Below are 112,394 nucleotides of genomic sequence, written 5' to 3' on the forward strand. Positions count from 1 at the left end.
AGGCCTTGCCATAGTGGTGCAGGTGGCAGTCGGCGATGGAAATCACTTTATCCACAGCCGGCACTTCGCCGATGAAGTTGAGCATGGCGCTCTCGCCCAGCTTGGCGGTCGAGCCCAGCGGCAGGCCGGCGACGGCGCGCAGGTGGTTCTCGAACTGGCTGCACTCGGCGCCTTCGATGGTCCAGTGGCCGGAGTTATGCACGCGCGGGGCGATTTCGTTGGCCTTCAGGCCGCCGTCCACTTCGAAGAACTCGAAGGCCAGCACACCAACGTAGTCGAGCTTGGTCAGCACGCGGCCGACGTAGTCCTCGGCCAGGGCCTGCAGCGGATGCTCGCTGCTGGCGATGGACAGGCGCAGGATGCCGTTCTCGTGGGTGTTGTGCACCAGCGGGTAGAAGCGGGTTTCGCCGTCACGGGCGCGTACCGCCACCAGGGACACTTCGCCGGTGAAGGGTACGAAGCCTTCGAGGATGCAGGGCACGCTACCCAGCTCGGCGAAGGCGCCCGTCACGTCCTCGGGCTTGCGCAGGACCTTCTGGCCCTTGCCGTCGTAACCCAGGGTGCGGGTCTTGAGCACGGCCGGCAGGCCAATGCTGGCGGCAGCGGCGTCGAGGTCGGACTGGGACTGGATATCCGCGAAATCCGGGGTCGGAATACCGAGGTCCTTGAACATCGACTTCTCGAACCAACGGTCGCGGGCGATGCGCAGCGCTTCAGCGCTGGGGTACACCGGCACGAACTGCGAGAGGAAAGCCACCGTTTCGGCCGGCACGCTCTCGAACTCGAAAGTCACCAGATCCACTTCATCGGCCAGTTGGCGCAGGTGATCCTGGTCGCCGTAGTCGGCGCGGATGTGTTCGCCGAGGGCCTGGGCGCAGGCATCCGGCGCCGGGTCGAGGAAGGCGAAGTTCATGCCCAGCGGAGTGCCCGCCAGGGCCATCATGCGACCCAGCTGGCCGCCACCGATAACGCCGATCTTCATGGGTCAGGCCTCACGCGGGTCCGGGTTGTCCAGGACCATATCGGTCTGCTCGCGACGGAAGTCCTTCAACGCAACGTGGTACTTCGGGTACTTGCCGCCGAGGATGCTGGCGGCCAGCAGGGCCGCGTTGATCGCGCCAGCCTTGCCGATGGCCAGGGTGGCAACCGGAATACCAGCGGGCATCTGCACGATGGACAGCAGGGAGTCGACGCCCGAGAGCATGGACGACTGCACCGGCACGCCGAGTACCGGCAGGTGAGTCTTGGCGGCGCACATGCCCGGCAGGTGGGCGGCACCGCCGGCACCGGCGATGATCACCTCGATGCCACGGCCTTCGGCCTCTTCGGCGTACTGGAACAGGAGGTCCGGCGTGCGGTGGGCGGAAACCACCTTCACTTCATAAGGGATGCCCAGCTTGTCCAGCATCTCGGTGGTGTGGCTAAGGGTGCTCCAATCGGACTTGGAGCCCATGATCACGCCTACCAGTGCGCTCATCGTCGTGCCTCGTCAATGGTCGAAAAACCAACAAGCCACGCGATGGCGTGGCTTGTTATGCGAAGGGGGCCGTGCTGCGGGGCGCGCTGCCGGCCGAAGGCCGCGCAGTATAACGCAAAGCCACGCCCGGCGTGCATTTGCCCTTACCGCTCGTCCAGAGCCCCGCACCCTTCCCGGCCGATGCGGCTAAACCTTGCTCCAGGGCAATGCTGGCGCCCACCCGCCACGCAGAATCGGAAGCCCTACCAAGGAGGTGCACCCCATGAACCAGACCATGAAAGCGGCGGTAGTCCATGCCTTTGGCGAGCCACTGCGTATAGAGGAAGTGAAGGTACCCCTGCCCGGCCCCGGGCAGATCCTGGTGAAGATCGAAGCCTCGGGCGTCTGCCATACCGACCTGCACGCCGCCGAAGGCGACTGGCCGGTAAAACCGAGCCTGCCATTCATTCCCGGCCATGAAGGCGTTGGTCATGTGGCTGCAGTGGGCGCGGGCGTCACCCGTATCAAGGAAGGCGACCGTGTCGGCGTGCCCTGGCTCTACACCGCCTGCGGCTGCTGCGAGCACTGCCTGACCGGCTGGGAAACCCTCTGCGAAAGCCAGCAAAACACCGGTTACTCGGTGAACGGCGGGTATGCCGAATACGTGCTGGCAGACCCTAACTTCGTGGGAATCCTGCCGAAGAACGTCGAATTTGCCGAGATCGCACCGATTCTTTGCGCGGGCGTCACCGTCTACAAGGGTCTGAAGGTGACCGGCGCGCGGCCCGGCCAGTGGGTGGCGATTTCCGGCATCGGCGGCCTCGGCCATGTCGCTGTGCAATACGCCCGCGCCATGGGCCTGCACGTCGCCGCTATCGATGTCGACGACGCCAAGCTGGAACTGGCGCGCAAGCTGGGCGCCAGCCTGACCATCAACGCCCGCAACGAAAACCCTGCCGAAGTCATCCAGCGCGATATAGGCGGCGCCCACGGCGTGCTGGTTACCGCCGTTTCCAACAGCGCCTTCGGCCAGGCCATCGGCATGGCCCGGCGCCATGGCACCGTAGCCCTGGTGGGCCTGCCGCCAGGCGACTTCCCCACGCCGATATTCGATGTGGTGCTCAAAGCCATCAGCATCACCGGCTCCATCGTCGGCACCCGTGCCGACCTGCAGGAAGCCCTGGATTTCGCCGGCGAAGGCCTGGTGAAAGCCACCATCCACCGCGACAAGCTGGACAACATCAACGCCATCTTCGACCAGATGCGTGCCGGCAAGATCGAAGGGCGCATCGTGGTCGAGGTCTAGGCAATCGAACCTGTAGGAGCCAGCTTGCTGGCGAATGCGCCGGCAGGGTTCGCGAGCAAGCTCGCTCCTACACCTCCCCACCCACGCCACCTTCCAGCTTGCGCCAGAGCAGGCGTACCGCAGCCTTGCGCACCAGGGCGCAGCGGTACAGGCGGATTTCCAGAGGCACATGCCACTGGCTGCCCCCACAAACCACCAGATCCCCACGGGCCAGTTCGGCCTGGGCGCTGAAGCGCGGCACCCAGGCCACGCCCAACCCTTGCAGCGCCATGCTCTTCAGGCTGTCGGCCATGGCCGTTTCGTACACGGTGGTGGAACGCAGCGCGCGCTGACGCAGGAGGATGTTCACCGAGCGGCCGAGGAAGGCGCCGGCGCTGTAGGCCAGCAGTGGCACGCTCTGTCCGCTGTCCAGCTCGTAGAGCGGCTTACCGTCGGCATCTACGGCGCAAACGGGCAGCATCTCGGTCCGACCCAGGTGCATGGAGGGGAAGATTTCCGGGTCCATCTGCAATGCCGCATCCGGGTCGTAGAAGGCCAGGATCAGGTCGCAGCCGCCCTCGCGCAGCGAATGCACCGCCTCGCCCACGTTGGTGGCGATCAGCCGGCTGGCGATGTTCAAGCCATCGGCCCGCAGCCGGGCGATCCACTGCGGGAAGAAGCCCAGTGCCAGGGAGTGGGCGGCGGCGAACTGCAGCACCTCGCCCTGCTGGCCTTCGAGGTGGTGCAGGTGGCGGACCACGTCGCCCAGTTGCTCCACCATGCTGCGCGCGGTGACCAGGAACAGTTGCCCGGACTCGGTCAGCTCGATGGGGGTGCGCGAGCGGTTGACCAGCGTCAGCCCCAGCGCCGCCTCCAGGCTGCGAATGCGTCGGCTGAACGCCGGCTGGGTGACGAAACGCCGCTCAGCGGCCTGGGAGAAGCTGCGGGTACTGGCCAGGGCGACGAAGTCTTCCAGCCATTTGGTTTCCAGGTTCATCGTGAATATCCAGGATGCTCGATTTTGGTGCACACGCTCGCAGGCGAACCCGCGTCACTCGTACATTATGCCGATTGTGCATGACCCAGCGAATAACAGCATTGGCCGAAAAACAGCTAGAAGCCTAGATTATTGGGCATCGCGGCACTGGCCGTGTTCCCCCAGAGATGAATCGCATCATGTCCTCCGCTGCATCCTTCCGCATCGAAAAAGACCTGCTCGGCACCCTCGAAGTTTCTTCCGACGCCTACTACGGCATCCAGACCCTGCGTGCGGTCCACAACTTCCGCCTGTCCGGTGTGCCGCTGTCGCACTACCCGAAGCTGGTCGTCGCCCTGGCCATGGTCAAGCAGGCCGCTGCCGATGCCAACAAGGAACTCGGTCACCTCAGCGCCGAAAAGCACGCGGCCATCAGCGAAGCCTGTGCTCGCCTGATCCGCGGTGACTTCCACGACCAGTTCGTGGTGGACATGATCCAGGGTGGTGCCGGTACCTCCACCAACATGAACGCCAACGAGGTGATCGCCAACATCGCCCTCGAAGCCATGGGCAAGCAGAAGGGTGAGTACAAGTACCTGCACCCGAACAACGACGTGAACATGGCGCAGTCGACCAACGACGCTTACCCCACCGCCATTCGCCTCGGTCTGCTGCTGGGCCACGACGCCCTGCTGGCGAGCCTCGACAGCCTGATCCAGGCCTTCGCCGCCAAGGGTGAGGAGTTCTCCCACGTACTGAAGATGGGCCGCACCCAGCTGCAAGACGCGGTGCCCATGACCCTGGGCCAGGAATTCCGCGCCTTCGCCACCACCCTGGGTGAAGACCTCGACCGCCTGCGCCGCCTGGCGCCGGAGCTGCTGACCGAGGTGAACCTGGGCGGCACCGCCATCGGCACCGGCATCAACGCCGACCCGCGCTACCAGGCCCTGGCCGTCCAGCGCCTCGCCGCCATCAGCGGCCAGCCGGTCGTACCGGCCGCCGACCTGATCGAAGCCACCTCCGACATGGGCGCCTTCGTACTGTTCTCCGGCATGCTCAAGCGCACCGCAGTCAAGCTGTCGAAGATCTGCAACGACCTGCGCCTGCTCTCCAGTGGCCCGCGTACCGGCATCAACGAAATCAACCTGCCGCCGCGCCAGCCGGGCAGCTCGATCATGCCAGGCAAGGTCAACCCGGTAATCCCGGAAGCGGTGAACCAGGTGGCCTTCGAAGTCATCGGCAACGACCTGGCCCTGACCCTGGCAGCCGAAGGCGGCCAACTGCAGCTGAACGTGATGGAACCGCTGATCGCCTACAAGATCTTCGACTCGATCCGCCTGCTGCAACGCGCCATGGACATGCTGCGTGAGCATTGCATCAATGGCATCACCGCCAACGAAGAGCATTGCCGCCGCCTGATGGAAAACTCCATCGGCCTGATCACCGCGCTGAACCCGTACATCGGCTACGAGAACGCCACCCGCATCGCCAAACAGGCCCTGGAAACCGGCCGCGGCGTGCTGGAACTGGTGCGTGAGGAGAAGCTGCTGGACGAATCCATGCTGGCCGACATCCTCCGCCCGGAAAACATGATCGCCCCGCGCCTTGTGCCGCTGAAGGCCTGATCAGGCAAACGAACTCACCAGGAGGGGCCTCGCCCCTTCATCCTTCGAGGATGGCGCCAGCCATCCTTTTTTTTGCCTGTGGAAAAGTGTCCCGAAGCCCCACCGTAGGATGGGTAGAGCGGAGCGAAACCCATCGTCCAGATCGATGGGTTTCGCTCCACCCATCCTACGCAGCAATATCCGGGCTACAGACACCACGCCCTGCGCAACATGCGGATGGCCTCGGCGATCTGCGCTTCCGGTACGGCGGCGAAGCCCAGCACCAGCCCCGCGCGGTTATCCACAGGCTCGGAACTGGTCTCCAACCAATATTCGCTAAGCCCGTTCATCTCCACTCCGACTGCACGGGCGGCGTCCACCAGCTGGCGTTCGCGTGCCAGGCTGTCCACCCGCACGCAGAGGTGCAGACCGGCATCCACCGATGGCATGGGCGCGCAGCCGGGAATCGCCTCCGGCCAGTCGCGCAACAGGGCATCACGGCGGGCGCGGGCGGCCAGGCGCATGCGCCGGACGTGGCGCTGGAAGTGGCCGGCGGCGATGAACTCCGCCATCACCGCCTGGGTGCCGATCTCTGAATGGCGCATGTCCAGCGCGCGGCGCTGGGCGAAAGATTCGGCCAGCGCCGGTGGCAGCACCATGTAGCCCAGGCGCAGCGCCGGAAAGGTGATCTTGCAGAAGGTGCCGACGTAGATCACCCGCCCCTGCCGGTCCAACGAAGCCAGGGGCGCCAGCGGGGTTCCGCTGTAGCGGTACTCGCCGTCGTAGTCGTCTTCGACTATCCAGCCATCACGGCGCTCGGCCCACTCCAGCAGTTCCAGCCGCCGCGCCAGCGACAGGGTCACGCCCGTGGGGTACTGGTGCGAGGGCGTGACATACACCAGCCGGCAGTCTTCCACCTGCGCCAGCGCGGTGCTGTCCAGGCCATCGTTATCCACAGGCACGCCGCACAACTCGGCCCCCGCCACGGCAAAAGCATGGCCGGCGGCACGATAACCGGGATTCTCGATGGCCACCCGGTCGCCGGGCTGCACCAGCAACTGGGCGCACAGGCTGATGGCCTGCTGGGCACCACAGGTGATCACCACTTGCGCCGGGTCGCAGGACAGCCCGCGACTGCTGCGCAGGTAGGCGGCCACCAGCTCGCGCAGCGCCCAGTCCCCCGCGGGATCGCCATAGCCCAGGCGCGCTGGCGAGGGCTTGCGCCAGAAGCGCGCCTGCAGCCGCGCCCAGGTTTCGAAAGGGAACAGGTCGAAGGCCGGCACGCCGATACGGAACGCCCGTGGTGCGCCCGTCACCGGCGGCGGCAGATGGTGGTTCTGCAACCGCTGCAACGCCGGCCCCGGCTCTGGACCGGCCGGCGGCTGGGGCACGGGCCGCGCTGTGGATAACTCCGCCACATAGGTGCCGTCGCCCACCCGCCCTTCCACGTAGCCCTCGGCGTAGAGCTGGTCGAAGGCACGGGTCACGGTATTGCGCGAGATGCCCAGCAGCGCCGCCAGATCGCGGGTGGCCGGCAAGCGTGTGCGGCTGCCCAGGCGACCATCGAGAATGCGCTCGCGCAGGGCCTGGTAGAGCTGCCGCGACAGCCCCTGGCCGGGGTCGAGGCGGATGCCGGAAAGGTCGACGGGAAGCGGTGGCGTGGCAGGCATGTTCGGCCCCTGATTGGCTCTATCAAACTGGCAGGAAATGGCTCTTACAACAGGCCAATATCCTGCCTAGCATGAAGCCATTCCGCCAGGAGAAGTCTTCATGTACGTCCCTTCATCCTTCCGCCAGAACGACCTCACCCAACTCCATGACCAGATGCGGGCCACTGGCCTCGCCGTGCTCACCAGCTCGGGCAGCCAGGGCCTGCAAGCCAGCCACCTGCCCCTGCTGCTGGAGCCCGGTGAAGGGGAGTTCGGCACCCTCTACGGTCACTTCGCCCGCGCCAACCCGCACTGGCGCGACCTTGCCGAAGACGCGGAAACGCTGGTGGTGTTCGCCGGCCCGGATGCTTACGTCACCCCTGGCTGGTACCCGGCCAAGGCCGAGCACGGCAAGGTGGTACCCACCTGGAACTACATCGCCGTGCATGCCTGGGGCCAGGCCGAGGTGTTCGACGACCCCGAGCGCCTGCTGCGTCTGGTGAGCCGTCTGAGTGACCGCCACGAAGCCGGCCGCCCGCAGCCCTGGGCGGTGGATGAAGCCCCGCGCGAGTACCTCGACAGCATGCTCCGCGCCATTGTCGGCTTCGCCCTGCCGATCCGTCGTCTGGAGGGCAAATGGAAGCTCGGCCAGAACCGCCCGGCCGCCGACCAGGCCGGGGTGCGCGAAGGCCTGGCCGCATCGAGCAACCCGCGCGACCGCGAACTGGCCGCGCGCATGACCGCTATCGACTGATCCACTAGAGGAAGGAACCCATGTCCGCATCGCTTGAAATCCGCCCGGTCAGCCCCGCCGACCACGCCGTCTGGCTGCCGCTCTGGCAGGGCTACCAGCGCTTCTACAAGACCGAGATCGCCGCCGAAACCACCGCCGTTACCTGGCAGCGCTTCCTTGACCCGGCCGAACCGATGCACGCGGCACTGGCCTGGCAGGACGGCAAGGTCGTGGGCCTGGTCCATTTCATCTACCACCGTAGTTGCTGGACCACCGGCGACTACTGCTACCTGCAGGACCTGTACGTAGCCGAAGGCCTGCGCGGCAGCGGCATTGGCCGCCAACTGATCGAACACGTTTATGCACAGGCCCGCGCCGCCGGCGCCTCGCGGGTGCATTGGCTGACCCACGAAACCAACACGGACGCCATGCAGCTCTACGACCGCATCGCCGACCGTTCCGGCTTCGTCCAGTACCGCAAGATCCTCTGACCGGAGAGCGCCATGACCACTCAAGACCTGAGCCACTGGCAGCCCCGCCCTGCCCCCGCCCACACCCCGCTGCCGGGCCGCTTCGTGCGCCTGGAGGCGCTGGACATCGCGCGCCACGGCGATGACCTCTGGGAAGCCTTGCAAGGGCCTGACCCAGCGCTCTGGGACTACCTGCCCTACGGCCCCTTTGCCAGCCGCGAGCCCTTCGATGCCTGGCTGGTGGGCAATGCCGAGAGCCGCGACCCGCTCTTCTACACGGTGATAGACCTCGCCAGCGGTCGCGCGCTCGGCATCCTCAGCTACCTGCGCATCGCCCCGAAGGACGGTGCCATCGAGATCGGCCACATCGCTTTCGGCAAGGCCATGCAGCGTACGCCGGGCTCGACAGAGGCCGTCTGGCTGCTGGCCCGGCATGCCTTTGACGACCTCGGCTACCGCCGCCTGGAATGGAAGTGCAACGCCAACAACGCCCGCTCCATGCGCGCCGCCGAGCGCCTGGGTTTCAGCTATGAAGGGCTGTTCCGCCAGCACATGATCGTCAAGGGCCAGAACCGTGACACCGCCTGGTTTTCCATCATCGACGGCGACTGGCCGACGTGCCGCGAGGCCTTCGAGCGCTGGCTGGCTGTGGATAACTTCGATAGCGAGGGGCGCCAGCGCCAATCGCTGGAAGGGCTCAGGAGCTAGGCCAGTCCCAAGGGTGGATGGCGCTTTTCCATCCACCGGCGCAGTCCAGCCGAACCCCGATGGTGGACCGGTGGAGCATGGCTCACCCTACAAAAGCGGCTCCAGTGCGCACGGCGCACCCTACCTCTCTCTTCACTCGATTTCGAACAACCCGTTCTTGAGCGGCGCCACATCCAGGCGCTGGCGCACGTCGTCGTCGATGCGCGGGTCGTCAGGGCGGTAGAGCTTCACCTGACGGTAGGCGGCAACGCGGTTGATTTCCGGGCCCAGGTATTCCCAGACCACGCGGGTGCAGGCCGGGTTACGACGGTCGCCACTGGAGACGCCGGTCTTCAGGCCATTGAGGCGGGTGATGCGGCTCTTGTAGCTGGGGATGAGGATGGTCTGGCTCATCTCGTTCAGGGTGAGCGACTCGTAATCCATCAGGAACAGCCGGTCTTGCAACTGGAAGGCCGCGCCCAGGTAACGGCAGCGCACCCAGTCTTCGGCCTGCACGTCGACACTGCCGACGCGCTCCTGGCGTTCCTGGCGCTCGAAGAGGAAGTTGCCGTCGTCTTCCCACAGGCGCACCAGGGAGAGCAGGACAGTGCCAGGCACCGACATGCAGTTGGAGTATTCGAAGTAGAAACCGCAGTAGCGCGACAGGTTGCCGGACTGCTCGCGCAGAGGGGCGAGCAGTTCCATCAGCGGGTCGGAACGCCCGTCACCCGCCTGGCCGACCGGGCGGGTGCCCAGCAATCGGGAGAACTGCTCCGGCGGCAGGCCCAGTTCGTAGTCCTCAACGCCGAAGAAATCGCAGATGCGCTTGAGGTTGTAGGCAGTCGGCCGGCTCTGGCCGTTGAGGTACTTGTTGAACTGCGCCCGATTGATGCCCAGCTTGCGGCAAACCTCCGCAATAGAGCGGTAGTGGCTGCACAGAAGTTTCAAATTGTTGCCGAGATACTCTGCCATGCTGCCGCCCAAGTGGATGCGAGTGGCGCGATTATAGCGTCAAGTCGCGCCAATTAGGTGCAACCTGCGAAATTGCCCCGTGCCTTTCCTTGCACAAACATGCGCAACCCTCCCAGCAAAGCGGCGCTCCCGTCCTGGCCGCTGTGCTGATTGCCAACAACAACAACTGGATCAGGTGAATCGCCATGCTCGATTTCCTCAATGACCTCCTCTGGAGCAAATTGCTGATCGTAGTCCTCGTCGGACTCGGTCTTTTCTTCTCCGTCAGCTCCCGTTTCGTCCAGTTCCGCTACTTCAGCGACATGTTCCGCATCTTCGGCCAGGCGCTGCAGCGCAAGGAAGGCCAGTTGAGCGGCTTCCAGGCTCTGATGCTGTCGGTTGCCGGCCGCGTGGGCGCAGGCAACATCGCCGGTGTCGCGGTCGCCATCATGCTCGGCGGCCCGGGCGCGGTGTTCTGGATGTGGGTCGTGGCGCTGCTGGGCATGGCGACCAGCTACTTCGAGTGCTCCCTGGCCCAGCTCTACAAGCGTCGCGAAGCCGATGGCACCTACCGTGGCGGCCCGGCCTTCTACATCCTGCATGGCCTCGGCCAGCGCTGGCTGGCGGTGATCTTCTCGATCCTGCTGCTGGTGACCTTCGGCTTCGGTTTCAACGCCGTGCAGTCCTTCACCGTGGCCACCTCGCTGCATGACACCTTCGGTCTGCCGACCTGGATCAGCGGAGTCGCCCTGGTGGGTGTTATCGGCCTGATCGTATTCGGCGGCATCAAGCGCATCGCCGCCATGGCTGACGTCCTCGTGCCGATCATGGCGGGTACCTACATCCTGATGGCGCTGGTGGTAATCGGCATGAACTTCACCGAAGTGCCGGCGACCCTGGCCCTGATCGTGAAGAGTGCCTTTGGCCTGGAGCCTGCCTTTGCCGGCGGCGTGGGCGCGGCCATCCTGATGGGTGTGAAGCGCGGTCTGTTCTCCAACGAAGCGGGCCTGGGCAGCGCGCCCAACGTAGCCGCCGTAGCCGAGGTCAAGCACCCGGCCGCCCAAGGCATCGTGCAGTCCCTCAGCGTGTTCATCGACACCCTGCTGGTGTGCACCAGCACTGCACTGATCATCCTGCTCTCCGGCGTGTATCAGCCGGGCAGCGAGATGGCCGGCGTCGTGCTGACGCAAACCGCCCTGGCGGCGGAAGTCGGCGAGTGGGGCCGCATCTTCGTGAGCGTGGCGCTGCTGCTCTTCGTGTTCACCACCCTGGTGTACAACTACTACCTGGGTGAGAACGCCCTGAGCTTCTTCAGCACCAAGCGCATCCTGCTCCAGGCCTACCGCGTGCTGGTCATGGCCCTGGTGCTGTGGGGTTCCATGCAGGACCTGTCCACCGTGTTCGGCTTCGCCGACGTGACCATGGGTCTGCTGGCCCTGGTGAACCTGGTGGCCATCGCCCTGCTGTTCAAGATCGGCATGCGCCTGATGCACGACTACGACGCCCAGATTAAGGCCGGCGTGGAAGAGCCAGTGTTCGACGCCAGCAAGTTCGCCGACCTGGACATCGACCATGACGCCTGGAACAAAAAGGCGGAGACCTCCAGTACCGAAGCGGCAGGCAAACTGGCTCAGAGCCACCGCTGATTCGCTGTACCGGCAAGACCTGGTGCCGCTCCTCCGCTGACGCGGGGAGCGGCACTGTCGTATCTGCACCCTGATATTCCGAGTTATCCAGACCCATGAATGCTGTGAAGAACCTCTTCGTGCTTTACACCGGCGGCACCATCGGCATGCTGCAGACTCCCGAAGGCCTGGCCCCGGCCAGCGGCTTCGAAGCGCGCATGCGCGAGCAGCTGGACGGCCAGGGAACGGCAATGGAATGGCACTTCAAGGAGATGCTGCCGCTGATCGACAGCGCCAACATGCGCCAGGCCAACTGGCTGGCCATGCGCGACGCGATTGTCGAGGCGGTGGAACTCGGCCATGACGGCGTGCTGCTGTTGCACGGCACCGACACCCTGGCCTACAGCGCGGCGGCCCTTGGCTTCCTGCTGCTCGGCCTGTCGGTACCGGTGGTACTGACTGGCGCCATGCTGCCGGCCGGCAGCGAAGGCAGCGATGCCTGGCCGAACCTGCTGGGCGCCATCAACGCGCTGCAGGCGGGAGTCGCCCCCGGCGTGCACCTCTTCTTCAATGGCGAACTGCTGCATGGCGCCCGCACCAGCAAGTTGCGCTCGGAGGCCTTCGACGCCTTCGCCGAGCTGCCGCGCCCGCGTGGCGGCAAGCACGCCGACTCCATTCCAGCCGGCGTCGATTACCGCACCCCGCGCCAGCCGGTGAACCTCGCGGTGCTACCGCTGTTCCCCGGCCTTGCGGCCAGCCATGTGGACGCGTTGCTCGGCAGCGGTGTGCAAGGCCTGGTGCTGGAATGCTACGGCAGCGGTACCGGTCCGTCGGACGACAAGGCCCTGCTGGACGTCCTGCGTGCTGCCCACCAGCGCGGAGTCGTGCTGGCCGCCACCAGCCAGTGCCCGGCCGGGCATGTGCAGGCGGGTGTCTACGCCGCCGGCAGCCAACTGCTGGCCACCGGCCTGGTACCTGCCGGCGGCATGACCCGCGAGGCGGCGCTGGGCAAGCTGTTCGCCCTGCTCGGTGCAGGCTTGCGGCAGGAAGAGGTGGAGCGGTGGTTTGCCGTGGACCTGTGCGGGGAAATGGCGGACTGAGCACAGGGCGGGAAGTGCTCAGTTGAACCTCGACGGTGGACCGATGAAGCGTGGTCCACCCTACGAAATCCTGCCCGAAACAGCGGATTCGCCGTCGGGTGGATGGCGCTCTTCCATCCACCAACTCCGTCTGATGGGTTTCGCTTCGCTCAACCACATCCTACGCAGGGGTCGAGTGCAGCGCTGGAACGAAGGGACATAGGGCGGGCTCAGGCCACTTCGCCGCGGATGTACTGCTCCAGGTGCAGGATCAGGTCGTCCTGTTCGGCCATGGCCTCTTTCACCAGGTCGCCGATAGACAGCAGGCCGACCAGCTCGCCGCCCTCCACCACCGGAAGGTGGCGCATGTGCTGGTCGGTCATCAGCGACATGCATTCGCGGATGCTCTGCTTCGGCGTCACCGTCAGTACCGGTTCGGTCATGAACTCGCGCACCACCGTCGCCACGGATGAGCGCCCTTGCAGCACGCCTTTGCGCGCATAGTCACGCTCACTGACGATACCCACCAGGCGCCGCCCTTCGATCACCGGCAGGGCGCCGATGTTCTGCCCGGCCATCAACCGCAGTGCCTCGAGCATCGGTGCGTCGGCATCGATGGTGTGAACGCTCTGTTGCGGCTTGGCGCGGAGCATCTGTGCGACGGTTTTCATGGTGGGGCCTCCTCTGCTGGCGTCGACTGGAAGGCCAGAATGCGCGCGACCATGCAGCCAGCGCCAAGAAGCGATTTGCATGGCGGTGATTGAAAAATTCATTGAGCCGGCGAACCGCTGAACTCGCCTGCATCCACCCCCCCATGAAAATAGGCACCTTGCGGCTTCCCCACGGGACTATCGCAGGAGCAATGGGCTGACTGCCCTTGCAGGGCAGCCCATGTGGACCTACCGTTGAATTTGCTGTCCTTCGGCATGCCTTTGTGGGTTGTGAGCGAAAGCTCTGAGCAAGAAGTACTCCTGGAAAATCCCCAGTGAGGGAGGAGTCCGGGGCCGTGTGTGGTTCATGACTGGGCAACGAAGTGATTTCGTACTCTTGAACAGGAGGAGAATCATGATTGCCAAGAACGTCTTGACGGCCCTGGCGACCCTCGCCGTCGCCGCTGGCGTGCAGTGGGTATCGACGCCGACTTATGCCACCGAGCAGGCCGATCAACGCCAAGAATCGCGAGATACGAAGCAGGAGGGGCGCGACGCTGCAAGGGAAACGAAGGAAGAGTGCAAGGAGGGAGATGAAGCGAGCCGTGCAGAGTGCCGCCAGGACAAGCGCGACACCAAGCAGGAGACACGCGACACCGCTCGGGACATCAAGCAGCAATAGCCCGAGCAGCCCCCCGGTCTCTGCCAAAGTCCCCAAACGACTCCACCTTTCCAGCGGCCGGGTGCTTGCCGGCCGCGCCACAGGAGCGCGGCCTGGATAAGGGTCAGGCTACTGCGCCCTCTGTGGCCAAAGTGCCACGCGCCTGACCCAACTTACCGCCCAACTTCAATCCTGCTCACTGGCAATCAACCGGTACAGCAACGAACCGATCAGCGCACCGGCAATCGGTGCCAGCCAGAACAGCCACAGTTGGCTGACCGCCCAATCTCCGACGTAGAGCGCTACCGCCGTACTGCGCGCCGGGTTGACGGAAGTATTGGTCACAGGGATCGAGATCAGGTGAATCAGCGCCAGGCTGAAGCCAATGGCCAAGGGCGCAAATCCGGCCGGAGCCCGCTTGGATGTAGAGCCGAGAATGATCAGCAGGAAGAACGCCGTCATCACGACTTCGCAGATGGCCGCCGCAGTCAGCGAATAGCCGCCGGGGGAGTGCTCGGCATAACCGTTGGAGGCGAAGCCGGCCGACAGATCGAAACCAGCCTTGCCGGAGGCGATCAGATAAAGCACGCCGCCAGCCGCCAGGCCACCCAGCACTTGGGACACGATGTAGGGCAGCAACTTGGCCAACGGCAGACGGCCGCCAGCCCAGAGCCCGACCGAAACCGCCGGATTGAAATGCCCTCCGGAGATGTGCCCCACCGCATAGGCCATGGTCACCACCGTCAGGCCAAAGGCCAGCGACACACCCAGCAAACCAATCCCCAGCTCTGGAAAGGCGGCCGCCAGCACCGCGCTGCCACAGCCGCCCAACACCAACCAGAAGGTACCCAGAAACTCGGCTCCACATGCTTTCATATGCTGATTTCCTTTCAGGATAACCAGACCGGCTGTCTGGCTCGACAGCATGCAGTGTAGGCGGCACATCAAGCTGCGCCCGGATCAGCGGCTCGCACCCGGCATCTTGCCTCAATAAAAAAGGGAGCCTTGCGGCTCCCTAGGGGACTCTCTTCAGAGCAATCAGGCGATTTCGATCAGGACTTCATCCGGGGTCACCCGGTCGCCCTTGGCAACGTGGACGGCCTTGACGGTGCCGTCGATGGGCGCCTGGACCTCGGTTTCCATCTTCATCGCCTCGGTGATCAGCACGGCCTGACCGGCTTTCACCTGATCGCCTTCCTTCACCAGCACGTCGACGATGTTGCCCGGCATAGTGGTGCTGACATCGCCCGGGGCGCTGGCGCTCTTGCGCTTGCTGCCGCTGCCTGCGACGAACTCGTTGAGCGGCTCGAATACCACTTCTTCCGGCATGCCATCGATGGACAGGTAGAAGTGACGTTTGCCGTCGCTCTTCACACCCACACCGGTAATGTCGACGCGGTAGCTCTCACCGTGCACGTCCACCACGAACTCGGTCGGTACGCCTTCGCCGCCGACCGGAGCTGCGCGCTGGCCATTGGGGATGGGCAGCAGCTCTTCAGGTTTCAGGGTGCCGGCTGCACGCTCTTCGAGGAACTTGCGGCCGATGTCGGGGAACATGGCATAGGTCAGCACGTCCTCTTCGGACTTGGCCAGGCTGCCGATGTCGGCGCGCAGCTTGTCCAGCTCAGGCTTGATCAGGTCGGCCGGACGCACGTCGATGACTTCTTCGTTGCCGATGGCCTGGCGGCGCAGTTGCTCGTTGATCTCGCCCGGCGCCTTGCCATAGCGGCCCTGCAGGTAGAGCTTCACCTCGTTGGTGATGGTCTTGTAGCGCTCACCGGCCAGCACGTTGAAGAAGGCCTGGGTGCCGACGATCTGCGAAGTCGGGGTCACCAGGGGCGGGAAGCCGAGGTCGGCGCGCACGCGCGGGATCTCTTCCAGCACTTCGGCCATGCGGTTGAGCGCGCCCTGCTCTTTCAGCTGGTTGGCCAGGTTGGAAATCATGCCACCCGGCACCTGGTTGACCTGCACGCGGGTATCCACGCCGGTGAATTCGCTCTCGAACTGGTGGTACTTCTTGCGCACGGCGTGGAAGTACATGCCGATTTCCTGGATCAGCTCAAGATCCAGGCCGGTGTCGTACGGGGTGTTGCGCAGAGCGGCGACCATGGACTCGGTGCCCGGGTGGCTGGTGCCCCAGGCCATGCTGGAGATGGCGGTGTCGATGCGGTCGGCGCCATTCTCGACGGCCTTCAGCTGGCACATGCTGGCCACGCCGGCGGTGTCGTGGGAGTGCACCACGATTTCCAGCGGCAGCGCATCCTTAAGGGCCTTGACCAGGTCACCGGTGGCGTACGGGGTCAGCAGGCCGGCCATGTCCTTGATGGCGATGGAGTCGACGCCCATGGCAGCCATGGTCTTGGCCTGATTCACGAAGGCGTCGATGGTGTGCACCGGACTGGTGGTGTACGCGATGGTGCCTTGGGCGTGCTTGCCGGCCGCCTTCACCGCTTCGATGGAGACGCGCAAGTTACGCACGTCGTTCATCGCGTCGAAGATGCGGAACACATCGATGCCGTTGACCGCGGCCTTGGCGACGAAGGCGCGTACCACGTCGTCACCGTAGTGGCGGTAGCCCAGCAGGTTCTGGCCGCGCAGGAGCATCTGCAGGCGGGTGTTGGGCAGGGCAGCCTTGAGCTTGCGCAGGCGCTCCCACGGGTCTTCCTTGAGGAAGCGTACGCAGGCGTCGAAGGTGGCGCCGCCCCAGACTTCCAGCGACCAGTAGCCGACCTTGTCGAGCTTGTCGCAGATCGGAAGCATGTCTTCGGTGCGCATGCGGGTGGCCAGCAGGGACTGGTGCGCATCGCGCAGGATGGTATCGGTGATGGAGATCTTCTTGCTCATGTTCTGAATCCTTCCCCTACAGGCCGGCGTGGGCGGCGATGGCGGTGGCGATGGCGATAGCCAGGTGCGACGGGTTGCGCTTGATCGAGTACTGGGTCAGCTCCGGATGGCTCTCGACGAAACTGGTGTTGAACTCGGCGCTGCGGAACTCGGGATTGCGCAGGATTTCCTGGTAGTAGGGCGCGGTGGTCCGCACACCCTGCACGCGCATGTCATCGAGGGCGCGCAGGCCGCGGTCCAGGGCCTCTTCCCAGGTCAGTGCCCAGACGATCAGCTTCAGGCACATGGAGTCGTAGTACGGCGGAATGGTGTAGCCGGTGTAGATCGCGGTGTCGGTGCGCACGCCGGGGCCGCCGGGGGCGTAGTAGCGGGTGATCTTGCCGAAGGACGGCAGGAAGTTGTTCTTCGGGTCCTCGGCATTGATGCGGAACTGCAGGGCGAAGCCGCGATGGATGATGTCGTCCTGCTTGACCGAGAGCTCCTGGCCCGAGGCAATGCGAATCTGCTCGCGGACGATGTCGATGCCGGTGATTTCCTCGGTGATGGTGTGTTCCACCTGCACGCGGGTGTTCATCTCCATGAAGTACACCTCGCCCTCGGCGAGCAGGAACTCCACGGTGCCGGCGTTCTCGTAGCCCACGGCCTTGGCCGCCCGCACCGAGAGGTCACCGATGTAGGCGCGCTGCTCGGGGGTGAGCTGCGGGCTGGGGGCGATCTCGATGAGCTTCTGGTTGCGGCGCTGGATCGAGCAGTCGCGCTCGAACAGGTGCACGGTGTTGCCGAAGGAGTCGGCCAGGATCTGCGCTTCGATGTGCTTCGGGTTGACGATGCACTTTTCGAGGAAGACTTCCGCCGAGCCGAAGGCCTTGGTGGCTTCGGAAATCACGCGCGGGTAGGCCTGTTCCAGCTCCTCGCGGCTGTTGCAGCGACGGATACCACGACCGCCACCACCGGAGGTGGCCTTGAGCATCACCGGGTAGCCGATGCGCTCGGCTTCACGCAGCGCTTCGGCGAGGTCGGCGACGTTGCCTTCGGTGCCGGGGGTGACCGGCACGCCGGCCTTGATCATGCTGCGGCGGGCTTCGGTCTTGTCGCCCATGCGGCGGATCACTTCGGCGCTCGGGCCGATGAACTTGATCCCGCGCTCGGCGCAGATGTCCGCCAGCTCGGCGTTTTCAGAGAGGAAGCCGTAGCCCGGGTGCAGGGCATCGCAGCCGGTCTCGACCGCCAGGTTCACCAGCTTGCGCGGGTTCAGGTACCCGGCCAGCGGGTCGTCACCAATGCTGTGGGCTTCGTCGGCACGCTTGACGTGCAGGGCGTGCCGGTCGGCATCGGAGTAGATGGCCACCGAGCGGATGCCCATTTCGGCGCAAGCGCGCACGATGCGGACGGCAATCTCACCACGGTTGGCGATCAGGATTTTCTTGATCACGAGCTTTCCCTCGACCAAGTGAACAGGCGAACGGCTGGGCCGGTCGTTGGGTGACCGCAGATCGTGTAGCGGTCGCGTCATTACCCTACGCCGCGAGCGGGAATAACCCCAATCAATAATTATTGGGGTATCCATTAGGTTGAGCTTATAGTCAGCAACCCTGCCCACCCCTTGAGGCCAAAATCGATGCGCAAGACCCTGCTGCGTATGACGCTGCGCCAACTCCAGGTGTTCCGAGCCGTGTATGAAAGCCGCTCCTACAGCCGCGCGGCCGAGGAAATGGCACTGACTCAACCGGCCGTCAGCCTGCAGATCCGCCAGCTCGAAGAACTGGTGGGCCAGCCGCTGTTCGAGTACGTCGGCAAGAAGCTCTACGTGACCGACGCGGCCGAGGCACTGATGCGCGCCAGCAGCGACATCTTCCAGCGCCTGGCCAGCCTCGACATGCAGCTCTCTGATTTGCAGGGCTCCCTGCAGGGCCAGCTGAACCTGGCGGTGGAATCGAGCGCCAAGTACTTCGTGCCGCACCTGTTCGCTGCCTTCCGCGAGCAGCATCCGGACGTCAGCCTGCACCTGGTGGTGACCAACCGCGCCCAGGTGATCAAGCGGCTCTCGGACAACCGCGACGATCTGGTGATCATGTCCCTGGTACCCCAGGACATGGCGCTGGAGTTCCTGCCCTTCCTGAACAACCCGATCGTTGCGGTGGCGCCGCCCGACCACCCGCTGTGCAACGCCGCCAAACTGACGCTGAAGGACCTGGAGCCCTACACCCTGCTGGTGCGCGAGGCCGGCTCAGGCACGCGCAAGGCCTGCGAGGAATACTTCCAGCAAAAGCGCGCGCACTTCGCCCAGACCATGGAAGTGGCCTCGCTGGATGCACAGAAGGAATGTGTGGTGGCCGACCTTGGCATCGCCCTGATCCCACGCCACGCAGTGAGCCTGGAACTGGCGACAGGGCTCTTGCGAGAGCTGCCGGTGGAGGAGTTGCCGCTCTATCGGAGCTGGTGCGCGGTACACGCCAAGGGCAAGCGGCTGTCGCCGGTCGCCCAGGCGTTTCTAGGCTTTATCCGCGAAGAACGCGCACAGATCAGCGCGCTTTCCCACCGCTTTTCCGGCGCACTGCCTTTGACGACAACAGGTAGTTAACGGCGATCAGCTCGGGGTAGGGGTAGTCCGAGCATTCCATCTGCAGGCGGCGCTGCTCGCAGCGGTCTTCGATTGCGCGACGGAATTGCATACGCCGCTGGTCCTCCAGTTTGCGCCGGGTCTTGCTGTCCAGATGGGCGGAATCATCGTGAAAGCGTTGCATGGCATCTCTCCCTGGGTGGGGTTCGGAAGCAGGCTGGTAGGCGCAGGATCACCCGCACCTGTGACGCTTTCGCGAAGACTCGGTGAATCTGTGGTGAAGCAGAGATTTCAGGCTATCAGGCTGATAGCTGGACAGACCGGCACGAGCCGACTTTGCTCAGCTGTGTGCAGGTCATGCCGCTGGAGGACGCCATGAGCAATGCCGTCGAGTTCTTCCAACGCTTTCCGATCCAACGGGTGCGCGCCAGCATCCTTGATGACGTATTGGCCAGCGAACGCCAACGGCTGGTGCTGCTCTACCTCTGGCAGGACGACTGCCCGCTCTGCGATGTCGCCAAGCACGACCTGCTGCGCACCCAGGAGCGCTGCCAGTGGCCGCAGGTACGCTGGCTGCACGACGAAGTGGAAGAAGACCCGGCGCTGGCCCTGCGCTTCGGCCTGCACGGCGTGCCGACCTTTATCGCGCTGTACCACGGCCGGCCGCTGGGACGGATTACCAGTTGGCCGGGCAGCGGGCCCTTCATCGAAGCCATCGAGCGGTTGCTGGTACGCCAGGGGCTGGCTTGATTGGCTGCGCGTCGGAAGCCGTCGACTCGCTTGATCAGGTCCCGACTCAGTCCTCGGCGCTCTTCACCGATTTAGGCGATAGACGCAGGCTGCGCAGGCTTCGCTTCACACTCTTGAGGTGGTTGACCAGGGTCGGGCCACGGGCCATGGCGACGCCCATGGCGAGTACGTCGATCACCACCAGGTGGGCGATACGCGAGGTCAGCGGGGTGTAGATTTCGGTGTCTTCCTGCACGTCAATGGCGAGGTTCACCGTGGCCAGGTCAGCCAGCGGGGTCTGGCTCGGGCAGAGGGTGATCAGCGTGGCGCCGGCTTCACGCACCAGGTTGGCGGTGATCAGCAGGTCCTTGGAGCGGCCCGACTGGGAGATGCAGATGGCCACGTCCGATGGCTTCAGGGTGACCGCCGACATCGCCTGCATGTGCGGATCGGAGTAGGCCGCCGCCGTGAGCAGCAGGCGGAAGAACTTGTGCTGGGCATCGGCCGCCACCGCACCGGAAGCGCCGAAGCCGTAGAACTCCACGCGCTGCGCCTGGGCACAGGCGGCGATGGCACGCTGGAGGGCTTCCGGGTCGAGCTTCTCGCGGACTTCTATCAGGGTGTGCAGGGTGGTGTCGAAGATCTTCAGGCTGAAGTCGGCGACCGAGTCCTCTTCGTGAATGGCAAACTGGCCGAAGCTGGCACCAGCGGCCAGGCTCTGCGCCAGTTTCAGCTTCAGATCCTGGAAGCCGCCGCAGCCGATGGCCCGGCAGAAGCGCACGATGGTAGGTTCGCTGACCCCGACCCCCTGGGCCAGGTCGGCCATGGAGCTGTGCATGACCGCGGCGGGATCGAGCAGGACGTGGTCGGCGACTTTCAGTTCCGACTTGCGCAGCAGATGCCGCGACTGAGCGATATGTTGCAGCAGATTCACAGGGCAGGCTCTGTCTGGAATGGGGGTTTTGCCGGTTTCTTCCATCATGCAACGGGCCTCGACTCGGTTATGATCGGCTGAACCAGGCTGTAGTGATCGTGTAGTTATACTACATGAGCCGCTTTTCCGCCCAGTTGAACGACCCTTTATCCGCGTGCAAGGAAGGGAGAGCGCATCCTTGACCAGCTCCTGCGACATGCTCGTCTTCGGCGGTACCGGCGATCTCGCGCTGCACAAACTGCTTCCGGCCCTCTATCACCTGCATCGCGAAGGGCGCCTGCATCCGCAGATGCGCATCCTCGCCCTGGCCCGCAACGCCCTTGACCGTGACGGCTACCGCGCCCTGGCCGAACGCCGTTGCCGTGCCCAGGTAGCCCGCGCCGACTTCACCACCGAGGCCTGGCGGGGCTTCTCCGAGCGCCTGGACTACTTCGCCATGGATGTATCCCAGAGCGCCGACTTCGGCCGCCTGGCCCGCTACCTCGGGCCTGACCCCGGCTGCGGGCGGGTGTACTACCTCGCTACCGCCCCCGACCTGTTCGAGGACGTCGCCGCACACCTGGCTGTCGCCCAGTTGGCTACCCCGCAATCGCGCATCGTGCTGGAGAAACCCATCGGCCACTCGCTGGAGTCGGCCAAGGCGATCAACGCCGCCATCGGCAAGGTGTTCGACGAATCCCAGGTGTTCCGCATCGACCACTACCTGGGCAAGGAAACCGTGCAGAACCTCATGGCCCTGCGCTTCGCCAACGGCCTGTTCGAGCCGATCTGGCGTGCCGGGCACATCGATCATGTGCAGATCAGCGTCTGCGAGACCCTCGGCGTGGAGAACCGCGGCGCCTACTACGACCGCTCCGGGGCCATGCGCGACATGGTGCAGAACCACCTGCTGCAACTGCTCTGCCTGGTGGCGATGGAGGCGCCGGTGCGCTTCGACGCCGAAGCGGTACGCAACGAGAAGGTGAAAATCCTCGAAGCGCTGAAACCCATCTCCGGGCAGGACGTGCGCGACAAGACCGTGCGCGGCCAGTACAGCGCCGGCAAGATCGGCGGCCAGGAAGTGCCGGCCTACTACTTCGAGAAGAACGTCGACAACGACAGCGACACCGAAACCTTCGTCGCCATGCAGGCGGAGATCGACAACTGGCGTTGGGCCGGCGTGCCTTTCTACCTGCGCACCGGCAAGCGCCTGGCGCGCAAGTACTCTGAGATCGTCATCCAGTTCAAGCCGGTGCCCCACCGCCTGTTCGCCGATGGCGAGGCCAACCGCCTGCTGATTCGCCTGCAGCCGGAAGAGCGCATCAGCCTGCAACTGATGGCCAAGTCGCCTGGCAAGGGCATGAACCTGGAGCCCGTGGAGCTGGACCTGAACCTGGCCAAGGCCTTCAGCCACCAACGTCGCTGGGACGCCTACGAGCGCCTGTTGCTGGATGTGATCGAGGGTGATTCGACGCTGTTCATGCGCCGCGACGAGGTGGAAGCCGCCTGGAGCTGGGTCGACCCCATCCTCGAAGGCTGGCACGAGTACTACCAGAGCCCGCGCCCCTACCCCGCCGGCTCCACCGGGCCGGAACAGGCCCACAGCCTGCTGGAACTGCACGGCCGGCAGTGGCACGACTGACACGCGCGGCTGGCGAATAGAAAAGCGCTGTCCACCCTTCGCTCGGCCAGCATCCGCTGCGGTGGAAATCCACCGGGCGGATATCCACCGCAGCGGCACCCGCGCATTGCTCTGGAGCAATAAAGCGCCCTCGCCCCCTCCCTAGAATCGCGCGTCCATCGCCCACACACCGCGAGCCGCGCCATGCACAGCCCCGAACTGCTCTCCCCCGCCGGTACCCTCAAGGCCATGCGTCATGCCTTCGCCTATGGCGCCGATGCCGTGTATGCCGGCCAGCCGCGCTACAGCCTGCGGGTGCGCAACAACGAGTTCGACCACACCCACCTGGCCCTCGGTATTGCGGAAGCCCACGCGGCTGGCAAGCGCTTCTACGTGGTGGTGAACATCGCCCCGCACAACGCCAAACTGCGAACCTTCCTCAAAGACCTGGAGCCCGTGATCGCCATGGGTCCGGATGCGCTGATCATGTCCGATCCCGGCCTGATCATGCTGGTTCGCGAGTATTTCCCGCAGATGCCCATCCACCTCTCGGTGCAAGCCAATGCGGTGAACTGGGCCAGCGTGAAGTTCTGGCAGCAGCAGGGGCTGAGTCGGGTGATCCTGTCCCGCGAACTGTCCCTGGAGGAAATCGGCGAAATCCGCCAGCAGGTGCCCGGCATGGAACTGGAAGTCTTCGTCCACGGCGCCCTGTGCATGGCCTATTCGGGCCGCTGCCTGCTGTCCGGCTACCTCAATCATCGCGACCCCAACCAGGGCACCTGCACCAACGCCTGCCGCTGGCAGTACAACGCCCAAACAGCGCGCGAAGATGAGCTGGGCCAGGTAGTGCCGACCCTCGGCTGCGGCGCGAGCAGCGACCGGGTGTTCCTGCTGGAAGAAGCCAATCGCCCCGGCGAGCTGATGTCCGCCTGGGAGGATGAGCACGGCACCTACATCATGAATTCCAAGGACCTGCGCGCCGTGCATCACGTCGAGCGGCTGCTGCAGATGGGTGTGCACTCGTTGAAGATCGAGGGCCGCACCAAATCTCACTTCTATGTGGCACGTACCGCCCAGGCCTACCGCAAGGCCATCGATGACGCCGTTGCCGGCCGCCCCTTCGACCGCGCCCTGATGGACGACCTCGAGTCCCTGGCCAACCGCGGCTACACCGAGGGTTTCCTGCGCCGCCACGTACACGACGAGTACCAGAACTACGAACACGGCTACTCCCTGGCCGAGCGCCAGCAGTTCGTGGGCGAGCTGACCGGGGTGGTTCGCCAGGGCCTGGCGGAAGTACGGGTGAAGAATCACTTCGCGGTCGGCGACCGCCTGCAACTGATGACCCCACAGGGCAACCTGGATTTCCGCCTGGAAGCGCTGGAGAACCGCTTCGGCGAGCGCAAGGCCGTAGCACCGGGGGACGGCCACACGCTGTACGTGCCGCTGCCTGCGGACCTGCCCCTGGAGAACGCCCTGCTGCTGCGCTGGTTCAGCAGCGGCAACAGCCGTACCGCTGCAAGCGCCTGACTCCACAGGTGGATTTGAAAAGCGATATCCACCGGATCAACTCCCGCATGGGCGCACGGGTGCAGGCGTCAGCGCCAGAGCGCGGTGGCCTGCTCCTTGAGCAGCCGTACGAACTGCGGTGCTTCCACTGGCGGGCTGATCAGGTAGCCCTGGATCTCGTCGCAGCGCTGGCTGCGCAGGAAGTTCAGTTGCTCCTGGTTTTCCACGCCCTCGGCGACCACTTTCAGCTCCAGGCTGTGGGCCATGGCGATGATCGCGCGGGTAATGGCGGCGTCCTCGCTGCCGGCGGAGAGATCACGGATGAAGGTCTGGTCGATCTTCACGTAGTCGACCGGGAAGCGCTTGAGGTAGCTCAGGGATGAATAGCCGGTGCCGAAATCGTCGATGGCCAGCTTCACGCCGAGCTGACGCAACTGGTGGAAGGTGGCGATGACGTTCTCGACATTTTCCAGCAGGTGGCTTTCGGTCAGCTCCAGCTCCAGCAGGCGCGCCTGCAGACCGGTTTCCTCCAGCACCTGACGAATCAGGCTGACCAGGTTGCCCTGACGCAGCTGGTGCATCGACAGGTTCACCGAAACACGGATGTCCGCCAGGCCTTGGCGCTGCCACTCACGGGCCTGCTGGCAGGCCTGGCGCAACACGAATTCCCCGATGGGGGCGATCAGCCCGGTTTCTTCTGCCAGCCCGATGAAATCCCCGGGTGGTACCAGCCCCTGCTGCGGATGGCGCCAGCGCACCAGCGCCTCGGCCGCGTTCAGGCTGTTATCGGCCAGGCCCAGCTTCGGCTGGTAGAAAACTTCCAGCTGACCTTCCTCGATGGCCTTGCGCAGCTGGTTCTCCAGCTGCAGGCGCTCCAGGGTGCAGGCCTGCAGGTTGTCAGTGAAGAACTGGAAGGTGTTGCCGCCCAAGTGCTTGGCGTGCTGCATGGCCATGTTGGCCTGGCTGATGAGGGCGGAAATATCGCGGGCGTTGTCCGGCAGCAGGCTGATGCCAAGGGAGCCGCTGATCACCAGTTCGTGGCCGCCCACGGTCATCGGCATGCGCAGCTTGCCGAGCAGGCGACTGGCCTGGCGCGCCAGGCTGGCGACGCTGCCATAGGCGTCGAGGATCACAGCGAACTCATCGCCAGCCAGGCGTGCGATCGTGTCGGCTTCCGGCACCTCCTGGGTCAGGCGGCGGCTGACCTGGCTCAGCAGTTGGTCGGCCACTTCATGACCGAGGCTATCGTTGAGCACCTTGAACCGGTCCAGGTCGATGTGCAGCAGCGCCAGGCTGCGGCCACTCTGGCGGGCACGCTGGCTGGCCTCGTGAAGGCGATCCTTGAACAGGGTGCGATTGGCCAGCCCGGTGAGCTCGTCGTAGCTGGACAGGTAGCGCAGGCGCTCCTCGGCCTCGCGGCGGGCGGTGAGGTCGGCAAAGAAGCCGACGATATGGCTGACATTGCCCCGCGAGTCGCGTACCACGTTGAGCTGCAGCCACTGGGGGTAGAGCTCGCCGCTCTTGCGCGCATCCACCAGCTCGCCTTGCCAGCTGCCGCGCTGCTCCAGCTCTTCACGGATGAGGTGATAGCGGCGGCGCGCCTCGCGGCTGCCAATGAGGGTAGCGACGCTGCGCCCGATGACTTCTTCCTGGCGATAACCGGTGACCTGGCTGAAGGCCGCGTTGGCCTGAATCACCCGGTAGTCGGGATCGAGGATAACGATGCCCTCGCTGGCCGCCTCGAACACCGTGGCCGCCAGGCGTTGCTCTTCATCGCGGAGCTTGCGCGCCGTGATGTCGCGGCGGGTGCCGAGCATGCGCAGCACCTTGCCGTCGCCATCGCGCTCAACCACCCGACCGCGGTCCTCCACCCAGACCCAGTGGCCGTCGTTGTGGCGTACCCGGTAGTCGATGGAGTAGCCATCGGTGCGGCCCTTGAGGTGTTCGACCAGGGCCCGGCGCAACAGCGGCAAGTCGTCTGGGTGCAGGCGCGGCTTGAGGTCACTGAGCACACGAGTCACATCCTCGGCCTCAATGCCAAAAATGGCCTTGAGCTGGGAGTGATGGACCTCATCCGTTTCCAGGTTCCAGTCCCACAGCCCCAGCTCGCTGGCCTCCAGCGCCAGTGCCAGGCGCGCTTCGCTCTTGGAGAGTGCATGGCTGGCGTCCGCCAGCTCCAGGGTGCGCTGGGCCACGCGCATTTCCAGCTCAGCGTGGGTGCGGCGCAACTCGCGTTCGGCACGACGGCGCTGCTCCACCTCGCGGGCCAGCTCTTCATTGAGGCCTTCGGCGCGTCCCTTGGCTGCTTCCAGGTGACTGATCAGCGCCAGGTTCTGGAAGCGCTGCAGCAGGCTGCGTTGCACCAGCCGGTTGACCTGCCAGGCCACCACCATGAGCGAGGCGGCGAGTATCACCCCGAGCACGCCCCACCCGCGGAGCAGCGGCGTATCGCCCAGCAGCAGCCAGGTAATCGACGGTAGTAGGCAAGGCAAGGCGAAGGTCAGGAAGGCCGACAGGCTGACGGCGTAGGCGACGCTGGCGGAAAGAATGGCAGCGGCGATCAGGCCATAGACCAGGGCCTGCTGCACAAAGGCGTCCGGCGGCACCAGCGCCACGGCGGCGAAAGCCAGGGTCAGACCCGAAGCACCCGCGCCGAGGAGGAAGGCGCGGCGCCAGCGTGGGCAGGCCTGCTGGGCGGGCTGGGCTTTCTTGAAGGCAGCCACCTGGGTCAGGCGCAGGACGGCCAGCAACACCAGCCAGGCCAGCCAGCCACCGAGCAGCAGGCTGTTGCCCGGCGCCCAGAGCAGATAGGCGCAGGCCAGGCCGTTGAGCAGCATGAACAGGGTCGGAACCTGGGAGCCCTGATAAAGGAGGCGCGTGCGTTCGGCCGCAATGTCGGTCGCGAACTGCTGGCGGATCTCGCGGTTGTCAGCCAGGGACAGGGCCGGGCCGACGGGCATTGAATTAGCGGTCATAGGCGCTTTTTTTGTAGTGGTCTGCCTAAGCGAGCCCGGAGCTTACCCGAGCGGGAAGAAGCTGCAATAGCTTTATGTGCGAGGTTCCAGACGAGCGTCCCCCAACTTTAGGAGGGTCTCTGGCACGGGGATCAGCGACCGCCCAGCTGACCATCCGGTCATCAGTTTGCCCTCCCCCGTCCACCTCCCTAGAATGCCGCGATGCGCGACGATCTCTCCCTCCTTCTGAACTCCCTCAACGACGCTCAACGCCAGGCCGTAGCGGCCCCGCTGGGGCGTCAACTGGTGCTTGCCGGCGCCGGTTCCGGCAAAACCCGCGTGCTGGTGCACCGCATCGCCTGGCTGATCCAGGTGGAGCAGGCTTCACCGCATTCGCTCCTGTCGGTGACCTTCACCAACAAGGCCGCCGCCGAGATGCGCCAGCGCATCGAGCAATTGCTGGGGATCAACCCGGCCGGCATGTGGGTCGGCACCTTCCACGGCCTGGCGCACCGCCTGTTGCGGGCCCATTGGCAGGAAGCCGGCCTGGCCGAGAACTTCCAGATCCTCGACGGCGACGATCAGCAGCGACTGGTCAAGCGGGTGATCCGCGACCTCGGCCTCGACGAGCAGCGCTGGCCGGCACGCCAGGCCCAGTGGTTCATCAACGGGCAGAAGGACGAGGGCATCCGCCCGCAGCACATCCAGGCCGGCGGCGATCTGTTCCTCGGCACCATGCTGAAGATCTACGAAGCCTACGAGGCCGCCTGCGCGCGCACCGGGGTGATCGATTTCTCCGAGCTGCTGCTGCGCGCCCTCGACCTCTGGCGCGACCGCCCGAGCCTGCTGGAGCACTACCAGCGGCGCTTCCGCCATGTGCTGGTGGACGAGTTCCAGGACACCAACGCCGTGCAATACGCCTGGCTGCGCCTGCTCGCCAAAGGCGGCCAGAGCCTGATGGTGGTGGGCGACGACGACCAGTCCATCTACGGCTGGCGCGGCGCGCGGATCGAGAACATCCAGCAGTTCTCCAGCGACTTCCCCGACACCGAGGTGATCCGCCTGGAGCAGAACTACCGCTCCACCGCGGGCATCCTCAAGGCCGCCAACGCCCTGATCGCCAACAATCAAGGGCGCCTGGGCAAGGAGCTCTGGACCGAGGGCGAAGAAGGCGAACCCATTGGCCTGTATGCCGCCTTCAACGAGCACGACGAAGCCCGCTATGTGGTGGAGAGCATCGAAAGCGCACTGAAGGACGGCATGGCACGCAGCGAGATTGCCATCCTCTACCGTTCCAACGCCCAGTCGCGGGTGCTGGAAGAGGCCCTGCTGCGGGAGAAGATTCCCTACCGCATCTACGGCGGCCAGCGCTTCTTCGAGCGCGCCGAGATCAAGAACGCCATGGCCTACCTGCGCCTGCTCGACGGCCGCGGCAACGATGCCGCGCTGGAGCGGGTGATCAACGTGCCGCCACGCGGCATCGGCGAGAAAACCGTGGAGAACATCCGCGAGTTCGCCCGCGTCAATGAAGTCGCGATGTGGGAAGCGATCCGCCTGATGCTCGCCAACAAGGCCCTGCCTGGCCGCGCCTCCGGCGCCCTGGCGGCGTTCATGGAGCTGATCGAGAACCTTGCCGCCAAGGCCCTCGACATGCCCCTGCACCTGATGACCCAGACCGTCATCGAGCAGAGCGGCCTGGTGGCCTACCACAAGGATGAGAAGGGCGAGAAAGGCCAGGCCCGGGTGGAAAACCTGGAAGAACTGGTCAGCGCCGCCCGTGCCTTCGAGAACGAAGAGCCCGAGGACGGCCTCACGCCGCTGCAGGCCTTCCTCAGCCACGCCTCGCTGGAGGCCGGGGAAACCCAGGCCGACGCCTTCGAGGACAGCGTGCAGCTGATGACCCTGCACAGCGCCAAGGGCCTGGAGTTCCCGCTGGTGTTCCTGGTGGGCATGGAAGAAGGCCTCTTCCCGCACAAGATGAGCATGGAAGACCCGACCCGCCTGGAGGAAGAACGCCGCCTGGCCTATGTCGGCGTCACCCGCGCCATGCAGCGCCTGGTGCTGACCTACGCCGAAACCCGTCGGTTGTACGGCAGCGAGACCTACAACAAGGTCTCGCGCTTCGTTCGCGAGGTACCGCCGCAGCTGATCCGTGAAGTGCGGCTGAACAACAGCATCAGCCGTCCCATGGGTGCCGGCAGTCGCCACGGTTCCATCTTCGATGGCGCCGCCGTGCCGGAAACGCCCTTCTCCCTGGGCCAGCGCGTCCAGCATGCGCTGTTCGGTGAAGGCACCATCCTCAACTTCGAAGGCGCCGGTGCCCAGGCACGGGTGCAGGTGAAGTTCGAGAGTGAGGGCAGCAAGTGGCTGATGCTGGCCTACGCCAAACTGCAGCCGCTCTGAGCCGACAATCGCCACGATCCGCTGTGGGGGCGAATTCATTCGCTGTGCAGGCCGCAGGCCTGCCCTGAGGCCCTTGGGACAGCTACGCTGTCCTTCGCGAATGAATTCGCCCCCACAAGAGCAGCCGCCACCCCCTTCGGCATTACCCTCCGCCCGTCCGATGCCCCTGCCGCCTCCTTTCGCTTGGCCATACTGAGTGGCGGAGGTACGTCCATGCCCCGCTCTCCCAGCGCCCAGCACATACTCGATTGCGCCCTGAACCTGGCCGACACCTGCGGTTGGGAGCGGCTGCACCTGTTCGAGGTGGCCAACGAACTCGGCGTCGGCCTCGACGCCATCGCCAAACACTACAAACAGAAGGACGACCTGGTGGAGGCCTGGTTCGACCGCGCCGACCAAGCCCTGCTGGAACGCGGCAAGGGCAGCGACCTGCCGGCCCTGAACGCGGAAAAGCGCCTGGAAGAACTTCTTATCGCCTGGCTTGGCGCCCTGGCGCCGCACCGCTCGGTGACCGGGCAGATGCTGCTCTACAAGCTGGAGCCCGGTCATTTCCATTTGCAGGTGCTGGGCCTTTTGCGGGTCAGTCGCACGGTGCAGTGGTGGCGCGAAGCGGCACAGCGGGAAACCCTGCATCTGTGTCGCATCGCCGAAGAAAGCCTGCTGACTGGCGCTTACCTGCGCACCTTCATCCACTGGCTGCGTCACCCCATGGAAGACGAGGCCGACTTGCGCGCCCTGTTGCGCCAACAATTGCGCTGCGGCCCGCTGGTATTCCTGCTGCGCAGATGAACGGCATGCCCGGAAAAGGCCGACGGAGCTGTCCGACAAAATCCCGAAACACTCTGCCCCTAGCTATCGCGCGACTGACTGTGCAGCATGGCGCGCGTGGATTCATAACCAAGAGAAGCCTCTGATGCGCCGATTTCTCAGTATTGCCCTGGCCCTCTGCGTCAGCCTGACGCTCAGCCTGGATGTCAACGCCGCCAAGCGTATGGGTGGCGGCAAGTCCTTCGGCTCCGCGCCGACCCACCAGACCCGCCAGGCAGCTCCCGCCCAGCAAACCCCGAACGCCGCTGCCCCTGCTGCAGCCGGCAAAGCCGCCGCCGCGAGCGGTGCTTCCCGCTGGCTCGGCCCGCTGGCCGGCATCGCCGCCGGTGGCCTGCTCGCCTCCATGTTCATGGGCGACGGCTTCGATGGCATGCAGATCTTCGACTTCCTGATCATCGGCCTGATCGCCTTCCTGATCTTCCGCTTCCTGGCCGCACGCAAACGTGCCCAGCAGCAGGGTCAACCCGCCATGGCCGGCCATGCGCCGTTCCAGCGTGAAATGCCGCAGATGCCGCAGCAACAGCCGGCGTCGATCTTCGGCAGCGCTGCCCCGGTCGCCCAGCCCGCCTTCAATGCCCCGAGCTGGTTCAATGAGCAGCGCTTCGTCGAAGCCGGTCGCGAACACTTCATGGCCCTGCAGCAGCACTGGGACGCGGCCGAGATGGACAAGATCGCCGAGTTCGTCACCCCGCAGATGCTGAGCTTCCTCAAGGAAGAACGCGCCAGCCTGGGCGACGCCTACCAGTCCACCTACGTCGAAAACCTTCAGGTGCAACTGGACGGCATCGACGAACTGGCCGACAAGACGGTCGCGACCCTGACCTTCAACGGCGTCTCCAAGTCTTCCCGCTTCGACCAGGGTGAAGTCTTCAGCGAAAGCTGGCGCATGGAGCGCGTCAACGGTGACAACCAGCCTTGGCTGGTGGCGGGCATCCGTCAGAACTGATCGCTTCTGCAATGAAAAACCCGGGCTTGTCCCGGGTTTTTCATTTCACTGATGGCGACCGCCACCCCTGCGCCAGCGCCGACGCGCAAGGGAGCGGCGGAACCAGAAGGGCGGCGGAATGGGCGGTCGAACGCCCTTGAGCTTCTTCATGATTCAGCGAGCCAGCGCTTTTCCGAAGCGCAGCCGATCATCGCCCTAATGGCAGAGCTCGCAGACTTCGGCATGGGGCACCAGCTTCAGATACTCATCCATGCGCATGTGCACCAGGTTCTGGTGGTCGCCGGCTTCCAGGTAGATGTCACGTTGCCGGGTCAATTGCGGGTCCACCAGCATGTTCATGCCATAGAACTCGCCAAGGGCCGGCACGGCGCCCAGTTCGCAGTCCTTGAACAGACGGGATAGATCGGCTTCGTGGGTGAGTTGCCAGATCTTGGCATCCTTGCGCACCTTGCCCATGTCCAGATGGCGGCTGGCAGGCACCACTGCCATGAGGAAATGGCCTTGGCGATCGTCGAGGATTACCGTCTTGGCCAGACGCTCGGCGGGGATATTGGCGACGCGTGCCGACTCCAGACTGGTGGCCGAGTGCGGGTGTGGCACCAGATCGAATTCGGCATGGGCACGCTCCAGGCTGCGCTGCAGGGTTGCGGCCATTCGCATGTTGCACCTCCTGTGGATAACCAGGGATCGGAGGCTGCCTCGGGCAGCCGGATCAGTGCACAAAGTTTAGCCAGCGTGTCCGGACGGGCTGAAGCAGTTGGTGCTGAACAGGGCCGCCATTAGCAGCCTCGGGCCTAAGCGCGGCGCATGCCGATATGAGGAATGCCGTCGTCGAGGTACAGGTCGGTCACCGGCAAGAAGCCATAGCGGCCGTAGTAGCCCTGCAGGTGCGCCTGGGCGGAGAGGTACACCGGCATGCCCGGCCAGCGCTTGGCGGCTTCGTCCAGGGCCCGTTCCATCAACCCGTGGCCCAAGCCGCGGCCACGTGCCTGGGCGGCACTGACCACCCGTCCGATCACTACGTCGCCGCCCTGGGTGGCCGGGTCCAGTAGGCGCAGGTAGGCCAGGAGCGTGCCCTGTTCCCAGGCCATCACATGGCAGGTGCCGGCTTCCAGGTCCTGGCCGTCGACATCCAGGTAGGGGCAGTTCTGTTCCACCACGAACACCTGGCAGCGCAGGGCCAGAAAACAGTAGAGCTCGCGGGTATCGAGTTCGCTGTGGTGCTTGCAGGACCAGGTGATCGCCATGATGGGGGCCTCGACAAACGGATTGGCAACAGAATGTCCGCCACGTTACGACAAGGCTTTTTTCTTCCCAAGCCCGGCTACTGTATAAAGCGCATCCCAATGCATGAGGGCCTGTCGCCATGGAAGAAGTCATCGAACAACTGCGCGAACTCAACGAGCCAGTGCCGGTTCCCCTGGAGCTGCCGGACGAAGAGCAGTTGGTGGAGATCGAGGAGCAGCTGTTGATCAACCTGCCCTTCGAACTGCGCGAGTTCCTGCTCAAGGTCAGCGACGTGATCTACGGCCGTCTGGAGCCGGTGACGGTCACCGACCCGCAATCCCACACCTATCTGCCGGAAGTCGCCGCCGTCGCCTGGGACCTGGGCGTACCTCGCGACCTGGTGCCGCTCTGCCAGGACGGCCGTGACTACTACGTGGTCGATGGCGAAGGCGAAGTGGTGCTGTGGGACGGCGACGAAGGCGAGCTCACCGACGAGAGCTGGGACTCTGTCTGGCACTGGGCCCGGGACGTCTGGCTGACCAGTTGACCGACGACGCTCATGCCCCACGGAAGCGAGTCAGACTCGCTCCCGCGGGAAAGCGTCATCAGCCGCTGCGGGCCTGGGCGAAGTCCAGTTCCAGCAGGTTGAGGAGGAATTGGCCGAAGTAGGAAAGATCCTGCTCGATAGCAACGCGCGCGGCCTTGCCGTCGCCCGCCTGCAACGCCTTGAAGGCGTCCTCGTGGAAGTCGTTGAGACGCAATGACAGGTCCGCCTCGGTGAACAGGCGATTGAAGAAGGGGCCGACCTGCAGCCAGAGCGTTTCGATGGTCCGCAGCAGGATGGGGTTGCCACAGGCGCCGTAGAGCACCCGGTGGAACCGGCTGTTGTCGGTCAGGTAGCCCTGTACGTCGCGTTGTTCGATGGCGATATCCATGCGCTCCATGCACCCCCGCAGGACATCCAGCTCATCGCGGGAGAGCTGGCCCGCGGCCGCTTCTACGGCCATGCCCTCCAGCGCCATGCGCACCTGGAATATATGCTTGAAGCGTTCACGGGTCATCGGCGGCACGCGCACCGAGCGCTGTGGCTCGCCCTCCAGGGCTCCTTCAGCCACCAGGCGCTGCAAGGCGGCGCGTACCGGCATCGGGCTGGTGCCCCAGGCAGCGGCGAGATCGCGGATCTTCAGGCGCTCACCGGGTTTGAACTGGCCTGCCAGCAGGCCCTCGCGTAGTCGTTGGTAAAGCTGTTCCTGCAGGTTCTCGGCCATGGGCATATCACCGTGCAAGGGCCGGCGGCGCCGGCAGTTGGTTCAGGGTCAGGCTGCAGTTACGCATGGTTTTGGTCGCCTTCTGTTGTGGGTGGTTGCCTGGACCACGGGGCGGATCCGGACCAGAGGAGGCTTTCCCTCCGGCCTTTCGCTCTATCCTGTGATCACAAATCGGGTTTCACGTTAAATTTCAGCGCCTTTTTTCGCAAGTCTTGACAGAATTGTGATCACAAAACACGATGTGCAGAAATTCGAACGAGGTGTTCAATATGACTGCCAGTGGAATCAGCCAAGCCGCCGTGGAAACCTTCGCCGCCCGCGAGCGCACCCGCTTCCTCGAGCGCAACCCGAAATCCGTCGCACTCGCTGAACGCGCGCACAAGTCCCTCTACGCCGGCGTGCCGATGCACTGGATGGCCGACTGGTCCACGCCCTGCCCGCTGTTCGTCGAGCGCGCCAAGGGGGCCCGCTTCTACGACGTCGATGGCCACGAGTACATCGACTTCTGCCTGGGCGACACCGGCACAATGTTCGGTCACTCGCCGGACCCGATCGCCCGCGCCATCGCCGAGCAGGCCAACAACGGCCTGACCACCATGCTGCCGGGCGAGGATGCCGTGGTTTGCGGCGAGCTGCTGGCCCAGCGCTTCGGCCTGCCCTACTGGCAGGTGACCGCCACCGCCACCGACTCCAACCGCTATGTGCTGCGCTGGGCCCGCGCCATCACCGGACGCAAGACCCTGCTGGTGTTCGACGGCTGCTACCACGGCACCGTGGACGACGTGATGGTGCGCTGCCGCGATGGCGAGACCGTGCACCGCTCCGGTCTGGTCGGCCAGGCCTACGACCTGACCCAGCACAGCCGCGCCGTTCCCTTCAACGATGTCGAGGCGCTGGAAGCCGCGCTGGCCCAGGGCGACGTCTGTGCCCTGCTCTGCGAACCGGCGATGACCAACATCGGCATGGTCCTGCCCGATCCGGGCTTCATGCAGAAGTGCCGCGAGCTGACCCGCAAGTACGGCAGCCTGCTGATCATCGACGAGACCCACACCATCTCCACCAACATCGGCGGCTGCACCCAGCTGTGGAACCTCGACCCCGACTTCTTCGTGGTCGGCAAACCCATTGCTGGCGGCGTGCCTTGCGGCATCTTCGGCTGCAGCGCGGAGATGGCCGACAGGATGCTCGCCTCGCGCAAGCAGGCCCAGCAGGACAGCCATGGCCACGGCCACAGCGGCATGGGCACCACCCTCTCGGCCAACGCCCTGGCCATGCACTGCATGCGCGCCAACCTCGAACAGGTGATGACCCAGGCGGCCTACGACCACATGCTGCCGCTGGCCAAACGCTTGGCCGACGGATTCCGCAGCCTGATTGCGAAGCACGCCCTGAAATGGTCGGTGACCGAACTGGGCGCACGTAGCGAATTCCAGTTCTGCCCGGTGTCGCCGCGCACCGGCGCCGAGGCCGAAGCGGCCTTCCACGATGAGCTGCAGATGGCCCTGCACCTCTACCTGATCAACCGCGGCATCCTGATCACGCCGTTCCACAACATGACCCTGTGCTGCCCGGCCACCACCGCCGCCGACGTAGACACGTTGATTGCCACCCTGGACGAGGCCATCACCGAACTGCTGGCGATCCCCGGCGCCCGCGAATGATCCGTAGGGTGGATGACGCTCTTTTCATCCACCAATACCCAACCCCGGTGGATGGATGAAGCGCCCTCCACCCTACGCGAGAACGACCATGCAATTCGCCGATCCCCAGGAAGCCCGCGACTTCCTCGAACGCCACCCCGAAGTGCGCAGCATCGAACTGATGCTGATCGACGCCAACGGCATCCCCCGCGGCAAGCTGCTGCACCGTGACGAGCTGCTGCCGATCTTCGAGAACGGCCGTCCGCTGCCCAGCTCCATCCTCTCGCTGACCATCCAGGGCGAGGACGTCGAAGCCAGCGGCCTGGTCTGGGAAGTCGCCGACGCTGACTGTTGGACCTACCCGGTGCCCGGCTCGCTGACCCTGCAACCCTGGCGCACTACACCCACCGGCCAGGTGCAGGTCAGCATGCACCCGACCCAGGGTCTGCCGGCCACCCCCGGCGATCCGCGCCATGTGCTGGCCCGTACCATCGAGCGCCTCAAGGCCGACGGCTACCACCCGGTGATGGCAGTCGAGCTGGAGTTCTACCTGCTGGACAAGCGCCGCGATGCCAACGGCCGTCCACAGCCGGCGCTGCAGATGAATGGCGTGCGCCCGCAGGCGCCACAGGTCTACGGCGTCTACGAGCTGGAACAGCTGCAGCCCTTCCTCGACGACCTCTATGCGGCCTGCGAGGCCCAGGGTCTGCCGGTGCGCACCGCCATTTCGGAGTACGCCCCCGGCCAGTTGGAGCTGACCCTCGAACACCGCTTCGACGCACTCCAGGCGGTCGACGAAGGCATTCGCTACAAGCGCCTGGTGAAAGGTGTAGCCAACAAGCATGGGCTGGTCGCCTGCTTCATGGCCAAGCCCTTCGGCGACCTGGCCGGCAGCGGCCTGCACATGCACGTGAGCCTCGCCGATGAGCAGGGCAACAACCTGATGGCCAGCGAGGACCCGCACGGCACCCCACTGCTGCGCCACGCCATCGGCGGCATGATGGCCACGCTCAACGACACGCTGGCGATCTTCTGCCCCAATGCCAACTCCTACCGTCGCTTCCAGGCCAACAGCTATGCACCGCTCGCCAAGAGCTGGGGCGTGAACAACCGCACCGTGTCCTTCCGCGTGCCCGGCGGCCCGGCCAAGAGCCGCCATGTCGAGCACCGCATCTGTGGTGCCGACGCCAACCCCTATCTGGCTGCCGCCGCGATTCTCGCCGGTATCCACAAGGGCATTCGCGAGCAGATCGATCCGGGCGAGCCCATCGCCGGCAATGGTTACGAGCAAGCCAGGGAAACCCTGCCCACCGACTGGCTGACCGCCCTGCGCAATCTGGAGCAGTCGACCTGGGCCAGGGACGCCCTGGGCGAGGACTTCCTGAAGATCTTCCTCGCCATCAAATGGGAGGAGTTCCGCCAGTTCGTCAGCGAAGTGGGCGAGCAGGACTGGCGCTGGTACCTGACCCACGCCTGACGCCGGACTCGCGGTCCAGCGAAGCGCCCGGCCAGCTTGGCCGGGCGCTGAAGTTTGCCCGCCCGCCTGCTAGGCTCATCGGCATCCTCATCTCGTTCCGGGCCCGCCCAATGAAAGCTGCGATCCTCGCGCTGCTGTTGATGGCTCTCGGCGTCTGCCAAGCGGAGCCCTTGCGCGTAGGCCTGGAAAGCCAGGACTACCTGCCTTACTACCGGGCACTCCCCGGCAAGCCGGCTGAAGGCTATGCCATCGCGCTTCTGCAGCGCTTCGCCATCGACCAGGGCCTGGCCCTTGAGCTGGAAGCCCTGCCGATCAACCGCCTGCACCGCAATCTGCAAACCACCGACCGGTTGATGCTGGTGTTTCCCGACAACCCCGCCTGGTCGCGCCAGCTCAAGGGCGATGCGCGCCTGTATTACAGCCGACCGATCATCCGCATCGTCGACGGCAGCCTGGTGCTGCGCGAGCATCTGGGCCGGGGCATAGACGCGGTACGACGCCTGGGCACCGTACGCGGCTTCACCCCCGAGGCCTGGCAGGACCGCCTGCGCGACGGCCAGGTGCACTTGGTGGAGGCCAGCGATATCGGCGCGCTGGTACGCATGCTGCTGCGCCTACGCATCGACGCCATCTATGCCAACCCGGAAGTGCTGCACCACTACCTGGACGCGAACACCAATCTGGGTGGCGATCGCTTGCTGCTGGACCCGGAACTGCCACTTGCGAAGACCGCGTTCCACGCCAGCAGCCTGAAGCATCCGGAGATACTGGAAGCCTTCGACCGCTTCCTGATCGAGCAGAGCGAGGAGCTGGCCCAGTTACGCAGGCAGCACGGCTTGGCCTGCGGTCCCAGCGACCTGGCGGAGGAATACCCGGCCTGCCAGCAGCCCGATGCCGCGCCCTGACCGCGCGGTTATCCACAGCCCGCACGGCGTTACGTGATTATCCCCTGTAGCGCCCAGGCGCCAGCCTGCGTCTATCTCAGACCGCCCCCACTACCGACGAGGCCAGCATGGAACCCGGAACCGCACATCTGTCGATGACCGTCTTAATGACCCCGGACATGGCCAACTTCTCCGGCAACGTCCACGGCGGCACCCTGCTCAAGTATCTCGATGAAGTCGCCTACGCCTGCGCCAGCCGCTATGCCGGGCGCTACGTGGTCACCCTGTCGGTGGATCAGGTGATCTTCCGCGAACCCATCCATGTCGGCGAGCTTGTGACATTCCTCGCCTCGGTGAACTACACCGGCAACACCTCCATGGAGGTGGGTATCAAGGTGGTCACCGAGAACATCCGCGAACGTTCGGTCCGCCATACCAACAGCTGCTTCTTCACCATGGTCGCCCTGGACGACGAACGCCGCCCGGCACAAGTACCGCCCTTGCAGCCAGAAACCACGGACGAGAAGCGCCGATTCGCACAAGCCCAGCAGCGCCGCCAGATTCGCCAGGAGCTGGAACAGCGCTATCAGGAAATGCGCGAGGGCAACTGAGCCTTCGCGTTCCACACTGCTCCCCAAAATCAGTGGAAGGGCCTGTGGATAAGGTGTAGACCAACCTCCAGGCCCCGCACCACGTGTGCTTTACCACTAGCAGGCTATTTTCTGAGCATTTTCAATCACTTGCCTTGTGCGTTGCACACAGATGCTGTGCAGCAGATTGTGGATAAGCTGTTCGGACACTTCGCTATCCCCCGCCAGCCGGGCCTTTTCAGGAGTTGATCAACTTCTGATCAGGTTTCGCGCCCCCGCGAAGCACGCGCGGCTGCTGCCTTCTTCTTCGGGCGAAAATGCCCATCACAGAGCCTTTTCCCCCAGTTCCGGTGGATGCCTCTGTGGATAAGATGTCAATGGATGTACAGGGGCCAATCCTGGCGCAGCTTTCCACTGTCTGGACATTTTTCGAGCAAAATCATAGGGATAACTCGGTCATTGCGCACAATATCTGTGCAACCATCTGTGGATAGCTTGTGCGGACAATGCTGCAGGTCACGGATGACGAGGCCTCCATCGAGATGATCACTTTCTATCCAGCTTGAAGCTGGCAAGGCCCCGCTGTGCATAAAGCGTTGCATCGCCTTTCCTGTAGGAGTGAGTTCATTCGCGAAACCTGGCCAGGACACCTTGGCTTGGCGGGCAGTCTTCCATAAAGGTGGCGAATGCCAGAGATCTGTTCACAGGGAACAGGTGCTTTTACCCAAAATCCGTGGACTCATCTGTGGATAAACTGTAGTTCGACCTCCAGGAAGCAAGCCCGACGCGGCTTCTCAGCTACTGTGCGTTTTTCGTTCTATTTCAATCACTTGCGCTATGCATTGCGCACATTATCTGTGCAGGTATCTGTGGATAAGCTGTTCAGGCATCGCTGCAGGCCAGTACTGGTGCATATTCCAGCCATCTGATCATTCCCTGACCAGTCCCGCCCCCGCGGCTACGCCGTCGCATGGAGCGCCCAGCTACTGGTAAGTAACCCACAACCCCGTGAATGGTTTTCCACGTTTGTACCCAAATCGCGTGGATGGTCCTGTGCATAAGATGTCCATGGATGGCTGTAAGCCAGATGCGGCGCAGGTTTCCGCCAATTGAGCATTTTTCATGCAATTTCAATGACTTACACAGACGGCTGCACACAATATCTGTGCAGCCAACTGTGGATAAGCTGTGTGGGCACGGCTGTATCCCCCGACGGGCGTGGCCTGCATGAAAATGATCAATAAACGATCAGGTGCCCTGAACCAGACTTATCCCCCGCAGCAGCCGCAAACCGACATGCCTCCAGGTTCAGTGGTACCGGCCGGGAAGTTCGGCGCGCTCTGGATCTGCGCCACGTTGCAGAGGCTCTGGCTGAAACGGATCTCGTGGAAGACCGCATTGGCGTTCTGGTCGAAGAGGGTATCGCCACCACCCGCCAAACCAGGCCACCGAGCGGTTGCTGTGGATAACTGGGCGCGCGAAGGTGCGGGGCCGGACGGCCCCGCAGGTAGCAATCAGTGCTGGTGCTCGGCGTTACCGGCCGGCGCCTCCTTCTCCACATGGATTTCCACTTCCAGGTCGCCCGCCTTCTGGAAGTGCAGGGTCATGGGGAACTTGTCACCCGCATTCAACGGCTGCTTCAGACCGAACATCATCAGGTGATAGCCACCCTGTTCCAGGCGCACTTCGCCACCAGCGGGAATGTCCAGGCCGCCGGGAACCTGCTGCATCTTCATCAGGCCGTCCTTGTGCAGGTGCTCGTGGACCTCGGTCTTGCCGGCGCGGGCGGTGTCGGCACCAAGCAGCTTGTCGGCCTCCGCACCCTTGTTGTGGATAACCAGGTAGGCGGCGCCATTGGGAGATACCGCGGGCACGGCCAGGGCCCAGGGATGTTCGATGTGCAGGTTGCCCGTGTCGTACTCATGGGCTGCCAGGCCACCGGAAAAACTCAGCAGGGCTCCGAAGGTCAGCAGGGTCTTGCGCATTGTTTGAACTCCATTCGAAAGGGATAGTGACGCCCGCCTCCGGGCGGGCGCAGATCGGGTATCAGCCCGTAACGGCACGGCTACCGCCGAAGCGGGACAGCACCAGCCAGTCCAGGGCCCAGATAAGCAGCAGCGAGATTCCCACCAGTGGAAATGCCGCACCCAGCACCACCATGATGCCCACGGCGGTTTTCCACAGCGGCAGCGAATGAGGCAACGGCGGCACGCCGAAACGCCCTTGGGGACGGCGTTTCCACCACATCACCAGACCGCTGACGGCACTCAGCAGGATCAGCAGGCAGACGCCGAACATCAGCAACTGGTTGGCCAGCCCGAAGAACTTGCCTTCATGCAGTACCACGCCCATCTCGACGCTTTTCGCGACCACACCGTAGTCCTTCCAGCGCACGTCGGCCAGCACCTTGCCACTGTACTGATCGATGTGCAGCGTCGCATCGTTGCGCGGGTCATCGGCGAACACGGCGATGGTGAACACGCCGGTCGCATCCGCCGGCAGCGTCACGCTGTAACCCGGCACCACGCCTCGTTCGTTAGCGGTATCCACCACCTGCTGCAGGCCTATCTGTCCGGAGGTGCTGGTCATTTCACCGGCTGCGTGGCCCTTGTGGGCGGCATGGGGATCGGACACTGGCATTGGCGTGTTTTCCATCGCCCAGGCCACTGTCTGGTCAGAGGCACTGTTCAGGCTGCGGGCCTGCTGGTCGGATTTGGGCACCTCGTTCCACATGGCGGCCGGGAAGCGGTTCCAGACGTCGGCAAAGCGTTCTCCCCAGTAGCCGGTCCAGGTCATGCCGGTGAGCAGCATGAACAGCAGCAGCAGGGAACCCCAGAAGCCGGTCACCGCATGCAGGTCGCGCCAGAACAGCCGTCCGCGATTGGCCAGGCGCGGCCAGAACACGCCGCGCATGCCCTGGCCGCGTGGCCACCAGAGGTAGAGCCCGGACACCACCAGGACAATGCCCCAGCCAGCGGCCAGCTCGATCAGGCGATCACCCCAGGTGCCCACGAGCAAAGTGCCATGCAATGAACGAGCAACCGCCTGGAGGTTGTACTCGGCATCCTGCGTGCCGAGCACCTTGCCGCTGTAGGGATCGACGAAGACGTTCTGCTTGCTGCCATCGAGGCTGGCGACGAATTGCGCGCTATGGCTGTCATCGACTGGCGGCAGGTACTGCGTGACCTTGGCCTGTGGATAAACCTGCAGGAGCTTTCCCAGTTGCTGATCGGCGGCCAGCGCCTGCCCGGCAGGCTGGACCCGCATCAGGTCGCTGTAGAGCAGATTGTCCAGCTGGGGTTTGAACAGGTAGATGCTGCCGGTGACCGCCAGCATGATCATGAAGGGGATGACGAACAGCCCGGCATAGAAATGCCAGCGCCACGCCAGGTTGTAGAAGGAGACCGTGCTCTTCGACATTGTCGTGCTCCCGGATGAGCCAATGGTCCGCGCGCACAGCGGGCTTGCCGGAGCCTGTGCGAGAAATGCGGTAACGGGGTTGCTTGGATCAGGCGAGTGCAGCGGGGGGAGCGCGGGTCAGGGCACCGGGAAAGATTGCCCGGGAGCCATGGCCAGCCTGGGTCGCCGCGATCGGCACCGGGAGGGCGAGGTCAGTCAGGACCAGCCCGTGCAGCGCATTGGGGCTGAGGGCCGGTGAGTTGAACAGCAGAGTGCAGTAGCCGCACTTGGCCCAGGACATCTCGTGGCTGGGCATGGATGGCTCATGGCTGGGCGCACTGTGGTCAGTGGCGCAGGCCAGTTCGTCCATCCACGCCGGCGCTCCACCCGGCCCCATGTCCCGAGCCTGGGACACCAGCGGACCGACGAACAGCAGCAGCATGGCCAGAAGGCCAAGCCAGGCGCCGCGCTGTCGTGCTCTGCCGTGGGTCACTGGGAAGGTTCCATGCCGGTCTGCCGGGGGGGGGGGGCGCCTATGCTAGCCAAGCCCCTGCCTGGGTAGAAGCCTAGTCGCTGGGGCAGAAGGCCGCAGGCCGAATGCGCCGCATTTCCAACCGTTTGGCCGCAAGACAGCTGCACCTGGCGGTGCCAGAATCCTCGCGTCGGATACCAGGCCCGGGAGGGCCTCGATGGAAACCCTCTATTTCTCCCCCATGCTGCTCGGGCTCAACCTGATGCTCGCCAGCGCCGTCGCCTGCACCGCACTCTGGTATTTCTCGCGGCCCTACCGGGGCCCGGGATTCTGGATGGCCGGCGCCTGGACCCTGATTCTCGGCATCCTGCTGTTCATGGGCTTCATGGCCAGCGGCAGCCCGCTCCTGAATGTGCTGGGCAACGCCACCCAACTGGCAGGCGAAGCCATCCTGCTGCTCGGCGTGTTCCGCTTCCTGGGCCTGCGTCCGCCTTACTGGACGGTACCGGCCAGTGCCGGCGCCATGGCCGTGGTGAACTGCTGGTACTGGATCAGCCCGATCAATACCGAGCTGATGGTCGCCCTCTATGCCGCCATCGGCGGTGCCCTGCCGCTGCAAGCGTGCCATGTGCTCCTGGCCGAACGGCGCGAGCCCGCGCTGCGCAGCGTACGGCTGTTTGTCGGCATCACCTTGCTGGGCTATGCGCTGGTCACACTGCTGCGCGCGGCCATCGGCGTGCATGACTGGCTGCAGCAGGTGGAACATCAGGATGTCACCCGCTCGGTGAGCTACCTGCTGCCCTACAACTTCGGCATCCCGCTCTGGGTCATCGCCCTTGTGGGCCTGGCGCTGATGACCATGCGCCGCATCCTCCTGGACAGCCAGCGCCATGCCCGCGAGGCCGAGGCTAGCGCGCACCGCTTCGAGCGCCTGATGGGTGTCGCCAACGCCGGCATGCTGGTGGTGGAGGACGGCCGCATCCTCGATGCCAACCCGATGCTCGAACAGCTTTTCGCCCAGCGCCGGGAGGAACTGCTCGGCCAGCCCCTGTCCCAACTGGTCGGTGAGGCCGAGGTACCGCTGCTGGCCAACCTGCTACGGCAGGCCGATGGCCGCCCGCACGATATCGAGGCGCGGCGTGGAGACGGCGGCGATTTCCCGGCTGAACTGGCCATAGCCTCTCTGGACGAATCCCAGCAGCGCCTGGTGGAGATCCGCGACGTCAGTCATCGCAAGGCCCTGGAGCGCCAGCTGCTGCACCTTGCCACCACCGATCCACTCACCGGTGCCCTCAACCGCCGTGCCTTCGAAGAACGTGCCGAACAGGAACTGCAGCGAGCGCGGCGGCAGAGTTCGCCACTGTGCCTGGCGCTGCTCGACCTGGACCACTTCAAGCAGATCAACGACCGCCATGGGCACCAGGTAGGAGACGACGTACTGCGTCAGTTCAGCCGGCTTTGCCAGCAGCAGGCGCGACGCACCGACCTCTTCGCCCGTTATGGCGGCGAGGAATTCATCTTCCTGCTGCCGGACACCAGCGCCGATTCCGCCCACCACCTGCTGGAGCGCTTGCGCATCGCGCTGCAAGGTCTGGAGATCGCCGCGCCTGGCGGTCCCATCCGGGTCAGCGTGAGCATCGGCCTGGCCAGCGTCAGCGCCAATGACGACTTGCACCACCTGCTGGGTGTGGCCGATGCAGCGCTCTACCGTGCCAAGCAACTGGGACGAAACCGCGTCGAAATGGCCAGCTGAAAACCTCCTTGGATGGTTTAAGCTTGGGCCTATCTTTCTGGAGTCATCATGCTGAGCCTGGCTGACGTTTTCCTGCTGATGTTGTTCGCCGCCGGTGCAGCCTGGCTGTGGCGCGGCCATGGTGTGCGCGAGCGTGCCCTGGCCTTGGCCAAACAGCACTGCGCCCGGCTCGATGTGGAACTGCTGGATGGCAATGTCGCCTTCCGCCGCCTGGCGATGGTGCGCGACGGCAAGGGCAATCGCCGTCTGGCACGCGTCTATGACTTCGAGTTCACCGTCACCGGCGAGCAGCGCCTTACCGGCAGCATTCAGATGTTCGGCAACCACCTGGGCCGCATCGACGTCGAGGCCCACCCGTTCAAGGCCGAACCCCAGCTCGATGACAAGGTTATCCACATGAACGAGTGGCGGCGTAGCCATCCCAAGCCGGATGAGCAGCGCCGGGTGGATTGAACCGCACCTGGCTCATCCGATAACAGGCAGCCCGCCCCGTGGCGCCGCATTCTGTGGATAACATCCCACCAGTCGTACTCGCAGTCATCGCTCAAAGCGCACGCAGCAGGAACTCGACCGTGCGTTCGGCGCTGGCCTGTGGATATTCCTGCATGAAGCAGTGGCCGCCCTCCACCACCTGGGCACTGACATGGCCGTTGAGGGCGGTCAGGCGCGCCACCGACTTGGCCACGAAGGGGTAGCTGTGCTGGCCGTGAAGAATCAGGGTAGGCGTGACGATGCGGCCCAGGGACGGCCACAGGCGTTTCGGGAAGGAACTGAAGATTTCCGCCTCGCGGCTCGGCCGGCACTTCAGCTCGACGCCGTTATCCACAGCCTTGATGGCGTGGTCGACGTAACCCTGCAGGGCCTCCTCGGTCCAGCCCTTGAAGATGCCGCGTCCGTGCAGGCCGCTCCATGCGGCCTGGCGGTCGGCCCAGTGGTTGCGTCGCGCTCGCGCGCGGCTGGCCATGGTGGTGCGGCGGTGCAGGCCGAGGACTTCGGAAAAGGCCATCACGCCGATCATCGCCGGGGTGAAGATCACCGGATCGAGCAATACCGCACGGCTGAACAGCTCGGGATGGCGGGCCAGGATGAGGCTGCTCAGTACACCACCGAAGCTGTGCCCAACCGCCATCCGCGACACCTCGCCGAACTGCCCGCGCCCGCACTCGAACGCTTCCACCGCCAGTTCGGCATTACGGTTCCAGCCGAGGAAGCGGCCGCCATGGTCGCTGTCACCGTGGCCCTGGATATCGCAGAGCCAAAGGTCGAAATCCTCCGCCAGTGCCTGCAGCAAGGGCGTGTAGGTGCGACCGCAGAAACCATTGCCATGAAGGAAGTGCAGGAGCGGCTTGCCGGAGGCCGGGCTGTGCCAGCCCCGCAGGGTGAAACCGGCGGAAGTCGAGTGGGACCAAGGGATCAACTGCATCGAACGTGCCTCGAAATGTCTGCGCGAAGTGTATCCGCTGACATGCGTCGAGAGCAGTGGCCATAGCCGGCCGTGATATCGTCGCCGCCTCTGACCTGCGGACGCCACGACTTGATTTCCCGCTCCCTGCGCATCGCCCTGCTGATCCTGCTGCTGCTCGCCGGCTTGTTCCTGGCGATGCATCTGGCCGGCCGCCAGGCGGAGCGCCAGGCCCTGCGCGATGAAGGTGAGCAGGCTCGCGAGCAACTCACGCTCTACGCCGGCAGCCTACGCACCCTGATCGACCGCTTCCGCGCCCTGCCCGCCGTGCTGGCGCTGGACCCAGAGCTGCGGGGCACGCTGGCCGGGCCTGTGGATAAACACGAGCAGCAGCTGCTCAACCTCAAGCTCGAACAGATGAACCGCGCCGCCGGTTCCACCACCCTGGAACTGCTGAACCGCGATGGCCTGGCCGTGGCCGCGAGCAACTGGCGCCTGCCCACCAGCTTCGTCGGCCACAACTATGGCTTCCGTCCATACTTCGCGGAGGCCCGGCGCCATGGCAGCGGCCGCTTCTACGCGGTGGGCGTGACCAGCGGGATTCCTGGCTACTTCCTCGCCAGCGCCGTGCGCAGCGTCGACGAGGTCTTTATCGGCGCCATCGTGGTGAAGCTGGAATTCCCCGAGCTGGAACAGGAATGGGGGCAGCGATCGGACATCATCCTGGTCAGCGACGCCCGAGGCGTGGTGTTCATCGCCAACCAGCCAGGATGGCGCTACCGGGAACTGCAGCCGATCTCCGCCGAGGGCCGCGCCGAGATGGCCATCACCCGCCAGTACGACAAGCAACCCCTGGCTCCACTTATCCACACTACGCGCATCGACTTCGGCGAAGGCAGCCGACTGGTCCAGGTCGAAGGGCCGAACGGTCGCGCCGACTACCTCTGGGAAAGCCTGCCGCTGCCCAGTGAAGGCTGGACCCTGCACCTGCTGCGCACGCCGCAGGAGGCGGCCGGCAGCGCGCGTGCCGCCAGTCTGGCCGCCGGTGGCGCCTGGCTGGCGCTGTTCTTCCTCGGGCTGTTCCTGCACCAGCGCTGGCGCCTGGCGCGCATCCGCCAGCGCAGCCGGGAGGAGCTCGAACAACTGGTGGAGCAACGTACCGCCGCCCTGCGCACCGCACAGGACGGGCTGATCCAGGCCGCCAAGCTGGCGGCCCTGGGACAGATGTCCACAGCCCTGGCCCATGAGATCAACCAGCCGCTCACTGCACTGCAGATGCACCTGGCCAGCCTGCGCCTGATGCTCGACAGCGGCCAGCTGGAGCAAGCGCGCAAGGCGCTGTCCCGCCATGAAGAGCTGTTGCAGCGCATGGCCGCGCTAACCGGCCATCTCAAGACTTATGCACGCAAGACCCCCGGCGGCCTGCGCGAGTGCCTGGAACTGGGCAGTGTTGTGGATAAGTCCCTGCAGCTGCTGGCGCCCAATCTGCGCGATGCCAGGGTGCAGATCAGCCAGGAGCTGAACACGCCGGCCTGGGTATCAGGCGATGCCATCCGCCTGGAGCAGGTACTGGTCAATCTGCTGCGCAACGCCCTTGACGCCGTGGCCGGCAAGCCAGACCCGAGATTGTGGATAACACTGCGCCGCGAAGACGGCCACTGGCTGCTTGAAGTCGCCGACAACGGCGGCGGCATCGCCGAAGCGGATCTGCCACGGGTCTTCGACCCCTTCTTCACAACCAAACCGGCGGGTGCCGGCCTGGGAATCGGGCTGGCGGTGTCCTACGCCATCGTCCATGAATTGGGCGGCACCCTGAGCGCCGCCAACCAGGGCGAGGGCGCATTGTTCAGCCTGCGCCTGCCTGTGGATAAAGCCAGAGAGGAATAGCCATGACAGCCCAGGTGATCTTCGTCGACGACGAAGCGGCCATCCGCGAAGCCGTGCGAGAGTGGCTGGAGCTATCCGGCTTCGAAGTGCGGGTGGAATCCAGCGCTGAGGACTGCCTGAAACGCCTTGATGCCGATTTCCCCGGGGTAGTCGTCAGCGACCTGCGCATGCCCGGCATGGACGGCATGGCCCTGCTGCAGGCGGTGCAAACGCTGGACCGCGAACTGCCCTTCCTGATGGTCACCGGTCATGGCGATGTGCCCCAGGCAGTCGAAGCCATGCGCCTGGGCGCCTATGACTTCATCGAGAAACCCTTCACCGCCGAGCGCCTGCTGGACAGCCTGCGCCGCGCCCTGGAAAAGCGCCGGCTGGTCCAGGAAAACCGTCGTCTTCGCGTGCAGGCGGAATTCAAGGACCAGCTCGATGGCCGCCTGCTTGGTGTTGCCCGCCCCATGGCGCAACTGCGACGTCAGGTGCTCGACCTCGCCACGACACCCGTGAACATCCTGCTGCGCGGCGAGACCGGCTCCGGCAAGGAAATGGTCGCGCGCTGCCTGCACGACTTCGGCCCCCGCGCCGGTAAACCCTTCGTGGCACTGAACTGTGCGGCCATCCCGGAGAATCTCTTCGAGAGCGAACTGTTCGGTCATGAAAGCGGCGCCTTTACCGGCGCCCAGGGCAAACGCATCGGCAAGATCGAGCACGCCCACGGCGGCACGCTGTTCCTTGACGAGATCGAAAGCATGCCCCTCGCCCAGCAGGTGAAGCTGCTGCGGGTTCTGCAGGAACAGCGCCTGGAGCGCCTGGGCTCGAACCAGAGCATTGCTGTGGATATCCGCGTGGTCGCCGCCACCAAACCGGATCTGCGCGAGGAAGTCCGCGCCGGGCGCTTCCGCGAGGACCTGCTCTACCGCCTGAACGTGGCCGAACTGCAGTTGCCACCGCTGCGCGAGCGGCGTGAGGACATTCCCCTGCTGTTCGAGCACTTTGCCCGCCAGGCGAGCGAGCGGCTGAGCCGGCCACAACCGACCCTGACACCGGCCGAGCTGGCGCAACTGCTGGCCCACAACTGGCCAGGCAACGTGCGCGAATTGGCCAACGCCGCCGAGCGCCACGTACTTGGGTTATCCACAGGCCAGGCAGAGCGCCAAGGCGAACCCTCCCTGGCCGACCTGATGGAAGCCTACGAAGCGCAATGCCTGCGCCAGGCCCTGGCCCGGTGCCAGGGCGACATCAAAGCGGTGATGACCTTGCTGCAACTGCCGCGCCGCACCCTCAACGAGAAGATGGTCCGCCACGGCCTGGAGCGCAGCGAGTTCCTCCCGGTCGCCGACGATTGACCTCACCCTACACGTGGAATTTCGCCATCGGCGGAATCTTGCTCATCGCCCCCGCGGCATCGGCAGGATTCCGCGCATGAGCGCTGCAAAATCAGTCTGGAACCCTTCTAGTCCGCACCTTTTCTCCCCTGGCACAGCTCCTGCTATGTGCCCTGCGCACAAGCGCGGCCTTGGCCAGCGCCCACGACAACAACTACTAAGCGTCGAGGAAAAATGATGGATAGCTCCAGCACCCTGGCTGCCTCTGCAGAACCCCGCACGACATCGCAACGCATCAAATCCATTTTCAGCGGATCAGTCGGCAACCTGGTCGAGTGGTACGACTGGTACGTGTACGCCGCCTTCTCGCTGTACTTCGCCAAAGCGTTCTTCCCCCAGGGCGACATGACCGCCCAACTGCTCAACACGGCGGCGATCTTCGCCGTGGGCTTCCTGATGCGCCCCATCGGCGGCTGGTTGATGGGCATCTACGCCGACCGCAAGGGCCGCAAGGCCGCGCTGCTGGCCTCGGTACTGCTGATGTGCTTCGGCTCGCTGATCATCGCCCTGACCCCCAGCTACGAGACCATTGGTGTGGCGGCACCGATCCTGCTGGTGGTCGCACGCCTGTTGCAGGGCCTCTCGGTGGGCGGTGAATACGGCACCTCGGCCACCTACCTGTCGGAGATGGCAACCAAGGAGCAACGCGGCTTCTTCTCCAGCTTCCAGTACGTGACCCTGATCTCCGGTCAGCTCATCGCGCTGGCGGTGCTGATCATCCTCCAGCAGACCCTTACCACCGAGCAGCTGGAAAGCTGGGGCTGGCGCGTGCCCTTCTTCATCGGCGCCCTGTGCGCGGTGGTGGCCATGTTCCTGCGTCGCGGCATGGAAGAGACTGACTCCTTCACCAAGAAGAAGGACAAGCCGAAGGAAAGCCTGCTGCGCACCCTGATGCGCCACCCGAAGGAAGTGCTCACCGTGATCGGCCTGACCATGGGCGGCACCCTGGCCTTCTACACGTACACCACCTACATGCAGAAGTACCTGGTGAACACCGTGGGCATGGCCAAGAACGACTCGACCATGATCTCGGCCGCCACGCTGTTCCTGTTCATGCTGCTGCAGCCCATCGTCGGCGGGCTTTCCGACAAGATCGGCCGGCGCCCGATCCTGATCGCCTTCGGCGTGATGGGCACCCTGTTCACCTACCCGATCCTCAGCACCTTGCACACCATCGAGACCTGGTGGGGCGCGTTCTTCCTGATCATGGCGGCGCTGATCATCGTCAGCGGCTACACCTCGATCAACGCCGTGGTGAAGGCCGAGCTGTTCCCCACCGAGATCCGCGCCCTGGGCGTGGGCCTGCCCTACGCACTGACCGTGTCGATCTTCGGCGGCACCGCCGAGTACGTGGCCCTGTGGTTCAAGAGCATCGGCATGGAAAGCGGCTTCTACTGGTACGTCACCGCCTGTATTGCCTGCTCGCTGCTGGTGTACGTGTTCATGAAGGACACCCGCACCCATTCGCGGATGAACCAGGACTGATCCCGGACAAGGATCGACATCAGACGGGCCCTTCGGGGCCCGTTTTCGTTTCCGCCCCGAACATGCACGCACCGTAGGATGGCGTAGAGCGAAGCGAAACCCATCACCGTGGAACCTGGACCTCGCGTGACGCCGCCCGCCCCATCCTACGGAAGCCGGCAAGCCGCCATTCCCGCCTTCAGCACCGCCTCGTCCTGGGGCCCGGCGAAGATCAGCTCCAGACGCGAATCCCTGCGCCATTCGCTGGCTTGCCAGTGGATCGGCGCGCCGTCCAGGGCGTTGCCGGAGAGCCAGCCGGCGTTGCTCTGCAGTACCAGCTTGGCGCGGCGCCAGGGCAGGCTGGCCAGCCATTGCTGCACACGCATCAGCTCGAATTGCTGGCTGGGATGCCAGCGCCAGCCGATGCTCCAGGCGTCGTCGTTCGCCTGGATCTGGCAGATCGGTTCGGCCGGATTCCTCCACAGAACCTGAGGCTTATCCACACCTGTTGGTAAGTCATTGATACCAACAGCTTTTCCACTCTGTGCATGGATGCCTGGAAGGCGCTGGATATCGAGCCTACCCTGTGTCGTCCACAGCAGGGGTACGGCAGGTAATTTGGCGGCAAGTTGTTCACAGGTGACCGAGTCCAGGTTCTCGGCCTTGTTTAATAGCACAAGGCCAGCACTGGAAATGGCCTCCCGCTGGCTGTCTGGCAGTAGCTGGCCCGTAGCCAGCGCCGCTGCGTCAAGCACCATGACGCTTGGCTGTAGCGCCAAAACGCCTTCCCAAGGGGGTTCACGTAGCTGTCGCAGTAGCTCGACCGGGTGTCCGAGTCCGGACGGCTCAATCAGTAGCCGGTCCGGCCGTGCCTTGCGCAGAAGCCGGCCAAGGCCAACCTGGAAGGGCGCGCCGTTGACGCAGCAGACGCAGCCGCCCGCCACCTCGGCGATGGCGATGCCGTCGTCGTTGCGGGTCAGCAATGCGGCGTCCAGGCCAATCTGGCCGAATTCGTTGATCAGCACCGCCCAGCGTTCGTGCGCGGGACGCTGCGCCAGCAGATGACGGATCAGGCTGGTTTTGCCGGCACCCAGGGGGCCGGCGATGAGATGGGTAGGGATATGAGTAAGCATGGACCTATGGTGCTGCTTCACAGCGGGCTTAGAAAGCACCGTGCTAGAGTCGCGTCCTTCATTGCCTGGAGACCCTCCCGATGCGTGTCTGGTTGTTGCCCGTGCTGCTGTTGCTGTCCTCTGGTGCCCATGCCGAAGCCTGTGTGGTGCACAGCCAGGGCGAGGGCGTGGACGTGAAGATCTGCCAGGAAAACCGTAGCATCCCGCGGCAACTCTTCCGTGACGGCTTCTGCAAGCCGGAACTGAAAGGGCAGAAGATCGACGTGAGCTTTGTGGATAACTGCCCCACCGGCGCCTTTGGTGTCTGCCGCAATGCGAGGGTCAGCAACCAGCCCTATCGCCAGGACATCCACTATTACGGCGTAGCCAGCGATGCGCGCTACCTGAAGCCCTTTTGCGAAGGGCAGAGCCAGGGTCAGTGGGAGTGACGCAGAGCCGCCAGAAGCTGCACCTAACCCAGCCAGTCAAGTGTAAGCAGCAACCGGCCCTTGCCCGGCGCGGCCTGCGGCGATCTGTGGATAATTCCACGCCCTTCATTGCCTTGCCACTTCTCGCCCTTGAACAGGGCGACATGGCCGGCAGCCATCTGCTGGTTATCCACAACCCGGGCCGGCTCGGCGGCCGGATCGCCCAACCGCGATCGCAGCATCTCGCCCTCCCGCAGCCACTGGCTGCCCGCTCCCGCGTAGGTGGTGATCAGCCTCAGCGGCACATGGTCAACGTGGAAGCGCGGGCACATGGGTTTGTCCAGGCGGCGCAGACGCAAGCCGATGCGCCGGGCATCCACCAGACAGGCGAAGGCCCGTACCAGCCAGCTCACGTCCGCGACGAATCCCCGGTGCCCCTCCAGGTCGGCGAAGCCGGCGACGAGGTCAGAGAGGTTGGGCTCGCAGTCCGCGTCTGGCAGTTCCAGGATCAGGGACTCGGCCAGCGGCTCACCTAGCGCCAGCAGGCTATTGGCGAAGCCCTGGATATGCAGGGGGAGTTGCCGGCGCCAGATGGCGATGTTGACCCCGTCCTGCAATGCCTCACCGAGCACGTCCGGGCCATCACCCAGCACCGGGTACGGGGTCGAGTCCAGCTGCTGTGCCAGCATCAGGCGGCCTCCTCGATATGCCACGGGCCGAAGGGGTCGGGCAGCAGACTCCAGCCTTCCGGCCCCCCGGCCATCTCGTCGTCATCCAGCAGGCAGGCATCCAGATCGGCGTGCAGGCGCTGGAAGTCGATCCCCTGGCCGATGAACACCAGTTCCTGGCGGCAGTCTCCCACGTCGGCCGTCCAGTACTGGAGAACCGTGCGCAGGCCCTCCTCGTCGTCGGGCCAGCGCTCACGGGGTACGAAGCGCCACCAGGCGCCGGCCAGGCCGTAGCGCATCAGGCCACCGGCCTGGGACCAGCTACCGGCATCGCGGTAGCGGCTGGCCAGCCAGAAGAATCCCTTGGAACGCAACAGGCGACCATTGCTCCATTCGCGGTTCAGAAAGTGGAAGAAGCGCTGCGGATGGAACGGCCTTCGCGCGCGGTACGCCGTGGAAGCGATGCCATATTCCTCGGTTTCCGGGGTGTGCTCGCCCCGCAACTCCTTCAGCCAGCCCGGCGCCTGGGCGGCACGATCGAAATCGAACCGGCCGGTATCGAGGATACGCTTGAGGTCCACCTGGCCCATGACCATCGGCAGCACATCGGCATCAGGATTGAGGCGGCGCAGGATGGCGGTCAGTTCTTCGCGCTCAGCACTGGAGATCAGGTCGGCCTTGCTGATCAACAACACGTCAGCGAATTCCACCTGCTCGATCAGCAGATCGCTGATCGAGCGTTCATCGTCCTGCCCCAAGGATTCACCATGGCTTTCGAGGCTTTCCCCGGCCTGGTAGTCACGCAGGAAGTTCACCCCATCCACTACCGTCACCAGGGTATCCAGGCGGGCCGTGTCGGAGAGGCTTCGGCCCTGCTCGTCGCGAAAGGTGAAGGTCTCGGCCACCGGCAACGGTTCGGAGATGCCGGTGGATTCGATCAGCAGGTAATCGAAGCGCCCCTCGTGGGCGAGGCGGCTGACCTCTTCCAGCAAGTCCTCACGCAGGGTGCAGCAGATGCAACCGTTGCTCATCTCGACGAGGCGTTCTTCGGCGCGGTTCAGGCTGACGTCCCGCTGTACCTCGCTGGCATCGATGTTGATTTCGCTCATGTCGTTGACGATCACGGCCACACGTAGCTGATCGCGATTGCGCAGCACGTGGTTGAGCAGCGTGCTCTTGCCGGCGCCGAGGAAGCCGGACAGCAGGGTGACAGGTAGGCGTTGGTCCATGGTGGTGTCCTTCAGGCGGGGCGCTGGTGGCGTTCTTGTAGTTCCTGGCGTTGCTTGGCCTCCAGGCAGAGGGTTGCCGTGGGCCGTAGCAACAGGCGACGCAGGCCAATGGGATCGCCGCTTTCCTCGCACCAGCCATACTCGCCGCGGGCGATGCGACTCAGGGCTTCGTCGATCTTGTCCAACAGGCGCTTCTCCCGTTCCAGCAGGCGCAGTTGCCACAGGCGCTGTTCCTCGCGGCTGGCGAGATCGATTTCGTCACTGGCCGGCTCGACCTCGCGCAGCGCACCAAACTCAGCGTCGATGTGCCGGCGCAATTCCTCTCGCTGGCGCTCCAGCAGATCACGGAAGTACGCCCGCTGGGACTCATTCATGTAGGCCTCGGCAGGCTGGGCCAACAGTTCTTCGCGGCTGAGTGGAGTGTCTGGCATGGTGGCGATCTTCATTGACTTACATTTGTTATAACATAACATTAACCACCGATTTCAAGAGCCCATCCGATGAACGTCATCCCCCTCCCGGATATCGCCGCCCAAGCCACTAGCCAAAACCTGGCCCTGGACTGGGTCGGCATGTGCGGTATTGCCCAGCCATTGCTGGTAGACGGCCAGCGCGTCGTCGCGCACGCCGATGCTGGCGTCAGCCTGGATGACGCCAGTGCCCGGGGTATCCATATGTCGCGGCTTTATCTGGCGCTGGAAGAACTGGAGCAGCTGGAACTGTCCACCTACCTCCTGCGCCGGGTGCTGGCGCGCTTCCTGGATAGCCATCAGGGACTGTCCAATAGCGCCAGCCTGAGGCTGTACGGCGAGATGCTGCTGAAGCGACCAGCGCTGATCAGCGCCCTTTCTGGATGGCGGGCATATCCCTTTGAAATCCTTGCGCGCCAGGATCGACGGGGGTTCCACGTGGAACTTCAGCTGGAGCTGATCTATTCCTCCACGTGCCCATGCTCCGCCGCCCTGGCTCGTCAGTTGATCCAGCAACGCTTCACCGAGGATTTCTCCGACCAACCACTCGACCGGGAGCGCGTGCTGGCCTGGCTGGGCAGCACCCAGGGCATAGTCGCCACCCCGCACAGCCAGCGCAGCAACGCCAGGCTGTGGGTGCGTCTGGGAACGTTCCAATCCATTCCGATTCGTCGTCTGGCGGATCTGGCCGAACAGGCCTTGGGCACCGCCGTCCAGACAGCCGTCAAGCGCGCGGATGAGCAAGCCTTTGCCCTGGCCAATGGCCAGAATCTGATGTTCTGCGAGGATGCCGCTCGACGCCTGGGCAGGTCCCTGCGCGAACAGGATTGGCTGGAGGGCTTCAGGCTACGGGTTGTGCATTCGGAGAGCCTCCACGCCCACGACGCCGTAGCCGAGTATGCCTGGCGCTATGAGACGTAGAGGTCGGCCCTGCTCCACGGCAGTTCAAGGGCTCCATCCGCACGGGGCTTTGTGGCGAGAATCTGGTGCAGGTTGATCCAGCCCTTCTGGAAGGCATGAGAACATCCCGCCAGATACAGCCGCCAGATGCGTAGCGCCTGCTCAGGCACCAGCTGGGAGGCCTTCGCCAGGTTGGCTTCCAGATTGCTGCTCCAGAACTCCAGGGTCCGCGCGTAGTGCAGTCGCAAGCTCTCCACATCTGCCACTTCGAAGCCGACCAGACTCAGCTCAGTAACCATAGTGGCCAGATGCGGCAACTCGCCATGGGGGAAGACGTAACGGTCGATAAAGTCGCCAGCACCCCGTCCGACCGGACGACCATCCGGATGCCGCGCGGTAATGCCATGGTTCATAACCAGCCCACCTGCGCGCACCGCACCATACAGCCGCTGGCAGTAGACCGGCAGATTGGCATGGCCGACGTGTTCGAACATGCCGACGCTGACCACCTTGTCGAAGCGACCGTCCTGCGGCAAGTCACGATAATCCAGCAGTTCCAGATCGATCTGATCCTCTAGCCCTTCGGCCTTGACCCGTTCCCGCCCCAGAGCCAGTTGCTCTTGGCTCAGGGTGATGCCGAACACCCGGACGCCGTACTCACGGGCAGCGAAGCGCGCCAGCCCGCCCCAGCCACAACCCACGTCCAGCAGGTACTCGCCGGGCTTCAGACGAAGCTTGCGGCAGAGGTGGTGCAGCTTGGCCTGCTGGGCGCTGGCCAGATCTTCGGTACCGGTGGGGTAGTAAGCGCAGGAATAGACCATCTCGGGGTCCAGCCAGAGCGCATAGAAGTCATTGGACAGATCGTAGTGATAGGAGACAGCCGCAGCGTCGGTGGCCTTGTCGTGGGATTGGCGCTCGGGCACCGCCTCCTCTTCGTCACCGATCAGCGCTTCGCTCAGGGCATCGCCAACCCGGATCACCTCCAGAATCGGCCCGGTGAGTTCCACGCGCCCTTCGACGTAGGCAGCGCCCAGCGTGTCGAGGCTTGGCCGGTTAAGCAACGAGACCAGACTGGGATCTTTCACCGTCATGGTCACCGTGGGATTCGGGCCGAGGTCGATTTCCTTGCCATCCCAGAGCTGCACGCGTAACGGCAGCTTCAGATCGCGCAGGAGCGGTGGAAGTTGCGCAAGCATGGGAACTCCTCCTTCACCAAGGACACTGGAAAGGTAGACCACCCTGAACGGTTGTCAGGCTATCGAGTTGATAGCCTCCATCAATTTAGACAACAAAAAAGCCCGGCGAACCGGGCTTCTCCAGTTCGAAGTGCCTGAACTATTCGACAGTCACGGACTTTGCGAGGTTTCGCGGTTGGTCCACGTCAGTGCCCTTGAGCACAGCGACATAGTAGGACAGCAGCTGCAGCGGGATGGTGTAGAGGATCGGTGCCAGGGAGTCATCAATGTGCGGCATGGCCACCACATGAGTGCCCACCCCGTTGTCGATACCGGCTTCGCGGTCAGCGAACACGATCAGCTCACCGCCACGGGCACGCACTTCCTGCAGGTTGGATTTGAGCTTTTCCACCAGTTCGTTGTTCGGTGCGACGGTGACCACCGGCATGTCGCTGTCCACCAGGGCCAGCGGACCGTGCTTGAGTTCACCGGCCGGGTAGGCCTCGGCATGGATGTAGGAGATTTCCTTGAGCTTCAGCGATCCTTCCATCGCCACCGGGTACTGAGCACCGCGACCGAGGAACAGCGTGTGGTGCTTCTCGGCAAACAGCTCCGCGACCTTCTCCACGGTCTTGTCCATGGCCAGGGCTTCGCCCAGACGGGTCGGCAGACGACGCAGTTCTTCCACCAGATGGGCTTCTACGCCGGCATCCAGCGTGCCGCGCACCTGGCCGAGGGACAGCGTCAGCAGCATCAGGCCGACCAGCTGGGTGGTGAAGGCCTTGGTGGAGGCCACGCCGATTTCCGGGCCGGCCTGGGTCAGCAGGGTCAGGTCGGATTCGCGCACCAGGGAGCTGGTGCCGACGTTGCAGATGGCCAGGCTGGTCAGGTAGCCCAGCTCCTTGGCATTGCGCAGGGCGGCCAGGGTATCGGCGGTTTCGCCGGACTGGGAAATGGTCACGAACAGGGTGTCCGGCTGCACCACGACCTTGCGGTAGCGGAACTCGCTGGCCACTTCGATCTGGCAAGGGATACCGGCCAAGTCTTCCAGCCAGTAACGGGCGACCATGCCGGCGTGGTAGCTGGTACCGCAGGCAACGATCTGCACGTTGCGGACCTTGGCGAAGAGCTCAGCGGCACGCGGACCAAAGGCGTTGACCAGCACATGGTCGGTGCCCAGCCGGCCTTCCAGGGTGCGTTGCACGACCTTGGGCTGCTCGTGGATTTCCTTGAGCATGAAGTGGCGATACTCGCCCTTGTCGGCAGCTTCGGCGCCTTCGTGGTACTGCACCTGCTCACGCTGAACCGCGCAACCCTGCTGGTCCCAGATCTGCACGCTATCGCGGCGGATCTCGGCGATGTCGCCTTCTTCCAGATAGATGAAGCGGTCGGTGACCTGGCGCAGCGCCAGTTGGTCGGAGGCGAGGAAGTTCTCGCCCAGGCCCAGGCCGATCACCAGGGGGCTGCCGCTGCGGGCTGCGAGCAGGCGGTCGGGCTGGCTGGCACTGATCACAGCCAGACCGTAGGCGCCATGCAGCTCGGCCACTGCGGACTTGAGTGCGTCGGCAAGGTCGGTGTCGGTCTTCAGTTTGTGGTGTAGGAGGTGCACGATGACTTCGGTATCGGTATCCGAGGTAAAGACGTAGCCAAGCCCCTTGAGCTGCTCACGGAGTGCTTCGTAGTTCTCGATGATGCCGTTGTGCACGACGGCCAGCTGGTCACCAGAGAAATGCGGGTGGGCGTTGTGCTCGCTGGGGGCGCCGTGGGTCGCCCAACGGGTGTGGGCGATGCCCAGTCGACCGGCCAGGGGTTGCTCGGCCAGGGCCTGATCCAACCCGGCAACTTTGCCGACGCGGCGACGACGGTCCAGATCGCCGTCGTTGGTGAAGACGGCTACCCCGGCACTGTCATAACCACGGTATTCGAGGCGCTTCAGGCCCTCGACCAGGATTGCGGTGATATTGCGCTCGGCGATGGCGCCAACGATGCCACACATGGCTGTTCTCCTATCTCAATCAATACGCGCGCAGATCAGCTTGACCCCGCGCGCAGCTATCTGTTCGCGCGCTTCGGCAGCAAGGCGCTCATCGGTAATCAGGGTATGGATGCTGCTCCAGGGCAGCTCCAGGTTGGGGATGCGCCGGCCGACCTTGTCGGATTCGGCGAGGACGATCACCTCTCGGGCCACTTCGGCCATGACCCGCGAAAGCCCCAGCAGTTCATTGAATGTGGTCGTGCCGCGTTGCAAATCGAGGCCGTCAGCGCCGATGAAGAGCTGGTCAAAATCGTACGAACGCAGAACCTGTTCGGCCACCTGGCCCTGGAAGGACTCGGAATGCGGGTCCCAGGTGCCACCGGTCATCAGGAGCACGGGCTCATGCTCCAGCTCGCGCAAGGCGTTGGCGACGCTGAGGGAATTGGTCATCACCACCAGGCCAGGCTTGCGGCCGAGCTCGGGGATCATCGCCGCGGTGGTGCTGCCGCTGTCGATGATGATGCGAGCGTGTTCGCGGATGCAGCCGACCGCAGCGCGGGCGATCGCCAGCTTGTAGGACGATACCGGCTGGCTGCCTTCCCCGATCAGTTCCTGGGGCATCGGCACGGCACCGCCGTAACGGCGCAGCAGCAGGCCGTTCTTCTCCAGGGCGGTAAGGTCTTTACGGATGGTCACTTCGGACGTGGCGAAGGCCTTTGCCAGCGCGTCGACACTCACCTCACCCTGCTCTTCGAGCAGCGCAAGGATAGCGTGGCGGCGTTGGGGCGTATTGCGCTTCGACATCGGCAAAAGTTTCGTTTCGAAAGATAATGGCGCGAATCAAAACCTAACGAAGCTTCTTCGTCAACCCCGAAAACGACAAAAGGCGGCCTGGGCCGCCTTTTGTCTGGATCAAACGTTATCCACAGGCTGCTTATCCACAGGCCTACTTCTTGATCTTCACCGGACGCTTCCAGCCTTCAATGTTGCGCTGCTTGGCACGGCCGACGGCCAGGGTATTGGCGGGTACGTCCTGCGTGATGATCGAGCCGGCACCGGTGGTCGCACCGTCGCCCAGGGTGACCGGGGCCACCAAGGCGCTGTTGGAACCGATGAAGACGTCTTCACCCATCACGGTGCGGAACTTGTTGGCGCCATCGTAGTTGCAGGTGATGGTGCCGGCGCCAATGTTGGTACGTGCACCGATCTCGGCATCGCCCAAATAGGCCAGGTGGCCGGCCTTGGCGCCCTCTCCCATCACGGCGTTCTTCAGCTCGACGAAGTTACCCACATGGGCATTGGCGCCCAGCACGGTTCCAGGACGCAGGCGCGCGAACGGACCACAATCAGCACCCGCGCCCAACTCGGCACCTTCCAGGTGGCTGTTGGCCTTGACCACAGCACCACGACGCAGGGTGGAGTCCTTGATCACGCAGTTGGGGCCGATCTGTACGCCGTCCTCGATCACGACCTTGCCTTCGAGGATCACGTTCACATCAATCAGTACATCGCGGCCCACGGTCGCTTCGCCGCGAAGGTCAAAGCGGGCCGGATCCAGCAGGGTCACCCCCTGGGCCATCAAGCGGCGAGCGGCACGTTTCTGGTAGTGGCGTTCGAGTTCTGCGAGTTGGATGCGATCGTTGGCCCCCTGTACTTCCATGGCGTCATGGGGGTTTTCGGTGGCCACCACCAGGCCATCGGCCACAGCCATCGCAATGACGTCGGTAAGGTAGTACTCGCCCTGGGCGTTGTCGTTGGACAGGCGTCCGAGCCAATCAGTCAGGCGCTTCCCGGGAACGGCGAGGATGCCGGTATTACCTTCACGGATGGTGCGCTGCTCAGCGGTGGCGTCCTTGTGCTCGACGATGGCCTTCACCACGCCGCCGGCGTCACGAACGATACGGCCGTAGCCAGTGGGGTCTTCCAGCTCAACAGTAAGCAGGGCGAGCTGATCTTCCCTCACCTTATCCAGCAGACGCTGCAGGGTTTCCACTTCGATCAACGGCACGTCGCCGTAAAGGATCAGCACGCGCTCGGCGGACAACTGCGGCAGGGCCTGGGCGACAGCGTGGCCGGTACCCAGCTGCTCAGCCTGGAGGACGAAGTTCAGGTCCTCTGCGGCCAGTCGCTCACGTACGGTTTCAGCACCGTGGCCGATCACCACATGGATGCTCTTGGGCTCGAGCTTGCGGGCGGTATCGATGACGTGGCCGAGCATGGCCTTGCCGGCCACCGGATGCAGGACCTTGGGTAGGGCCGAACGCATGCGCGTGCCCTGGCCAGCGGCGAGGATGACGATATCGAGGGACATGGGAAAAATCACCGAATCAGGCTGGTAAGCGAAAACCGGAATGCCGGAAAAGAAAAAGGGCAGCCAAGGCTACCCTTTTACTTATCCACAATGAAGCCTTGGGCCTTAGCCGCCGAACTTCTTGCGGATCTGCTGGACGGTACGCAGCTGCGCCGCGGCCTCGGCCAGACGAGCGGAGGCGGCAGAGTAATCGAACTCCGCGCCCTTCTCGTGGAGGGCCTTCTCAGCAGCCTTGAGGGACTCCTGAGCAGCAGCTTCGTCCAGGTCGCCGGCGCGCAGCACGGTGTCGGCCAGGACCTTCACCATGTTGGGCTGGACCTCGAGGAAACCACCAGAGATGTAGTACACCTCCTCCTCACCACCCTGCTTGACCAGGCGGATCGGACCCGGCTTGAGGTCGGTGATCAGCGGGGCGTGACCCGGAGCGATACCCAGATCGCCCAGGTTGCCGTGCGCAATCACCATCTCCACCAGACCGGAGAATATCTCCGCTTCGGCGCTGACGATATCGCAATGGACAGTAATAGCCATACGCTTGCCTCACGTAAGCGCCCGTTGCCGGGCGCTCAGGGGGTTACAGTTTCTTCGCTTTCTCGATGGCTTCTTCGATGCCGCCGACCATGTAGAACGCCTGCTCGGGCAGGTGGTCGTAGTCACCGTTGAGGATGCCTTTGAAGCCAGCGATGGTGTCCTTCAGCGACACGTACTTGCCCGGGGAACCGGTGAAGACTTCGGCCACGAAGAACGGCTGGGACAGGAAGCGCTGGATCTTACGAGCACGGTTAACGAGCTGCTTGTCCGCTTCGGACAGTTCGTCCATACCCAGGATCGCGATGATGTCCTTCAGTTCCTTGTAACGCTGCAGAACGTACTGGACACCACGAGCGGTCTCGTAGTGGTCCTGACCGATCACCAGCGGGTCCAGCTGGCGGGAGGTCGAGTCCAGCGGATCAACGGCCGGGTAGATACCCAGGGACGCGATGTCACGGGACAGTACGACGGTGGCGTCCAGGTGGGCGAAGGTGGTCGCCGGGGACGGGTCGGTCAGGTCGTCCGCAGGAACGTATACGGCCTGGATGGAGGTGATCGAACCGGTCTTGGTGGAGGTGATGCGCTCTTGCAGAACGCCCATTTCCTCGGCCAGGGTCGGCTGGTAACCCACAGCGGACGGCATACGACCCAGCAGCGCGGACACTTCGGTACCGGCCAGGGTGTAGCGGTAGATGTTGTCGACGAACAGCAGAACGTCGCGGCCTTCGTCACGGAACTTCTCGGCCATGGTCAGCCCGGTCAGTGCAACGCGCAGACGGTTGCCCGGCGGCTCGTTCATCTGGCCGTATACCAGGGCCACTTTGTCCAGAACGTTGGAATCCTTCATCTCGTGGTAGAAGTCGTTACCCTCACGAGTACGCTCACCCACGCCGGCGAACACAGAGTAACCGCTGTGCTCGATCGCGATGTTACGGATCAGTTCCATCATGTTTACGGTCTTGCCTACACCGGCGCCACCGAACAGGCCGACCTTACCGCCTTTGGCGAAGGGGCAGACCAGGTCGATTACCTTGATGCCGGTTTCCAGCAGCTCGTTGCCACCCGCCTGCTCGGCGTAGGACGGAGCGTCGCGGTGGATAACCCAACGCTCTTCTTCGCCGATGGGGCCTGCTTCGTCGATCGGGTTGCCCAGCACGTCCATGATGCGGCCCAGGGTCGCTTTACCGACCGGGACGGAAATGGCCTTGCCAGTGTTGGAGACGTCCAGGCCACGCTTGAGGCCTTCGGTCGAACCCATTGCGATGGAACGAACCACGCCGTCGCCCAGCTGCTGCTGAACTTCGAGGGTGGTTTCGACGCCGCTGACTTTCAGCGCGTCGTATACGTTCGGCACCTGATCACGCGGGAATTCCACGTCGATAACGGCGCCGATGATTTGAACGATACGTCCGCTACTCATATCTGGTTCCTCTAAATATATGAACCGGTCTTAAACCGCGGCAGCGCCGCCGACGATTTCCGAAATCTCTTGAGTGATCGCTGCCTGACGCGCCTTGTTGTAGATCAGCTGGAGGCTGCTGATCAGGTCACCGGCGTTGTCGGTGGCGTTCTTCATCGCGATCATCCGTGCCGCCTGCTCGCAGGCGTTGTTCTCTACCACGGCCTGATACACCTGGGATTCCACGTAGCGCACCAGCAGACCTTCGAGGATCTCCTTGGCGTCGGGTTCGTAGAGGTAATCCCAGTGATGCTTCAACTCTTGATCCGGGTCGGCCACCAGCGGAACCAGTTGGTCCACGGTCGGCTTCTGCGTCATGGTGTTGACGAACTTGTTGGAGACCACGAACAGGCGATCGATACGGCCATCCAGGTATGCATCGAGCATAACCTTGACGCTGCCGATCAGGTCGTTGATCGAGGGTTCCTCGCCGAGGTGGCTGATGGCTGCAACGACGTTACCGCCGTAGTTGCGGAAGAAGGCCGCACCCTTGCCACCAATCACGCAGAGGTCGATCTCCACGCCGTCCTGACGGTAACCCGCCATGTCTTTGACCAGAGCCTTGAACAGGTTGATGTTCAAGCCGCCGCACAAACCACGGTCGCTGCTCACCACCACGTAACCGACGCGCTTGACCTCACGCTCGATCATGAAGGGATGGCGGTATTCCGGGTTCGCGTTGGCCAAATGACCGATCACCTGGCGGATGCGCTCCGCGTAGGGGCGGCTGGCAGCCATGCGCAGTTGAGCCCTGCGCATCTTGCTGACCGCCACCTTTTCCATGGCGCTGGTGATCTTCTGCGTGCTTTTGATGCTCGCAATCTTGCTGCGAATCTCTTTTGCGCCTGCCATGTAACACCTATCGGGTTAGCAGGCGGGGGGCCTTACGACCCCCCGCTGCGGCTTACCAGGTTTGGGTGGCCTTGAACTTCTCGATACCAGCCTTGATGCCGGCGTCGATCTCGTCGTTGAAGTCACCCTTCTCGTTGATCTTCGCCATCAGTGCGGCGTGATCACGGTTGAAGTAGGCGATCAAGGCTTGTTCGAAGGCGCCGATCTTGGCGAGCTCGATGTCCTGCAGGAAGCCACGCTCAGCGGCGTACAGGCTCAGCGACATGTCGGCAATGGACATGGGCGCGTATTGCTTCTGCTTCATCAGCTCGGTAACGCGCTGACCATGCTCGAGCTGCTTGCGGGTAGCCTCGTCCAGGTCGGAAGCGAACTGCGCGAACGCAGCCAGCTCACGGTACTGGGCCAGGGCGGTACGGATACCACCGGACAGCTTCTTGATGATCTTGGTCTGGGCCGCGCCACCAACACGGGATACCGAGATACCGGCGTTGACGGCCGGACGGATACCCGAGTTGAACAGGGCGGATTCCAGGAAGATCTGACCGTCGGTGATGGAGATCACGTTGGTCGGAACGAACGCGGAAACGTCACCAGCCTGGGTTTCGATGATCGGCAGGGCGGTCAGGGAACCGGTCTTGCCTTTCACAGCGCCGTTGGTGAACTTCTCGACGTACTCTTCGGAAACGCGGGAAGCGCGCTCCAGCAGACGGCTGTGGAGATAGAACACGTCGCCCGGGTAGGCTTCGCGGCCCGGCGGGCGGCGCAGCAGCAGGGAGATCTGGCGGTAGGCTACGGCCTGCTTGGACAGGTCATCGTAAATGATCAGGGCGTCTTCGCCGCGGTCGCGGAAGAATTCACCCATGGTGCAGCCAGAGTACGGAGCGATGTACTGCAGAGCAGGGGATTCGGAAGCACTGGCGGCCACGATGATGGTGTTGGCCAGGGCGCCGTTTTCTTCCAGCTTGCGAACAACGTTGGCGATGGTCGATTGCTTCTGACCGATGGCTACGTATACGCAGCGGATGCCGCTGTCTTTCTGGTTGATGATGGCGTCGACAGCCAGGGCGGTCTTGCCGATCTGACGGTCGCCAATGATCAGCTCACGCTGGCCACGGCCGATCGGGATCATGGCGTCAACGGCCTTGTAGCCGGTCTGTACCGGCTGGTCTACCGATTTACGCCAGATCACGCCCGGCGCTACTTTTTCCACCGCATCGGTGGCAGCAGCGTTGATCGGACCTTTGCCGTCGATCGGGTTGCCCAGGGCGTCAACGACGCGACCCAGCAGTTCCGGACCAACCGGGACTTCCAGGATGCGGCCGGTGCACTTGGCGCTCATACCTTCGGCCAGGCCGGTGTACTTGCCCAGGATTACGGCACCTACGGAGTCTTGCTCCAGGTTCAGCGCCATACCGTAAACGCCGCCCGGGAACTCGATCATCTCACCGTACATCACATCGGCCAGGCCGTGAATGCGCACGATGCCGTCGGAGACGGAAACGATGGTGCCCTCGTTGCGGGCTTGGGAAGAGACGTCGAGTTTCTCGATACGTCCCTTGATGATTTCACTAATTTCGGAAGGATTGAGTTGCTGCATTGCTCTGCTGCCCCTTCAAACTCAAGATTTCAACGCTTCGGCCAGTTTCGCGATTTTGCCGCGAACCGAGCCATCGATAACCAGGTCGCCGGCGCGGATGACTACACCACCTATGAGGCTGGAGTCTTCCACGGCGTGCAGACGCACTTCCCGGCTGAGCCGTGCGCTGAGAACCTTGGCGAGTTTGTCTTGCTGTTCATCGCTCAATGCGAAGGCACTGGTGACTTCCACGTCTACCGATTTCTCTTGTTCGGCCTTGTAGAGCTCGAACTGTTCGGCGATTTCCGGCAGCAGCACGAGGCGGCCATTCTCGGAAACAACGTGGATGAAGTTCTGTGCCTGGGCGTCGAACTTGTCGCCAACCACCTCTATGAAGGTGTTGGCTTTCTCTGCGCTCGTCAGTCGCGGGGCTTTGAGCACACGCTGCATGGTGTCGTCCTGCGACACCGCAGCGGCCAGGCCTAGCATGGCCGACCAAGAGGCCAGCTGCTGATGGGCCTGGGCGTACTCGAAAGCAGCCTTGGCGTAAGGTCGGGCCAGCGTGGTCAGTTCTGCCATGATCGCCCTCGCTTAAATTTCGGCTGCCAGTTTGTTAACCAGCTCCGCGTGCGCGTTTTGATCGATAGTGGCACCCAGGATCTTCTCGGCACCATTAACGGCCAGGCTACCCAGTTGGGCGCGCAGCGCGTCTTTGACGCTGTTCAGTTCCTGCTCGATCTCGGCCTGAGCTTGCGCCTTCAGGCGCTCACCTTCAGCACGTGCCTGATCGCGAGCTTCGTCGACGATCTGGGTAGCGCGCTTTTTGGCTTGCTCAATGATTTCAGCTGCCTGAGCCTTGGCTTCGCGCAGTTGCTGACCCACTTTTTCATGGGCCAGCTCCAGGTCACGAGCCGCACGGTTGGCAGCGTCCAGGCCATCAGCGATCTTCTTCTGACGTTCACGCAGAGCAGTGATGACCGGAGGCCACACGAACTTCATGCAGAACAGTACGAAGATGAAGAACGCAACGGACTGGCCGATCAGGGTTGCATTAATATTCACGCCAACACCTCGCTCGTTCGTTGTCAGTCGAATCCTCGAAAATCGAGGATTACTGGGCTACCTGAGCAATGAACGGGTTAGCGAAGGTGAAGAACAGAGCGATACCAACGCCGATCATGGTTACGGCGTCAAGCAGACCGGCCACGATGAACATTTTAACTTGCAGCATCGGAACCATTTCCGGCTGACGAGCAGCGCCTTCCAGGAACTTGCCACCCAGCAGACCGAAGCCAATGGCGGTACCCAGGGCACCCAGACCAATCAGCAGAGCTACGGCGATCGCGGTCAGACCTACTACAGTTTCCATTTTTCCTCCCGACTTTATGTCGTGTTGGTTAAGGTTTAAGTGAAGCGGTAAAGCGAAATCGTTTTGTTCCCACTGCCCTTGCGGGCTTCCCGCGCCGTGGCGCGAGACCATCAGAACCACAGGTGCACTTGATTTCTTCCCAGCGGGAGAGCGACCAGGTGCACCAAGAGATTCTTAATGGTTGTCCTCATGCGCCATCGACAGATAGACGATGGTCAGCATCATGAAGATGAAGGCCTGCAGGGTGATGATCAGGATGTGGAACACAGCCCACGCCCACTGCAGGGCAATGCCCAGGCCGCTCAGCAGCAGAATGCCGGCGCCGAACATCACGGCGATCAGGATGAACACCAGCTCGCCGGCGTACATGTTGCCGAACAGACGCAGTGCCAGGGAGATCGGCTTGGCGATCAGGGTGACGAACTCGAGCAGGAAGTTGACCGGAATCAGCAGGATCTGAACGAAGATGTTCTTGCTGCTGAAGGGGTGCAGGGTCAGTTCGCCGAGGAAGCCGCCGATGCCTTTGACCTTGATGCTGTAGAAGATGATCAGGCCGAACACCGAGAAGGCCATGCCAAGGGTGGCATTCGGGTCGGTGGTCGGAACGGCACGGAACGGAATGTGCGAATCACCGGAGATGAGGACGGCCAGCATCGGGATCCAGTCCACCGGGATCAGGTCGATGGCGTTCATCAGGAAGATCCAGACGAAGATGGTCAGCGCCAGCGGGGCGATCAGCGGATTACGACCGTGGAAGGTGTCCTTCACGTTGGTGTCGACGAAGTCGATCATGACTTCCACCAGGTTCTGCAGACCGCCAGGGATGCCGGAGGTGGCTTTCTTGGCTGCCAGGCGGAACAGGAGCACGAAGATCAGGCCCAGTCCGATGGACCAGCCCAGGGTGTCGACGTGGAAGGCCCAGAAGCCCATTTCCTTGGCTTGCTCGGCGCTGTGGGCGAAGCCCCAATCGCCATTGGGCAGACGACCGAAGGTCAGGTTCTGCAGGTGGTGCTGGATATAGCCCGAAGCGGTTTGCTCTGCCATGTTTGCCTCAAACGCCCTAAGGTTTCGAAAATCTTGTTCTCATCAGCAGGGGCGCGAACCAGCTGACGGACTGAGTCAGCAGGAAAGCGCCGAAAACTGCCGGCGCATCCAGGGGTTTCACACCTGCAAACGTCAGTGCAAACAGCACTGCCGTCAAAATCAACTTGCCCATCTCGCCCGCATAGAAAGAGCGGACTATCGCCTGGGCTGCACGGGCTCCGCTGTAACGGAACGCCTTGCGGGCGAAATACAGGTTCGGCAACCAGGCGATCAAGCCGCCGCACAAGCCAGAATATCCAGCCACCGTACCCCGCCACTGCCAGAGAACGACAGCGGCGAGCAGCAGTGCAACCAGTTGAACCAACAGTACCGGGAAAACCGGTAGACGATGGAAGGGCAAGCGGTTTGGCGTGCGGATATCCATCGCAGCAGTTCCTCTGGTGTCGGCCGCTGGAATCAACGACTTGGCATACTTTGTGCCGACAAAATTGCGCGCAGAGTATAGGGGGGGAACCCCCCCTGTTCAACTGCCGGGTAGTGAAATCCGACCGTCGCTACAGCGCCAAATGTTTCAGCGGATGTGGGCCAGGACGCCCTGTAGTTCGTCGAGGGAGTTGTAACGGATGACCAGTTGACCTTTGCCTTTCTGGCCGTGCTTGATCTGCACCGGAGCGCCCAGCCGCTCAGCCAGGCGCTGTTCAAGCCGGCTGATATCCGGATCGGCCTTGACCGGCTCGACAGCTTTTTCAGTAGCGTTCAGCCACTGCCGTACCAGTGCTTCGGTTTGGCGCACGGTCAGACCTCGTGCGACAACATGTCGCGCCCCTTCAACCTGACGTTCCAGGGGTAGACCGAGCAGCGCCCGGGCGTGTCCCATTTCCAGATCGCCGTGGGAGAGCAGGGTCTTGATCTCTTCAGGCAAGCCGATCAGGCGCAGGAGGTTGGTAATGGTGACGCGTGACTTGCCGACCGCTTCAGCCACTTGCTGCTGGGTGAGTTGGAATTCCTGCTGCAGGCGCTGCAGCGCGATGGCTTCCTCGATGGGATTGAGGTCCTCGCGCTGGATGTTCTCGATCAGCGCCATGGCGATGGCGGCTTCGTCGGGCACTTCTCGGACCATGGCCGGGATCTTGTCCAGCCCGGCTTGCTGGCTGGCGCGCCAGCGGCGCTCACCGGCGATGATCTCGAAGCGGCCCGCACCGATGGGGCGCACCACGATGGGCTGCATGACGCCCTGAACCCTGATCGACTGGGCCAGTTCTTCCAGGGCCGTTGGGTCCATGTCGCGGCGGGGTTGGTACTTACCGCGTTGGATCAGGTCCAGGGGCAGGTGCTGAAGCTCGCGGGTATCGACCTTTACGGCTTCTTCTTCAAGCGTGGTGACTGTACTGCCGCCCAGCAGGGCGTCCAAGCCACGGCCCAGACCTCGTTTTTTCGCGGCCATGCGGATTCCTTATGCGGTAGCGGTTTTGGCTTTGGCGCGCTGGCGTCGGACCAGTTCGCCAGCCAGCGCCAGATAGGCGATGGCGCCACGGGATTGCTTGTCGTAGACCAGGGCCGGCATGCCAAAGCTAGGGGCTTCGGCCAGCCTTACGTTACGAGGAATGACAGCGTCGTAGAGCTTGTCGCCGAAGTGTTCCTTGAGCTGCGCCGAAACGTCGTTGGTCAGGCTGATGCGCGGGTCGTACATGGTGCGCAACAGGCCTTCGATCTTCAGGTTCGGGTTCAGCAGCTGGCCGATGCGCTGGATGCTGTTCATCAGGTCCGACAAGCCTTCGAGTGCGTAGTACTCGCACTGCATGGGGATGATCACGCCGTCGGAAGCGACCAGCGCGTTGATCGTCAGCATCGACAGCGAAGGTGGGCAGTCGATGAGGATGTAATCGTAATTCTCGCGAATCGGCGCGAGGGCTTCGCGCAGGCGATGTTCCTTGCTGGGCATGTCCAGCAGTGCCACTTCCGCAGCTGTGAGATCGCGGTTGGCCGGCAGCAGCTGGTAGCCGCCGTGCTCGGAGTACTGCATGGCCGTAGCCAGGTCGCACTCACCGGTCAGCACGTCATAGACGGAATGCTCAAGGGCAAGCTTGTCGATGCCGCTGCCCATGGTGGCGTTGCCCTGGGGATCGAGGTCGATCAGCAGCACGCGTCGCTTGGTAGCGACCAGCGACGCGGCGAGGTTGACACAGGTGGTGGTCTTGCCGACCCCGCCTTTCTGATTGGCGATTGCGAATACCTTGGCCATGGCTGCCTTCCCCCTCATAGCGTGCGGCGCAGTATCAGCAGATGGCGCTGACCTTGGCAACCGGGAACCTCCAGCTGATGCGCGGACTCGACGCGGAAGTCCGCGGGCAGTGCCTGCAGCTCGTCATCCGGGTGCAAGCCTTTCATGGCCAGCCAGCGTGTTTCACCATCTCCGAGATGGCGCGTCCAGTTACTGAAATCCTCCAGCGAACTGAAGGCGCGCGACACGATGCCACTGAACGGCCGCTCGGGAGTGAAGGCTTCGACCCGGTTGTGGACAACTTCGAGGTTGGTGAGTTTCAGCTCCAGCTTCACCTGAGTGAGGAAACGAGTCTTCTTGCCATTGGAGTCGAGCAGTGTGAAGCGCCGCTCCGGAAACAGGATGGCCAACGGTATGCCCGGCATACCACCGCCGCTACCGACGTCCAGCCAGTTATCCCCAAGCTCGGCGACACGAGACACAACGCTCAGGCTATCGAGGAGGTGGCGCGAGACCATTTCATCCGGATCACGCACCGCAGTCAGGTTGTAGGCCTTGTTCCACTTGATCAGCAAGGCCAGGTAGGCGAGGAGTTTTTCCTGCTTTTCCGGAGTGAGTTCGACAGCGAGTTGCTGTGCGCCAGTGGCCAGTTCGTCGGCATGGCGCTGGGAAACCAGGGACATCAGGCGCTCTGCTCCAGCTTGCGGCCGGCACCGCGTTTCTTCAGGTGGATCAGCAACAGGGAAATCGCCGCCGGGGTCACGCCGGGGATACGACCGGCCTGGCCGAGAGTCTCCGGACGGGAGTTGCCGAGCTTGTGCTGGATCTCCTTGGAGAGACCCGAGATGGTGGCGTAGTCCAGGTCGTCGGGTAGTCGAATATCTTCGCTGGCCCTAAGGCGCGCGATCTCGTCCTGCTGCCGATCGATGTAACCGGCGTACTTGGTCTTGATTTCTACCTGCTCGGCTACTTGCGAATCCTCGGCGCCGCCTCCGGTGATTTCCACCAGTCCGGCGTAATCGATTTCCGGACGGCTCAGCAGGTTGAGCAGGTTGTATTCATGGGTAAGCGGGGTCCCGAAGCGGTGGGCGATTGCATCACCCTCGGGAGTACCCGGACGGACCCATGTGCTCTTCAGCCGTTGCTCTTCAAGCGCGATGCCCTCGCGCTTGGCTTCGAAAGCTGCCCAGCGGTTGTCGTCCACGAGGCCGAGCTCGCGGCCTTTTTCGGTGAGACGCAGGTCGGCGTTATCCTCGCGCAGGATCAACCGGTATTCGGCGCGCGACGTGAACATGCGGTAGGGCTCCTGGGTGCCCAAGGTAATCAGGTCGTCTACCAGGACGCCGATATAGGCTTCGTCGCGACGCGGACACCAGGCGTCCTTGCCTTGGGCGCGCAGGGCCGCATTGGCGCCAGCGAGCAGGCCCTGGGCACCCGCTTCTTCGTAGCCAGTGGTGCCGTTGATCTGACCGGCGAAGAACAGGCCGGATATGACTTTGGTTTCCAGGCTGTACTTCAGGTCGCGCGGATCGAAGTAGTCATATTCGATGGCATAGCCCGGACGCACGATATGGGCGTTTTCCATTCCGCGAATGGACCGGACGATGTCCAGCTGCACGTCGAATGGCAGCGAGGTGGAGATGCCGTTGGGATACAGCTCATTGGTGGTCAGACCTTCCGGCTCGAGGAACACCTGGTGACTGTCCTTGTCGGCGAAGCGGTGGATCTTGTCTTCGATGGACGGGCAGTAGCGCGGGCCGATGCCTTCGATCACGCCGGAATACATCGGCGAGCGATCGAGGTTACTGGCGATGACCTCGTGGGTCCGTGCGTTGGTATGGGTGATCCAGCAACTGACCTGGCGCGGGTGCTGTTCCTTCGAGCCGAGGAAGGACATGACCGGGATCGGGGTGTCGCCAGGTTGCTCGGTCATCACCGAGAAATCCACAGAGCGACCGTCGATACGCGGTGGGGTGCCGGTTTTCAGTCGACCGACACGCAGCGGCAACTCTCGCAGGCGGCGGGCCAGCGCAATGGACGGCGGATCGCCTGCACGGCCCCCCGAATAGTTTTGTAGACCAATGTGGATAAGTCCGCCGAGGAAGGTGCCCGTGGTGAGCACTACGGACTCAGCGAGGAAGCGCAAACCCATCTGAGTCACCACGCCTCTGACCAGGTCGTTCTCGACGATCAGGTCGTCACAGGCCTGCTGGAATATCCACAGGTTCGGCTGGTTCTCGAGTATCTCGCGAATAGCAGCCTTGTAGAGCACGCGGTCAGCCTGAGCACGCGTGGCACGAACGGCTGGTCCCTTGCGGCTGTTCAGCACACGGAACTGGATGCCCCCCAGGTCCGTGGCGGTAGCCATGGCGCCGCCGAGCGCATCGATCTCTTTGACAAGGTGGCTCTTGCCGATGCCACCGATGGCTGGGTTGCAGCTCATCTGGCCGAGGGTTTCCACATTGTGAGTCAGCAGCAGGGTCTTCACGCCCATGCGTGCGGCCGCCAAGGCGGCCTCAGTGCCGGCATGGCCGCCACCGATCACGATCACGTCAAAACGGGAAGGGAAATCCACCACGCACCTCGTGCCTGTTCAAGGCTGGGAAATAGAGAAAGCCGCACAGTATAGGGGAATTCACTCGCTCTCATGAAGCCGTCTGGCCAAAAAATAGCCAGTAGCTTTACCCGAGCTTATCCCTGGGGAGTTATCCAGATGGGGAAAAGTCTCTGTGGGTAAGAATAGAAAAGAGAGAAGAATTTCTTAAAAAGCCTGTTTTTATGTTTATACCTTAGGGAGAGGCTTTTCTGTTGATAAGTCAATCAGAGCCATTAAGAACGGGCGTTTCAGAGGATGATAACTCTGTGGCGATCCTGACCGTAGCCATTGAGTATGCCGTCAGAAAGCTGTGTATCTAAATGGTAGTTATGCACAGGAGATTTATCCCTTGGCTTTTCACCAGGGTTATGGACTGGGTTAAAGGCTAGTTATCAACAGGGTTCCGGCAAACCATTTTCCAGGCGGGAAGGCAGGAACGAACCGCCCGTTTGGCAGGCAGTCGCGTTCTCTGTGGATAAGAAGGGAGGGGGCTTACTTGCCGATGCAGAAACTGGAGAAGATGCGGCCGAGCAGGTCGTCGGAGCTGAATGCGCCAGTGATTTCGCCCAGAGCCTGCTGGGCTTGCCGCAGGTCCTCGGCGAGAAGTTCGCCAGCGCCGGCGAGCGTGAGCTGGGAACGACCATGATCAAGGAAGGAACCCGCCTGGCGAAGGGCTTCCAGGTGACGACGACGGGCGCTGAAGCTGCTTTCGGCGGTCTGTTGATAACCCATGCAGGCCTTCAGGTGTTCGCGAAGCAGCTCAAGGCCCTCTCCGGAGCGAGCCGACAGACTGAGGGTGACATGCCCATCGTCGCTGATTTCCAGCGCGCTTGTCTCGCCACTGAGGTCGGCTTTGTTTCGGATCAGGGTGACCTTTGCCGGGTCCGGCTTCTGGTCAAGGAACTCTGGCCATAGCGCGAAGGGATCCGCCGCTTCAGGCGCGGTAGCGTCTACCACCAGCAGTACCCGATCAGCTTCACCAATGGCTTTCAGGGCGCGCTCGACGCCAATCTTTTCCACATGGTCGTCGGTATCGCGCAAGCCGGCAGTATCTACAACGTGGAGGGGCATGCTATCGATGTGGATATGTTCCCGCAGCACGTCGCGGGTGGTGCCGGCAATGTCGGTTACGATGGCTGCTTCGCGCCCTGCCAGCGCATTCAACAGGCTGGATTTGCCTGCATTTGGGCGACCGGCGATCACTACGGTCATGCCATCGCGCAGCAGAGCGCCCTGGCCTGCTTCACGGATGACTGTGGATAAGTTTTCCCGAACGCCATCCAGCAGACCCAGTACGTGGCCATCGGCGAGGAAATCTATTTCTTCCTCGGGGAAGTCGATGGCGGCCTCCACGTAGATGCGCAGCTCTATCAGCTTCTCGGTCAATCCATGCACGCGCTTGGAGAACTCGCCTTGCAGCGAGCGCAAGGCATTGCGCGCTGCCTGTTCGGAGCTGGCTTCGATGAGATCGGCGATGGCTTCCGCCTGGGCCAGGTCGAGTTTGTCATTGAGGAATGCACGCTCGCTGAACTCACCGGGACGTGCCTGGCGAGCCCCCAGTTCCATGCAACGGCGCAGCAGCAGGTCGAGCACAACGGGGCCCCCGTGGCCCTGGAGCTCAAAGACATCCTCCCCGGTGAAGGAGTTAGGGCCTGGAAAATAGAGCGCAATTCCTTGGTCCAGGGTTTGCCCGGAACCATCGAGGAAGGGTCCGTAGTGAGCGAAGCGGGGTTTGGGCGAGCGACCGCTGATGGCTTCGGCAATCCGCGCTGCGTGGGGCCCGGATACGCGGACGATGCCCACGCCCCCGCGGCCCTGGGCGGTGGCGACGGCGACGATGGTGTCACGGATAGGATTCATCTGTTGATACCTTGGGATCTACGAATGGCAGATAGCAAGACGCCCCCAGAGGGGGCGTCTTGTTCAAGCTGTCTGGCGTCGCTGTCAGGCTGCTGCCTTCTTGCTGGCCGCCTCGATCTGCCGGGTAATGTACCACTGCTGCGCGATCGACAGGACGTTGTTGACCACCCAGTACAGTACCAGGCCAGCCGGGAACCACAGGAAGAAGAAGGTGAAGATGATTGGCATCAGCTTCAGTACCTTGGCTTGCATCGGGTCCGGCGGCGTCGGGTTCAGTTGCTGCTGGATGAACATGGTGGCGCCCATGATGATCGGCAGGATGAAGAACGGATCCTTGATCGACAGGTCGGTGATCCAGAACATCCACGGGGCCTGGCGCATTTCTACGCTTTCCAGCAGTACCCAGTAGAGGGCCAGGAAGACTGGCATCTGCACGAGAATCGGTAGGCAGCCGCCCAGCGGGTTGATCTTCTCCTTCTTGTACAGCTCCATCATCGCCTGGGACATCTTCTGGCGATCGTCACCGAACTGTTCTTTCAGGGCCTGGAGCTTCGGCGACACGGCTCGCATACGCGCCATGGACCGATAGCTGGCGGCAGAGAGCGGGAAGAACGCTGCTTTGATCAGGATGGTCAGGACGATGATCGACCAGCCCCAGTTACCCAACAGGCTGTGGATATGTTGCAACAGCCAGAAGATCGGCTGTGCGATGAACCACAGGAAGCCGTAGTCGACGGTGAGTTCCAGGCCCGGGGAGAGTTCCTTGAGGTGATCCTGGGTCTTCGGACCGGCGTAGAGAATCGCGGACGTTTCGGCCGAAGCGCCTGCTGGCACGTTCAGCGAGGGGCCTACGAAACCGACGATGTAGTTTCCACGGGAGTCCTTGCGGGTCTGGATGGCGTTGTTCTGGTCCTTCGGTGCGACCCAGGCGGTCACGAAGTAGTGCTGCAGCCAGGCTACCCAGCCTCCCTGCACGGTTTCCTTGAAGGGCTGCTTGTCCATGTCTTTCATGGAAAGCTTCTTGTACGGCTCGTCCGGAGTCCAGACAGCAGCACCCAGATAGGTGGACACACCAGTGGCTGTGGTTGCGGACGGGTCGGCACTGGCGTCACGTTTGAGCTGGGCATACATGCTGCCGGACCAGGGCTGGGCGCTCTGGTTGTCGACCTTGTAGGCCACCTGCAGTTCGTACTTGCCGCGATTCAGGGTGAAGCGCTTGGTGTAGTTCACACCGGCTTCGCTGAAAGTCAGGTCGACTACCAGTTGTTCCTGACCATCGGCCAGTTTGAAACTGCGCTGAGTGGCGCTGTACATGGGGCGGCCGTTGGCCCGGGCGTCCGGACCGTTGGCACCGACCAGGCCGCTTTGGGCCTGGTAGAGGCGCTCACCGCCATTGTCGAACAGCTGGAAAGGCACATCCGGATGATCCTGGCGGCGCGGGTACTTCGGCAGGGTCAGTTGGACGATGTCACCGCCATTCGGATCGATGGCCAGGCTCAGTACGTCGGTTTCAACACGGATCAGTTCGCTGCTGGGAGCGACGGTCTGGGGAGTTGCCGGCTCGCTGCGCTCAGCGCTGGCGGTCGGCACGTCGTCGCCGGACTTGGCGGTTGCGTTGTCGTCCGGCAGCGTCGATTGCGCGGAGCTTGCGCTGTTGCCTGCACTCGGCAGGGCGGCTTGGCCGTAGTCCTGGTTCCACTGCAGAACCATCAGGTAGGACACGATTGCCAGGGCGACGATCAGGATCGAGCGTTGAATATCCATGATTACTCGGCCATCGAAGGAGGTTGGGGAGTGTTGGCAGGTGGCACCGGGTCATAGCCGCCCGGATTCCACGGATGACAGCGGCCCAGGCGACGCAGGGTCAGCCAGCCGCCACGCAGGAGGCCATGTTGTTCGATGGCCTCCTGCGCGTAGCAGGAACAACTGGGATAGAAACGACAGTGACTGGCCATCAGTGGACTGATGGCATAGCGATAGAACTGGATCGGAGCGAGGGCCAGTTTACGCATGGGGACTGTCGGACACCCCTGATCCGGGAGAAGGTTCAGGGCGAGTCCGGCTGCGCGCGAGGCGTTTCCAGAGTTTGCCGAACTGATGCTTCAGCTCAGGATTCTCCAGATCGCCAATGCCTTTGCGCGCCACGATTACGATGTCCCACCCGACCAGCAACTCAAGGTTATGGCGGAAGGATTCGCGAATCTGGCGTTTTAGGCGATTGCGCTCGACGGAAAGCTTGACGCTTTTCTTGCCGATCACCAGACCCAGGCGGGGGTGATCAAGGCCGTTGTCACGCGCGAGGAGCAGGACGTGTTTGCCGGGAACCTTTCCGGTGGGTGAGTCGAAGACTGCCTTGAACTGTCGGGGTATCAGCAGTCGCTTTTCCCGATCGAAGCCCTGACTCACCACCCGTTCCGGATAAATCAGACGGTCAGGCGCTTGCGGCCCTTGGCGCGACGACGCGACAGGACTTGACGGCCGTTCTTGGTGGCCATACGGGCACGGAAACCGTGGGTGCGAGCGCGCTTGATGGTGCTGGGTTGGAAAGTGCGTTTCATGATGCTTTTACCTGGTGGTCACTACGGGCCGGAAGTGGCCCCCGTTTAAAGAGACCGGCAATTCTAGTGAAACGGTGCGGGCAGGTCAATTTCCAACCAGCGCTGTCGAGTAAAAGAATATAGAAGAAAGGGAAATTTAAAAAAGCTTGGTTATGTTTTTTATAACTGTGCCCCCGCCTTGCCTGTGGAAAACCCGGCACAGGCCGTATGCAGCCTGTGTGTGAGTCGACTAACAACCTTGTCAGAAAGAGGTGGTCTGGCTGTGCGCGATCTGGGTAGAAGCTGGGGGTGAAAGGCGAGGTTACCCACAGGCGAGTTATGCAGGCACTTTTCCCCAGGAGAGAAGGCCGGGTTATGGCATGGTTATCCACAAGATTCATGCCAAGCACAGCGTGATTCTGCGCGGTGAATAACATATTGATTTTATTCACCCATTCGACATCTTTCGTGTGGATAACTCATCCCGTGGCGGCTACAATGACCGCTGTTTTGTTTGAGTCCGGCATCATTCCGACTTGGGGGACATCCGTGTCAGTGGAACTTTGGCAGCAGTGCGTGGAGCTCTTGCGCGATGAGCTGCCTGCCCAGCAATTCAACACCTGGATCCGCCCATTGCAGGTTGAAGCCGATGGAGACGAACTGCGCGTTTACGCGCCGAATCGGTTCGTGCTCGATTGGGTCAACGAGAAGTACATGGGGCGGCTCCTCGAGTTGCTCGGCGAACGGGGCAACGGCCTGGCGCCTGCTCTTTCCTTATTAATAGGCAGTAAGCGCAGCCCGGCACCGCGGAAGGCACCACCGCCCCCGCCTCCGGTCATGGCGCCTCCGCCTCCCCCTCCTGCCGCACCATCGCATAAGCGCATCGAGACCGTGGAGGAAACCCGCGACAACCTCGATCCGTTGGCGTCGGTGGTATCTGCACCGGCGATCCGCACGGAGCGTTCCGTGCAAGTGGAAGGGGCGTTGAAGCACACCAGCTACCTGAATCGCACCTTCACCTTCGAGAACTTCGTCGAGGGCAAGTCCAACCAGTTGGCCCGTGCGGCGGCCTGGCAGGTGGCGGATAACCCCAAGCATGGCTACAACCCGCTGTTCCTTTATGGCGGCGTGGGTCTGGGTAAAACTCACCTGATGCACGCTGTGGGTAACCACCTGCTGAAGAAGAATCCGAATGCCAAGGTGGTTTACCTGCATTCCGAGCGATTCGTCGCAGACATGGTCAAGGCCCTTCAACTGAATGCGATCAACGAGTTCAAGCGCTTCTATCGATCTGTAGACGCGCTGCTCATCGACGACATTCAGTTCTTCGCCCGTAAGGAGCGTTCGCAGGAGGAGTTTTTCCACACCTTCAACGCCCTGTTGGAGGGCGGTCAGCAGGTGATTCTCACCAGTGACCGCTACCCGAAGGAAATCGAAGGCCTGGAAGAGCGCCTGAAGTCCCGCTTCGGCTGGGGGTTGACGGTAGCTGTCGAACCACCGGAGTTGGAAACCCGTGTCGCCATCCTGATGAAGAAGGCCGAGCAGGCCAAGGTCGATCTGCCGCACGACGCCGCGTTCTTTATCGCTCAGCGTATTCGTTCCAACGTGCGCGAACTGGAAGGTGCGCTGAAACGAGTGATTGCCCACGCCCACTTCATGGGCCGGGATATCACCATCGAACTGATCCGTGAGTCGCTCAAGGACCTCCTGGCCCTGCAGGACAAGTTGGTCAGCATCGATAACATCCAGCGCACCGTAGTCGAGTACTACAAGATCAAGATGTCCGACATGCTCTCCAAGCGCCGCTCGCGCTCGGTGGCTCGGCCGCGGCAAGTCGCCATGGCGCTGTCCAAGGAATTGACGAACCACAGTCTTCCGGAGATCGGCGATGCGTTCGGCGGACGAGACCACACCACGGTGCTCCATGCCTGTCGTAAGATTGCACAACTAAGGGAATCCGACGCGGATATCCGCGAGGATTACAAGAATCTGCTGCGTACATTGACCACCTGACCGCAGCCCAAGAGGCAAGGGACTAGACCATGCATTTCACAATTCAACGCGAAGCCCTGTTGAAACCCCTGCAACTGGTCGCCGGCGTCGTCGAGCGCCGCCAGACCTTGCCGGTCCTCTCCAACGTGCTGCTGGTAGTCGAAGGCCAGCAGCTGTCGTTGACCGGCACTGACCTCGAGGTCGAGCTGGTTGGGCGCGTTGCCCTGGAAGAGCCGGCTGAGCCGGGTGAGATCACCGTACCGGCCCGTAAGCTGATGGACATCTGCAAAAGCCTGCCCAGCGACGCGCTGATCGACATCCGGCTGGACGAGCAGAAGCTGCTGATCAAGGCAGGCCGCAGCCGCTTCACCCTCTCGACGCTGCCAGCGAACGATTTCCCGACCGTGGAAGAAGGTCCTGGCTCGCTGAATTTCAGTCTCGTGCAGAGCAAGCTGCGTCGGCTGATCGAACGCACCAGTTTTGCCATGGCTCAGCAGGACGTTCGTTACTACCTCAACGGCATGTTGCTGGAGGTGAATGCCGGTGTGCTGCGTGCCGTTGCCACAGACGGTCACCGGCTGGCCATGTGTGCCATGGAAGCCGGGCTTGAAGGTGTCGACCGGCACCAGGTCATTGTGCCGCGCAAAGGTATCCTGGAACTGGCTCGCCTGCTGACAGAGCAGGACGGTGAGGTTCGTATCGTGCTAGGCCAGCATCATATCCGTGCTACTACCGGTGAGTTCACCTTCACCTCCAAACTCGTGGACGGTAAGTTTCCGGATTACGAGCGTGTGCTTCCCCGTGGCGGTGACAAGCTGGTAATCGGTGACCGCCAGGCGCTGCGTGAGGCCTTCAGCCGTACTGCGATCCTTTCCAACGAAAAGTACCGTGGTATTCGCCTGACGCTCGCTTCCGGCCTGCTGAAGATCCAGGCGAACAACCCGGAACAGGAAGAGGCTGAAGAAGAAGTAGCGGTCGATTACAACGGCAGTAACCTGGAGATTGGTTTCAACGTGAGCTACCTCCTGGACGTACTGGGCGTGATGTCCACTGAGCAGGTTCGTCTGATTCTGTCCGATGCGAACAGCAGTGCCCTGGTGCAGGAAGCTGGCAACGACGATTCCTCTTACGTCGTAATGCCGATGCGTCTGTAACGACTCAATGTCCCTTAGCCGTATCTCGGTCACCGGCGTGCGCAACTTGCAGCCGGTGACCCTCTCCCCCTCCCCCCGCATCAACATTCTCTACGGCGCTAACGGCAGCGGAAAAACCAGCTTGCTGGAGGCAATCCACCTCCTCGGTCTTGCCCGTTCGTTTCGCAGTACTCGGCTGCAACCAGTCATTCAGTACGAACAGCCTGCATGCACGGTGTTCGGTCAAGTCAGACTTGCCGAGGGTGGGCAGAGTAATTTGGGAATTTCCCGGGATCGTCAGGGCGAGTTCCAGATTCGCATCGATGGGCAGAATGCAAAAAGTGCTGCCCAACTGGCGGAGACCCTGCCGCTTCAACTGATCAACCCGGATAGTTTTCGACTGCTCGAAGGTGCTCCGAAGATACGTCGACAGTTCCTGGATTGGGGAGTGTTCCACGTGGAACCTCGCTTCCTTCCCGCTTGGCAGCGACTGCAGAAGGCGCTGAGGCAGCGGAACTCGTGGCTCCGGCATGGTACACTGGACGCCGCTTCGCAGGCGGCTTGGGACCGGGAGCTATGCCTGGCCAGTGATGAGATAGACCAGTATCGCCGGGCCTACATCCAGGCGTTGAAGCCGGTCTTTCAACAGACGCTTGCTGACTTGGTGGAACTCGATAGTCTCACGCTTAGCTATTACCGTGGCTGGGACAAGGATCGGGAGCTATCCGAAGTGCTGGCCACTTCCCTCCTCCGCGATCAACAAATCGGACACACCCAGGCCGGGCCGCAACGCGCCGACCTGCGATTGCGTTCAGGTGCACACAGCGCGGCAGACATACTGTCGCGCGGTCAACAGAAGCTAGTGGTTTGCGCCTTGCGAATTGCGCAGGGCCATTTGGTGAACCATGCGAAACGTGGCCAGTGCATCTACCTAGTTGACGACTTACCGTCAGAGTTGGACGAGCAGCATCGGCAATCACTTTGCCGTTTGCTGGAAGATTTGGATTGCCAGGTGTTCATTACCTGCGTTGACCATGAATTTCTGAGGGATGGCTGGCGCACGGATACGCCAGTTGCCATGTTCCACGTGGAACATGGCTGTATCAGCCCCACGATCATCGGGAGTGAAGCATGAGCGAGAACAGAACGTACGACTCTTCCAGCATCAAAGTGCTGAAGGGGCTGGATGCCGTACGCAAACGCCCCGGTATGTACATCGGCGACACCGATGATGGGACAGGTCTACACCACATGGTGTTCGAGGTCGTTGATAACTCGATCGACGAAGCGCTTGCCGGCTTCTGCTCGGAAATTAGCATCACCATCCACACTGACGAATCCATCACCGTTCGCGACAACGGTCGTGGCATTCCGGTAGATATCCATAAGGAAGAAGGGGTTTCTGCCGCCGAGGTCATCATGACCGTGCTGCATGCGGGTGGTAAGTTCGACGACAATACCTACAAGGTGTCTGGCGGTCTCCACGGCGTGGGTGTGTCCGTTGTGAACGCCTTGTCCGAAGAGCTACGTCTTACAATCCGTCGTGCTGGTCAGGTCTGGGAACAGATCTACCGCCATGGCGTTCCGCAGTTCCCGTTGCGCCCGGTCGGCGAGACCGATGGCACCGGCACCGAAGTGCATTTCAAGGCGTCGTCTGAGACGTTCAGCAACATCCACTTCAGCTGGGACATCCTGGCCAAGCGCCTGCGTGAACTGTCCTTCCTCAACTCGGGCGTAGGCATCGTGCTGCGCGACGAGCGCAGCGGCAAGGAAGAGCTGTTCAAGTATGAAGGCGGCCTAAAGGCGTTCGTCGAGTATCTGAACACCAACAAGACCATCGTTAACGAGGTCTTCCACTTCAATGTTCAGCGCGAAGAAGACGGCGTTGGTGTAGAAGTCGCCCTGCAGTGGAACGACAGCTTCAACGAAAACCTCCTCTGCTTCACCAACAACATTCCTCAGCGTGACGGTGGCACCCATTTGGCGGGCTTCCGCTCCGCGCTTACCCGTAACCTGAACAACTACATCGAACAGGAAGGCCTGGCGAAGAAGTACAAGATCGCCACCACCGGTGACGATGCGCGCGAAGGTCTGACTGCCATTATTTCGGTTAAGGTGCCGGATCCCAAGTTCAGCTCCCAGACCAAGGACAAACTCGTTTCCTCCGAAGTGAAAACCGCGGTGGAACAGGAAATGGGCAAATTCTTCGCTGACTTCCTGCTGGAAAACCCGAACGAAGCCAAGGCCGTAGTCGGAAAGATGATCGACGCCGCCCGCGCCCGAGAGGCGGCGCGCAAGGCTCGTGAGATGACCCGCCGCAAGGGTGCCCTGGACATCGCCGGTTTGCCGGGAAAACTGGCCGACTGCCAGGAAAAGGACCCTGCCCTTTCCGAACTCTACATCGTGGAGGGTGATTCAGCGGGTGGCTCGGCGAAGCAAGGCCGCAACCGCAAGACCCAGGCGATCCTGCCGCTCAAGGGCAAGATTCTCAACGTAGAGAAAGCCCGTTTCGACAAGATGCTGTCCTCCCAGGAAGTCGGCACCCTGATTACTGCACTAGGCTGCGGGATCGGGCGTGAGGAGTACAACATCGAGAAGCTGCGCTACCACAACATCATCATCATGACCGACGCCGACGTCGACGGTTCGCACATCCGAACCCTGCTGCTGACCTTCTTCTTCCGGCAGATGCCGGAGCTGATAGAGCGCGGCTACGTCTACATCGCGCAACCGCCGCTGTACAAAGTGAAGAAGGGCAAGCAGGAACAGTACATCAAGGATGACGAGGCCATGGACGAGTACATGACCCAATCGGCCCTGGAAGACGCCAGCCTGCACGTCAACGAAAATGCACCCGGTCTCTCCGGTGAAGCTCTCGAGCGTCTGGTGAACGATTACCGCAACGTGATGCGCACGCTCAAGCGCCTGTCGCGCCTGTATCCCCAGGACCTGACTGAGTACATGATCTACCTGCCACGTGTCAGTGTTGATCAGCTCTCCGACCAGGCGGCGATGCAAGCCTGGTTGGAAGGCTTGCAGGCGCGTCTGAAGGCAGCCGAGAAGTCGGGCCTGACCTACACCGCCAGCCTTCGTGAAGACCGCGAGCGTCACCTGTGGCTGCCGGAAGTTGAGCAAACTGCTCATGGTCTGTCCCACTACATAACCTTCAACCGGGATTTCTTCGCCAGCAACGACTACCGCCAGGTGACCGAGCTGGGAGACCAACTCAATAACCTGCTGGAAGATGGTGCCTACGTTCAGCGTGGTGAGCGCAAGAAGCCGGTGACGAGCTTCAAGGAAGCACTGTCCTGGCTGATGACCGAAAGCACCAAGCGTCACACCATCCAGCGCTATAAGGGGCTGGGTGAGATGAACCCGGAGCAGCTGTGGGAAACCACGATGGACCCAACTGTCCGTCGCATGCTCAAGGTCACCATCGAAGACGCCATCGCCGCGGACCAGATCTTCAACACATTGATGGGTGACGCCGTCGAGCCGCGTCGTGACTTCATCGAGAGCAACGCCTTGGCGGTGTCGAACCTCGACGTCTGATGTGCTGTCGATAGGCAGTATGCGCGTCTGAGCGTCATTGACGCTGCAATCAAAACTTGAACCCCGGCCAAAAGCCGGGGTTTTTCTTTTTCCGCGCAATGACTAAATGATGGGTTTAGGCGAGCGTGAAAAGCCAATCAGGCAATTCATGCCAATCAGGTGAGCACCGCTAAACGGGTTTGCGAAGTGGCGTTGATGGGGCGGGCGCATTGGCCTGGCTTGCAGGTAAAACCTATGATTAGAAGTCTGCGGAGTACTGGAGCCATCAGACCGCTTTGTTCAGGGACGCTGCGACCCGTGCATGTGTTCAACAGAGGCCGTCCAGGGGGATCTCCACGCTCGCATGGGAGGTTACTCGGCAAGGTTGGCCTGGATAGGGTTTGGTATGTGGCATTCGGTTTAATCTCTCGAGCCACCAGGTGTGTCGCCGGCAAAAGTAGCCAGAGGAGTGACTTCTTGAAGTATGCCTTGCTCGTAAGCATTGTGAGTCTGTCACTGGTCCTGGCGGCTTGTGGCACACATCCGGCGGTGCCTCCGCATTACGACGAAGTCTACAAGTCGTACATGCAAGGCCACATGGAGATGCTGCGTACTCACGCACCTTGGATGACCGAGACTGAGCGGCATGCACATGCCCAGGCTCAGGCGGCCGAGGTGATCAAGAGTTTGAAGGCGCAGAACCAGTTCGGTGGCATGGTTCCTCCTATCATGATTCCGTTGCCAGCCCCACCATCGGCGGATGTACCTAAGGCTGTAGAAGAGCCCCTACCCCCGAAACCCAAGTTAGAGACTGCGGACGTTGAGCCGCTTGCGAAGCCTGATCTTCAGTCTCAGGCTCCCTCGGTGGGGGCAGTTCAACTTGTCCAGGATGATCCTCCCTCGCTGGCGCCTTCAGTGGCTGTCCAGCCGGTGCCCACTGAAGAGGTGGTCAGCACAGAGTCGCTGGAGGTGGACGGCCGGGGCTTTCTCGATGGCACCTATGTCCTCGAAGGCGGGAGTTACTCCATCAATATCGAGCAAGACGGAGATAACCTGGTTGTCGTCGAGCCAAACAAGCGGTCGATCTATGAGCGGCAAGCTGACGGCAGTTACCAGTTCTACAGCGAAAATAGTGGATCGACATTCTCGCTGCGCCTCCTCGACCCGGGCACCATCGAGATGGATCGAGTTCCGTCTGCTGGCACTCCCAGTACCTTGAAACGGGTGGAGGAAAGAGACGCAGCTCAAGTTTCAGCCGTGAACCAAACCTACGCCTCAATCGCGAAACACTACAGTGAACTGGCTCAGAGCGATCCGGATAACGTCCAGGTCTGGACGATGTGTTCAGCGGTAGCGCTCAAGCGCAGCCTCTCTGAAGACGAAGACTTCTCGCGCCATGCGAGGCAGGTATCGGAGAGTTTGAAGTCGATCATTGTGACCAACACGAACCCTTGTTCCGATGCGATTCCAAGCACCTATTGGTAGGTGAATACATTGGCTATGTCTGCGTTAAGTGTTGCTAGAACGTCCTGAGCCAAGTTGATTATCGAGTTCTGCGGATGTTTCTGGTTTCGCCTTCCCAGGCGCCTCCCTTTGGCAGACGACCCAAAGGAAGCAAAGGTCTTGCCCCTGCATCCGGGTCCGGCTTCGCCGGACTGCCCTCCCTCCATCGTTGCTCCGGGGGCACGGCGAGAGGGGCCATCCATGGCCCCACACACCTCTCGCGGCATCCATGCCGCTCGTCCCCCTGCGCAACGATTCCACTCGGCCTCCTGAAGGGGCGTAGTCGCTGCCCCACCTCGTTTGCCCGGTTTCAGGCCCGTGTGGGCTTCAGGATGGCTTGAGCCTCGCCGGCGCGAGTCACCCCTCGCCCTCTGGGAGAGGGGCTGGGGGGTGAGGGGTGCGTCAGGCTGGCGCGGAAGCCTAGAAGGCTTGTGCTAGAGCGCTTCACTCAACGTTGCAACAGCTAACACAGACAGAGCCAATACATTCAACATGCGTTCTGGTGAGCGTGTGGCTGTTACGTGGTTCCCGAATCAGGAGCAGCCCGAAAGCTGCGCGACCCATTGAACGCTGCTGCGGGACATTGATGATTCTGGCCTATCGAATAACTCCGCGTCGCGGCCCGATTCAGTGCGGGCCTCGGGGGCCGCTGGCAGCAAGCGTTGGTCAATCAATCAGCTGAAATAATAGAGGAGCCCGGCGATGCGAATCATCCTGAGCCGCAAGGGTTTCGATTCGTCTGCCGGAGGTTGTCCGAGTCCACTACTGCCAGATGGACGCCTTTGCTCACTCCCCATCCCGGACGAGGCATCGCCCATCTCCTACCGGGAGATCGACTACTGTGGCACCAACCTCGGTGAGTTGCTGTGCCAACTGACGCTGAATGCGCGCTGGAAGAGCGAAGGGGCTCACCTGGACCCAGACCTACGCGCCGATGCCCTACCCCGCTTACCAGGCTGGACACCGATGCTGGGGCAAAGTGGCAGTGCTCAGGGACACTTGCGTAATGAGGGCGTGACGGTCGGCGACCTGTTTCTCTTCTTCGGCTCCTTTCGTCCCGTACAGTAGGTAGCGGGTGGTTGGCGCTTCAGCGCGCGCCAGGCTCCCCGCCAGATAATCTGGGGCTGGCTGCAAGTAAATCCCAATCGATGGACACATGCCGAAGACGGTTGCCTGCTGGACAGCGCATTCCGGGGTCAGGAGTCCGTCCTGGATATGCACGGCGATGAACGCCAGCTGGGGTGGATCAGATCGTTGCTGGCGTCAGCTTGAACCTGAGGAGTTTTCCTTTTCAGGGCAATGGGTTACACGCGTGAAACAGGGGGTAACACTACGGTGGCAATCCAGTGTGAGGAGTGTTACCCAGGGTCCGGCTTTGGAGCATTTGGGCGGGTCGTATCGGAACATTTCAGGGCCTGGACAGAGCGCTCTCGAGGACATGATTTTTGTAAGATGTTGATTTATAAAGGTTTACAAAAACATGGCACGACTCATGCTCTATAGACGGTACAACAACAATAACAAGCTGCAAAAAGAATGTTTTCGACTCTGACAGAACAACAACAACAGCCCAGAGAAGAAGCAAACCGATTTTTTTGGACAGGGTGTGTCGTTCCATACCCGGTGGCTAGAGCAACAGAACAATAAAACTACCTCGAGGTAGCGGCGCTCTGGTTGGTTCAGTTAATGACGATGGCATGATCAGCGTCCAAAAAAATCCGTTTGCCCTCGGTCCATGTTGGGACCAGCCAATTCTGGCTCGCTAGTAGCCAGTAGCAAAAAACAACAACGAATACGCGATAAGAACAACAACAAAAAAGAAAAAACATTTGAGGGGAGCTTCGGCTCCCCTCAGTGCTTTCTGGTTTGCGAAAACTCCATTCCTTTTCTGATCCCCATATCGATCCGGTTGAGACGCGGTTGCGCGTTCCCGTGGCCGTTGGGTGTGTCGGCGACTGATTGGGAAGCGTAGTCTGGAGGCGCTTGCAGAGGCCCAGAAGGCCATACAGGAGCAGCGGGATGGATGAGAGCAAGGGGGGATGCTTCGGGCATCTCCGATGAAGAGATCAGCGCTTACATGACACGGCAGCTGCGTTCAGGCCGGGTCAAGCCTGCTGTGCTGGTGGTGCTGACTGAGAAGAACTTCCCGGGCGTCGCTCGCGAACGGATCATCCGTTGTTTCAACGCCCTGGATTCGAAGTATCTGAAGGGGTAACGCTGGGGGCTGGCAGAAATCGTTATGCACTTTCTCGCTAAGCCTTAGCGTAAAAGGTAAACCCTTTTAGATCAGGGGTTTGCGCAGTGATTTCGGCGATTAGCCAAAATTTTGTTAACAGCTTATCCACAGATCAGGCCGGTTGATCCAGAGTCGCTGCGGATTGCGGGCCCTCGAGCTCGCGCTGAGTGGCTTCCACCCAGGCGAAGGCTCGCTCGTTCAGCTCGGCGATCGCACGCGGGCCCTCTCCCTCTGCCTGCATCGCGGGGCCAATGACGACCTGGATGGTCCCGGGGCGCTTGGCCCAGCCTTCCTTGGGCCAGAAATGCCCGGCGTTGTGCGCTACCGGTAGGACGGGTAGTCCGGCATTGACTGCCAGCGCTGAGCCGCCGCGGGAGAACTTGCCCATCTGCCCGACCGGAACTCGAGTGCCTTCGGGGAAAATCAGCACCCAGGCACCCTGCTTCAAGCGCTCGTCGCCCTGCGCCGCCAGTTGCTTGAGGGCAGCCTTTGGATTACTTCGATCAATCGCGATGGGCTTCATCAGTGCCATGGCCCAGCCGAAGAAGGGCACGCGCAGTAGCTCGCGCTTGACCACCTGGCTGAGGGGCTCGAAGGCACCCGAGAGGAAGAACGTCTCCCAGGTGCTCTGATGCTTGGCGAGGATCACGCAGGGCCGATCAGGCACATTCTCAAGTCCCTTCACCTCGTAGCGAATGCCGACCATCACTTTGGCGAGCCAGACGGCGAAACGGCACCAGCGCCAGACAATGAAACGGTAGCGTGCCCGGAAGGGCATGAACGGTGCGAAGAAGAGACTGAGCGTGCCCCAGATGAAGGCGCTCAACGACAGCAGCAGGTAAAAGAGGAAGGTTCTGATGGCCTGCACTGTCGTCATGGGAGCTGTTGACCTTACTGAAGTAGATGTGTGGCGACTGCCGCCAGATCGTCGAATACCAGGGTTCCCGCTGGCAACGGCTTGGCCAGGGTGCGTTCGCCCTTGCCGGTCTTCACCAGAACGGGCTGACAATCGACGGCCCGCGCGGCTTCCAGGTCACCACTGCTGTCGCCAACGAACCAGGTGCCAGCAAGGTCCACGCCATAGTGTTCGGCGATGCGCTCAAGCATTCCGGGGCGCGGTTTGCGGCAATTGCAGCCTTCGTCAGGGCCGTGGGGGCAGAACTGAATAACGCCGAGTTCACCGCCCTGCTCCGCCACCAGTTCGCGCAAGCGGGCATGCATGGAGTCCAGGGTCGCGAGATCGTAGTAACCGCGGGCAATGCCCGACTGGTTGGTGGCCACGGCAACGGTCCAGCCAGCCTTGCTCAGACGGGCGATGGCCGCGATCGCGCTCGGAATGGGGATCCATTCATCGAGGGATTTTATGTAAGCGTCGGAGTCTTCATTGATAACGCCGTCGCGGTCGAGAATCAGTAGTTTCATGAACATTGCCTGAAGCGCAGAGCCGGATACCCGAAGCACCAGGCTTCGGGTATCCGTTCCGCGGGCTTATATCAGCCCAGTACCGAGATGTCCGCTACGCCCAGGAACAGGCCGCGCAGCTTGGCCAGCAGTGCGTAGCGGTTGCTGCGTACAGCGGCGTCTTCGGCGTTGACCAGTACGGCCTCGAAGAAACTGTCCACCGGCTCACGCAGGCTGGCCAGGCGCTCCAGCGCCTCGCGGTAGCTGCCGGCGTTCGCCAGGGCCACCTCGGCGTCGGCCACGGCCTTGGCCAGGGCCTGCTCGGCGGCTTCCTGCAGCAGCGCATTGTCCACGCTGCCCGGCACGCTACCTTCAGCCTTGCTCAACAGGTTGGAGACACGCTTATTGGCGGCGGCCAGGGCGGCAGCTTCAGGCAGCTTGCGGAAGGCTTGTACGGCCTGCACGCGCTGGTCGAAGTCCAGCGCCGAGGTCGGCTGCAGGGCGCGTACGGAGAGGTACACGGCCACGTCCACGCCTTCGTCTTCATAGCGGGCCCGCAGGCGGTCGAAGACGAACTCCAGCACCTGGTCGGCCAGCCCTTCGGACTTCACCTTGGCGCCATAGAGGTCGACAGCGAAGGCGACGGCGGCGGCGAGGTCGAGATTGAGCTGCTTCTCGATCAGGATGCGCAGCACCCCCAGGGCCTGACGACGCAGAGCGAAGGGGTCCTTGCTGCCGGTGGGCAGCATGCCGATGCCGAAGATGCCGACCAGGGTGTCCAGTTTGTCGGCCACGGCTACCGCGGCACCGGTGAGGGTTTGCGGTAACTCGGCGCCAGCGCCACGGGGCATGTATTGCTCGTTCAGCGCCTGGGCGACATCTTCCGGCTCGCCATCGTTGATCGCGTAGTAGTAGCCGGCGATGCCCTGCATCTCCGGGAACTCGCCGACCATTTCAGTGGCCAGGTCGCACTTGGCGAGGATACCGGCGCGGGCAGCGCGGGCCGGGTCGGCGCCGATCTGCTCCGCCACGAAGCCTGCCAGGCGGGATACGCGCTCGGCCTTCTCGAACACGGTGCCGAGCTGGGCCTGGAACACGACGTTTTTCAGGCGTTCATTGAAGCTTTCCAGCTTCTGCTTCTTGTCCTGCTTGAAGAAGAACTCGGCGTCGGTGAGGCGCGGGCGCACCACCTTTTCGTTGCCGGAGATGATCTGTGCCGGGTCCTTGCTGTCCACGTTGGCCACGGTGATGAAGCGCGGCAGCAGCTTGCCGTTGGCGTCCAGCAGGCAGAAATACTTCTGGTTGTCCTGCATGGTGGTGATCAGGGCTTCCTGCGGCACTTCGAGGAAGCGTTCCTCGAAGGAGCACACCAGCGGCACTGGCCACTCGACCAGGGCAGTCACCTCGTCCAGCAGGTCAGCGGGAACCACTGCGGTGCCCTTCTGCTCGGCGGCCAGCTCGGCAACGCGCTTGGCGATGATCTCGCGGCGCTCGGCGAAGTCGGCCAGCACGTGGGCGCTGCGCAGGTCTTCCAGATAGGTGGAAGGCTTGCTGATGCGGATATTGTCCGGGTTGTGGAAACGATGGCCACGGGATTCACGGCCGGCCTTCTGCGCGAGGATCACGCAGTCGACAACTTCTACGCCGAACAGCATGACCAGCCATTGGGTCGGGCGGACGAACTCTTCGCGGCGCGCGGCCCAGCGCATGCGCTTGGGAATCGGCAAGGCGGCGAGGGAGGTTTCGACGATGCCGGGCAGCAGGCCTGAGGCGGGCTGGCCGGGGATGGTCTGGCTGAACTTCAGCTTCGGGCCGCTCTTGTCGATCTGCTCCAGGTCGACGCCACATTTGCGGGCGAAGCCCAGGGCAGCCTGGGTCGGCTTGCCTTCGGTATCGAAGGCGGCCTGGACCGGCGGGCCGTCGAGATTGACGCTGCGATCGGGCTGCTGGGTCGCCAGTTGCTCGACCACTACCGCCAGGCGGCGCGGGGCGGCGAATACCTGGGCCTTGGCATAGCCGAGGCCGGCGGCCTTGAGGCCTTGTTCGATACCGCCGAGGAAGGCATCACCCAGGGATTTCAGGGCCTTGGGAGGCAGCTCTTCGGTGCCCAGCTCTACCAGGAAATCTTGTGCACTCATTCTTGAGCCTCCAGCTTGGCCAGTACTTCGTCACGCAGTTCGGGAGTGGCCATGGGGAAGCCGAGGCGCGCGCGCGCCTGCAGGTAGCTTTGCGCCACGGCGCGGGCCAGGGTGCGCACGCGCAGGATGTAGCGCTGGCGCTCGGTCACCGAGATCGCACGGCGGGCGTCCAGCAGGTTGAAGGTGTGGGAAGCCTTGAGGACCATCTCGTAGGTCGGCAGCGGCAGCTGCAGCTCGATCAGGCGGTTGGCCTCGCTTTCGTAGAAGTCGAAGAGTTCGAACAGCTTCTCGACGTTGGCGTGCTCGAAGTTGTAGGTCGACTGTTCCACCTCGTTCTGGTGGAACACATCGCCGTAGGTGACCTTGCCGAACGGGCCGTCGGCCCAGACCAGGTCGTACACCGAATCGACGCCCTGGATGTACATGGCCAGGCGCTCCAGGCCGTAGGTGATCTCGCCGGTGACCGGGTAGCACTCGATGCCACCGACCTGCTGGAAGTAGGTGAATTGGGTCACTTCCATGCCGTTCAGCCAGATTTCCCAGCCCAGGCCCCAGGCGCCAAGGGTCGGCGATTCCCAGTTGTCCTCGACGAAGCGGATGTCATGCACCAGCGGGTCGATGCCGATGGCTTTCAGCGAGCCGAGGTACAGCTCCTGGAAGTTCTCCGGGTTGGGCTTCAAGACCACCTGGAACTGGTAGTAGTGCTGCAGGCGGTTGGGGTTTTCGCCGTAGCGGCCGTCGGTCGGGCGGCGGGACGGCTGCACATAGGCGGCGTTCCAGGTCTCCGGACCGATGGCGCGGAGGAAGGTGGCGGTGTGGAAAGTACCGGCGCCCACTTCCATGTCGTAGGGCTGGAGCACCACGCAGCCCTGCTCGGCCCAGTACTGCTGCAGGGCGAGGATCAGGTCTTGGAAGGTGCGCACGGCGGGCGTAGTCTGGCTCACGAAATTCACCTGTGCTGGGTCTTCGACGGAAAATGCCGGAGTATACCCGATCCGACCTCGCCGCAACCGCATGGAAAGCCTTATGCCACGCTGCTTCTGGTGCAATGACGACCCCCTCTACATCGCCTACCACGACACCGAATGGGGCGTACCGCTGAAGGACCCGGCGGCGCTCTTCGAACTGCTTCTGCTGGAGGGCTTCCAGGCTGGCCTGTCCTGGATCACCGTGCTGAAGAAACGCGAGCGCTACCGCGAGGTCATGTTCGGTTTCGACCCCCGACGCCTGGCGGTGATGAGCGATGAGGAGATCGAGAAGCTGATGCAGGACCCGGGCATCATCCGCAACTTCCTCAAGCTCAAGGCCGCGCGGCAGAACGCCCAGGCCTGGCTGCGCCAGGAAGACCCGGTGACGCTGCTCTGGTCGTTCGTCGGCGGCAAACCGAAGGTCAACCACTTCAGCGAGCGCGGCCAGGTCCCTGCGGTCACCCCTGAGGCCGAAGCCATGAGCCGCGCGCTGAAGAAGGCCGGCTTCACCTTCGTCGGCCCGACCATCTGCTACGCCTTCATGCAGGCCGCCGGCATGGTCATGGATCACACCACCGACTGCGACCGTTATCGCGAGCTGACCCTGTGATCCGGTGCGAGGGTAGAATGCGCGCTTTCGAACGTCCTGGAGTTGCCTGTGGATAAGTTGAAAGGTGCGCTGATTGTCGGCTTCCTGCGCCTCTTCGCGATGTTGCCTTGGCGCGCCGTGCAAGCGGTTGGCGCGACCATTGGCTGGCTGATGTGGAAGCTGCCGAACCGTTCCCGCGACGTGGTGCGGATCAACCTGTCCAAGTGCTTCCCCGAGTGGTCGCCGGCCGAGCTGGATCAGCGGGTTGGCCAGAGCCTGAAGGACATCGGCAAGACCTTCACCGAAAGCGCCTGCGCCTGGATCTGGCCCGCGGAAAAGTCCATCGGCCTGGTGCGCGAAGTGGAAGGCCTGGATGTGCTGCACGAGGCGCTGGCCAGCGGCAAGGGTGTAGTCGGCATCACCAGCCATCTGGGTAACTGGGAAGTGCTCAACCACTTCTACTGCGCCCAGTGCAAACCCATCATTTTCTACCGCCCGCCGAAGCTGAAGGCGGTGGACGAGCTGCTGCAGAAGCAGCGTGTGCAGTTGGGGAATCGCGTGGCACCGTCGACCAAGGAAGGCATCCTCAGCGTCATCAAGGAAGTGCGCAAGGGCGGTGCCGTGGGCATTCCCGCGGACCCGGAGCCGAGTCTGTCGGCGGGCGTCTTCGTGCCCTTCCTCGGTACCCAGGCGCTGACCAGCAAGTTCGTCCCCGGCATGCTCGCCGGTGGCAAGGCGCGTGGCGTGTTCCTCCATGCCTTGCGCCTGCCCGATGGTTCGGGTTTCAAGGTGATCCTCGAAGCCGCCCCCGAAGGGATGTACAGCGAGAATGTCGAGGAAGGCGTCGCCGCCATGAGTCAGGTCGTTGAGAGGTACGTGCGGGCCTACCCGACCCAGTACATGTGGAGCATGAAGCGCTTCAAGAAACGTCCCGAGGGCGAGACGAAGTGGTACTGACGAAGAAGGCGCCGGAAGGCGCCTTTTTCATGGGTCGGATCATCGCTCGCCCGCAGAAGGGTTGAATCCGGGCGCAATTCGCCGTATTAACGACGGCAGCAAAAACGGCTCAGGATGATGCGATCCCATGGCGAACCAGCGTCAATTTCCCCGAACTCCGATGAAATGCAGGATCAAGATCAGCCACCCGAGCTTCGGCGACCTGATTGCCCAGACCCGCGACCTGTCCGATGGCGGCGTCTATGTCCGCCATCCCGATCTGGCCACCCTGTCCGTCGGCAGCATTGTTTGCGGCCAGGTGCAGGATCTGCCGATCGAGGCGCCGATCCTGCAGATGGAAGTGATGCGCGTGGACACGGAGGGCGCCGGGTTCTGTTTCCTCGACAGCGACTAGTCGTCCGCAGCGGTGATGCGCACCTTTACTGTTGGTGCCTCACGCGTGTCCTGGCGCAGCCATTCCGCCGGTGGGCATCCCACCAGGCTGGCGAAGGTTCTGGAAAAGGACGCTTGCGAACTGTAGCCCACAGCGTCTGCTACCACCTTGATCGGCACTCCGTCTCGCAGCAGGTCCTGGGCGACTTTCATGCGCCAGCCGCTCAGATAGCCCATGGGCGAGACGCCCAGCACCCGGCTGAACCAGGCGGAGAACTTCGAGCGCGACATCGCCGCCAGCCCCGCCATCCGCTCCACGCTCCAGTCCGTTTCGGGCTCGCCATGCAGCCGGCTCAATACGGCACCCAGGCGAGGGTCCTGCAACGCGTAGAACAGACCACCGGCGATCCTGCCGTCCTGGACTGCCCGCCGCACCAGCAGCACGAAGAGATACTCGAACAGCAGGTTCAGCGCCTTGGCGCGACCTGGCGCCTGGTCCTGGAACTCCTCCACCAGGGCACGGATTACCGGCAACGCGTGGCCCAGGGCGTCGAGCGGGAACACCAGGGTTTCTTCCAGCCCGAGGGGAAGAGGCTGCGCCGTGCCCTTGCCGAACTGGAAGGAAGCGCAGATCAGCTCGGCTCCTTCCGTGGAGCTGGAACGCAACTGGTAACGGCAGCTACTCGGGCAGAACAGCACACTTGGCTGGCTGATCGACACTTTCGGCATGCCCGGCTGGATCAAGTCGAGGCCGCCACGCTCCACCAGATGGATGAATGCCATCCCGGGCGGCTTGTCGAGCATCAGGGCGCCGTCCACGCGGCCGGCGAAGAACAGTCGGCCCTGGAGATTGGTGCGTTCGAAAAACTCGGAAAGGACATCCATCGGGGACAACCTGGCAAAGATCCTGTACGTCCTGGGAAAAGCCGTCGGGGGCACGGCCATAGGATGAACTCAAGCCGATGGTAGCCATCCAGAAGACCGGCTGCCATGGCCTTGCGCGATTTATCCACAGCCCACAGGAGTTCACCCTCATGAGCCAGACATCCCCCTACGCCGATCCCCTCGAACCCGCGCTGCCCGACCCGGGCATGAAGCTCGACCTGTCCCGCGCCGCGCTGGTGGTCATCGACCCACAGATCGACTTCCTCAGTCCTGAAGGGGTGAGCTGGAGTGTGTTCGGCAAGAGCATCACCGAGCACGATACGGTCAAGCACATCGGCCAGCTCTTCGCCGCCGCCAAGACGGCCGGCATCACGGTTGCCGTATCGCCGCACTACTACTACCCCAGCGACCACCAGTGGCAGTTCGGCGGACCGCTGGAGAAAGTCATGCACAACATCGGCATGTTCGACCGCAAGGGTCCGTTGAACCTTGAGGGCTTCGAGAACTCCGGCGCGGACTTCCTGCCCGAGTACAAGCCCTACATCCTCGACGGAAAGACCATCATCACCTCGCCGCACAAAGTCTATGGTCCGGAAACCAATGACCTGGCGCTGCAACTGCGCAAGCACGGCGTGTCGCAGGTGATCCTGGCCGGTATGGCCGCCAACCTCTGTGTCGAATCCCACCTGCGAGAGTTGCTGGAAACCGGGTTTGAAGTCGCGGTGGTGCGTGACGCCACGGCGGGTCCGACGACCCCGGAAGGCGATGGCTATCTGGCCGCGTTGATCAACTTCCGGTTCATCGCCAATGCGCTGTGGACCACCGAACAGACCCTCGGCTACCTGCGCGGCCAATGATCCGGAGCCCCGCCGCTTTCGGGCGGCGGGGCGAAGGGCGTTCAGCGCAGGGTATAGCCGCTGTCCACAACCAGGTCCTGGCCGTACAGACCGCGTGCAGCGGGCGAGAGCAGGAAGAGGATGACATCGGCCACGGCCGCGGGTTCGAGGAAGCGGCCACCCAGCAGGCGTTGGTTCACGGTGCCGGCCACTGCCGCCAGATCGTCGCTGCCCAAGCCCAAGGTCGACCAGATCGGCGTATTGGTGGGTCCCGGCGATACCAGGTTCAGCCGCACTTGGCGCTCGGCCATTTCCACAGCCAGCGTGCGGACCTGGGCCTTCAGTGCGGTCTTCGAGGCGATATAGGCAGCGAGACCGGGGAAGGTCACATGAGACAAGAAGGTGCCGATAAAAACCACCGAGGCCGATGGCGCCAACCGCTCGCGTAGGGCGGCGAGCGTATCGAGGGCACCGGCGCCATTCACGGCCCACTGCGCCGCGAAGGCTGCGGTGTCCAGGCCGTCGGCCAGGCGTGCAATTCCCGCATTGGGCACCAGGCAGTCGACCTGGCCCAGACTCCCGGCCACTTCCGCCAAAGCGGCCAGATCGGCAGCGCGGGTGACATCGCCAGGTTGCCAGGTCAGGGTTTGGTCGTAGCGCGTCAGGAGGCTGCCCAGCTCCCCCAGGGTTCGGCTCATGGCCAGGACGCGCGCACCTTGCGCCAGCAGTTTCTCGGTGACGGACAAACCGATGCCCGAGCTGGCTCCGGTGACCACGGCAAGGCGATTTTCGAAGGGTTGTTGTGACATGACGGGGATTCCTGTTCCAGAGGAAAGAACGCGGCTTCGCCGCGACCCGGGCTGGAAAACAAGAATCGGGCCATTCGATCTGGCCAATAAAATCAATTACTTGGAATTAAATATGTCCTAATGACTGCGACCTTTCGTAGTCATTAGGACATTTTGTGGAGTCTTAATGACTCACAGCCTGTTGATCAGGCCGAAGCGTCCCCGCGCTTGTCCAGGCGCTTGAGGAAAACGGTCATCTCCTTTTCCGCCTGCTTGTCGCCGTGGGCGCGGGCGGCATCCAGGCCCTGGGTCCAGGCTTCACGTGCAGCGGGGATGTCGCCCTGCGTCTCCAGGGCTTTGCCCAGCAGCTTCCAGGCGGCGGAGTACTTCGGGTCTTGCTCGACGCAGCGGCGCAAGTGCAGGGCAGCCTTGGCGGCATCGCCCTGGTCGAGGTAGCCCTTGCCCAGGCCGAAGCGCAACAGGGCGTTGTCTACGCCCTTGGCCAGCATCTTTTCCAGTCCTTCGAGCATGCTGTGTCCCCTTAGAAGAAGGTCAGGCCAACCTGGAACAGGCGCTCGGCGTCGCGGATGTACTTCTTGTCCACCAGGAAGAGGATCACGTGGTCGCCCGACTCGATCACCGTATCGTCGTGGGCGATCAGCACTTCCTCGTCGCGGATGATGGCGCCAATGGTGGTACCTGGCGGCAGGGCGATGTCCTCGATCATCTTGCCCACTACCTTGCTCGACTTGGCGTCGCCATGGGCGATGGCTTCGATGGCCTCGGCCGCGCCGCGGCGCAGGGAGTGCACGCTGACGATATCGCCACGGCGCACGTGGGTCAGCAGGGTGCCGATGGTGGCCAGCTGCGGGCTGATGGCGATGTCGATATCGCCGCCCTGCACCAGGTCCACGTACGCCGGGTTGTTGATGATGGTCATCACCTTCCGCGCACCCAGGCGCTTGGCCAGCAGCGAGGACATGATGTTGGCCTCGTCGTCGTTGGTCAGCGCCAGGAAGATATCCGCATCGTTGATGTTCTCTTCCACCAGCAGGTCGCGGTCGGAGGCGCTGCCTTGCAGCACGATGGTGCTGTCGAGGACTTCCGAGAGATGACGGCAGCGTGCCGGACTCATCTCGATGATTTTCACCTGGTAACGGCTTTCGATGGCCTCGGCCAGGCGTTCGCCGATGTGCCCGCCGCCCGCGATCACCACGCGCTTGTAACTGTCTTCCAGGCGGCGCAGTTCGCTCATCACGGCACGGATATGCGCCTTGGCGGCAATGAAGAAGACTTCGTCGTCGGCCTCGATCACGGTATCGCCCTTGGGCAGGATCGGCCGGTTGCGGCGGAAGATGGCGGCCACGCGCGTATCCACGTTGGGCATGTGCTCGCGGATCTGTCGCAACTCCTGCCCCACCAGCGGGCCGCCGTAGTACGCCTTGACCCCCACCAACTGGGCCTTGCCCTCGGCGAAGTCGATCACCTGCAGCGCGCCGGGATACTCGATCAGGCGCTTGATGTAGTTGGTGACCACCTGTTCGGGGCTGATCAACACGTCCACCGGGATGGCTTCGTTATCGAACAGGCCGGTACGGGTCAGGTAGGCCGCTTCACGCACCCGGGCGATCTTGGTGGGCGTGTGGAAGAGGGTGTAGGCCACCTGGCAGGCGACCATGTTCACCTCGTCGCTGTTGGTCACTGCCACCAGCATGTCGGCGTCGTCGGCACCGGCCTGGCGCAGCACGGTGGGGAAGGACCCCTTGCCCTGGACGGTGCGGATGTCCAGGCGATCGCCGAGATCGCGCAGGCGGTCACCGTCGGTGTCGACCACGGTGATGTCGTTGGCTTCCCCCGACAGGTGTTCGGCGAGGGTGCCGCCAACCTGGCCGGCGCCGAGAATGATGATCTTCACTGCAGACTCCCTTAGCCGCGGGGCGAAGCGGCGATCTTGACCAGCTTGGCATAGTAGAAACCGTCATGGCTGTCTTCTTGTGCCAGCAATTGGCGGCCATGGGGTTGTTTCAATCCGAACGGACCGGGGATGTCCAGTTCGCGGGCCCCCGGGGTGCGAGCAAGGAAGGCGGCGATGTTGTCGCTGTTTTCCGGGGGCAGCGTGGAGCAGGTGGCGTAGAGCAGCACGCCGCCCACCTCCAGGGTCTGCCAGAGAGCGTCTAGCAGCTCGCCCTGAAGCTTGGCCAGCGCGCCGATGTCCTCTTCCTTGCGTGTCAACTTGATATCCGGGTGACGGCGGATCACGCCGGTGGCCGAACAGGGCGCGTCGAGAAGAATGCGCTGGAACGGTTTGCCGTCCCACCAGCTTGCGGTGTCGCGGCCGTCGGCGGCGATCAGGCGGGCATCCAGGCCGAGGCGTGCGAGGTTTTCGCGCACGCGCACCAGGCGGCTTTCCTCCAGGTCCACGCCCAGCACTTCGGCCAGGCCGGGCTCGGCTTCCAGCAGGTGGCAAGTCTTGCCGCCCGGTGCACAGCAGGCATCCAGCACGCGTTGGCCGGGGGCCAGTTCCAGCAGGTCGGCGGCCAGTTGCGCGGCTTCGTCCTGCACGCTGACGCGGCCTTCGGCGAAGCCTGGCAGGGTCTTCACATCGCAGGCTTCGGCCAGGCGGATGCCGTCGCGGCTGAACGTGCAGGGCTCGGCGGCGATGCCGGCGGCGGCCAGTTCAGCCAGGTAGGCGTCGCGGCTGCCATGGCGGCGATTGACGCGAAGGATAAGCGGTGGGTGGGCGTTGTTCGCTGCGCAGACCGCTTCCCAGTGCTCCGGCCAGGCGGCCTTGAGTGCTTTCTGCAGCCAGCGTGGGTGGGCGGTGCGCGCTGCCGGGTCGCGTTCCAGCTCGGCGAATATCGTCTCGCCATCGCGCTGGGCGTTGCGCAGCACGGCGTTGATCAATCCCTTGGCCCAAGGCTTCTTCAGCTTGTCCGCGCAGCCGACGGTTTCACCGATGGCGGCGTGGGCGGGAATGCGGGTGTAGAAGAGCTGGTAGAGGCCCACCAGCAGCAGGGCTTCCACATCTTTGTCAGCGGCCTTGAAAGGCTTTTGCAAGAGGCGTTCGGCCAGGGCGGCAAGGCGTGGTTGCCAGCGGGCGGCGCCGAAGGCGAGGTCCTGGGCCAGTGCGCGGTCGCGGGGCTCCACCTTGTCCAACTGGGGCGGCAGGCTGCCGCCCAGGGAGGCTTTGCCGGAGAGTACCGCGGTCAGTGCGCGGGCAGCGGCGAGACGGGGGTTCATGCGCCCAGTACCTTGCCCAGGGCGAACTGCTCGCGGCGGCTGTTGTAAAGGTCGGCGAAGTTCAGTGGCTTGCCGCCGGGCAATTGCAGGCGGGTCAGGCGCAGGGCACCTCCGCCACAGGCGACGGTCAGGCCGTCCTTGCTGGCGGCGAGTATCTGGCCGGGCTGGCCCTTGCCCTCACCGAGCACAGCGGCTATCAGCTTCAAGGGTTCGCCATCGAGCGTGCTGTGGCAGATGGGCCAAGGGTTGAAGGCGCGCACCAGGCGTTCCAGCTCAACTGCCGGGCGACCCCAGTCGAGGCGCGCCTCGTCCTTGTTCAACTTGTGGGCGTAATTGGCTAGCGCATCGTCCTGGACTTCACCCTGCAAGGTGCCGGCGGCCAGCCCTTCGATGGCTTCCAGCACGGCCTTCGGGCCGAGTTGGGCGAGGCGGTCATGGAGGCTGCCGCCGGTGTCTTCTGCACTGATCGGTGTGGTGACCTTGAGCAGCATCGGACCGGTGTCGAGGCCGGCCTCCATTTGCATCACGGTGACACCGCTCTCCACATCGCCCGCCTGCACCGCGCGCTGGATCGGTGCGGCGCCGCGCCAGCGTGGCAGCAGCGAGGCGTGGCTGTTGATGCAGCCCAGGCGCGGGGTATCGAGCACCACCTGAGGCAGGATCAGGCCGTAGGCAACCACCACCATCAGGTCTGCATCGAGGCCCTTGAGCTCGGCCTGGGCGGCCGGGTCGCGCAGGGTCGGCGGCTGCAGCACCGGGATGCCGTGTTCCACGGCCAGCTGTTTCACCGGGCTCGGCATCAGCTTCTGCCCACGACCGGCCGGGCGGTCCGGCTGGGTGTAGACGGCGATGACCTGGTGGCGGGAGTCGAGCAGGGCTTTGAGGTGCTCCGCGGCGAATTCCGGGGTGCCGGCGAAGACGAGGCGCAAGGGCTCAGTCATGGGTACTCGCTAAAGAAAAAGGCTTGCCGGAGCAAGCCTTTGGGATCGAGGGAATCAAGCCTGCTGGCGATGTTGCTTTTCCAGCTTCTTCTTGATGCGGTCGCGCTTGAGGGACGACAGGTAGTCGACGAAGAGCTTGCCGTTGAGGTGGTCGCATTCGTGCTGGATGCACACGGCCAGCAAGCCCTCGGCGATCAGCTCATAGGGCTGGCCGTCGCGGTCCAGGGCCTTGATCTTCACCTTCTGCGGACGATCGACGTTTTCATAGAAGCCCGGTACCGAAAGGCAGCCTTCCTGATACTGGTCCATCTGGTCGGTCAGGGTTTCGAACTCGGGGTTGATGAAGACCCGCGGCTCGGACTTGTCTTCGGACAGGTCCATCACCACCACGCGCTTGTGAACGTTCACCTGGGTGGCGGCCAGGCCGATACCCGGAGCGTCGTACATGGTTTCGAACATGTCGTCGATCAGCTGGCGGATGGAGTCGTCGACCACCTCAACCGGTTTGGCAATGGTGCGCAACCGCGGATCGGGGAACTCGAGAATGTTCAGAATCGCCATATGCGTTTGTGATGCACTTGTGGAATAAGTTAAAAATCCGCTGCTAAGATGGTGAGCAGCATCGAAAAACGGCTGAAGAGCCCGGTTGGGGCGGCTCTCAGGGCGTTGCATGTGAATGAACATAATAAAGGGATTCACCGCATGAGGAAATCACTACTCGCCCTGCTGCTCCTGGCCGCCAGTGGCCTGACCCAGGCTGCGGTGGAACTCAAGGAAGGGCATCCGGAGCGCTATACCGTCGTCAAGGGCGACACGCTCTGGGATATTTCTGGCAAGTTCCTGCGCCAGCCGTGGAAGTGGCCGGAAATCTGGCACGCCAACCCGCAGATCGAAAACCCGCACCTGATCTATCCCGGCGACATGCTGAGCCTCGTCTATGTCGACGGCCAGCCGCGCCTGATGCTGAACCGCGGCGCTTCCCGCGGCACGATCAAGCTCTCGCCCCAGGTGCGCAGCACGCCGATGGCGGAAGCCATTCCGACGATCCCGCTGGAAGCCATCAACGCTTTCCTGCTGACCAACCGCATCATCGACGATCCCAAGGAATTCGAAACCGCTCCCTACATCGTCGCCGGCAATGCCGAGCGCGTGGTCAGCGGCGCCGGTGATCGTGTCTATGCCCGTGGCAACTTCTCCCAGGAACAGCCGGTCTACGGCATCTTCCGCCAGGGCAAGACCTACGTGGACCCGGAATCCAAGGAGTTCCTCGGTGTTAACGCCGACGACATCGGCGGCGGCGAGATGGTGGCCGACGAAGGCGATATCGGCACCCTGCTACTGTCCCGTTCCACCCAGGAAGTGCGCCTGGGCGACCGCCTGTTCCCAACCGAGGAACGCGCGATCAACTCCACGTTCATGCCCAGCGCGCCGGAGCGTGACATCAACGGCGTGATCCTCGACGTACCGCGTGGTGTGACCCAGATCGGCCAGTTCGATGTGGTGACCATCAACAAGGGCAAGCGCGACGGCCTGGTGGAAGGCAACGTGCTGGCGGTCTACAAAACCGGCGAAACCGTACGTGACCGCGTCACCGACGAATTCATCAAGATCCCCGACGAGCGCGCCGGCCTGCTGATGGTGTTCCGCACCTACGACAAGCTCAGCTACGGCCTGGTCCTCGCTGCCACCCGCCAGTTGGCGGTGCTGGACAAGGTACACAACCCGTAACACCTCCAAGCCCCCGCCCTGCGGGGGCTTGTTGTATTGATGGCGGTCCTGCCGCAATCGCGGCGCGATCAAGGACCGATCGACGTGCCATCAATCTCCCCTGCCGAGCTGGAAGCTCGACTGCGTCTGCACCACCTCCCCGAACTCGGCCCTGCCCGTTTCCGTCGCCTGCTGGAAGCCTTCGGCTCCGCGTCCGCTGCCCTCAGCGCGCCGGCTGCCGCGTGGCGTTCCCTGGGCCTGCCGGGAGCCTCCGCCGACCCGCGGCGCAGCCCGGAAATCCGTGATGCCGCGGCGCGCGCCCTGGCCTGGCTGGAGCAGCCCGGCCACCAGGTGCTGTGTTGGGATGACCCCGCCTACCCCGCCCTGCTCGCTGAACTGAGCAACGCGCCGCCACTGCTCTATGTCGCCGGCGACGCCACGCTACTGGAGCGTCCGCAGCTGGCGCTGGTTGGCAGCCGCCGCGCCTCGGCTGCCGGCCTGGATACTGCCCGTGCCTTTGCCCGCAGCCTGGCGGGCGGAGGATTCGTCATCACCAGCGGACTGGCCCTGGGCATCGATGGCGCGGCCCACCAGGGGACGCTGGAGGTCGGAGGCGCAACGGTGGCGGTGCTCGGGACTGGCCTAGAGCGCATCTACCCCAACCGCCACCGCAGCCTGGCGGCGCGCATCGTCGATGAAGGCGGTGCGCTGGTATCCGAACTGCCGTTGGACTGCCCCCCGCAACCGGCCAACTTCCCCCGGCGCAATCGCATCATCAGCGGCCTATCCCTCGGCGTGTTGGTCGTCGAGGCCAGCCCCTCCAGCGGCTCGCTGATCACCGCACGCCTGGCCGCTGAACAGGGCCGTGAGGTCTACGCCATTCCCGGCTCCATCCACCATCCCGGCGCGCGCGGCTGTCACCAATTGATCCGCGAAGGCGCGACCCTGGTGGAAAAGGTGGAGGACATCCTTGAGGCGCTGCGCGGCTGGCAGGTCATGCCTTCGGAGCCCCAGTCCGATGCCCCGACGCAGGGCGACCATCCGCTGCTCGAACTGCTGCGTGCTGCGCCCTACAGCAGCGAAGGGCTGGCCGCGGCCAGTGGCTGGGAGCTGCCGCGCCTGCTCGCCGAACTCACCGATCTGGAGCTGCTGGGCCGCGTCGCCCGTGAGGCCGGCTGCTGGGTGCATCGCCAAGGTTGAGCCCTGTACACTTTGCCGATCCAGTATTGCGGGGAGCGGTTGATGGTCAGCAATTGGCGTGTGCAGCAAGTGGCGCGGGTCGTGCGTGAAGGTGGTGTGATCGCCTATCCGACCGAGGCGGTCTGGGGGCTGGGTTGCGATCCCTGGAACGAAGACGCGGTGTATCGGCTGCTGGCGCTCAAGGAGCGTCCCGTGGAGAAGGGGCTGATCCTGGTGGCGGACAACATCCGCCAGTTCGACTTCCTTCTCGAAGGCCTGCCGGACGCCTGGATCGACCAGCTCGCCAGCAGCTGGCCCGGCCCGAACACCTGGCTGGTGCCGCACCAGGACCTGCTGCCCGAATGGATTACCGGCCAGCACGACAGCGTCGCCCTGCGCGTCAGCGACCACCCCTTGGTACGCGACCTCTGCGCCCACACCGGGCCGCTGGTATCCACTTCCGCCAACCCGTCTGGCCGCCCCGCCGCCTACTCGCGCCTGCGCGTGCAGCAGTATTTCGGCGACGAGCTGGACGCGGTGCTGGGCGGCGCCCTTGGCGGGCGTCGCAATCCCAGCGTGATCCGCGACCTGGTCAGCGGCCGCGTGCTCAGGGGATAAGCACAGTCGATCCGGTGGTCTGGCGGTTGGCCAGGGCCGTGTGTGCCTTGGCCGCGTCGGCCAGGGCGAAGCGCTGGTTCACCTCCACCTTGATGCGGCCATCGGCGATCAGCCCGAACAACTCATCCGCCATCGCCTGCAGGCGCTCCGGCGTGCTGGCGTAGCCGAACAGCGTCGGCCGGGTGACGAAGAGCGAGCCTTTCTGCGCGAGGATGCCCAGATTGACCCCGGTGACCGGCCCCGAGGCGTTGCCGAAGCTCACCATCAGGCCGCGTGGGGCCACGCAGTCCAGCGACGTTTCCCAGGTGTCCTTGCCCACCGAGTCGTAGACCACCGGGCACTTGGCGCCGTGGGTGAGTTCCTGCACGCGCTGAACGACGTTTTCATGGCTGTAGTCGATGGTCGCCCAAGCGCCGTTGGCCTTGGCTTGCGCGGCTTTCTCCGCGGAGCTGACGGTACCGATCAGCTTCACGCCCAGCGCGCGCGCCCACTGGCAGGCGATGAGGCCGACCCCACCGGCGGCGGCATGGAAGAGAATGGTTTCTCCGCCTTTGAGTTCGTAGGTCTGGCGCAGCAGGTACTGCACGGTCAGGCCCTTGAGCATCACGGCGGCGGCCTGCTCGAAGCTGATGCTGTCCGGCAGGCGCACCAGCTTGTCCGCAGGCAGCACATGCAGCTCGCTGTAAGCGCCTAGCGGACCGGTGGCGTAGGCGACGCGGTCGCCCACCTTGAACTGGGTGACCGCGCTGCCGACCGCTTCCACTTCGCCCGCGCCTTCTGTGCCCAGGCTGGTGGGGAAATTCGGTGCCGGATAGAGGCCGCTGCGGTAATAGGTGTCGATGAAGTTGAGGCCGATGGCGCGATTGCGCACCCGCACTTCCTGCGGCCCCGGTTCCTCCGGCTGGTACTCCGCGTACTCGAGGACCTCCGGACCGCCATAGGCGGAGAACTGGATGCGTCTGGTCATGCTTGCAACCTCCTGGTCGGAAAAGCTCTCATCCAACGCCTCCCCTTGATTTCCGTCAAGCTGCCCGGGCCCTTGGGCGGTGGTATGCTTGCCTGCTCATTTTTCCGCCACCTAACCGCTGCCAGGGTTGACCACGTGACTGACCGTATCGAGGCCGTGAAGGCCTACCTGCTCGATCTGCAAGACCGCATCTGCGCCGCACTCGCGGCCGAAGACGGCAAGACCGACTTTTACGAAGATGCCTGGACTCGTCCCGCTGGTGGCGGCGGCCGCACCCGGGTGATCGAGAACGGCGGACTGATCGAGAAGGGCGGCGTGAACTTCTCCCATGTGTTCGGCGCCAACCTGCCGCCGTCGGCCAGTGCCCACCGCCCGGAACTGGCCGGTCGCGGCTTCCAGGCCCTCGGTGTATCCCTGGTGATCCACCCGGAAAACCCCCATGTGCCCACCTCCCACGCCAACGTGCGCTTCTTCTGCGCCGAGAAGGAAGGCGAAGAACCCGTCTGGTGGTTCGGCGGCGGCTTCGACCTGACCCCCTATTACGCCGTCGAGGAAGACTGCGTGTTCTGGCACAAGGTCGCCCGCGACGCCTGCGCGCCCTTTGGTGCCGACGTCTACCCGCGCTACAAGGAATGGTGCGACCGCTACTTCCATCTCAAGCATCGCAACGAACCGCGCGGCATTGGCGGCCTGTTCTTCGACGACCTGAACCAGTGGGACTTCGACACCAGTTTCGCCTTCATGCGCGCCATCGGCGATGCCTACCTGGAGGCCTACCTGCCGATCCTGAGGAAGCGCAAGGACACGCCCTACACCGAGCAGCAGCGCGAGTTCCAGGCGTTCCGTCGTGGCCGCTATGTGGAGTTCAACCTGGTGTTCGACCGCGGCACCCTTTTCGGCCTGCAGTCCGGCGGCCGTACCGAGTCCATCCTCATGTCCCTGCCGCCGCAGGTGCGCTGGGGTTATGACTGGAAGCCGGAAGCGGGCAGCGAAGAGGCGCGCCTGACCGAGTATTTCCTCAAGGACCGCGACTGGCTGAAGGAGGCAGGTCTCTGATGGATAGCTACTGCGTCTTCGGCAACCCCATCGGCCACAGCAAGTCGCCGCTGATCCACCGCCTGTTCGCGGAGCAGACTGGCCAGCAGCTTACGTACGAAGCCGTACTGGCGCCGCTGGACGACTTCACCGGTTGTGCCCGCCAGTTCTTCGAAACCGGCAAGGGCGGCAACGTCACCGTGCCGTTCAAGGAACAGGCCTATCAACTCGCCGGTAGCCTCAGCGCCCGCGCCCAACGTGCCGGCGCGGTGAACACCCTGAAAAAGCTCGATGACGACAGCCTGCTCGGTGACAACACCGACGGCGCCGGGCTGGTGCGCGACCTCACCCGCAACGCCGGTCTGAGTCTCAGCGGCAAACGCATCCTGCTGTTGGGTGCCGGTGGCGCCGCGCGCGGGGTGATCGAGCCGATCCTCGCGGAAAAGCCGGCGGCCCTGGTGATTGCCAACCGCACCGTGGAAAAGGCCGAAGCCCTGGCTCAGTTGTTCGCTGAACTGGGCCCTGTTTCCGCCAGTGGTTTCGACTGGCTGGAAGAGCCGGTGGACCTGATCATCAACGGCACCTCGGCAAGCCTTGCCGGTGATCTGCCGCCCATCTCGCCCAGCCTGATCAAGCCAGGTCACACCGTCTGCTACGACATGATGTACGGCAAGGAAATGACTGCCTTCAACCGTTGGGCCGCCGAGCAAGGTGCCGCGCGTACCCTGGATGGCCTGGGCATGCTGGTGGAGCAGGCGGCCGAAGCCTTCCTGCTCTGGCGCGGCGTACTGCCCGACAGCGGCCCGGTGCTGGTCGAACTGCGTCGGCAGCTGGCGCAAGGCTGACTGCAGGAGCGAGGGTTAGGCTGAGCTTTTGGATGGGTCGGGCGGCGTTCCGCGAGCGGAGCGATACCCATGCTGCTGCGCAGAGTTTGATGGGTATCGCAGGCTCCACCCATCCTACAGGTCAACTCTCGATCAGCAGGCCGCTGCTCTCGCCTTCCAGCTTGCGCAGCTCTCGCTCCACTTGTGGCCTGGCCCGGCGCAGCACCAGGCGGCGCCCTTCCCCGCCCAGGCGCCGCGCTTCGTCGTGGAGCATGCTCACGCCGGCGTAGTCGATGAAGTTCACATGGTGGGCGTCCAGCACCAGGCGCCCGGCGCGGCTGCGCTGAATCAGCTTTTGCAGGTACGGACAGGCGCCGAAGAAGATCGACCCTTCGATGCGCAGTACTTCGGCATCCCCCTCCTTCGCCTGCAGCACCCGTGGCTGCGAAGTGCGTTTCAGGTAGAAGAACAACGAGGCCAGCACCCCGGCGTAGATGGCCGTCTGCAACTCCAGCAGCAGCGTCGCGATGCAGGTCAGCGCCATTACCGCGAACTCTGCCCGGCTGACCCGCCAGAGCTGGCGCACACTGCGCCTGTCCAGCAGCCCCCAGCAAATCAGCAGGATGCTCGCCGCCATCGCCGGCAGTGGGATGTGGGCGATCAGCCGAGCACCCAGCAAGGCGAACAGTGCCACCCAGAGCGCCGAAAACACGCCGGCCAGCGGCGATTGGGCGCCGGCCTGGAGATTCAGCGCGGAACGTGTGAAAGAGCCTGCCGAGAGGTAGCCGGAGAACCAGGCACCGATCAGGTTGGACAGGCCCTGGCCACGGCTTTCCTGGTTGGCATCCAGCACCTGTCGCGATTGGCTGGCGAGGGCGCGGGCGATGGACAGGCTGGTGACCAGACCGAGCAGGCCGCACGCCACGGCCGATGGCAGCAGGTGCAGCACGTCCTCGGCGTCGATACGAATCGAGGCAAGCGGCGGCAGGCTACCGCTGAAGGGGTGCACCCGTTCGACGCCAGCGAAGGTGGTGGGCAGCGCCAGCACCAGGAGGCTGCCGCCGATAATGCCGATCAGCAGCGCCGGCAGGCGCGGCCACAGGCTGCGCACCAGGACGGAAAGACCGAAGGTGAAGGCCGCCACTGCCAGCGATGGCCAGTGCACTTCGCGCACATGTCTGGCCAACTCCAGAGCGCTCTGCCAGGCCGTGGCGCGCCCCTCCAGATTGGCCAGGCCGAGCAGGTTGGGTACCTGGCCGAGGGCGATCACCAATGCCGCACCCAGGGTGAAGCCGAGTACCACCGACTGGGAGACGAAGTTGGCCAGGGAGCCAAAACGCAGAATGCCCAGCAGCCATTGGAAGGCGCCGGCGAGAAACGTCAGCAACAGCACCAGCCCGATGTAGTCCTGGCTACCCGGCAGGGCCAGCGGGCTGACGCTGGCGAAGAGCACGACCGAAATGGCTGCGGTCGGTCCGCAGATCAAGTGCCGCGACGACCCCCAGAGGCAGGCGATGATCACCGGCACCACCGCAGCATAGAGCCCGTACTCCGCCGGCAGCCCGGCGATCAGCGCGTAGGCGATGGACTGCGGCAGGGCGAGGATGGCGCCGGTCAGGCCCACCAGTGCGTCGCGACCGAGGCTGCGGGGACGCGTTGCGGGTAGCCAGTGCAGGAAGGGAAAGAGGTCGGCGAATTTCACGTCGGGTGAGGCTCTCGTAGGGGCGAATTCATTCGCCAGGCAGGCCGAAGGCCTGCCATTCGGGATCAACGGGGGGCAACTGCGCCGCCCTTGGCGAATGAATTTTCCCCTACAGGGTCAGTTCGTCGTTCAGAGCTTTGCCTTCACCGCTGCCAACCCATCACCACCATCGCGGGTGGTGACGCCCTGCAACCAGCCGTCAATCACCGCCGGGTTGGCCTTGAGCCAGGTCTTGATGGCCGCGTCGTTGTCGGCGTTGCTGTTGAGCACCTGGTCCATGATGGCGTTCTCCATCTCCTGGGTGAACTGCAAATTGGCCAGAAGCTTGCCCACGTTCGGGCACTGGGCGGCGAAGCCCTTGCGCGCCAGGGTGTTCACACTGCCGCTCTCGCCGAAGTACTTCTCACCGCCCTTGAGGTAGGCCATGTCGTACTGCACGTTCATCGGGTGCGGTGTCCAGCCGAGGAACACCACGAACTGCTCACGCTTTACCGCCCGGCCTACCTGCACCAGCATCGCCTGCTCGCTGGACTCCACCAGCTTCCAGTCGCCCAGACCGAACTCATCCTTGGCGATCATCTGCCGGATCGATTCGTTGGCGGGTGAGCCAGAAGCGATGCCGTAGAGCTTGCGGTCGAACTTGTCGGCGAACTTGTCCAGGTCGGCAAAGGTTTTCACGCCCGCATCAAAGGCATAACGCGGAACGGCCAGGGTGTACTCGGTGCCGGAGAGGTTCTGCGCCACTTTGTCGACGCTGCCGGCGGCAACGAATTTGTCGTAGTTGCTCTGCTGGGCTGGCATCCAGTTGCCGAGGAAGGCGTCGATCTGCCCCTTGTGCAGACCCGCGAAGATGATCGGCACCGCCAAGGTCGAGGTTTCGGTGCGATAGCCCAGGCCGTCGAGGAGGAAGCGCGCCACGCCATTGGTCACGGCGATATCGCTCCAGCCCGGATCGCCCAACTTCACCGTGGCGCAACTGGCGTCCTCCGCCTGGACGTTGAACGCCAGACTGGCCAGCAGCACGCCGCCGGCAAGCACCGCATTGATCGTCTTCATGCCTTCGTTCCTCGCAAGAGTGGGTCAGGGTTGGGGGAAACGCGCGCGGCGTTCCAGGTCATCCAGGTCGATGTGATTGCGCATGTACTGCTGGCTGGCGTCGACGAAGGGTTGGTGGTCCCAGCTCTTCAGCTTGCCATGGGTCAGCGCTTCGGCGACGAAGCGGCGGCGGCGCTGGCTGGCGATGGTCGCCTCGGCGATAGCTGCCAGGTCCCAGCGTGCCCGCGCCTCGTCGAGAAAGGCTGTCAGCAGCGTCTGGTGATCCGCTGAGGTGGCCAGGTTCTCCAGCTCCTGCGGGTCGTTGGCGAGGTCGAGGAGCAGGCAGGGGTCTTCTTCGGAAAAGATGAACTTGTACTGGCCGCGGCGGATCATCATCAGCGGGCTCGTGGTGCCTTCGGCCATGTACTCGCCCAGCACTTCGTCGTGCCCGCCCCGGCCCTGGAGGTGGGACAACAGCGAGCGGCCATCCAGCGGCAGGCTGTTGTCGAGTTCACCGCCGGCCAGTTCTACCAGGGTGGGCAGCAGGTCGACCGTGGAGACGGATTCGCTCACCCGTTGCGCCTGGAAGCGGCTAGGCGCGTGGACCAGCAGCGGCACGCGGGCCGCCATCTCGAACCAGTGCATCTTGTACCAGAGGCCGCGCTCGCCAAGCATGTCGCCGTGGTCGCCGGAGAAGACGACGATGGTGTCCTCGGCCAACTGGCACTCGTTCAGGGTCTTCAGCAATGCGCCGATCTGGTCGTCCACATAGCTGCAGGCACCGAAGTAGGCACGGCGTGCATCACGGATCTTCGCCTCCGGCAGCGGCTTGCCCCAGAGGTCGATGACCTTGAGCAGGCGCTGGCTGTGCGGGTCCTGCTCGGCATCGGCGAACTGCACGCGCGGCAACGGGATGTCAGCGTCGTCGTAGCGGTCCCAATACTCTGCCGGGATGGTGTAAGGGTCGTGGGGATGGGTCAGCGAGACAGTCAGGCAGAAGGGCTGCCCGGCACGCTCGCGAACATGGTCGTAGAGGTACTGGCGCGCCTTGAACACCACCTCGTCGTCGAAATCCAGCTGGTTGGTGCGCACGCAGGGGCCAGCTTGCAGCACGGAGGACATGTTGTGGTACCAGCTCGGGCGAACGTCCGGTTCGTCCCAGTTCACGGCCCAGCCGTAGTCGGCGGGGTAGATGTCGCTGGTCAAGCGCTCCTCGTAGCCGTGCAACTGGTCCGGGCCACAGAAATGCATCTTGCCCGACAGTGCCGTGCGATAACCCAGTCGGCGCAGGTAGTGGGCGTAAGTGGGCACGTCGGCCGGGAAGTCGGCCGCGTTGTCGTAGGCGCCAATCTTCGACGGCAGCTGACCGCTTACCAGGGTAAAGCGCGAGGGCGCACACAGCGGACTGTTGCAGTAGGCCGAGTCGAACACCACGCCTTCCGCGGCGAGGCGCGACAGGTTCGGCATCTTGATGGGGGAAGGGGCGTAGAAGGGCAGCATCGGCGCTGCCATCTGGTCGGCCATGATGAAGAGGATGTTGGGACGTTTCATCGCTCGCTTATCCATACTGTCGAATTATGCGAAAGTGCTGGAGACGATGATTGCGTCAGCGATCCAACTGGTAAACCGCACAGCGGAACATGACTCGGATAAGCAAACGTTATGGTAGAGCTTCACTCTGAACTGTCCCTGGACCTGCTGCGGGTGTTCGAGTCCGCTGCCCGCCATCTCAGTTTCACCGCTGCCGCCGTGGAGCTGGGCACTACGCAGCCTGCGGTGAGCCAGCAGATCCAGCGTCTGGAAAAGCAGTTGGCGACCCGCCTGTTCGACCGCGTCTACCGCGGCATCGAACTCACTGACGCCGGCCGCCTGTTGTTCCTGCATGTGCAGGAGGGCTTGCAAAGCATCAATGCCGGACTCGATGCCATCGGCTCGCGACCGCAGCACGAGGTACTGCAGGTGGCCACCGACTTCGCCTTCGCCGCCTACTGGCTGATGCCGCGTCTGCATCGCTTTCACGAGGCCAACCCGGAAATCGATGTCAGCATCGTCACCAGCGACCGCACCATGAACATGCTGCGTTCGGAAGTGGACATCGCCATTGCCTTTGGCGACGGCCGCTTCAAGCACGGCGAGGCGCTGCTGTTGTTCCGCGAGGAGGTCTTCCCCATCGCCAGTCCGCGCCTGCTGGCCGGGCGTGACCAGCCGCTGCCGGTGGCGGCCCTGGCCGAGTTGCCGCTGCTGCACCTCAAACCCGAAGTGCGTACCCGTTGGTTCGACTGGAATGCGCTGTTTCGCGAACTCGGGATCGCCCAGCCGCCAGGTTCGGGCATGCTGCGCTTCGACAACTACACCCTGTTGATCCAGGCCGCCATCGCCGGCCAGGGCGTGGCCATCGGCTGGCGCTATCTGGTGGACGACCTGCTCGACCAGGGCCTTCTGGCGCGCGTGCTGGACACCAGCGTCAGCTCGGAATTCGGTTATTACCTGGTGCAGCCTGAGCGCAAGCGTCGCGCACGGCTGATGAAGTGCTTCGTCGACTGGTTGCAGCAGGAGCTGGGCGACGAAGCCCGCCAGGCCCAGCTCATCAGGCATCGGGAAGGAATCGCCATATGACCCAGACACTCACCCCCCGGATCAAGGGTTTCCACGCCCATGTCTACTTCGATGCCGACAGCCTCGACCAGGCCCGCGTGCTCTGCGAGGAGGCTGCCCGGCGCTTTCCGCTGAAGATGGGCCGTGTCCACGAAAAGCCCGTTGGCCCGCATCCCGACTGGAGCTGCCAGCTGGCGTTCAAGCCCGAGTTGTTTGGCGAGGTGATCCCCTGGCTGGCGCTGCACCGCGACGGACTCACCGTGCTGGTGCACCCCATTACCGGCAGCGACCTGCGCGACCACCGCGACTACCCGATGTGGATGGGTACGATGCGGCCGCTGGACTTGTCGGGTCTCGAAGACGGCACGATCGAGTACGACCTCTGATCGTGGTGGGCTGAAGCCCACCGAAGAAATTCGATTACTCACCGAACTTCCCGTTCAGCTCACCGATACCTGCCCAATCCTCCGGTAGCAAGCCAGCGCGGACATAACGGTGGAAACTCGAGTAAGGCCACGCTTTGACGCGAGCGACCAGCCCATGTTTCACCGGATTGTGATGGATGTAGTCGATATGGCGATTCAGGTCGGCTTCATCGCGAATCTGGTGCTCCCAGAAGCGTCGTTGCCAGATGCCTTTCTCCCGTTTCCTTGCCTTGCTCTCGGAACGATTGGTGGCGGGAATGGCCATTGAGAACTGACTCTTGATCAGGCTCCAGCGGTGGGAGTAGTCGGCGTTCCCTTCCGGCAAGGTCCAAATCGCATGCAGATGGTCCGGCAAGACGCAAATGGCGGTGGTCTTGAATGGCGACCGCTCAACGGCCAGGGTGTAGGCCTGTCGGAGTTGGTCGATGGAGTCGGTCAGCAGGGTGGAACGTCGGTCGGCCAAGGTGACCGTGAAGAAGTAAGTGCCGCCTGGAACCAGGCTGCGGCGA

Annotated in this window: 106 protein-coding genes (2 of these 106 running past the window's edge); 45 read left to right on the forward strand and 61 right to left on the reverse strand. The window is 63.3% G+C overall.

Annotated features, from left to right (window positions below; translation table 11 throughout):
• On the reverse strand, positions 1–982 hold the 5' portion of the coding sequence (locus G559_RS0103620) for a 5-(carboxyamino)imidazole ribonucleotide synthase (RefSeq protein WP_028626944.1). 104 nt of this gene lie to the left of the window's left edge; 982 of the gene's 1,086 nt are visible here — the first part of the coding sequence; the start codon lies at positions 980–982; its stop codon lies off the left edge, out of view.
• A 3-nt stretch (positions 983–985) separates the two neighbouring features.
• Positions 986–1,477, reverse strand: a complete 492-nt coding sequence (purE, locus tag G559_RS0103625; RefSeq protein WP_028626945.1) for a 5-(carboxyamino)imidazole ribonucleotide mutase — start codon at positions 1,475–1,477, stop codon at positions 986–988.
• 262 nt (positions 1,478–1,739) lie between these two features.
• On the opposite strand from purE, the gene adhP reads away from it, so the two are divergent.
• Positions 1,740–2,762: an alcohol dehydrogenase AdhP gene (adhP, locus tag G559_RS0103630; protein ID WP_028626946.1), complete on the forward strand. Its 1,023-nt coding sequence runs from the start codon at positions 1,740–1,742 to the stop codon at positions 2,760–2,762.
• Between the two features lie 67 nt (positions 2,763–2,829).
• On the opposite strand, the gene G559_RS0103635 is transcribed toward adhP, so the two are convergent.
• Complete coding sequence (locus G559_RS0103635) at positions 2,830–3,738, reverse strand: LysR substrate-binding domain-containing protein (protein WP_028626947.1); 909 nt, start codon at positions 3,736–3,738, stop codon at positions 2,830–2,832.
• Between the two features lie 179 nt (positions 3,739–3,917).
• On the opposite strand from G559_RS0103635, the gene aspA reads away from it, so the two are divergent.
• Complete coding sequence (gene aspA / locus G559_RS0103640; RefSeq protein WP_028626948.1) at positions 3,918–5,342, forward strand: aspartate ammonia-lyase; 1,425 nt, start codon at positions 3,918–3,920, stop codon at positions 5,340–5,342.
• A 185-nt stretch (positions 5,343–5,527) separates the two neighbouring features.
• Here aspA and pdxR read toward each other — a convergent pair whose 3' ends face one another.
• On the reverse strand, positions 5,528–6,991 hold the full coding sequence (gene pdxR / locus G559_RS0103645; RefSeq protein ID WP_028626949.1) for a MocR-like pyridoxine biosynthesis transcription factor PdxR: 1,464 nt from the start codon (positions 6,989–6,991) through the stop codon (positions 5,528–5,530).
• Between the two features lie 100 nt (positions 6,992–7,091).
• Between pdxR and G559_RS0103650 the strand changes: the two genes are divergently transcribed.
• From G559_RS0103650 to G559_RS0103660, 3 genes are read left to right on the forward strand one after another with little or no spacing between them, the layout of a single operon-like run.
• On the forward strand, positions 7,092–7,724 hold the full coding sequence (locus G559_RS0103650) for an FMN-binding negative transcriptional regulator (RefSeq protein WP_028626950.1): 633 nt from the start codon (positions 7,092–7,094) through the stop codon (positions 7,722–7,724).
• Positions 7,725–7,744: 20 nt separating this feature from the next.
• The gene (locus G559_RS0103655; protein WP_028626951.1) at positions 7,745–8,194 is read left to right on the forward strand and encodes a GNAT family N-acetyltransferase; all 450 of its coding nucleotides are present in this window, start codon (positions 7,745–7,747) and stop codon (positions 8,192–8,194) included.
• A 12-nt stretch (positions 8,195–8,206) separates the two neighbouring features.
• Positions 8,207–8,881 carry a GNAT family N-acetyltransferase gene (locus G559_RS0103660; protein WP_028626952.1) on the forward strand — a complete coding sequence of 225 codons (675 nt, stop codon included), beginning with the start codon at positions 8,207–8,209 and terminating at the stop codon, positions 8,879–8,881.
• A 132-nt stretch (positions 8,882–9,013) separates the two neighbouring features.
• Here G559_RS0103660 and G559_RS0103665 read toward each other — a convergent pair whose 3' ends face one another.
• Positions 9,014–9,832, reverse strand: a complete 819-nt coding sequence (locus G559_RS0103665; protein ID WP_028626953.1) for a helix-turn-helix domain-containing protein — start codon at positions 9,830–9,832, stop codon at positions 9,014–9,016.
• 185 nt (positions 9,833–10,017) lie between these two features.
• Between G559_RS0103665 and G559_RS0103670 the strand changes: the two genes are divergently transcribed.
• Positions 10,018–11,457, forward strand: coding sequence for an alanine/glycine:cation symporter family protein (locus G559_RS0103670; RefSeq protein WP_028626954.1), 1,440 nt, complete (start codon positions 10,018–10,020; stop codon positions 11,455–11,457).
• A gap of 95 nt (positions 11,458–11,552) precedes the next feature.
• Positions 11,553–12,536, forward strand: a complete 984-nt coding sequence (locus tag G559_RS0103675) for an asparaginase (protein ID WP_028626955.1) — start codon at positions 11,553–11,555, stop codon at positions 12,534–12,536.
• A 209-nt stretch (positions 12,537–12,745) separates the two neighbouring features.
• Here G559_RS0103675 and G559_RS0103680 read toward each other — a convergent pair whose 3' ends face one another.
• On the reverse strand, positions 12,746–13,186 hold the full coding sequence (locus tag G559_RS0103680; protein ID WP_028626956.1) for a CBS domain-containing protein: 441 nt from the start codon (positions 13,184–13,186) through the stop codon (positions 12,746–12,748).
• Positions 13,187–13,580: 394 nt separating this feature from the next.
• Here G559_RS0103680 and G559_RS0103685 point away from each other — a divergent pair, with 394 nt between their 5' ends.
• A complete protein-coding gene (locus G559_RS0103685; protein WP_028626957.1) occupies positions 13,581–13,847 on the forward strand; it encodes a hypothetical protein in 267 nt (88 codons plus the stop codon).
• Between the two features lie 165 nt (positions 13,848–14,012).
• On the opposite strand, the gene aqpZ is transcribed toward G559_RS0103685, so the two are convergent.
• From aqpZ to G559_RS0103700, 3 genes are all read right to left on the reverse strand, one after another.
• Entirely contained in the window at positions 14,013–14,702 is a 690-nt protein-coding gene (gene aqpZ / locus G559_RS0103690) for an aquaporin Z (protein ID WP_028626958.1), read from the reverse strand.
• A gap of 162 nt (positions 14,703–14,864) precedes the next feature.
• Positions 14,865–16,670 carry a sodium-extruding oxaloacetate decarboxylase subunit alpha gene (oadA, locus tag G559_RS0103695; protein WP_028626959.1) on the reverse strand — a complete coding sequence of 602 codons (1,806 nt, stop codon included), beginning with the start codon at positions 16,668–16,670 and terminating at the stop codon, positions 14,865–14,867.
• A gap of 16 nt (positions 16,671–16,686) precedes the next feature.
• The gene (locus G559_RS0103700; protein ID WP_028626960.1) at positions 16,687–18,102 is read right to left on the reverse strand and encodes an acetyl-CoA carboxylase biotin carboxylase subunit; all 1,416 of its coding nucleotides are present in this window, start codon (positions 18,100–18,102) and stop codon (positions 16,687–16,689) included.
• Between the two features lie 186 nt (positions 18,103–18,288).
• Between G559_RS0103700 and G559_RS0103705 the strand changes: the two genes are divergently transcribed.
• The gene (locus tag G559_RS0103705; protein ID WP_028626961.1) at positions 18,289–19,251 is read left to right on the forward strand and encodes a LysR family transcriptional regulator; all 963 of its coding nucleotides are present in this window, start codon (positions 18,289–18,291) and stop codon (positions 19,249–19,251) included.
• On the opposite strand, the gene G559_RS29710 is transcribed toward G559_RS0103705, so the two are convergent.
• Positions 19,193–19,414, reverse strand: a complete 222-nt coding sequence (locus G559_RS29710) for a PA3496 family putative envelope integrity protein (protein WP_081667902.1) — start codon at positions 19,412–19,414, stop codon at positions 19,193–19,195. The genes G559_RS0103705 and G559_RS29710 overlap by 59 nt on opposite strands.
• A 191-nt stretch (positions 19,415–19,605) precedes the next feature.
• On the opposite strand from G559_RS29710, the gene G559_RS0103710 reads away from it, so the two are divergent.
• Positions 19,606–19,980 carry a thioredoxin family protein gene (locus tag G559_RS0103710; RefSeq protein ID WP_028626962.1) on the forward strand — a complete coding sequence of 125 codons (375 nt, stop codon included), beginning with the start codon at positions 19,606–19,608 and terminating at the stop codon, positions 19,978–19,980.
• A 46-nt stretch (positions 19,981–20,026) separates the two neighbouring features.
• Here G559_RS0103710 and hexR read toward each other — a convergent pair whose 3' ends face one another.
• Complete coding sequence (gene hexR, locus G559_RS0103715; RefSeq protein ID WP_028626963.1) at positions 20,027–20,893, reverse strand: transcriptional regulator HexR; 867 nt, start codon at positions 20,891–20,893, stop codon at positions 20,027–20,029.
• A 196-nt stretch (positions 20,894–21,089) separates the two neighbouring features.
• On the opposite strand from hexR, the gene zwf reads away from it, so the two are divergent.
• Both zwf and trhP read left to right on the forward strand, forming a co-directional pair.
• On the forward strand, positions 21,090–22,514 hold the full coding sequence (gene zwf / locus G559_RS0103720) for a glucose-6-phosphate dehydrogenase (RefSeq protein ID WP_218570596.1): 1,425 nt from the start codon (positions 21,090–21,092) through the stop codon (positions 22,512–22,514).
• Between the two features lie 183 nt (positions 22,515–22,697).
• A complete protein-coding gene (trhP, locus tag G559_RS0103725; RefSeq protein WP_028626965.1) occupies positions 22,698–24,023 on the forward strand; it encodes a prephenate-dependent tRNA uridine(34) hydroxylase TrhP in 1,326 nt (441 codons plus the stop codon).
• A 68-nt stretch (positions 24,024–24,091) separates the two neighbouring features.
• Here the strand turns inward: trhP and G559_RS0103730 are convergent, their stop codons facing one another.
• Positions 24,092–26,962 carry an EAL domain-containing protein gene (locus G559_RS0103730; RefSeq protein ID WP_394296402.1) on the reverse strand — a complete coding sequence of 957 codons (2,871 nt, stop codon included), beginning with the start codon at positions 26,960–26,962 and terminating at the stop codon, positions 24,092–24,094.
• 216 nt (positions 26,963–27,178) lie between these two features.
• Here G559_RS0103730 and uvrD point away from each other — a divergent pair, with 216 nt between their 5' ends.
• The 3 genes from uvrD to G559_RS0103745 all read left to right on the forward strand — a co-directional run bounded on the left by uvrD (position 27,179) and on the right by G559_RS0103745 (position 31,133).
• Positions 27,179–29,359: a DNA helicase II gene (gene uvrD, locus G559_RS0103735; protein ID WP_028626967.1), complete on the forward strand. Its 2,181-nt coding sequence runs from the start codon at positions 27,179–27,181 to the stop codon at positions 29,357–29,359.
• 213 nt (positions 29,360–29,572) lie between these two features.
• Positions 29,573–30,148 (forward strand): TetR/AcrR family transcriptional regulator, encoded by a 576-nt coding sequence (locus tag G559_RS0103740; RefSeq protein ID WP_028626968.1) that lies wholly within the window; start codon positions 29,573–29,575, stop codon positions 30,146–30,148.
• Between the two features lie 124 nt (positions 30,149–30,272).
• Positions 30,273–31,133, forward strand: coding sequence for a Tim44 domain-containing protein (locus G559_RS0103745; RefSeq protein ID WP_028626969.1), 861 nt, complete (start codon positions 30,273–30,275; stop codon positions 31,131–31,133).
• A gap of 195 nt (positions 31,134–31,328) precedes the next feature.
• Here the strand turns inward: G559_RS0103745 and G559_RS0103750 are convergent, their stop codons facing one another.
• Together G559_RS0103750 and G559_RS0103755 are read right to left on the reverse strand one after the other, a co-directional pair.
• On the reverse strand, positions 31,329–31,793 hold the full coding sequence (locus G559_RS0103750) for an aminoacyl-tRNA deacylase (protein WP_028626970.1): 465 nt from the start codon (positions 31,791–31,793) through the stop codon (positions 31,329–31,331).
• 134 nt (positions 31,794–31,927) lie between these two features.
• Positions 31,928–32,380, reverse strand: coding sequence for a GNAT family N-acetyltransferase (locus tag G559_RS0103755; protein ID WP_028626971.1), 453 nt, complete (start codon positions 32,378–32,380; stop codon positions 31,928–31,930).
• A 119-nt stretch (positions 32,381–32,499) separates the two neighbouring features.
• Between G559_RS0103755 and G559_RS0103760 the strand changes: the two genes are divergently transcribed.
• Positions 32,500–32,907 carry an SMI1/KNR4 family protein gene (locus G559_RS0103760; RefSeq protein ID WP_028626972.1) on the forward strand — a complete coding sequence of 136 codons (408 nt, stop codon included), beginning with the start codon at positions 32,500–32,502 and terminating at the stop codon, positions 32,905–32,907.
• 58 nt (positions 32,908–32,965) lie between these two features.
• Here the strand turns inward: G559_RS0103760 and G559_RS0103765 are convergent, their stop codons facing one another.
• The gene (locus G559_RS0103765) at positions 32,966–33,628 is read right to left on the reverse strand and encodes a GntR family transcriptional regulator (RefSeq protein WP_028626973.1); all 663 of its coding nucleotides are present in this window, start codon (positions 33,626–33,628) and stop codon (positions 32,966–32,968) included.
• A 269-nt stretch (positions 33,629–33,897) separates the two neighbouring features.
• Here G559_RS0103765 and G559_RS0103770 point away from each other — a divergent pair, with 269 nt between their 5' ends.
• The 4 genes from G559_RS0103770 (at position 33,898) to G559_RS0103785 (ending at position 38,240) form a co-directional block, all read left to right on the forward strand.
• A complete protein-coding gene (locus G559_RS0103770; RefSeq protein WP_028626974.1) occupies positions 33,898–35,289 on the forward strand; it encodes an aspartate aminotransferase family protein in 1,392 nt (463 codons plus the stop codon).
• An 88-nt stretch (positions 35,290–35,377) separates the two neighbouring features.
• A complete protein-coding gene (locus G559_RS0103775) occupies positions 35,378–36,745 on the forward strand; it encodes a glutamine synthetase family protein (RefSeq protein WP_028626975.1) in 1,368 nt (455 codons plus the stop codon).
• 110 nt (positions 36,746–36,855) lie between these two features.
• Entirely contained in the window at positions 36,856–37,650 is a 795-nt protein-coding gene (locus tag G559_RS0103780; protein WP_028626976.1) for a substrate-binding periplasmic protein, read from the forward strand.
• A gap of 107 nt (positions 37,651–37,757) precedes the next feature.
• On the forward strand, positions 37,758–38,240 hold the full coding sequence (locus G559_RS0103785; RefSeq protein WP_028626977.1) for an acyl-CoA thioesterase: 483 nt from the start codon (positions 37,758–37,760) through the stop codon (positions 38,238–38,240).
• Positions 38,241–39,733: 1,493 nt separating this feature from the next.
• On the opposite strand, the gene G559_RS0103795 is transcribed toward G559_RS0103785, so the two are convergent.
• The 3 genes from G559_RS0103795 to G559_RS0103805 form a co-directional block, all read right to left on the reverse strand.
• Entirely contained in the window at positions 39,734–40,204 is a 471-nt protein-coding gene (locus G559_RS0103795; RefSeq protein WP_028626978.1) for a copper chaperone PCu(A)C, read from the reverse strand.
• Positions 40,205–40,265: 61 nt separating this feature from the next.
• On the reverse strand, positions 40,266–41,639 hold the full coding sequence (locus tag G559_RS0103800) for a PepSY-associated TM helix domain-containing protein (RefSeq protein WP_028626979.1): 1,374 nt from the start codon (positions 41,637–41,639) through the stop codon (positions 40,266–40,268).
• An 88-nt stretch (positions 41,640–41,727) separates the two neighbouring features.
• The gene (locus G559_RS0103805; RefSeq protein WP_028626980.1) at positions 41,728–42,111 is read right to left on the reverse strand and encodes a DUF2946 domain-containing protein; all 384 of its coding nucleotides are present in this window, start codon (positions 42,109–42,111) and stop codon (positions 41,728–41,730) included.
• A 196-nt stretch (positions 42,112–42,307) separates the two neighbouring features.
• On the opposite strand from G559_RS0103805, the gene G559_RS29540 reads away from it, so the two are divergent.
• Complete coding sequence (locus G559_RS29540) at positions 42,308–43,843, forward strand: GGDEF domain-containing protein (RefSeq protein WP_051246382.1); 1,536 nt, start codon at positions 42,308–42,310, stop codon at positions 43,841–43,843.
• 48 nt (positions 43,844–43,891) lie between these two features.
• Positions 43,892–44,296: a DUF3301 domain-containing protein gene (locus G559_RS0103815; protein ID WP_028626981.1), complete on the forward strand. Its 405-nt coding sequence runs from the start codon at positions 43,892–43,894 to the stop codon at positions 44,294–44,296.
• A 91-nt stretch (positions 44,297–44,387) separates the two neighbouring features.
• Here the strand turns inward: G559_RS0103815 and G559_RS0103820 are convergent, their stop codons facing one another.
• Positions 44,388–45,266 carry an alpha/beta fold hydrolase gene (locus tag G559_RS0103820; RefSeq protein WP_028626982.1) on the reverse strand — a complete coding sequence of 293 codons (879 nt, stop codon included), beginning with the start codon at positions 45,264–45,266 and terminating at the stop codon, positions 44,388–44,390.
• 111 nt (positions 45,267–45,377) lie between these two features.
• Between G559_RS0103820 and G559_RS0103825 the strand changes: the two genes are divergently transcribed.
• From G559_RS0103825 to G559_RS0103835, 3 genes are all read left to right on the forward strand, one after another.
• Positions 45,378–47,132 carry an ATP-binding protein gene (locus G559_RS0103825; protein WP_028626983.1) on the forward strand — a complete coding sequence of 585 codons (1,755 nt, stop codon included), beginning with the start codon at positions 45,378–45,380 and terminating at the stop codon, positions 47,130–47,132.
• Positions 47,133–47,134: 2 nt separating this feature from the next.
• Positions 47,135–48,472, forward strand: a complete 1,338-nt coding sequence (locus tag G559_RS0103830; RefSeq protein ID WP_028626984.1) for a sigma-54-dependent transcriptional regulator — start codon at positions 47,135–47,137, stop codon at positions 48,470–48,472.
• Between the two features lie 216 nt (positions 48,473–48,688).
• Positions 48,689–49,996, forward strand: coding sequence for an MFS transporter (locus tag G559_RS0103835; RefSeq protein ID WP_028626985.1), 1,308 nt, complete (start codon positions 48,689–48,691; stop codon positions 49,994–49,996).
• Between the two features lie 146 nt (positions 49,997–50,142).
• On the opposite strand, the gene G559_RS0103840 is transcribed toward G559_RS0103835, so the two are convergent.
• On the reverse strand, positions 50,143–51,108 hold the full coding sequence (locus tag G559_RS0103840) for a CobW family GTP-binding protein (protein WP_028626986.1): 966 nt from the start codon (positions 51,106–51,108) through the stop codon (positions 50,143–50,145).
• Positions 51,109–51,188: 80 nt separating this feature from the next.
• Between G559_RS0103840 and G559_RS0103845 the strand changes: the two genes are divergently transcribed.
• Complete coding sequence (locus G559_RS0103845; protein ID WP_028626987.1) at positions 51,189–51,536, forward strand: hypothetical protein; 348 nt, start codon at positions 51,189–51,191, stop codon at positions 51,534–51,536.
• A gap of 23 nt (positions 51,537–51,559) precedes the next feature.
• Here the strand turns inward: G559_RS0103845 and G559_RS0103850 are convergent, their stop codons facing one another.
• Genes G559_RS0103850 through dksA form a run of 3 tightly spaced genes read right to left on the reverse strand, consistent with a single transcriptional unit; the run spans position 51,560 to position 53,843 of the window.
• Positions 51,560–52,204, reverse strand: coding sequence for a DUF1826 domain-containing protein (locus tag G559_RS0103850; RefSeq protein WP_028626988.1), 645 nt, complete (start codon positions 52,202–52,204; stop codon positions 51,560–51,562).
• Positions 52,204–53,412, reverse strand: coding sequence for a zinc metallochaperone GTPase ZigA (gene zigA, locus G559_RS0103855; RefSeq protein ID WP_028626989.1), 1,209 nt, complete (start codon positions 53,410–53,412; stop codon positions 52,204–52,206). The genes G559_RS0103850 and zigA overlap by 1 nt, the downstream gene beginning before the upstream one ends.
• 11 nt (positions 53,413–53,423) lie before the next feature.
• Positions 53,424–53,843 carry an RNA polymerase-binding protein DksA gene (dksA, locus tag G559_RS0103860; protein WP_028626990.1) on the reverse strand — a complete coding sequence of 140 codons (420 nt, stop codon included), beginning with the start codon at positions 53,841–53,843 and terminating at the stop codon, positions 53,424–53,426.
• A 69-nt stretch (positions 53,844–53,912) separates the two neighbouring features.
• On the opposite strand from dksA, the gene folE2 reads away from it, so the two are divergent.
• Complete coding sequence (gene folE2, locus G559_RS0103865) at positions 53,913–54,803, forward strand: GTP cyclohydrolase FolE2 (RefSeq protein WP_028626991.1); 891 nt, start codon at positions 53,913–53,915, stop codon at positions 54,801–54,803.
• On the opposite strand, the gene cfaB is transcribed toward folE2, so the two are convergent.
• The 22 genes from cfaB to rpmH all read right to left on the reverse strand — a co-directional run bounded on the left by cfaB (position 54,791) and on the right by rpmH (position 76,309).
• The gene (gene cfaB, locus G559_RS0103870) at positions 54,791–55,978 is read right to left on the reverse strand and encodes a C17 cyclopropane fatty acid synthase CfaB (RefSeq protein ID WP_028626992.1); all 1,188 of its coding nucleotides are present in this window, start codon (positions 55,976–55,978) and stop codon (positions 54,791–54,793) included. The genes folE2 and cfaB overlap by 13 nt on opposite strands.
• Positions 55,979–56,117: 139 nt before the next feature.
• The gene (glmS, locus tag G559_RS0103875) at positions 56,118–57,953 is read right to left on the reverse strand and encodes a glutamine--fructose-6-phosphate transaminase (isomerizing) (protein ID WP_028626993.1); all 1,836 of its coding nucleotides are present in this window, start codon (positions 57,951–57,953) and stop codon (positions 56,118–56,120) included.
• Between the two features lie 15 nt (positions 57,954–57,968).
• A complete protein-coding gene (locus tag G559_RS0103880; protein ID WP_028626994.1) occupies positions 57,969–58,736 on the reverse strand; it encodes a DeoR/GlpR family DNA-binding transcription regulator in 768 nt (255 codons plus the stop codon).
• A 142-nt stretch (positions 58,737–58,878) separates the two neighbouring features.
• Positions 58,879–60,243, reverse strand: a complete 1,365-nt coding sequence (glmU, locus tag G559_RS0103885) for a bifunctional UDP-N-acetylglucosamine diphosphorylase/glucosamine-1-phosphate N-acetyltransferase GlmU (protein WP_028626995.1) — start codon at positions 60,241–60,243, stop codon at positions 58,879–58,881.
• Positions 60,244–60,348: 105 nt separating this feature from the next.
• Complete coding sequence (locus tag G559_RS0103890; protein ID WP_028626996.1) at positions 60,349–60,774, reverse strand: F0F1 ATP synthase subunit epsilon; 426 nt, start codon at positions 60,772–60,774, stop codon at positions 60,349–60,351.
• 43 nt (positions 60,775–60,817) lie between these two features.
• On the reverse strand, positions 60,818–62,194 hold the full coding sequence (gene atpD / locus G559_RS0103895; RefSeq protein WP_028626997.1) for a F0F1 ATP synthase subunit beta: 1,377 nt from the start codon (positions 62,192–62,194) through the stop codon (positions 60,818–60,820).
• 30 nt (positions 62,195–62,224) lie between these two features.
• On the reverse strand, positions 62,225–63,085 hold the full coding sequence (gene atpG, locus G559_RS0103900; RefSeq protein ID WP_028626998.1) for a F0F1 ATP synthase subunit gamma: 861 nt from the start codon (positions 63,083–63,085) through the stop codon (positions 62,225–62,227).
• Between the two features lie 52 nt (positions 63,086–63,137).
• Positions 63,138–64,682: a F0F1 ATP synthase subunit alpha gene (gene atpA, locus G559_RS0103905; RefSeq protein ID WP_028626999.1), complete on the reverse strand. Its 1,545-nt coding sequence runs from the start codon at positions 64,680–64,682 to the stop codon at positions 63,138–63,140.
• Between the two features lie 21 nt (positions 64,683–64,703).
• Positions 64,704–65,240 (reverse strand): F0F1 ATP synthase subunit delta, encoded by a 537-nt coding sequence (locus G559_RS0103910; protein ID WP_028627000.1) that lies wholly within the window; start codon positions 65,238–65,240, stop codon positions 64,704–64,706.
• 12 nt (positions 65,241–65,252) lie between these two features.
• Positions 65,253–65,723: a F0F1 ATP synthase subunit B gene (locus G559_RS0103915; protein WP_028627001.1), complete on the reverse strand. Its 471-nt coding sequence runs from the start codon at positions 65,721–65,723 to the stop codon at positions 65,253–65,255.
• A gap of 49 nt (positions 65,724–65,772) precedes the next feature.
• On the reverse strand, positions 65,773–66,030 hold the full coding sequence (gene atpE / locus G559_RS0103920; RefSeq protein ID WP_003457994.1) for a F0F1 ATP synthase subunit C: 258 nt from the start codon (positions 66,028–66,030) through the stop codon (positions 65,773–65,775).
• A 174-nt stretch (positions 66,031–66,204) separates the two neighbouring features.
• Positions 66,205–67,074 (reverse strand): F0F1 ATP synthase subunit A, encoded by an 870-nt coding sequence (gene atpB / locus G559_RS0103925; RefSeq protein ID WP_028627002.1) that lies wholly within the window; start codon positions 67,072–67,074, stop codon positions 66,205–66,207.
• A gap of 16 nt (positions 67,075–67,090) precedes the next feature.
• Positions 67,091–67,498, reverse strand: a complete 408-nt coding sequence (locus tag G559_RS0103930; RefSeq protein ID WP_028627003.1) for a F0F1 ATP synthase subunit I — start codon at positions 67,496–67,498, stop codon at positions 67,091–67,093.
• A 147-nt stretch (positions 67,499–67,645) separates the two neighbouring features.
• Positions 67,646–68,518 carry a ParB/RepB/Spo0J family partition protein gene (locus G559_RS0103935; RefSeq protein ID WP_028627004.1) on the reverse strand — a complete coding sequence of 291 codons (873 nt, stop codon included), beginning with the start codon at positions 68,516–68,518 and terminating at the stop codon, positions 67,646–67,648.
• A 9-nt stretch (positions 68,519–68,527) separates the two neighbouring features.
• Positions 68,528–69,316, reverse strand: coding sequence for a ParA family protein (locus G559_RS0103940; RefSeq protein WP_028627005.1), 789 nt, complete (start codon positions 69,314–69,316; stop codon positions 68,528–68,530).
• A 14-nt stretch (positions 69,317–69,330) separates the two neighbouring features.
• Positions 69,331–69,978 carry a 16S rRNA (guanine(527)-N(7))-methyltransferase RsmG gene (gene rsmG / locus G559_RS0103945; RefSeq protein ID WP_028627006.1) on the reverse strand — a complete coding sequence of 216 codons (648 nt, stop codon included), beginning with the start codon at positions 69,976–69,978 and terminating at the stop codon, positions 69,331–69,333.
• Positions 69,978–71,870: a tRNA uridine-5-carboxymethylaminomethyl(34) synthesis enzyme MnmG gene (mnmG, locus tag G559_RS0103950; RefSeq protein ID WP_028627007.1), complete on the reverse strand. Its 1,893-nt coding sequence runs from the start codon at positions 71,868–71,870 to the stop codon at positions 69,978–69,980. Before mnmG ends, rsmG begins: the two co-directional genes overlap by 1 nt.
• A gap of 513 nt (positions 71,871–72,383) precedes the next feature.
• Positions 72,384–73,751 carry a tRNA uridine-5-carboxymethylaminomethyl(34) synthesis GTPase MnmE gene (gene mnmE, locus G559_RS0103955; RefSeq protein WP_028627008.1) on the reverse strand — a complete coding sequence of 456 codons (1,368 nt, stop codon included), beginning with the start codon at positions 73,749–73,751 and terminating at the stop codon, positions 72,384–72,386.
• An 84-nt stretch (positions 73,752–73,835) separates the two neighbouring features.
• On the reverse strand, positions 73,836–75,515 hold the full coding sequence (gene yidC / locus G559_RS0103960; protein ID WP_028627009.1) for a membrane protein insertase YidC: 1,680 nt from the start codon (positions 75,513–75,515) through the stop codon (positions 73,836–73,838).
• A 2-nt stretch (positions 75,516–75,517) separates the two neighbouring features.
• The gene (yidD, locus tag G559_RS0103965) at positions 75,518–75,763 is read right to left on the reverse strand and encodes a membrane protein insertion efficiency factor YidD (protein ID WP_028627010.1); all 246 of its coding nucleotides are present in this window, start codon (positions 75,761–75,763) and stop codon (positions 75,518–75,520) included.
• Complete coding sequence (gene rnpA, locus G559_RS0103970; RefSeq protein WP_028627011.1) at positions 75,756–76,160, reverse strand: ribonuclease P protein component; 405 nt, start codon at positions 76,158–76,160, stop codon at positions 75,756–75,758. The genes yidD and rnpA overlap by 8 nt, the downstream gene beginning before the upstream one ends.
• Positions 76,161–76,174: 14 nt before the next feature.
• Positions 76,175–76,309: a 50S ribosomal protein L34 gene (rpmH, locus tag G559_RS0103975; RefSeq protein WP_003290924.1), complete on the reverse strand. Its 135-nt coding sequence runs from the start codon at positions 76,307–76,309 to the stop codon at positions 76,175–76,177.
• Positions 76,310–76,837: 528 nt separating this feature from the next.
• Here rpmH and dnaA point away from each other — a divergent pair.
• The 7 genes from dnaA to G559_RS0104010 all read left to right on the forward strand — a co-directional run bounded on the left by dnaA (position 76,838) and on the right by G559_RS0104010 (position 86,662).
• On the forward strand, positions 76,838–78,301 hold the full coding sequence (gene dnaA / locus G559_RS0103980; protein ID WP_028627012.1) for a chromosomal replication initiator protein DnaA: 1,464 nt from the start codon (positions 76,838–76,840) through the stop codon (positions 78,299–78,301).
• A 29-nt stretch (positions 78,302–78,330) separates the two neighbouring features.
• Complete coding sequence (dnaN, locus tag G559_RS0103985; protein ID WP_028627013.1) at positions 78,331–79,434, forward strand: DNA polymerase III subunit beta; 1,104 nt, start codon at positions 78,331–78,333, stop codon at positions 79,432–79,434.
• A gap of 7 nt (positions 79,435–79,441) precedes the next feature.
• Positions 79,442–80,548, forward strand: a complete 1,107-nt coding sequence (gene recF, locus G559_RS0103990) for a DNA replication/repair protein RecF (RefSeq protein WP_028627014.1) — start codon at positions 79,442–79,444, stop codon at positions 80,546–80,548.
• Positions 80,545–82,965, forward strand: coding sequence for a DNA topoisomerase (ATP-hydrolyzing) subunit B (gyrB, locus tag G559_RS0103995; RefSeq protein ID WP_028627015.1), 2,421 nt, complete (start codon positions 80,545–80,547; stop codon positions 82,963–82,965). Before recF ends, gyrB begins: the two co-directional genes overlap by 4 nt.
• 456 nt (positions 82,966–83,421) lie before the next feature.
• Positions 83,422–84,429 (forward strand): hypothetical protein, encoded by a 1,008-nt coding sequence (locus G559_RS0104000; RefSeq protein ID WP_028627016.1) that lies wholly within the window; start codon positions 83,422–83,424, stop codon positions 84,427–84,429.
• A 720-nt stretch (positions 84,430–85,149) separates the two neighbouring features.
• Entirely contained in the window at positions 85,150–85,515 is a 366-nt protein-coding gene (locus G559_RS30765; RefSeq protein WP_051246386.1) for an Nmad3 family putative nucleotide modification protein, read from the forward strand.
• A 955-nt stretch (positions 85,516–86,470) separates the two neighbouring features.
• Entirely contained in the window at positions 86,471–86,662 is a 192-nt protein-coding gene (locus G559_RS0104010; RefSeq protein WP_028627017.1) for a hypothetical protein, read from the forward strand.
• A 133-nt stretch (positions 86,663–86,795) separates the two neighbouring features.
• On the opposite strand, the gene G559_RS0104015 is transcribed toward G559_RS0104010, so the two are convergent.
• The 4 genes from G559_RS0104015 to glyQ form a co-directional block, all read right to left on the reverse strand.
• On the reverse strand, positions 86,796–87,560 hold the full coding sequence (locus G559_RS0104015; RefSeq protein WP_028627018.1) for a lysophospholipid acyltransferase family protein: 765 nt from the start codon (positions 87,558–87,560) through the stop codon (positions 86,796–86,798).
• Between the two features lie 14 nt (positions 87,561–87,574).
• Complete coding sequence (gene gmhB, locus G559_RS0104020; protein ID WP_171016519.1) at positions 87,575–88,111, reverse strand: D-glycero-beta-D-manno-heptose 1,7-bisphosphate 7-phosphatase; 537 nt, start codon at positions 88,109–88,111, stop codon at positions 87,575–87,577.
• A gap of 65 nt (positions 88,112–88,176) precedes the next feature.
• On the reverse strand, positions 88,177–90,222 hold the full coding sequence (glyS, locus tag G559_RS0104025; protein ID WP_028627020.1) for a glycine--tRNA ligase subunit beta: 2,046 nt from the start codon (positions 90,220–90,222) through the stop codon (positions 88,177–88,179).
• Complete coding sequence (glyQ, locus tag G559_RS0104030; protein WP_028627021.1) at positions 90,219–91,166, reverse strand: glycine--tRNA ligase subunit alpha; 948 nt, start codon at positions 91,164–91,166, stop codon at positions 90,219–90,221. The genes glyS and glyQ overlap by 4 nt, the downstream gene beginning before the upstream one ends.
• Positions 91,167–91,248: 82 nt before the next feature.
• On the opposite strand from glyQ, the gene G559_RS0104035 reads away from it, so the two are divergent.
• From G559_RS0104035 to G559_RS0104045, 3 genes are all read left to right on the forward strand, one after another.
• Positions 91,249–91,800 (forward strand): DNA-3-methyladenine glycosylase I, encoded by a 552-nt coding sequence (locus tag G559_RS0104035; protein WP_028627022.1) that lies wholly within the window; start codon positions 91,249–91,251, stop codon positions 91,798–91,800.
• 48 nt (positions 91,801–91,848) lie between these two features.
• Positions 91,849–92,736, forward strand: a complete 888-nt coding sequence (locus G559_RS0104040; protein ID WP_028627023.1) for a lysophospholipid acyltransferase — start codon at positions 91,849–91,851, stop codon at positions 92,734–92,736.
• A gap of 127 nt (positions 92,737–92,863) precedes the next feature.
• Positions 92,864–93,130 (forward strand): PilZ domain-containing protein, encoded by a 267-nt coding sequence (locus tag G559_RS0104045; protein WP_028627024.1) that lies wholly within the window; start codon positions 92,864–92,866, stop codon positions 93,128–93,130.
• Here G559_RS0104045 and G559_RS0104050 read toward each other — a convergent pair.
• Positions 93,127–93,993 (reverse strand): AraC family transcriptional regulator, encoded by an 867-nt coding sequence (locus tag G559_RS0104050; protein WP_028627025.1) that lies wholly within the window; start codon positions 93,991–93,993, stop codon positions 93,127–93,129. The genes G559_RS0104045 and G559_RS0104050 overlap by 4 nt on opposite strands.
• A gap of 149 nt (positions 93,994–94,142) precedes the next feature.
• Between G559_RS0104050 and G559_RS0104055 the strand changes: the two genes are divergently transcribed.
• The gene (locus G559_RS0104055; RefSeq protein ID WP_028627026.1) at positions 94,143–94,850 is read left to right on the forward strand and encodes a cysteine hydrolase; all 708 of its coding nucleotides are present in this window, start codon (positions 94,143–94,145) and stop codon (positions 94,848–94,850) included.
• 41 nt (positions 94,851–94,891) lie between these two features.
• On the opposite strand, the gene G559_RS0104060 is transcribed toward G559_RS0104055, so the two are convergent.
• From G559_RS0104060 to def, 6 genes are all read right to left on the reverse strand, one after another.
• Positions 94,892–95,638 carry an SDR family NAD(P)-dependent oxidoreductase gene (locus G559_RS0104060; protein ID WP_028627027.1) on the reverse strand — a complete coding sequence of 249 codons (747 nt, stop codon included), beginning with the start codon at positions 95,636–95,638 and terminating at the stop codon, positions 94,892–94,894.
• 185 nt (positions 95,639–95,823) lie between these two features.
• A complete protein-coding gene (locus G559_RS0104065; protein ID WP_028627028.1) occupies positions 95,824–96,147 on the reverse strand; it encodes a tetratricopeptide repeat protein in 324 nt (107 codons plus the stop codon).
• 11 nt (positions 96,148–96,158) lie between these two features.
• Positions 96,159–97,532 carry a Trk system potassium transporter TrkA gene (gene trkA, locus G559_RS0104070; RefSeq protein WP_028627029.1) on the reverse strand — a complete coding sequence of 458 codons (1,374 nt, stop codon included), beginning with the start codon at positions 97,530–97,532 and terminating at the stop codon, positions 96,159–96,161.
• Positions 97,533–97,543: 11 nt separating this feature from the next.
• The gene (gene rsmB / locus G559_RS0104075) at positions 97,544–98,857 is read right to left on the reverse strand and encodes a 16S rRNA (cytosine(967)-C(5))-methyltransferase RsmB (protein ID WP_028627030.1); all 1,314 of its coding nucleotides are present in this window, start codon (positions 98,855–98,857) and stop codon (positions 97,544–97,546) included.
• Complete coding sequence (gene fmt / locus G559_RS0104080; protein WP_028627031.1) at positions 98,854–99,798, reverse strand: methionyl-tRNA formyltransferase; 945 nt, start codon at positions 99,796–99,798, stop codon at positions 98,854–98,856. The genes rsmB and fmt overlap by 4 nt, the downstream gene beginning before the upstream one ends.
• A 54-nt stretch (positions 99,799–99,852) precedes the next feature.
• A complete protein-coding gene (def, locus tag G559_RS0104085) occupies positions 99,853–100,359 on the reverse strand; it encodes a peptide deformylase (protein ID WP_028627032.1) in 507 nt (168 codons plus the stop codon).
• A gap of 141 nt (positions 100,360–100,500) precedes the next feature.
• Here def and G559_RS0104090 point away from each other — a divergent pair, with 141 nt between their 5' ends.
• From G559_RS0104090 to G559_RS0104100, 3 genes are all read left to right on the forward strand, one after another.
• Positions 100,501–101,526 (forward strand): LysM peptidoglycan-binding domain-containing protein, encoded by a 1,026-nt coding sequence (locus G559_RS0104090; RefSeq protein ID WP_028627033.1) that lies wholly within the window; start codon positions 100,501–100,503, stop codon positions 101,524–101,526.
• 84 nt (positions 101,527–101,610) lie between these two features.
• The gene (gene dprA / locus G559_RS0104095) at positions 101,611–102,705 is read left to right on the forward strand and encodes a DNA-processing protein DprA (protein WP_028627034.1); all 1,095 of its coding nucleotides are present in this window, start codon (positions 101,611–101,613) and stop codon (positions 102,703–102,705) included.
• 42 nt (positions 102,706–102,747) lie between these two features.
• On the forward strand, positions 102,748–103,302 hold the full coding sequence (locus G559_RS0104100) for an L-threonylcarbamoyladenylate synthase (protein ID WP_028627035.1): 555 nt from the start codon (positions 102,748–102,750) through the stop codon (positions 103,300–103,302).
• On the opposite strand, the gene G559_RS0104105 is transcribed toward G559_RS0104100, so the two are convergent.
• Complete coding sequence (locus G559_RS0104105; protein WP_028627036.1) at positions 103,292–104,269, reverse strand: NADPH:quinone reductase; 978 nt, start codon at positions 104,267–104,269, stop codon at positions 103,292–103,294. The genes G559_RS0104100 and G559_RS0104105 overlap by 11 nt on opposite strands.
• Before the next feature lie 135 nt (positions 104,270–104,404).
• On the opposite strand from G559_RS0104105, the gene hemF reads away from it, so the two are divergent.
• Both hemF and aroE read left to right on the forward strand, forming a co-directional pair.
• Positions 104,405–105,325 (forward strand): oxygen-dependent coproporphyrinogen oxidase, encoded by a 921-nt coding sequence (gene hemF / locus G559_RS0104110; protein ID WP_028627037.1) that lies wholly within the window; start codon positions 104,405–104,407, stop codon positions 105,323–105,325.
• Positions 105,325–106,149 carry a shikimate dehydrogenase gene (aroE, locus tag G559_RS0104115; protein WP_028627038.1) on the forward strand — a complete coding sequence of 275 codons (825 nt, stop codon included), beginning with the start codon at positions 105,325–105,327 and terminating at the stop codon, positions 106,147–106,149. The genes hemF and aroE overlap by 1 nt, the downstream gene beginning before the upstream one ends.
• A 121-nt stretch (positions 106,150–106,270) precedes the next feature.
• On the opposite strand, the gene G559_RS0104120 is transcribed toward aroE, so the two are convergent.
• From G559_RS0104120 to betC, 3 genes are all read right to left on the reverse strand, one after another.
• Entirely contained in the window at positions 106,271–107,830 is a 1,560-nt protein-coding gene (locus tag G559_RS0104120) for a SulP family inorganic anion transporter (RefSeq protein ID WP_028627039.1), read from the reverse strand.
• A 129-nt stretch (positions 107,831–107,959) separates the two neighbouring features.
• Positions 107,960–108,886, reverse strand: coding sequence for a choline ABC transporter substrate-binding protein (gene choX, locus G559_RS0104125; protein ID WP_155945667.1), 927 nt, complete (start codon positions 108,884–108,886; stop codon positions 107,960–107,962).
• Positions 108,887–108,910: 24 nt separating this feature from the next.
• Complete coding sequence (betC, locus tag G559_RS0104130; protein WP_028627041.1) at positions 108,911–110,416, reverse strand: choline-sulfatase; 1,506 nt, start codon at positions 110,414–110,416, stop codon at positions 108,911–108,913.
• Positions 110,417–110,527: 111 nt separating this feature from the next.
• Here betC and G559_RS0104135 point away from each other — a divergent pair, with 111 nt between their 5' ends.
• Positions 110,528–111,481 (forward strand): choline sulfate utilization transcriptional regulator, encoded by a 954-nt coding sequence (locus G559_RS0104135; RefSeq protein WP_028627042.1) that lies wholly within the window; start codon positions 110,528–110,530, stop codon positions 111,479–111,481.
• Positions 111,478–111,846, forward strand: coding sequence for a DOPA 4,5-dioxygenase family protein (locus tag G559_RS0104140; RefSeq protein ID WP_028627043.1), 369 nt, complete (start codon positions 111,478–111,480; stop codon positions 111,844–111,846). Before G559_RS0104135 ends, G559_RS0104140 begins: the two co-directional genes overlap by 4 nt.
• A gap of 34 nt (positions 111,847–111,880) precedes the next feature.
• Here the strand turns inward: G559_RS0104140 and G559_RS0104145 are convergent, their stop codons facing one another.
• Positions 111,881–112,394, reverse strand: the 3' portion of a protein-coding gene (locus G559_RS0104145; protein WP_028627044.1) for an REP-associated tyrosine transposase. Its footprint extends 11 nt past the window's final position; 514 of the gene's 525 nt are visible here — the last part of the coding sequence; the start codon falls outside the window, past its right edge; its stop codon occupies positions 111,881–111,883.

This window comes from Metapseudomonas resinovorans DSM 21078 (genome assembly GCF_000423545.1).
GTDB lineage: Bacteria > Pseudomonadota > Gammaproteobacteria > Pseudomonadales > Pseudomonadaceae > Metapseudomonas > Metapseudomonas resinovorans.

What these genes read in the sequence shown, in the direction of transcription:
- purE (WP_028626945.1), bottom strand. Translation starts at nt 1,477, where the DNA reads ATGAGCGCACTGGTAGGCGTGATCATGGGCTCCAAGTCCGATTGGAGC.
- adhP (WP_028626946.1), top strand. Translation starts at nt 1,740, where the DNA reads ATGAACCAGACCATGAAAGCGGCGGTAGTCCATGCCTTTGGCGAGCCA.
- G559_RS0103635 (WP_028626947.1), bottom strand. Translation starts at nt 3,738, where the DNA reads ATGAACCTGGAAACCAAATGGCTGGAAGACTTCGTCGCCCTGGCCAGT.
- aspA (WP_028626948.1), top strand. Translation starts at nt 3,918, where the DNA reads ATGTCCTCCGCTGCATCCTTCCGCATCGAAAAAGACCTGCTCGGCACC.
- pdxR (WP_028626949.1), bottom strand. Translation starts at nt 6,991, where the DNA reads ATGCCTGCCACGCCACCGCTTCCCGTCGACCTTTCCGGCATCCGCCTC.
- G559_RS0103650 (WP_028626950.1), top strand. Translation starts at nt 7,092, where the DNA reads ATGTACGTCCCTTCATCCTTCCGCCAGAACGACCTCACCCAACTCCAT.
- G559_RS0103655 (WP_028626951.1), top strand. Translation starts at nt 7,745, where the DNA reads ATGTCCGCATCGCTTGAAATCCGCCCGGTCAGCCCCGCCGACCACGCC.
- G559_RS0103660 (WP_028626952.1), top strand. Translation starts at nt 8,207, where the DNA reads ATGACCACTCAAGACCTGAGCCACTGGCAGCCCCGCCCTGCCCCCGCC.
- G559_RS0103665 (WP_028626953.1), bottom strand. Translation starts at nt 9,832, where the DNA reads ATGGCAGAGTATCTCGGCAACAATTTGAAACTTCTGTGCAGCCACTAC.
- G559_RS0103670 (WP_028626954.1), top strand. Translation starts at nt 10,018, where the DNA reads ATGCTCGATTTCCTCAATGACCTCCTCTGGAGCAAATTGCTGATCGTA.
- G559_RS0103675 (WP_028626955.1), top strand. Translation starts at nt 11,553, where the DNA reads ATGAATGCTGTGAAGAACCTCTTCGTGCTTTACACCGGCGGCACCATC.
- G559_RS0103680 (WP_028626956.1), bottom strand. Translation starts at nt 13,186, where the DNA reads ATGAAAACCGTCGCACAGATGCTCCGCGCCAAGCCGCAACAGAGCGTT.
- G559_RS0103685 (WP_028626957.1), top strand. Translation starts at nt 13,581, where the DNA reads ATGATTGCCAAGAACGTCTTGACGGCCCTGGCGACCCTCGCCGTCGCC.
- aqpZ (WP_028626958.1), bottom strand. Translation starts at nt 14,702, where the DNA reads ATGAAAGCATGTGGAGCCGAGTTTCTGGGTACCTTCTGGTTGGTGTTG.
- oadA (WP_028626959.1), bottom strand. Translation starts at nt 16,670, where the DNA reads ATGAGCAAGAAGATCTCCATCACCGATACCATCCTGCGCGATGCGCAC.
- G559_RS0103705 (WP_028626961.1), top strand. Translation starts at nt 18,289, where the DNA reads ATGCGCAAGACCCTGCTGCGTATGACGCTGCGCCAACTCCAGGTGTTC.
- G559_RS29710 (WP_081667902.1), bottom strand. Translation starts at nt 19,414, where the DNA reads ATGCAACGCTTTCACGATGATTCCGCCCATCTGGACAGCAAGACCCGG.
- G559_RS0103710 (WP_028626962.1), top strand. Translation starts at nt 19,606, where the DNA reads ATGAGCAATGCCGTCGAGTTCTTCCAACGCTTTCCGATCCAACGGGTG.
- zwf (WP_218570596.1), top strand. Translation starts at nt 21,090, where the DNA reads ATGCTCGTCTTCGGCGGTACCGGCGATCTCGCGCTGCACAAACTGCTT.
- trhP (WP_028626965.1), top strand. Translation starts at nt 22,698, where the DNA reads ATGCACAGCCCCGAACTGCTCTCCCCCGCCGGTACCCTCAAGGCCATG.
- G559_RS0103730 (WP_394296402.1), bottom strand. Translation starts at nt 26,962, where the DNA reads ATGCCCGTCGGCCCGGCCCTGTCCCTGGCTGACAACCGCGAGATCCGC.
- uvrD (WP_028626967.1), top strand. Translation starts at nt 27,179, where the DNA reads ATGCGCGACGATCTCTCCCTCCTTCTGAACTCCCTCAACGACGCTCAA.
- G559_RS0103740 (WP_028626968.1), top strand. Translation starts at nt 29,573, where the DNA reads ATGCCCCGCTCTCCCAGCGCCCAGCACATACTCGATTGCGCCCTGAAC.
- G559_RS0103745 (WP_028626969.1), top strand. Translation starts at nt 30,273, where the DNA reads ATGCGCCGATTTCTCAGTATTGCCCTGGCCCTCTGCGTCAGCCTGACG.
- G559_RS0103750 (WP_028626970.1), bottom strand. Translation starts at nt 31,793, where the DNA reads ATGCGAATGGCCGCAACCCTGCAGCGCAGCCTGGAGCGTGCCCATGCC.
- G559_RS0103755 (WP_028626971.1), bottom strand. Translation starts at nt 32,380, where the DNA reads ATGGCGATCACCTGGTCCTGCAAGCACCACAGCGAACTCGATACCCGC.
- G559_RS0103760 (WP_028626972.1), top strand. Translation starts at nt 32,500, where the DNA reads ATGGAAGAAGTCATCGAACAACTGCGCGAACTCAACGAGCCAGTGCCG.
- G559_RS0103765 (WP_028626973.1), bottom strand. Translation starts at nt 33,628, where the DNA reads ATGGCCGAGAACCTGCAGGAACAGCTTTACCAACGACTACGCGAGGGC.
- G559_RS0103770 (WP_028626974.1), top strand. Translation starts at nt 33,898, where the DNA reads ATGACTGCCAGTGGAATCAGCCAAGCCGCCGTGGAAACCTTCGCCGCC.
- G559_RS0103775 (WP_028626975.1), top strand. Translation starts at nt 35,378, where the DNA reads ATGCAATTCGCCGATCCCCAGGAAGCCCGCGACTTCCTCGAACGCCAC.
- G559_RS0103780 (WP_028626976.1), top strand. Translation starts at nt 36,856, where the DNA reads ATGAAAGCTGCGATCCTCGCGCTGCTGTTGATGGCTCTCGGCGTCTGC.
- G559_RS0103785 (WP_028626977.1), top strand. Translation starts at nt 37,758, where the DNA reads ATGGAACCCGGAACCGCACATCTGTCGATGACCGTCTTAATGACCCCG.
- G559_RS0103795 (WP_028626978.1), bottom strand. Translation starts at nt 40,204, where the DNA reads ATGCGCAAGACCCTGCTGACCTTCGGAGCCCTGCTGAGTTTTTCCGGT.
- G559_RS0103800 (WP_028626979.1), bottom strand. Translation starts at nt 41,639, where the DNA reads ATGTCGAAGAGCACGGTCTCCTTCTACAACCTGGCGTGGCGCTGGCAT.
- G559_RS29540 (WP_051246382.1), top strand. Translation starts at nt 42,308, where the DNA reads ATGGAAACCCTCTATTTCTCCCCCATGCTGCTCGGGCTCAACCTGATG.
- G559_RS0103815 (WP_028626981.1), top strand. Translation starts at nt 43,892, where the DNA reads ATGCTGAGCCTGGCTGACGTTTTCCTGCTGATGTTGTTCGCCGCCGGT.
- G559_RS0103820 (WP_028626982.1), bottom strand. Translation starts at nt 45,266, where the DNA reads ATGCAGTTGATCCCTTGGTCCCACTCGACTTCCGCCGGTTTCACCCTG.
- G559_RS0103830 (WP_028626984.1), top strand. Translation starts at nt 47,135, where the DNA reads ATGACAGCCCAGGTGATCTTCGTCGACGACGAAGCGGCCATCCGCGAA.
- G559_RS0103835 (WP_028626985.1), top strand. Translation starts at nt 48,689, where the DNA reads ATGGATAGCTCCAGCACCCTGGCTGCCTCTGCAGAACCCCGCACGACA.
- G559_RS0103840 (WP_028626986.1), bottom strand. Translation starts at nt 51,108, where the DNA reads ATGCTTACTCATATCCCTACCCATCTCATCGCCGGCCCCCTGGGTGCC.
- G559_RS0103845 (WP_028626987.1), top strand. Translation starts at nt 51,189, where the DNA reads ATGCGTGTCTGGTTGTTGCCCGTGCTGCTGTTGCTGTCCTCTGGTGCC.
- G559_RS0103850 (WP_028626988.1), bottom strand. Translation starts at nt 52,204, where the DNA reads ATGCTGGCACAGCAGCTGGACTCGACCCCGTACCCGGTGCTGGGTGAT.
- zigA (WP_028626989.1), bottom strand. Translation starts at nt 53,412, where the DNA reads ATGGACCAACGCCTACCTGTCACCCTGCTGTCCGGCTTCCTCGGCGCC.
- dksA (WP_028626990.1), bottom strand. Translation starts at nt 53,843, where the DNA reads ATGCCAGACACTCCACTCAGCCGCGAAGAACTGTTGGCCCAGCCTGCC.
- folE2 (WP_028626991.1), top strand. Translation starts at nt 53,913, where the DNA reads ATGAACGTCATCCCCCTCCCGGATATCGCCGCCCAAGCCACTAGCCAA.
- cfaB (WP_028626992.1), bottom strand. Translation starts at nt 55,978, where the DNA reads ATGCTTGCGCAACTTCCACCGCTCCTGCGCGATCTGAAGCTGCCGTTA.
- glmS (WP_028626993.1), bottom strand. Translation starts at nt 57,953, where the DNA reads ATGTGTGGCATCGTTGGCGCCATCGCCGAGCGCAATATCACCGCAATC.
- G559_RS0103880 (WP_028626994.1), bottom strand. Translation starts at nt 58,736, where the DNA reads ATGTCGAAGCGCAATACGCCCCAACGCCGCCACGCTATCCTTGCGCTG.
- glmU (WP_028626995.1), bottom strand. Translation starts at nt 60,243, where the DNA reads ATGTCCCTCGATATCGTCATCCTCGCCGCTGGCCAGGGCACGCGCATG.
- G559_RS0103890 (WP_028626996.1), bottom strand. Translation starts at nt 60,774, where the DNA reads ATGGCTATTACTGTCCATTGCGATATCGTCAGCGCCGAAGCGGAGATA.
- atpD (WP_028626997.1), bottom strand. Translation starts at nt 62,194, where the DNA reads ATGAGTAGCGGACGTATCGTTCAAATCATCGGCGCCGTTATCGACGTG.
- atpG (WP_028626998.1), bottom strand. Translation starts at nt 63,085, where the DNA reads ATGGCAGGCGCAAAAGAGATTCGCAGCAAGATTGCGAGCATCAAAAGC.
- atpA (WP_028626999.1), bottom strand. Translation starts at nt 64,682, where the DNA reads ATGCAGCAACTCAATCCTTCCGAAATTAGTGAAATCATCAAGGGACGT.
- G559_RS0103910 (WP_028627000.1), bottom strand. Translation starts at nt 65,240, where the DNA reads ATGGCAGAACTGACCACGCTGGCCCGACCTTACGCCAAGGCTGCTTTC.
- atpE (WP_003457994.1), bottom strand. Translation starts at nt 66,030, where the DNA reads ATGGAAACTGTAGTAGGTCTGACCGCGATCGCCGTAGCTCTGCTGATT.
- atpB (WP_028627002.1), bottom strand. Translation starts at nt 67,074, where the DNA reads ATGGCAGAGCAAACCGCTTCGGGCTATATCCAGCACCACCTGCAGAAC.
- G559_RS0103930 (WP_028627003.1), bottom strand. Translation starts at nt 67,498, where the DNA reads ATGGATATCCGCACGCCAAACCGCTTGCCCTTCCATCGTCTACCGGTT.
- G559_RS0103935 (WP_028627004.1), bottom strand. Translation starts at nt 68,518, where the DNA reads ATGGCCGCGAAAAAACGAGGTCTGGGCCGTGGCTTGGACGCCCTGCTG.
- G559_RS0103940 (WP_028627005.1), bottom strand. Translation starts at nt 69,316, where the DNA reads ATGGCCAAGGTATTCGCAATCGCCAATCAGAAAGGCGGGGTCGGCAAG.
- rsmG (WP_028627006.1), bottom strand. Translation starts at nt 69,978, where the DNA reads ATGTCCCTGGTTTCCCAGCGCCATGCCGACGAACTGGCCACTGGCGCA.
- mnmE (WP_028627008.1), bottom strand. Translation starts at nt 73,751, where the DNA reads ATGAATCCTATCCGTGACACCATCGTCGCCGTCGCCACCGCCCAGGGC.
- yidC (WP_028627009.1), bottom strand. Translation starts at nt 75,515, where the DNA reads ATGGATATTCAACGCTCGATCCTGATCGTCGCCCTGGCAATCGTGTCC.
- yidD (WP_028627010.1), bottom strand. Translation starts at nt 75,763, where the DNA reads ATGCGTAAACTGGCCCTCGCTCCGATCCAGTTCTATCGCTATGCCATC.
- rpmH (WP_003290924.1), bottom strand. Translation starts at nt 76,309, where the DNA reads ATGAAACGCACTTTCCAACCCAGCACCATCAAGCGCGCTCGCACCCAC.
- dnaN (WP_028627013.1), top strand. Translation starts at nt 78,331, where the DNA reads ATGCATTTCACAATTCAACGCGAAGCCCTGTTGAAACCCCTGCAACTG.
- recF (WP_028627014.1), top strand. Translation starts at nt 79,442, where the DNA reads ATGTCCCTTAGCCGTATCTCGGTCACCGGCGTGCGCAACTTGCAGCCG.
- gyrB (WP_028627015.1), top strand. Translation starts at nt 80,545, where the DNA reads ATGAGCGAGAACAGAACGTACGACTCTTCCAGCATCAAAGTGCTGAAG.
- G559_RS30765 (WP_051246386.1), top strand. Translation starts at nt 85,150, where the DNA reads ATGCGAATCATCCTGAGCCGCAAGGGTTTCGATTCGTCTGCCGGAGGT.
- G559_RS0104010 (WP_028627017.1), top strand. Translation starts at nt 86,471, where the DNA reads ATGAGAGCAAGGGGGGATGCTTCGGGCATCTCCGATGAAGAGATCAGC.
- G559_RS0104015 (WP_028627018.1), bottom strand. Translation starts at nt 87,560, where the DNA reads ATGACGACAGTGCAGGCCATCAGAACCTTCCTCTTTTACCTGCTGCTG.
- gmhB (WP_171016519.1), bottom strand. Translation starts at nt 88,111, where the DNA reads ATGTTCATGAAACTACTGATTCTCGACCGCGACGGCGTTATCAATGAA.
- glyS (WP_028627020.1), bottom strand. Translation starts at nt 90,222, where the DNA reads ATGAGTGCACAAGATTTCCTGGTAGAGCTGGGCACCGAAGAGCTGCCT.
- G559_RS0104035 (WP_028627022.1), top strand. Translation starts at nt 91,249, where the DNA reads ATGCCACGCTGCTTCTGGTGCAATGACGACCCCCTCTACATCGCCTAC.
- G559_RS0104045 (WP_028627024.1), top strand. Translation starts at nt 92,864, where the DNA reads ATGGCGAACCAGCGTCAATTTCCCCGAACTCCGATGAAATGCAGGATC.
- G559_RS0104050 (WP_028627025.1), bottom strand. Translation starts at nt 93,993, where the DNA reads ATGGATGTCCTTTCCGAGTTTTTCGAACGCACCAATCTCCAGGGCCGA.
- G559_RS0104055 (WP_028627026.1), top strand. Translation starts at nt 94,143, where the DNA reads ATGAGCCAGACATCCCCCTACGCCGATCCCCTCGAACCCGCGCTGCCC.
- G559_RS0104060 (WP_028627027.1), bottom strand. Translation starts at nt 95,638, where the DNA reads ATGTCACAACAACCCTTCGAAAATCGCCTTGCCGTGGTCACCGGAGCC.
- G559_RS0104065 (WP_028627028.1), bottom strand. Translation starts at nt 96,147, where the DNA reads ATGCTCGAAGGACTGGAAAAGATGCTGGCCAAGGGCGTAGACAACGCC.
- rsmB (WP_028627030.1), bottom strand. Translation starts at nt 98,857, where the DNA reads ATGAACCCCCGTCTCGCCGCTGCCCGCGCACTGACCGCGGTACTCTCC.
- fmt (WP_028627031.1), bottom strand. Translation starts at nt 99,798, where the DNA reads ATGACTGAGCCCTTGCGCCTCGTCTTCGCCGGCACCCCGGAATTCGCC.
- def (WP_028627032.1), bottom strand. Translation starts at nt 100,359, where the DNA reads ATGGCGATTCTGAACATTCTCGAGTTCCCCGATCCGCGGTTGCGCACC.
- G559_RS0104090 (WP_028627033.1), top strand. Translation starts at nt 100,501, where the DNA reads ATGAGGAAATCACTACTCGCCCTGCTGCTCCTGGCCGCCAGTGGCCTG.
- G559_RS0104100 (WP_028627035.1), top strand. Translation starts at nt 102,748, where the DNA reads ATGGTCAGCAATTGGCGTGTGCAGCAAGTGGCGCGGGTCGTGCGTGAA.
- G559_RS0104105 (WP_028627036.1), bottom strand. Translation starts at nt 104,269, where the DNA reads ATGACCAGACGCATCCAGTTCTCCGCCTATGGCGGTCCGGAGGTCCTC.
- aroE (WP_028627038.1), top strand. Translation starts at nt 105,325, where the DNA reads ATGGATAGCTACTGCGTCTTCGGCAACCCCATCGGCCACAGCAAGTCG.
- choX (WP_155945667.1), bottom strand. Translation starts at nt 108,886, where the DNA reads ATGAAGACGATCAATGCGGTGCTTGCCGGCGGCGTGCTGCTGGCCAGT.
- betC (WP_028627041.1), bottom strand. Translation starts at nt 110,416, where the DNA reads ATGAAACGTCCCAACATCCTCTTCATCATGGCCGACCAGATGGCAGCG.
- G559_RS0104135 (WP_028627042.1), top strand. Translation starts at nt 110,528, where the DNA reads ATGGTAGAGCTTCACTCTGAACTGTCCCTGGACCTGCTGCGGGTGTTC.
- G559_RS0104140 (WP_028627043.1), top strand. Translation starts at nt 111,478, where the DNA reads ATGACCCAGACACTCACCCCCCGGATCAAGGGTTTCCACGCCCATGTC.